Below are 113,015 nucleotides of genomic sequence, written 5' to 3' on the forward strand. Positions count from 1 at the left end.
GGACGGCTGAGCTCTCGGGTGTGGTCTTCCAGAAGCAGCTCGGCACCCTCGCCGACAAGGCACACCGCAGCGCCGCCGTGGCTGCCTTTATCGCCGGCCAGATCGATGGCGACGTCAGCCAGGCACGCCGCGCCGCCGAGCTGGCCAAGTGTGACCTGGTCACCGAGATGGTGCTCGAGTTCCCCGAGTTGCAGGGCACCATGGGCCGCTACTATGCCGCCCAGGACGGCGAGCCCGCCGAGGTCGCCCAGGCCATGGAGGAGCAGTACCTGCCGCGCTTCGCCAGCGATGCCATCCCACAGAGCCGTACCGGCCTGGCCCTGGCCCTGGCCGACCGCCTCGACACCCTGACCGGGATCTTCGGCATCGGCGCCCGTCCCACCGGCACCAAGGACCCCTTCGCACTCCGGCGTGCCGCTATCGGCGTACTCAACATCCTGATCAAGGGTGAGCTCGACCTGGACCTGCGCGAACTGCTCGACCTGGCCGCGGCCCAGCATCAGGAGCTTCCCTACGCCGAGAACCTGGTGGATGAGGTACTGGACTACATGCTCGACCGCTTCCGCGCCTGGGGGCAGGACGAGGGCATCTCCACCGAGGCCTACCTGGCGGTGCGTGCTCGTCCGGTGACGCGCCCGCTGGATTTCGCCCGTCGCCTGCGCGCAGTACAGGCCTTCGCCGGACGCGAGGAGGCCGCCGCCCTCGCCGCCGCCAACAAGCGTGTCTCCAACATCCTCGCCAAGCAGGCAGATGAAGTGGGCAGCGCCGTCGACACCTCACGGCTTCAGGAGGACGCCGAGAAGACCCTGCACGAGGCGGTCAACGCCCACCGCGACATCGTCACGCCGCTGTTCGCCGAGGCTCGCTATCAGGAGGCGCTGGACGCCCTGGCTGGCCTTCGCGAGCCCGTGGACGCCTTCTTCGACCAGGTGATGGTCATGGCCGACGACGAGGGCGTGCGCAGCAATCGCCTCGCCCTGCTGGCAGACCTTCGAGCGCTGTTCCTCGAGGTTGCCGATATCGCCCAGCTTCAGCAGTAGACGCTCCGGGCAATGAGCCACCAAGGCCGGCAGCAACCGCTGCCGGCCTTTTTTCATGCCTGACGGCGGTGTTCCACATGAAACATGCCGCCCATTATCGTTGCCGTTGGCCGCCGATGTTTCACGTGGAACATAACAGCCCCTGCCCCAGTACCAGGCCAAGGCAAGGCATATGCCATAATCCTCTGCGCCCCCCCCTTGCTCCTTGCTCCTTGCTCCTTGGCAGGCAATGTTCCACGTGAAACACTCCCCTCTCCCCAAGACACAGGAGCCCTGTCGGATGCTTTCCCCCGACCACCTAGTGATCCTCGACCGTGACGGCGTGATCAACCAGGACTCAGATGACTACGTGAAGTCCCTGGAGGAGTGGATTCCCTACCCCGGCGCCATCGACGCCATCGCGAGGCTGAGCCGCGCCGGTTGGACGGTGGCAGTGGCCACCAACCAGTCGGGCATTGCCCGTGGCTACTACACCGAGGCCACCCTGTCCGACATGCATGCCGAATTGCGCCGCCTGGTTAGTGAGGCCGGTGGCGAAATCGCCCATATCGCCAGGTGCCCGCATGGCCCGGATGATGGATGCAACTGCCGAAAGCCTCTTCCCGGGCTGCTGGAGCAGATACGCGATGCTCTCGAGCTGACCACTCTGTCCGGAAGCTGGATGGTGGGTGATAGCCTGCGTGACCTGCAGGCGGGCGACGCCATGGGCTGCCAGCGGGTGCTGGTGCGCAGCGGCAAGGGGAAGAGGACGCTCGCCAAGCATCCGGAGCTGGCGGCGACAGTTAGCGAGACCCACGTCTTCGAGGACCTGGCGGAGTTCGTCGACTGGCTAATCGCTACGCAGCAACACGAAACTGGAAGGTAGAAGCCGGGGAGAAATATATCGGAATATGCTTATCCAGGCCATTGCCTTTCCCACAGAAAGCAAAAACCCCGCAAGCGTGTTCGCTTTGCGGGGTTTTACTTGGCGCTTGGCGCTCAAGAGTGTTTCACGTGAAACACGACATCAGACGTCGAGGTTGGCCACCAGGGCAAAGCGCTCGATAAAGTCGCGCCGCGGCTCCACCTCGTCACCCATCAGGGTGTTGAACATCATGTCGGCGCCCACGGCATCCTCGATGGAGACCCGCAGCATGCGTCGAGTCTCGGGATTCATGGTGGTATCCCAGAGCTGGTCGGGATTCATCTCACCCAGCCCCTTGTAGCGCTGGATCGAGAGGCCGCGTTGCGCCTCGTTCATCAGCCACTCGAGGGCACCGTAGAAGTTCGACACGCTTCGCTGACGCTCGCCACGGGCGACATAGGCGCCTTCCTCCAGCAGCCCGTCCAGGGTCTCCCCGAGGCCGGTCATGGCCCGATAATCGGCGCTGGTAAAGAAGTCGATGCCCCACACATAGTCCGTGGTCACGCCATGCGCGGCAAGCGTCACCGCCGGGAGGAAGAGGCCTCGCTCGCTGTCGTCCTCGAGCCGGAAGGTATAGCGCGGACCGCCTTCATAGGCGAGCAGCGCGTCCATCTCCGGCTGCAATTCCTCGATCCAGTTCTGCATGGTGACCCTGTCACGCAGGCTCGTCTCGCCGTCGAGAGCAGTAGCATGCACGATCTTGCGCAGCACCTCGTTGGGATAGACCCTCGACAGGCGGTCGATACGGCGCATGACATCACGATACTGGTTGACCAGGGCCTCGAGCTGGGCACCGCTGATCCCCGGGGCATCGGCGTTGACGTAGAGGCGAGCACCATCCAGGGCCGTGGTGGTGAGATAGTCGGTCATCGCCTGCTCATCCTTGAGATAGAGCTCCTGCTTGCCGCGCTTCACCTTGTAGAGCGGAGGCTGGGCGATGAACACATGGCCGCGCTCGATCAGCTGGGACATCTGACGGAAGAAGAAGGTCAGCAGCAGGGTACGGATATGTGAGCCATCCACATCGGCATCGGTCATGATGATGATCGAGTGATAGCGCAACTTATCGGGGTTGAACTCCTCGCGACCGATACCACAGCCCAGGGCGGTGATCAGGGTGCCGACTTCCGCGGAGGAGAGCATCTTGTCGAAGCGAGCCTTCTCCACGTTGAGGATCTTGCCTTTCAGCGGCAGGATCGCCTGGGTGCGACGGTCGCGGCCCTGCTTGGCGCTGCCGCCTGCCGAGTCACCCTCCACCAGGAACAGCTCGGAGAGACTGGGATCCTTCTCCTGGCAATCGGCGAGCTTGCCCGGGAGGCCGGCAATATCCAGGGCCCCCTTGCGGCGCGTCATGTCGCGGGCCTTGCGCGCCGCTTCACGGGCACGCGCGGCGTCGAGCATCTTGTTAACGATCGCCTTGGCGTCGTTGGGCTTCTCGATCAGGTACTCGCCGAACAGACGCGCCATCTCCTGCTCCACCGCCGTCTTCACCTCGGAAGAGACCAGCTTGTCCTTGGTCTGGGAGGAGAACTTGGGGTCCGGCACCTTCACCGAGATGATCGCCGTCAGCCCTTCCCGGGCGTCGTCACCGGCGGTGCTGATCTTCGACTTCTTCAGCAGCCCCTCCGACTCGATGTAGCCGTTGAGGGTACGGGTCAGCGCGGCGCGAAAGCCTGCCAGGTGGGCACCACCATCACGCTGCGGAATGTTGTTGGTGTAGCAGAAGATGTTCTCGTTGAAGGAGTCGCTCCACTGCATCGCCACTTCCACTCCGACACCATCCTCGCGCTCGGCGTTGAAATGGAAGACAGGGTTGAGCACCGTCTTGTTGGTATTGAGATGGTCGACGAAGGCCTTTAGGCCGCCTTCGTAGTGGAACAGCTCCTCCTTGCCGGAGCGTTCGTCGATCAGACGAATCGCCACGCCGGAATTGAGGAAGGAGAGCTCCCGCAGACGCTTGGCGAGGATATCGAAGTGAAACTCGATGTTGCCGAAGGTCTGTGGTGAGGGGCGGAAGTGGACGCGCGTACCGGACTTTTCGGTCTTGCCCACTGCCGACAGCGGAGCCTGGGGTACTCCGTGGCGATAGAGCTGCTCGTAGACGTCGCCGGCACGCCACACCGTCAGCCGCAGCTCCTCGGAGAGCGCGTTGACCACCGAGACACCGACGCCATGAAGGCCACCGGAGACCTTGTAGGAGTTGTCGTCGAACTTGCCGCCGGCGTGGAGCACCGTCATGATCACTTCGGCAGCGGAAACCCCCTCCTCCTCGTGGATATCCGTCGGGATCCCACGGCCGTTGTCGCTCACCGTCACCGACTCGTCGGGATGGATGGTGACGCGGATCTCGCTGCAGTATCCGGCCAGCGCCTCGTCGATGGAGTTATCCACCAGCTCGAACACCATATGGTGGAGCCCGGTGCCGTCATCGGTATCACCGATGTACATGCCGGGACGCTTGCGTACGGCATCCAGCCCCTTGAGTACCTTGATGCTCGTTGAGTCGTAGGCCTGTTCGCTCATTGACACTGCTCCGTCATGAAATCTGTCGTTCCAGTGGCAGCAACTTGCCGCTTCCGGACGCCGAGCGTTTCACGTGAAACATCTCGACCGGGGTCTCGGCCTGCCACAGATCCGCCAGGGCATCGTGATCGATGGTGGTGATGAACACCTGGCAGCGCATGTTTTCCAGCCAGCGGCAGAACAGTCGCCGATGCGAGTCGTCCAGTTCCGCCGGAAGGTCGTCAATCAGGTAGACGCAGCGGCGTCCCGTGCTGGCCTCCAGAAGCCGCCCCTGAGCCAGTTTCAGGGCACTGACCACCAGCTTCTGCTGGCCACGGGACAGCACCTCGATGGCGGGGCGCTTGCCGAGGCGAATGGCCAGGTCAGCCCGCTGTGGACCCTGCTGGGTAAAGCCCATCTGGCGATCGACATCGCGGCCCTGCCGGAGCAGGTCGCCCAGCGATCTCCGTCGATCCCAGCCGCGGGAGTAGCGCAACTGAAGGTCCTTCAGCGGCAGCAATCCGTTGAGGGTCTCCTCGAAGACCGGCAGAAAGGCCGTGACCCAGGCGGCGCGCATGGCATCGATTCGCTCGCTCCAGTGCACCAGCTCTCGCTCCCAGGCCGTCATGGAATCGGCATCCATTCTACCATGCCTCAGCAGGGCGTTCCGATGTTTCAGCGCCCGACGGGCCCGCTGCCAGGCCTCCAGGAAGTCGTGTTTCACGTGAAACACTCCCCAGTCCAGGAACTCGCGTCGTCCGGCGGGGGAGCCTTCGAGAAGGCGGAAGGCATCGGGGTTGATCAGCTGAAGGGGCAGCGTCTCGACCAGGCGCGACAGCCGACCGACACGCTCTCCGGAGAGGCGGATCTCCAGCTCATCCTCGCTGCGCCTTCGTCGGACGCCGAACGGCACCGGGGGCTCCCCGGCCAGCCGACCATGGGCCATCAGCTCATCGCCATCATGGGCAATGACATGGCGCATGTTGCGGGTGCGAAAGGAGCGCCCCATCCCCAGGATATGGATGCCTTCCAGCAGGCTGGTCTTGCCACTACCATTCGCGCCAACGATCAAGTTGACCTGGAAACCCGGTTTTAAATCAACAGGTTGCAGGTTGCGAAGGCCATGGAAGACGAGGTGGTCAAGAGGCATGGAGTGAACGGAGCAACGCGGCGGCCCGGCCGGGCCGCCCTGGGTGGGTCACAGACGCATCGGCATGACGACGTAGAGGGCATCGCCGCCACCCGGCTCCTCCATCAGCGCACTGCTGTTGGAGTCCGCCAGGGTCATCTGCACGCGATCTTCATCGATGGCATTGAGCACGTCGACCAGGTAACCGACGTTGAAGCCGATCTCCAGGGAGTCTCCGCTGTACTCGATGGCGATGTTCTCCTCGGCCTCCTCCTGCTCGGGGTTGTTGGCCATCAACTTGAGGTTGCCCTCCTCGAGGTGGAGTCGCACACCGCGATACTTCTCGTTGGAGAGGATGGCGGTACGTGACAGGACCTGGCGCAGCTCGGCACGGTCGGCGATGAAGACCTTGTCGCCACCCCGGGGCACCACCCGCTCATAGTCGGGAAACTTGCCGTCGACCAGCTTGGAGGTGAAGGTGAAGTCGCCGGTGTGGGCGCGGATGTGGCTGGCCCCCAGGGTCAGGCTGACCGGATCCTCGCCGTCATCGAGAAGCCGCACCAGCTCGAGGATACCCTTGCGCGGAACGATCAGCTTCTGGGGCGATGCCACGTGCAGCTCGGCCGGCCGCGAGCACACCGCCAGTCGGTGACCGTCGGTCGCCACCGCACGGATCAGGTTGTCGCGCATCTCGAGGAGCATGCCATTGAGGTAGTAGCGCACGTCCTGCTGGGCCATGGCGAAGGAGGTGGCGTCGATCAGGTGCTTGAGCATGCCCCGCGGCAGGCTCAGCTCGGTGCTGCCCTGGCTGTCCTCGATGCTCGGGAACTCCGCGACCGGCAGGGTGGAGAGGGTGAACCGGGAACGTCCACTGCGCAGCACCGCGCGGCCCTCCTCCAGGGAGAGCTGGATCTCGGCCTGATCGGGCAACGACTTGCAGATATCCATCAGCTTGCGAGCCGGCACGGTCACTCCGCCCGGCTCATCCACCCGGGTGGCCACTGTGCGCCCGATCAGCTCCACTTCCAGGTCGGTACCGGTCAGCGCGACCTCCTCCTGCCCCACCTGTATCAGTACGTTGGAAAGCACCGGCAGTGTCTGGCGGCGCTCCACCACGCCGGCCACCAGCGTCAGCGGTCGCAGTAGCGCTTCGCGGGAGATGGAAAATTTCATGTCGGCTCCACGTCTTGTCCTGAAGGGTTGCAGCCGGCGGGGGCTCGGCCGAACGGCATGGCGACCATTAAACCACAAGCCGGCGATGTCTCGGAGGGCGGAGCGATCAGCTGGTCAGCAGCCGCAGCAGGTTCTTGTAGTCCTCGCGGATATCGGAGCTCTCCTCCTGGAGCTGCTTCACCTTGCGACAGGCGTGCAGCACCGTGGTGTGGTCACGCCCCCCGAAGGCATCTCCGATCTCCGGCAGGCTGTGGTTGGTCAGCTCCTTGGCCAGGGCCATGGCCACCTGGCGAGGGCGCGCCACAGACCGCGAACGGCGCTTGGAGAGCAGGTCGGCGAGCTTGATCTTGTAGTACTCGGCCACGGTGCGCTGGATATTGTCGACCCCGACCTGCTTGTCCTGCAGGGCCAGCAGGTCCTTGAGCGACTCGCGGATGAAGTCCTGGGTGATCGGCTTGCCCATGAAGTGGGAGTCGGCGATCACCTTCTTCAGCGCCCCCTCCAGCTCGCGCACGTTGGAGCGGATCTTCTGGGCGATGAAGAAGGCCGCATCATGCGGCAGGTCGACCCTAGCCTGGTCGGCCTTCTTCATCAGGATGGCGACTCGGGTCTCGAGCTCCGGGGGTTCGATGGCTACCGTCAGGCCCCAGCCGAAGCGGGACTTGAGGCGCTCTTCCACGCCGCTGATCTCCTTGGGATAGCGGTCGGAGGTCAGGATCATCTGCTGACCGCCCTCGAGCAGGGCATTGAAGGTGTGGAAGAACTCCTCCTGGGAGCGCTCCTTGCCGGCGAAGAACTGGATATCGTCGATCAGCAGGGCGTCGACACTGCGATAGAAACGCTTGAAGTCGTTGATGGCGTTGAGCTGCAGCGCCTTGACCATATCGGCCACGAAGCGCTCGGAGTGCAGGTAGACCACCCGCGCATTCTCGCGGCGCCCGGCCAGGGCGTTGCCCACGGCATGCATCAGGTGGGTCTTGCCCAGGCCCACCCCGCCGTAGAGGAACAGCGGATTATAGGCACCGCCGGGATTCTCCGACACCTGCCGGGAGGCGGCCCGGGCCAGCTGGTTCGACTTGCCCTCGACGAAGGTCTCGAAGGTGAAGTTGGGGTTTAGGCCACTGGTGTGCTTGAGGCTGCCCTCCACCTGGACCTGACGCTCGCCACCGGGCCGCCGAACCGGCTGCGACTCCTCTCGACTGGCCTCGGTCTCGACCGCGTCGGCCGAATCGCCGCGGGACCGAGTGTGCACGGCCGGGGCCGCCGGTCGACGCGGAGTTGCCGACACCGGAGTGCCAAGCTCTCGCGGCTGGGGGCGCGGTGCGGCACGTCGACTCCCGACACTCAGCACCACCTTGGGCGGCCGCGCCGGCGACAGCTCGCGCAGTAGTTCGCCGATGCGCTTGGCGAACTTATCGCTGACCCAGTCACGCACGAAGCGATTGGGTGCCAGCAGGCACAGCTCTCCCCCTTCGCCCTCCTCTGCCTGGAGCGGGCGAATCCAGGTGTTGAACTGCTGTGAGCTCAACTCGTCCTGCAGGGTATCCAGACACTGTTGCCAGAGAGCCAGCGACACGCGACGTCACCACCTTGTCGAAAAACGGCCGAGCATTGTATCGCCCCGACGGATGGTTATCCACACCCCGGACGCTTCTCTGCGCCCTGTGGAAAAGCGGGCCGATGAAAGGGGGATTTTCCTGGGGCCGATCTGTGCCTAACCCACGGCGGTGGAGAAACTCGACTTCCATCCACAGGATACCCCACTCTCGCGCACCGTTCATCCAGTCACTATCCACAACGACGTCATGCCTTCAACCATCTGATATCATGTATATAAATCCACTTATCCACAAAATGCCTCCCCAGTATTAATAACAAGGCATTACAGGTTATAAACATTATTGTTATTGGAGTCGGGCATGCTCGGCGACCCCGAGCGAGCGATCCGGCCGCCACTCCCAGGGGTGCGATCGTGGGCAATGGCATCTGGGCAATCGGTCGATTGGCGCACAGAAAAATTGCACCGCCCGGGGGAAATCACTACAATTTCCGGTCTTGAACCGAATACGTCCGGGTTTCCAGCGGGAATCCAGGCGCCTCGAAAACGACGAATCGTCCAGAAAACCACGTGGGAATAACGAGTTATGAAACGCACCTTTCAGCCCAGCGTCCTGAAGCGTAAGCGTACGCACGGTTTCCGTGCCCGGATGGCCACCAAGAACGGACGTGCCGTCCTGGCGCGTCGTCGCGCCAAAGGTCGCAAGCGCCTGAGCGCCTGATCACGGACCCTGCGTGCCCGGTCAGTCGTTTCCCCGCCGTCTGCGCCTGCTGACGGCAGGGGACTATCGTCAGGTCTTCGAGAATGCAGTCTTCAAGGTGCATGGCAAGGGGCTGATGGCGCTCGCCTCGCCCAACGATCTGGGGCATCCCCGCATCGGCCTTGTCATCAGCAAGAAGAGTATGCGCCGTGCCGTGGACCGCAACCGCGTCAAGCGGCTGGTGCGCGAATCGATCCGGTTCCAGCAGCATCGTCTCCCCGCCGTCGACATCGTGATACTCTCGCGGCGCGGCGTGGGCGACCTGGATAACGAGACCCTGCACCGGCAGCTGTTCGGGATGTGGCGAAGGCTGACACGCGAGGCACAGAAGACGCCCGTAGGACAGCCGTCACTAAGCGTCGCGCCGTCTTCATCCGATCGGAGTCCACGGAAGCATGAGCGCACCCCTTCGCAAGGCTAGGCTTGACGCTGCCGGCGCTACCCTCGAGAGTCCGTGTTCGGAATACAGCCTGCCATCGGCAGGCTTTTGTCTATCTCGGGCGGCTGAATCGCCTTCCGCCCCTGGCATGTTCACTACCCACTGGGCAGAACCCTCATGGACGTAAAACGACTCCTATTGCTGATTCCACTGGCGGTGCTCGCCTATCTGATCGTCGTGCAGTGGAATCAGGACTATGGCCAGACGGCCGTCGAGCCCCAGGCTCCCTCCTTCAGCAGCAATCAGTCCGGGAGCGGCGACTCCCAGGCCGAAGGTGGCGAGGATGGCCTGGCGGTTCCGGCAACGAACCGTGGCGATAGCATGGCGGAGGCCATGCCCGACGAGACCGCGTCGGCTGCCAGCCGCGACCTGGTTGCCGTGATGACCGACGTGCTGGACCTGCGCATCGATCCCCAGGGCGGCGACATCGTCTATGCGGCGCTACCCCAGCACAAGCTGACCCTCGACTCGGACCGCTCCTATGTGATGCTCTCCGACGGCGAGACGCGCAGCTATGTGGCACGTTCCGGGCTGCAGCTGGACGGTCAGTCGGGACGCATCGCCTACACGCCCGAGAAGACCGAGTATCGCCTGGCAGAGGGTGACAAGCGCCTTGAGGTTGACCTGAGTGGCGAGGTCGACGGCATCGAGATCACCAAGCGCTTCTCCTTCGAGCGCAACAGCTATGCGGTGGACGTCGAATACTTCCTGGCCAACGCCAGCCAGGAGCCCGTCTCGGCCCGCTTCATCGGCCAGCTGGCGCGTGACAACAGCAGCGATCCCTCCAGCGGTCCCAAGATGGGGATGAAATCCTATCTCGGCGCGGCCTACTCCACCCCCGAGGATAGCTACCTCAAGGTCGGCTTCGAGGATATCCAGGAAGGCAAGTTCGAGAACCGCGAGGCCGAAGGCGGCTGGGTCGCGATCATCCAGCACTACTTCGTCAGCGCCTGGGCGCCGCCCCAGAACCAGCAGAACCTCTACTACGCCACCACCGACTCCCGCGGTCGCAATGTGGCCGCCTTCGCCGGCCCGGTGACCCAGGTGGCGGCCGAGGGCGAGTCGCGCCTGGGCGCCACCCTCTATGTGGGGCCCAAGGTGCAGGACTACATGGAAGACGTGGCGCCCAACCTCAAGCTCACCGTCGACTTCGGCTGGCTGTGGTTTATCGCCAACCCGCTGTTCTGGCTGCTCGACAAGATCCAGGACGTGGTCGGCAACTGGGGCTGGTCCATCGTGCTGCTGACCATGCTGGTCAAGGCCGCCCTGTGGCCGCTCTCCGCCAAGGCCTACAAGTCCATGGCCCGCATGCGCAAGCTGGGCCCGGAGATGCAGCGCCTCAAGGAGCAGTTCGGCGACGACCGCCAGAAGATGTCCCAGGAGATGATGAAGTTCTACCAGAAGGAGAAGATCAATCCTCTGGGTGGCTGCCTGCCGATCCTGGTGCAGATGCCGGTGTTCATCGCCCTCTACTGGATGCTGCTGGAGTCCGTGGAGCTGCGCCACGCGCCCTTCATGTTCTGGATCCAAGATCTTTCGGTGAAGGACCCCTACTTCATCCTGCCGATCCTGATGGGGGCCTCCATGTTCGTGCAGCAGATGCTCAACCCCACCCCGCCGGATCCCATGCAGGCGAAGATCATGCGCATGCTGCCCATCGTCTTCACCTTCTTCTTCCTGTGGTTCCCGGCCGGTCTGGTGATCTACTGGGTGGTGAACAACTGCATCTCAATCATTCAGCAGTATGCGATCACCCGCAAGATCGAGAACGACCCCAGCGTCGGCAAGGGCATGAAGACCAAGTGACCGAGTTCGCCTGAGCGACTCCCCGGACCCCCGCCCCGAGCGGGGGTCTGGCGTTTCTGGGGAGCCGAAACGACAATGTTGGCATCACGCCGAGGAGACCCCCATGGCCCCGCTTCACGATCAGGACACCATCGTCGCACTGGCCACCCCGCCGGGACGCGGCGGGGTCGGCATCATCCGCGTCTCGGGCCCGCTCAGCACGACGATCGCCGAGGCGATGGTAGGCCAGCGCCCCGCGCCTCGCCTCGCCCACTACGGCCCCTTCCGGGGCGAGGAGACGGTGATCGACGAGGGCATCGCACTGTACTTCCCGGGGCCACACTCCTTCACCGGCGAGGATGTCCTGGAACTGCAGGGCCACGGCGGCACGGTGATCATGGACCTGCTGCTCGAGCGCTGCGTGCAGTTGGGGGCCCGCCTCGCCCGCCCCGGCGAGTTCTCCGAGCGCGCCTTCCTCAACGACAAGCTCGACCTGGCCCAGGCCGAGGCGATCGCCGACCTGATCGATGCCAGCTCGCGGGCGGCCGCCGAGAACGCCCTGCGCTCCCTGCAGGGGGACTTCTCGCGCCGGGTCGAGGGCCTGGTGGAGCGCCTGATCGAGCTGCGCATCTACGTGGAGGCGGCCATCGACTTCCCTGAGGAGGAGATCGACTTCCTGGGGGATGGTCGCGTCGCACAGATGCTCGCCAGCGTGCAGGAGGAACTCGCCGCGGTGCGGGCCGCCGCCGGCCAGGGCGCGCTGATGCGCGAGGGCATGAACGTGGTGATCGCCGGCCGCCCCAACGCCGGCAAGTCCAGCCTGCTCAACGCCCTCACCGAGCAGGAGACCGCCATCGTCACCGATATCGCCGGCACCACCCGCGACGTGCTGCGCGAGCATATCCATATCGATGGCATGCCACTGCACGTCATCGACACCGCCGGCCTGCGCGACACCCCCGATGCCGTCGAGCGGATCGGCGTGGCCCGCGCCTGGGCGGAGATCGAGAAGGCCGATCGTGTGCTGCTGCTGGTCGACGCCGCCACCACCGACGCCACCGACCCCATGGCGATCTGGCCCGAGTTCGTGGCCCGGCTGCCCGACCCGTCTCGGCTGACCCTGGTACGCAACAAGATAGATGCCAGCGCAGAGCCCCCGGGACTCGACTTGTCCACAACCGCTCCCATCGTCAGGCTCTCCGCGAAGACCACACAGGGTGTGGATAACCTGAAGGCCCACCTCAAGGCGGTGATGGGCTTCACCGGTACCGCGGAGGGGCGCTTCTCGGCCCGCCGGCGCCACCTCGACGCCCTGGACCGCGCCGAGCGGGCGCTTCACAACGGCGAAGCCCAGCTCGCAGGCTACGGGGCCGGGGAGCTGCTCGCGGAAGACCTGCGCGACGCCCAGCAGGCGCTGGGCGAGATCACCGGGGAATTCAGCGCCGATGACCTGCTCGGCGAGATCTTCGGCAGCTTCTGTATCGGCAAGTAGATAGCTCGGCGAGATCTTCAGCAGCTTCCGTATCGGCAAGTCGATAGCCAGGCGAGCTCCTCGGCTGTCCCTGTATCGGCGAGTGAGCGGGCCTACTCGCCCACCCACCAGTCGCCGTGATAGCTGGCCTCGTCCCCCAGGCGCGGCACCACCTGCGCCATGGCCATGGCGAGACGCTCATCGAGCCCCCAGGGCGGGTTGACCACCAGCATGCCGCTGCCGAACATGCCACGCGTCTCGCGCCCCGGCGTCTGTAGGCGAAACTCGCTGCGCCACACCTTGCGGACGCCACCGGCCTTCACGGCATCGAGCAGCTCATGGTGACGACCTGCCGGTAACAGCGGGTACCACACCAACACCACGGCATGACGCGCCTTGTGCAGTGCCGCCAGCAGCGCCTGGGCCACCTCGAGGTACTCCTGCTTGCGCTCGTAGCTCGGGTCGATCAGCACACACAGGCGCGGCGTCTTCACCGGCAGGCGCTCGACGAGTCCCTTCAGCCCATCGCCGTGAATCGTGCGTATATTGCCCTCCAGCGGCTGGTCGGCCAGATGCCCATGCTCTCCCGGATGCAGCTCGAAGAGCAGCTGGCGATCCCGGGGGCGCAGGCGCCGTCCCATCCACCAGGGCGACCCCGGATAGTGGGTCAGGCGGCGGGAATCCGGCTGTGCCCGGACCAGCGCCGCCAGCCAGCCGCCCAGCAGCTCCTCCCCCATGAGCGAGTCGCGCCCCTCCCACAGGGGCAGGACACCCTGGCGATACTCATGCAACCGGGATGTCTCCTCCGCCGCCAGGGGGTAGAGGCCACGACCGGCGTGAGTGTCCATGAACGTAACAGAAGATTCTTTACGTAAAATATGATCGATGACCCCGTGCAGGATCAGATGCTTGTGGACGTCGGCGAAATTACCGGCATGGTAGGCGTGCTGGTAGGAGAGCATGGGGCGGATCCGCGAATCGGCAACGAGAGAAAGAATCAGAGAAAGGGCCCGCCACAGGAGTGGCGGGCCCGACGGGTTACCGCTGGATATCGAGGTAGCGCTTACTCGAAGCGGCTCTGGATGGGCGACAGGGTGATCTCGACGCGACGGTTCTGGGCACGCCCCTGCTCGCTGTTGTTGCTGGCCACCGGCTGGTTCTCGCCATAGCCGGTCATGTTCAGGCGGGCACCGGCGACCCCGGCATTCATCAGGTAGTTGCCTACCGCCTGGGCGCGACGCTCGGAGAGCCGCTGGTTGTAGGCGGCATCACCGGTGCTGTCGGTATGGCCCCCGATATTGACGCGGGTATCGTCGTACTGGGTCAGTACCCTGGCCACATCGTTGAGGGCATTGCGCGCGTTGGACGTCAGATCGCTGGAGTCGAAGCCGAAGGTGACCTCGCTGGGCATGTTGAGCACGATATCGTCGCCGCGACGATCGACGCCGATACCGGTGCCCTGGGTGCTCTGGCGCAGCTGTTCCTCCTGACGATCCATATAGGCGCCGATACCGGCACCGGCGGCGGCACCCACGGCGGCGCCCACCAGCGCACGATCGCGGCGGCTGGTGCTGCCGTCACCGCTCAGCGCACCGGCAGCGGCACCGACCACGGCACCGATGGCGGCACCGGTGCCGGTCTGGTTGCGGTCGGTCTGGCCGCTGTAGGGGTCATTGGTGGCACAGCCGGCCAGCAGCACGGCGGCGGCCAGCGGGGCCATGAAACGAAGTGGCTTGGTCATCGTGGCGTTCTCCTTGGTTTGGGTCATTGGTCATTGGCCCGTTCGGTCATCCCTGGGGCCGTCAATGGCAGCGATTGCGATGAGCGTAGCACAGGCGTCATCAGGACTCGTCGATGGACGCCAGCAATTCGTTCAAGAATAGTAGACCTCGGGGGGAAGCTTGAACCCTTTGGCCATCTTCCACCAGAAGTCCTTTTTTACGTGCGCTGGCGAGACGCTCATCCAGCACCGCGTCGGGCAGGCCGGTGGTCTCGCGCCATAGCGCCATCGGCACGCCCTCGGGCAGTCGCAGCGCGTTCATGGCGAACTCCAGCGGCAGGTCGGCCTCGGCGACAGGATGCGCATCGGCCACGAAACCGCGCGGATCACGGCGCCGACGCAGGTAGGCCTCGGGCTGGCGGCTCTTCCAGCGCCGCTCGATGCGCAAGCGGCCATCCTCGCCGGGTGCGCTCAGCTTGCCGTGGGCACCGGCACCGATGCCCAGGTAGTCGCCGAACCGCCAGTAGTTGAGATTGTGTCGCGAGCGGCGCCCGTCCCTGGCATAGGCCGAGATCTCATAGCGATGGAAGCCCGACGCCTCGAGGCGCTCATGCCCCTGATCCTGGATCTCCCACAGCGCCTCCTCCTCGGGCAGGGCCGGCGGAAAGCGGTAGAACTCCGTATTGGGCTCCAGGGTGAGCTGATACCAGGAGAGGTGTTCCGGCCCCAGCGCCAGGGCATGCTGCAGATCCCTCAGCGCCAGTTCCGGTGTCTGGCCGGGAAGCCCGTGCATCAGGTCGACATTGAGGTTGTCGAAGCCCGCCTGGCGCGCCTCGGCGAAGGCCGCCTCGGCGTCATCACCACTGTGGATGCGTCCCAGCGCCTCGAGCTGCGCCGCCTGGAAGCTCTGCACGCCCAGCGACAGGCGATTGATGCCCGCCTCACGATAAGCGGCGAAGCGCCCGCGCTCCAGGGTGCCGGGGTTGGCCTCGAGGGTGATCTCGATATCGCCCGCCAGCGGCAGGCGGGCGGCGACCCCGGCCAGCAGGCGGCGATAGAAGTCGGCGGAGAGCAGGCTCGGCGTGCCGCCCCCGATGAACAGGCTGACCAGCTCCCGCTCGGCGGCCAACGGCAGGTCGGCGTCGAGGTCGGCGAGCAGGGCGGCGAGATACGCCTCCTCGGGCAGGCCGGCGCCGCGGCCGACGGCGTGGGAGTTGAAATCGCAATAGGGGCACTTGCGCACGCACCAGGGCACGTGCACATAGAGGGCCAGCGGAGGGAGCGCCAGGGGGGGCAGTGCCATCAGTGGCTCCCGTCGGCCTGGCGGAACTGCTCGACCAGGGCCTGCAGTGCCCGGCCGCGGTGGCTCAGCCGGTTCTTCTCCGCCGCCGGCAGCTCGGCGACGCTCATGCCCTGGTCGGGCAACCAGAACAGCGGATCGTAGCCGAAGCCACCCTCGCCACGCGGATGGGCCAGGATCTCGCCCTCCCAGCTGCACTGCACGATCCGCGGCACCGGATCCTCGGGATGGCGAAGATGCACCAGCACACACCAGTAACGCGCGCTGCGGGCCCCCTCGGGCACCTCGCCCAGTGCCTCGAGCAGTCGCGCGTTGTTGCGCTCGTCGCTCTTCGGCTCGCCGGCGTAGCGCGCCGAATAGATGCCGGGGGCGCCGTCGAGGGCATCGACCTCCAGCCCGGAATCATCGGCCAGGGCCGGCAGGCCGCTGACGCGGCTGGCCTCACGCGCCTTGAGCAGGGCGTTCTCGACGAAGGTGAGGCCGGTCTCCACGACCTCGGAGACGGCGAAGTCCGACTGGGGACGAATGTGCAGGCCCAGCGGCCCCAGCAGCTGCTCGAATTCACGCAACTTGCCGGGGTTGCCGCTGGCCAGCACCAGGCTAGCGGTGGTCGTCATGGTGTTCCTCTCAGGCAAGCTTCACATGCTCCTCGATCAACCCCAGCAGGGTATCGGCGGCATTGTCCGCGGTGGTATCGAGATGCAACAGGTGCAGGCGCTCCTCGTCGGCGAATGGCTCGAAGCGCTGTTGCTGCTGCGCCAGCACCGCCAGGCTCTCCTCCACGGCGACCCCCTGGCGTACAGCGCGCTTCTCGATGCGTCGCCGCAGGTTGGCATCGTCGGCCTCGAAGCTGACCAGCAGGCAGGGCAGGCCACGGGCTTCGGCCTGCTGGCGCAGGAGATCGCGCTGGATGCGGGTCAGGCAGGTCGCATCCACGCAGGCGGGGATGCCGGCATCCAGCAGATAGCCGGCACAGGCGGCAAGCCGCCGATAGGTCGCCGCCGTGGCCGCCTCGCCGAAGATATCCACAACCCCGGAGCAGCCATCGCCCTGTGGATGGATCGAGTCGTCATCGGCCTGGGCGAGACGCTGGCGCTCGGCCTCGGAGCTGACGCGGATCGCCCCCAGTCCGGTGACCAGTCCGCGGGTGAAGCGACTCTTGCCACTTCCCGAGACACCCACGGCGATGACCAGCGGCGGGAAGCGGAATTCGGCGATGCGTTCGGCCAGCGCCAGATAGCGGCGACATTCCGACATGCTCTCGGCCAGCAATGCCGGATGCTCCGGGTCGAGGCCCTCGGCGGGACGGCGACGCAGGGCGCGCCTGGCGGCGGTCAGGGCATGACAGGTGCCGAACAGCGACAGCAGTCGGGAGAGCTCGTAGTCACCCGAGTGGCGCAGGTAGCGATCCAGCGCCAGCCGCGTCAGCTCCGGGGTCTCGCGTCCCTCCAGGCCGACCAGCAGCGCCGCCAGGTCGCTGGCGGGATCATCGGCGAGCTCGGCTCCCGGCACGTCCAGGTCGCGCCCGATGGCGTTGACCAGCAACGGCCTGCCGGCGTGGCACAGACGGCTGGTGGGGTGACGCAGGGCCCAGCTCGGCACCCGGCGTGCGGCACGCGCCTCGAGGATGGGCGTCAGGCGCACCAGGTCCTGCTCCAGCCAGTTCCCCAGCTGATCGAGGCGCGTGCGCTCCTCCTCATCCAGCAGGGCCGCGCGGATCGCCGCCAGTTCGGCCGTCATGATCCTGGCGAGAGGCTCGCCGGCGGCCTGGGCTTCGGCATCATGGGACGCCGCCCCGCGGTGATAGGCCACCAGGGCATCGATGAGCGATTCCAGCTCCAGACTTTCGCCATTGCCGGCCTTGTCGGCGTCCAGGGTATGACGCATGGCGGTTCTCCCGATGGTGATTCGATAAGGCGTCAGTCCTGACGCTGCATGACCACGAAGGCCTTCTCGGCGGCATCCAGGGTGAACTGGATATCCTCCGGCGTATGGGCGCTGGACATGAAGCCCGCCTCATAGGCCGAGGGCGCCAGATAGACGCCCTCGTCGAGCATCGCCGAAAAGAAGCGACGGAAGGCGTCGCTGTCGCAGGCGGTGGCCTGGGCGAAGTTGTCGATCCGGCTCTGGCCGGTGAAGAAGAGGCCGAACATGCCGCCGACACGCTGGGTGATCATCTCCACGCCGGCCGCATCGGCACGCTCCTGGAGGCCGTGGCAGAGGGTCTCGACCCGCTGGGCCAGGGCATCGTGGAAACCCGGCTCGCGCAGCTTGGTCAGCAGGGCGATGCCCGCGGCCATGGCCAGCGGATTGCCGGAGAGGGTGCCCGCCTGGTAGATGGGGCCCAGCGGCGAGATGTTGGACATGATCGTCTCGCTGCCGCCGAAGGCACCCACCGGCATGCCGCCGCCGACGATCTTGCCCAGGCAGGTGAGGTCGGGGCGCACGCCATAGTGGGCCTGGGCGCCGCCCATGGCCACGCGGAAGCCGGTCATCACCTCGTCGAAGATCAGCACGCTGTCGTGGGCGTCGCAGACCCGGCGCAGGCTCTGCAGGAAGCCGGGCTGGGGCGGAATGCAGTTCATGTTACCGGCCACCGGCTCGACGATGATGCAGGCGACCTGGTCGCCGATCTCCTCGAAGCACTGCTCCACGGCGTCGATATCGTTGTAGGGCAGGGTGATGGTGTGCTCGGCCAGGGAGGCCGGCACCCCGGGAGAGCTCGGCTCACCGTGGGTCAGCGCCCCCGAGCCCGCCTTGACCAGCAGCGAGTCGGAGTGGCCGTGGTAGTTGCCCTCGAACTTGACGATCTTGTCGCGCCCGGTGACGCCGCGCGCCAGGCGGATCGCCGACATGGTGGCCTCGGTGCCGGAGTTGACCATGCGCACCATCTCGATGGAGGGGATCATCTCGCAGATCAGGTCCGCCATGGTAGTCTCGATGGCGGTGGGGGTACCGAAGGAGAGGCCGTTGTCGAGCCGGCCACGCACCGCCCCCAGCACGTCGGGATCGGCATGGCCGGTGATCATCGGCCCCCAGGAGCCCACGTAGTCCACGTAGCGCTTGCCTTCCACATCGAACAGGTAGGCTCCCCGGGCGCGTTCCATGAATACCGGCGGACGCTGCAGCCCCTTGAAGGCGCGCACCGGGGAGTTGACCCCACCGGGGATATGCCGGCAGGCCTGAGCGAAGAGCTGGGCGGAGGTCGTCATGTCGTGTCGTGTCCTCGAGGCTGTGGATAGTTCTCTGGATAAGCTATTGCTTTCTTCCATTCTCGATGCTCCGGCCGCCAAAGGCCATACCCCCTCTCAGTGAGAAGCGGGCGCTCCAGGCGTCGGCACCGTCGGCAGTCGCCAGAGGCGCCGCGGCAGCGCCTGGCCCTCGCCGGGTCGCCAGCCATGGGCCAGGGCATCCCAGGTGAACGCCTGGGCCTGCTCGCAGGCCGCCACCAGCGACTCGCCGACGGCCAGCCGCGTCGCCAGGAAGGCCGCCATGGTACAGCCCGAGCCGTGGAAACACCCCACCAGCCGCGGCCAGCTCCACTGCCGGCTCTGGTCCGGGGTATGCAGCGTATGCGACACTCGTGCCTCCGGTGTACCCGGCGCCGGATCATCGGTGCCGGTCACCAGCACCGCCTGACAGCCCAGGTGCATCAGCGCCACGGCCCGTTCGGTATCCTGCAGAAGGCCGGGGGACAGCCGCGCCAGTTCTCCGCGATTGGGGGTGAGGATATCCACCCGAGGCAGCAGCCGCGCGCGGTAGGCGTCGACCAGCTCGGTTGTGGATAACTCACTCCCGCCGCCGGCGCGCAGCACCGGATCGGCCACCACCGGCACCCCGGGGAAGCGCTCGAGGATATCGGTGACGGCATCCAGGGTCGCCAGGTCGGGCACCAGGCCGATCTTGATCGCCGCCACCTCGAACGCGTCGAGGGCGGCGACACTTTCGCGCATGATCGCCGGATCGGCGGGCATCACCCTCGAGACATCGGTGCAGGACTGCACGGTCAGGGCGGTGGGAACGGTGAGCGCCCAGCCCCCCCCGGCGGCTACCGCCTCGGCGTCGGCCACCAGGCCGGCACCACCGGTGGGATCGTGCCCGGCCAGCACCAGCACGACCGGCAGATGGGGGTCATGGTTATCGATGGGCGCCATCAGAACGGCTTGAGCACGGCGAGGAAGATGATGATCAGCAGGGCAATCACCGGCAACTCGTTGAACCAGCGGAAGAACACGTGGCCACGCTTGCAGCGCGCCTCGGCGAACTGCTTCAGGTAGATCAGGCAGACGTGGTGATAGCCCACCAGCAGCGCTACCAACAGCAGCTTGACATGCATCCAGCCCTGGGTCAGCCAGCCGGGATTGAGCACCAGCATGACGCCGCCGAAGAGCAGCACGGCGATCATGGAGGGGGTCATGATGCCGCGATAGAGCTTGCGCTCCATGACCAGGAAGTGATCGATCGCCTGCTGCTCGCCGCGGTCGCGCGCCATGGCGTGATAGACGTAGAGCCGCGGCAGGTAGAAGAGGGCGGCGAACCAGGTGACCATGGCGATCAGGTGCAGCGCCTTGAACCACAGGGTCATGGGAGCTCCTTGCGGGGGTAGGGGAAAGTGGGGCGGCGTCAGTCGTCGACGCGGTAGAAGCGCTCGATGGCGCCGCGGGTGATGATACCGGAAATCCGCTTCTGCTTCGGCCGATGGCCGTGCTCCACGTAGAGGGCATCGAGCATCGAGTCGTTGAGCTTGTTGAAGGCCTCGGAGAGGGTGGCCTGCAGCTCGATGGGGGCCAGTTCCAGGCGCACGCCGGGAATCTCCAGCAGGTCCACCTCTGGCGGCTCCTCCTTCTCCCTGACCTTCTCCTTGATCTTCCGGCGCTTCTTCGCCGGCTTCTCCTCGCCGATGGCCTCCGTCGCCGCCTGCTCGGCGGGCGCTTGCACCTCGCCCTCCTCGACGGCGCGCTTCTCCTCCTCCGCGGCCTGCTCGGTGAGCCAACGGGCCAGGTCGGCGGCCTTGAGCGCCAGCACCGGCTTGTCGTCGCTGGAGCGCTCGATCAGGATCCACACCGGTTCCGATTCCAGCAGCCCGCGCGCCTTCTCGCGGGTCACCATGCGCTGGGTACGCACCAGTCGACGCTCCATTACCGCCGGCACCGAGACCCGTGAGAGCGCCTGCATCAGCGGCTGCTGCAGGGGATGCAGTCCCTGGCGCGTGACGCTGAGGAAGAAGCCACCACAGCGACACAGCTGACGCGCGGTCAGGCAGGAAACCACCACCGCCAGCATGCCGGGCAGGATGATATTCGGGTTGTGGGTCAGCTCGAGCAGCGCCATCAGCGCCGCCAGCGGCGCCTGCAGTACCGCGCCCATCATCGCCGCCATGCCGAGCATGGCGTAGAGCGTCGGGTCGGAGGCCTCGATGGGCAGCAGCCACTGGCCGGCCATGCCACACAGCGCACCGGCCGCGCCGCCGACCACCAGCACCGGGCCGATGATGCTCACCGGAATCCCGCAGGCCACGGTGCCGGCGGTGAGCAGCAGCTTGCCGATGGCCACGGCGAGCAGCACGTCCATCGCCACCGAGCCGCTGAGGGTGGCCTGGAGGGTGTCGTAGCCCATGCCCTGCACCTGGGGATACCACCAGGCCACGGCGGCCACGGCGCCGCCGGCCATCAGGAAGCGCAGCGCCATGGGCAGGCGTTCCAGGCGCGGTCCCAGCCGCGAGACCCTGACGAACAGGCCGGCCAGCAGGCCGATCACCAGGGCACTGACGATGATCCAGGGCAGGTCGAGCAGGGAATTGAGATGCAGGTCGGGCACACCGATGGCAGGGTCGGGACCATAGACCAGCTGGGCCACCACCGCGCCCATGGTGGAGGCCAGGATCACCGGCATGAAGCCGATGATGGTGTACTCCATCATCACCACTTCCATGGCGAAGATGACCCCGGCGATGGGCGTGTTGAAGGAGGCGGCGATGCCCGCCGCGGTGCCACAGGCGACCAGTACCCGCAGGCTGTTGTGGGGCAGGCGCAGACGCTGGCCCAGGCCGCTGGAGGCGGCAGCCCCCAGGTGAATGGCCGGCCCCTCGCGGCCGGCGGAGAGCCCCCCCAGCACCGAGATCAGGCCCACCACCCACTGGGTCAGCCAGTTGCGCAGCGGGAAACGTCCCTGGTGATAGGCCAGGCGGTCGATCACGTGCACCACCCCGACCTGGCGGCCGACCTGGGGGGTGAACCACATCCACAGGCCGATCAGCAGCGCCGCACCCAGCGGCATCAGGCTGCGCAGCGCCGGCGACATGGATTCGAATGCCTCGGGACTGTCGGTGGGAAACAGCCACAGCCCGCCCAGCTCCAGCAGGCTGCGGAACCCCACCATCAGGATACCGGTCAGAATCCCTGCCACGACGCCCAGAACGCAGAGTTGCGGCAGGGCATCCACATTGGCAAGCTGTTGTCGAAAGCGCTCCAGTCCTTGACCGGCATCGAGGCGAGGCAAACGCGGCACGTCGCGGTTTCCTTTACGACTGAGTGACGACCCTTCCGGTCCTTCACCTGTGTATCATATTCCCGCAGGGCGATGACAGCCCGGCGCTTTCGGGGCGTCCTCCCTTTTCGTCAATCAAGGAGTCTCTCGTGATCAAGGTCGGAATCGTCGGCGGCACCGGGTACACCGGCGTCGAACTGCTCAGGCTGCTGGCCCAGCATCCCGAAGTGGAGGTCGAGGCGATCACCTCGCGCTCCGAGGCGGGCATGGGTGTCGCCGAGATGTACCCCAACCTGCGCGGCCACTATGACGACCTGGCGTTCAGCGAACCGGATGCCGACCGCCTGGGCGCCTGCGATGCGGTGTTCTTCGCCACCCCCCACGGCGTGGCCCACGCCCTCGCCGGCGAGCTGCTCGAGCGCGGCACCCGAGTCATCGACCTCTCCGCCGACTTCCGGCTGCGAGATGCCGCGGAGTGGGCCGAATGGTACGGCCAGCCCCACGGCGCTCCCGAGCTGCTCGACGAAGCCGTCTACGGCCTGCCGGAGGTCAACCGCGAGCGGATCCGCCAGGCACGCCTGATCGCCGTGCCCGGCTGCTATCCCACCGCCGTCCAGCTCGGCCTCTTGCCGCTGCTCGAGGCGGGCCTGATCGATGCCGAGCATGTCATCGCCGACTGCAAGTCGGGGGTCACCGGTGCCGGCCGGGGCGCCAAGGTGCCCTCGCTGCTGGCCGAGGCCAGCGAATCCATGAAGGCCTACGGCGCGAGCGGCCACCGCCACCTGCCGGAGATTCGCCAGGGCCTGGGCGATGCCGCCAGCCGTTCCGTCGGCCTGACCTTCGTGCCCCACCTGACGCCGATGATCCGGGGCATCCACGCCACCCTCTATGGCCGCCTCACCGGCGATCCCGGCGATCTTCAGGCGCTGTTCGAGACACGCTTCGCCGGCGAGCCCTTCGTCGACGTCATGCCCCCCGGCAGTCACCCCGAGACCCGCAGCGTCAAGGGTGCCAACCTCTGCCGGCTCGCCGTGCACCGGCCCGGCGACGGCGATACCGTGGTGGTGCTCTCGGTGATCGATAACCTGGTCAAGGGGGCTTCGGGCCAGGCGATCCACAACCTCAACCTGATGTTCGGCTTCGACGAGAACGCCGGGCTCGCCGCCCCCGCGATGATGCCCTGAGCCGGTTGAGGGCGCCAAGGGGAGGTCGCTGAGGAGGTCCTACGCCAGGGGTGAGGAGCACTGCTCCGAACGGGCTGGCCATGGATGGCAAGCACCGGTCCTGCAAGCGAAGCGGGACGCGAGAGCGAAGCAGGGCGTCGGTAGCGTACAGGGAAGTATTCACAGCGCCTCCTCGTAGACCTCCCCTTGGGATAGCCCGAATAACCTGTCGGAAAGTTGACCATTTTGCTGGGGATTGCGGATAATGACCGGTCACACTTCCTTCCCCTGGAGTCCTCCATGAGCGAAGCCGAATCCTTCGTCCCTACGCCCCTGATGCTGTCCGACAGCGCAAGGGCCCGGCTGCGTGCGCTGATCGAAGAGGAGGGCAACCGCCAGCTTAAGCTGCGGGTCTATGTCACCGGCGGCGGCTGCTCGGGCTTCCAGTACGGTTTCGATTTCGCCGACGAGGCGGCAGATGACGACACCGTCATCCCGTTCGGCGACGTGGCGCTGGTGGTCGACCCGCTCTCCTACCAGTACCTGGTCGGCTCCACCGTTGACTACGAGGAGGGCCTGGCCGGCGCCCGCTTCCTGGTCCAGAACCCCAATGCCACCACCACCTGCGGCTGTGGCGCCTCCTTCATGGTGTAGCGGCGCCGCGCCGGCGCGCGGAACGTGAGAACCCCCGACTTGACGCTCTGCGGGAATCTCGCCAAGGTTGAAATGGCGAGTCCCATCAGAAAAGACCCAAGAACGGGGAATCTCATGAAACAATCTACTCTGGCTTCACCCCTCCTGAAGCACACCCTCCTGGCCAGCGCCCTGGCGTTGGGCACCGGCCTGGCCGGTTCCGCCCTGGCCCAGGACACCACCGTCAACGTGGTCACCGACCCCAGCTTCGTTCCCTTCGAGATGCTGGATACCGAGACCGGCGAGATGGTCGGCTTCGATATGGACATCATCCACGAGGTCGCCGAACGCGCCGGCTTCGACGTCAACCTGACCACCATGGAGTTCAACGGCATCATCCCGGCCATCCAGACCGGCAGCCAGGAGATCGCCATCGCCGGTGTGACCATCACCGAAGAGCGCGCCGAGATCGTCGACTTCTCCGACCCCTACTACGATTCCGGCCTGCGCATCATGGTGCGTGCCGACAACGACGAAGTGGAGACCCTCGAGGACCTCGAAGGCCTGACGGTGGCCACCAAGATCGGCTCCACCAGCTACGACTTCCTCCAGGAGAACCTGGGCGACAGCGCCGAGATCACTCCCTACCCGGGAACCTCCGACATGTACATGGCGCTGCTCGGACGTAACGTCGACGCCGCCTTCTACGATGCGCCCAACGTCGGCTACTTCGCCCAGACCCGTGGCGAAGGCCGCACCAAGGTGGTGGGGCCCCTCTATGAGGGCCAGCAGTACGGCATCGTCTTCCACAAGGGCAGCGAGTGGGTCGAACCGGTCAACCAGGCCCTGGCCGAGATGCAGGAGGACGGCACCTACGATGAGATCTACGCGAAGTGGTTCGGCGAGGCGCCCAGCGACGACTGACGCGACACCCCTCCCGATAGCGTCGCCCTGAGGGCGACACGCGAGTCCGCGGGGCCGGGCGGCATGACCACCCGGCCCCGTGTCGTTCAACGCTCCCGGAGACCACCTCGTGGACGTGACCTTCCAATTCGACTGGGCGGCTGCCTTCAGCTCGATACCCCACCTGCTGCCGGGCGTTCCCTGGACGCTACTGATCTCCTTCGGTGGCCTCGCCATCGGCTTCGTGATCGGCATCATCTTCGGCCTCATGCGCATCAGCCCGCTATTGTGGCTGCGCCTGCCTGCCATCTTCTATATCGAGGTATTTCGCGGCACCCCCATCCTGGTGCAGGTGCTGTTCATCTTCTATGGCCTGCCGCAGATCCTCGGCGAACCGATCAACGCCCTGACCGCGGGGATCGCCGCCATCGCCGTCAACTCCGGCGCCTATATCTCCGAGGTGGTGCGAGGCGGCGTGCAGTCCATCGAGCGCGGCCAGCGCGAGGCCTCGCTCTCCCTGGGCCTGTCACGCACCCAGGCATTCCGCTACGTGATCTGGCCCCAGGCCCTGCGCCGCATGATCCCGCCGCTGGGCAACCAGGCCATCATCAGCATCAAGGACACCTCGCTGTTCTCGGTGATCGGGGTCGGTGAGCTGGTGCGTCAGGGGCAGATCTATATCGCCACCACCTTCACCGCCATGGAGGTATACCTGATGGTGGCAATGCTCTACCTGGCCATCACCTGGACCCTGTCGATCCTGCTGCGCCAGCTCGAGCGCCGTGGCCTGGTCGGCCAGTGATGGGGTTAAAAAAAGAGCGAGGGAGGCCAATCACATGACACAGAACGAGAACACGACCACGGCCATCGTCCGCATGGAGAAGGTCAACAAGCACTTCGGCAAGCTGCACGTGCTCAAGGACATCGACCTGGAGGTAATGCCCGGTGAGGTGGTGGTGATCATCGGCGCCAGCGGCTCCGGCAAGTCGACCCTGATCCGCTGCATCAACGGCCTGGAGGAGTTCCAGGACGGGCACATCGAGGTGGACGGCAACGAGCTGACCCCCCACGGCAAGAGCGGCCGCGCGCTGCAGAAGATCCGTACCGAGGTCGGCATGGTGTTCCAGCAGTTCAACCTCTTCCCCCACCTGAGCGTGCGCGACAACGTCAGCCTGGCGCCCAGGAAGGTGCGTGGCTGGAGCCAGGAGGACGCGGTGGAGACCGCCGAACGCCTGCTGGAACGGGTCGGCATCGCCGACCAGGCCGACAAGTACCCGACCCAGCTCTCCGGTGGCCAGCAGCAGCGCGTCGCCCTGGCCCGCGCCCTGGCCATGGAGCCGCGGCTGATGCTGTTCGATGAGCCCACCTCGGCGCTGGACCCGGAGATGATCGGCGAGGTCCTCGACGCCATGCGCGAGCTGGCCCGGGAAGGCATGACCATGATCATCGTCACCCATGAGATGGGCTTCGCCCGGGAAGTGGCCGATCGGGTCATCTATGTCCACCAGGGGGAGATCGCCGAGGTGGCCCCGCCGGAGACGATCTTCGATAGCCCGAACGATGAGCGCACCCGCAGTTTCCTCTCGCGGGTACTCAAGTACTGACTCGAGGACTCACCTCAACGACTCAGGATCGGCTTCAGCACGCTGAAAAGGGCCCTGCCGCGTGGCGGCAGGGCCCTTTTTTCGTCTGTGGACAGAATTTTTTCTGGCGCCCCGAATTCCGGCTTCGGGGCCCATGCTGGAGGGGCTCGTGGATAAATGGCCCAGTTGTTCACAGCCGCGGGCACAAGCCTGGTACCCGCCGGTGGACAAGCGGTGCAGCACTGCCTCTGTGGACAAGGCGGGATTCCATCCACAGGCTCGGGACCGCTAGTCCGCAGGCTGTAAGCCGTTTATCCTGTGTATGGTCAACAATGCAAGCTATTGAAGAAAATGGGATAAAATGGTTTATCCACGACTTTTGTCCACACCAGTAGTAACAACCACAACAGAACTTCTTTATTTATATACTGATATTAATTGATAGGTGCGGAGGAACCGGTCCCGGCGCGAAACCGAGTGTGGAAAACCCTGACGATTACCCACAGGGGGTTTATACTGCCGGGCTGATTTCACCCTCTGACAGAAAGACAGGCGCCGCGGCGCCAACGAGGTGCACCTTGGATTATCCCGACCGCTTCGACGTGATCGTCATCGGCGGCGGCCATGCGGGAACCGAAGCCGCCCTGGCCGCTGCTCGCATGGGCTCTCGTACCCTGCTGCTGACCCACAACATCGAGACTCTCGGCCAGATGTCCTGCAATCCGGCCATCGGCGGCATCGGCAAGAGCCACCTCGTGAAGGAGATCGATGCCCTGGGCGGTGCCATGGCACTGGCCACCGACCTCGGCGGAATCCAGTTTCGAGTGCTCAACGGCCGCAAGGGCCCAGCGGTGCGCGCCACCCGGGCCCAGGCCGACCGGGTACGCTACAAGGCGGCCATCCGCGGCATGCTGGAGAACCAGCCCAACCTGACGCTGTTCCAGCAGGCCGCCGGCGACCTGATCGTCGACAACGATCAGGTGCGAGGCGTGGTCACCGAGACCGGTATCCGCTTCCTCGGCGAGAGCGTGGTGCTGTGCACCGGAACCTTCCTCGGCGGCGTGATCCATATCGGGCTCGACAGCACCCGCGGCGGTCGTGCCGGCGACCCGCCCTCCAACCGCCTGGCCGAGCGACTGCGCGCCCTGCCGTTCCGGGTCGATCGCCTCAAGACCGGCACCCCGCCGCGCCTCGATGCCAGGAGCCTCGACTTTGCGAAGCTCGAGGAGCAGCCGGGAGACACCCCGACCCCGGTGATGTCGTTCATGGGCAGTCGCGACCAGCACCCGCGCCAGGTGAGCTGTCATATCGCCCACACCAACGAGCGCACCCACGAGATCATCCACGCCAACCTCGACCGTTCGCCGATGTACTCCGGCATGATCGAGGGGGTCGGGCCGCGCTACTGTCCCTCCATCGAGGACAAGGTCCACCGCTTCGCCGACAAGACGAGCCATCAGGTCTTCATCGAGCCCGAGGGGCTCGACACCCACGAGCTCTACCCCAACGGCATCTCCACCTCGCTGCCCTTCGATGTGCAACTGCAGGTGGTGCGCTCCATGCGCGGGCTGGAGAACGCCCATATCACCCGTCCCGGTTACGCCATCGAGTACGACTTCTTCGATCCGCGGGACCTGCGGCACTCCCTGGAGACGAAGTTCATCGCCAACCTCTTCTTCGCGGGTCAGATCAACGGCACCACCGGCTACGAGGAGGCCGGCGCCCAGGGCTTGCTGGCGGGTCTCAACGCCGCCCGCCGCGCGCAGGGGCTCGAGGCCTGGTGCCCGGGTCGCGACGAGGCCTATCTCGGCGTGCTGGTGGATGACCTGATCACCCTGGGCACGAAGGAGCCCTACCGCATGTTTACCTCCCGGGCCGAGTACCGTCTGCTGCTGCGCGAGGACAATGCCGACCTGCGTCTCACCGAGATGGGCCGCACGCTGGGGCTGGTGGACGATGCCCGCTGGGCGGCCCTCAGCGAAAAGCGCGAGTCAATCGAGCGCGAGAGCACCCGACTCAAGGCCAGCTGGGTGCAGCCCGGCAGCGAGGCGGCGCGGCGTATCGCCGAGAAGACCGGCAAGGCGCCGGCGCGGGAGTACAGCCTGATGGACCTGCTCAAGCGTCCCGAACTGGGCTATGCCGACGTGGCCGACCTGCCGGGCATCGAGGGTCACCCGCTGAGCGACGAGGCGGCCGCCGAACAGGTGCAGATCCAGGCCAAGTATCAGGGCTACATCGATCGCCAGCGCGACGAGATCGCCAAGCTCAAGCGTCATGAGGCCACCCCGCTGCCGGTCGACCTCGACTACACCCGCGTCGACGGGCTCTCCCACGAGATCCGACAGAAGCTCGCCGAGGCGCGCCCCGAGACCCTGGCCCAGGCCTCGCGCATCTCCGGGGTCACCCCGGCGGCGGTGTCGATCCTGTTGATACACCTCAAGAAGCGTCGGCTCCTCGACGATCACAAGGCGGCCAGCGCATGACGGCCAGCACAGACGCCGTGGCGACGCGCCTCGACCAGGGGCTCGAGCGGCTGGGCATCGCCGTGGACCCCGGCCAGCGCCGTCGGCTGCTCGCCCTGGTCGGGCTGTTGCACAAGTGGAACCGCGCCTATAACCTCACCGCGATACGCTCTGCCGAGGAGATGGTCTCCCGCCACCTGCTCGACAGCGCCGCGGTGCTGCCCTATCTGAGCGGTCGAACGCTGCTCGACGTGGGGGCCGGACCAGGCTTCCCGGGGCTGGTGCTGGCGATCCTCAAGCCCGAGCTGGAGGTGACCCTGCTCGACAGCAACGGCAAGAAGGTACGCTTCCAGCGCCAGGCGGCGATGGAGCTTGGCCTCGCCAACGTGACGCCGGTGCAGGCGCGGATCGAGGCCTTCGACGAGCGCTATGAGCAGGTCATCTCGCGGGCCTTCGCCAGCCTGGGCGACTTCGTCTCGCTGACCCGCGAGTGCGTGGCCCCGGGCGGTCAGTGGCTCGCCATGAAGGGCCCCGCCGTGGACGAGGAGCTCGCCGGCTTGCCGGCGGAGGTCGCGCCGGTGGCCCGCCATCTCCTCGAGGTGCCCTTCGAGGTCGGCACGCGCCTGCTGGTGGTGCTCGAGCGCCGGACGCAAGCCCCGGCTTCCTGACAACCCGCGTTTCCCCGCAACGGAGTTGCCCGTGACCAAGATCATCGCCTTGACCAACCAGAAGGGTGGCGTCGGCAAGACCACCACCGCGGTCAACCTCGCCGCCAGCCTGGCGGCGCTGGATCGTCGCGTGCTGCTGGTCGACCTCGATCCCCAGGGCCATGCGACCATGGGCAGCGGCATCGACAAGCACGAACTGGAAGGCAGCGTGCTGGAAGTGCTGCTGGGCGAGCGCGACGCCGCCGGGGTGATCCTCGACTGCCCCGAGGCCGGCTATGCCCTGCTGCCGGGCAACGGCGACCTCACCGCCGCCGAGGTGGCGCTGCTCGATCGCGAGGCGGGCCGTGAGCGCTGTCTGGAGAACGCCCTGGCCGGCGTGGCGGACGAGTACGATGTGGTGCTGATCGACTGCCCACCGTCGCTCAACATGCTCACCGTCAATGGCCTCACCGCCGCCCACGGCGTGCTGATTCCGCTGCAGTGCGAGTTCTACGCCCTGGAGGGCCTCTCGGCGCTGCTCGACACCGTGGAGCAGATCAAGGACAGCGTGAATCCCCGGATCGAGATCTACGGCATCCTGCGCACCATGTTCGATGCCCGCAACAGCCTGACCCGCGACATCACCAAGCAGCTTCGCGACTACTTCGGCGAGACCCTGCTCAAGGTCACCATCCCGCGCAACGTGCGGGTCGCCGAGGCGCCCAGCCATGGCCTGCCGGTGACCAAGTACGCGCGCTTCTCGCGGGGCAGCCAGGCCCACCGGGTGCTGGCCAAGGAACTGATTCGGCGCCTGTCGCTGTAACTCCTGTTGTGCAACATCAGTGATGAGGGAATGTCGATGACGCGTAAACGCGCCCTGGGACGCGGCCTGGATGCCCTGATCGGCAGCAATGCCCGCCGCCGCGAGAGTCTCGATCTGCCCGAGGTGGAACTCGCCGAGGGCGAGGTGGCGACCAGCAACCCCGCCACCGAACCGGCACCGGCCGAGCGTCTCGAGCGCCTGCCGCTGGGCCAGCTCACCCGCGGCAAGTACCAACCCCGCCGCGACATCCAGCCCGAGGCGCTGGAGGAGCTGGCCGACTCGATTCGTGCCCAGGGGGTGATGCAGCCCATCGTGGTGCGGCCCGTGGCCGAGGACCGCTACGAGATCATCGCCGGCGAGCGCCGCTGGCGAGCCGCCCAGCTGGCCGAGCTCGACGTCATCCCCGCGGTGATCCGCGAGGTCAGCGACGAGGTGGCCCTGGCCCTGGCGCTGATCGAGAACATCCAGCGCGAGAACCTCAATCCGGTCGAGGAGGCGATGGCCCTCAAGCGCCTGCTGGAGGAGTTCGAGCTCACCCAGCAGCAGGTCGCCGACGCGGTGGGCAAGTCCCGGACCCAGGTCACCAACCTGCTGCGCCTGCTGGCCCTCGACCCCGAGGTGCAGACCCTGCTCGAGCGCGGCGACCTGGACATGGGCCATGCGCGGGCCCTGCTCGTGCTCTCCGCGGCCAAGCAGCGCCGGGCCGCCCATGAGGTGGTCAACCAGGATCTCACCGTGCGCGCTACCGAGGCGCTGGTGAAACGCCTCGCCGAGGGGGACCCCGGCAAGGCCGAGCCGGCGCCGGTGAGTCCCGACGTCGCCCGGCTGGAGACTCGCCTGGGCGAGGTGCTGGGCGCGCCGGTGAAGATCCAGCATGGCCGCGGTGGCAAGGGGCGCGTGACCATTCGCTACTCGAGCCTCGATGAGCTGGATGGCATCCTGGAACACATTCGCTAGGCGATGCGGCATGATGGGTGTCAAGCTGTCGACAATTTCTGCGCCTTTGGTCGAAAAATGACCGGAAATCACGCGGAAAGCGTGGCGCTTCAGTTGAAGCGCCGGGGGGGCTTCCCTATAATCCGCGGTGGTTTTGGCCTTGCGCCTGACCCGACCAAGGGAGCGGCGAGAAGACGATGAGACATCCCGTCACCCGCCGGCGTACTCTGGGCTGGCGCCTGTTGCGACTGGAAGCGCTGGGAATGCTCGTCGTGATAGCGGCGGCGGCCCTGCTCGGCGGCATGGATGCAGGACAGTCCGCGCTTTCGGGCGCCCTGGTCGGGCTGGTTCCCCAGGCGTTCTTCGTCTGGCGAAGCGGCCAGGCACGCGGCGGTCGACAGGCGCAGCGGTTCGTGATGAACCTTTATCGCGCGGAAGCGGGCAAGTTCGGTTTGACGGTGGCACTGCTGGCAATGGTCTTCGTGGCCGTGCCCCCCTCAAACCCGATTTCTTTCTTCAGCGCATACGTGGCGACCCATCTCATGCCCTGGCTGGCACCCTGGCTAAGGCGCGAGCGGTCGACCCCTCAACCGAGGTGAACTTCGCATGGCAGCAGGCAGTGATAACACGGCGGCTAACTATATACAGCACCACCTCCAGAACCTGACCTTCGGCCACCACCCCGAGAACGGCTGGTCGCTGGCGCATAGTGGCGCAGAGGCCAGCGAGATGGGCTTCTGGGCCATCCACCTGGATACCATGGGCTGGTCCATCGCCATGGGCGTGCTGTTCATCTGGCTGTTCCGCAAGGCCGGCAAGATGGCGACCACCGGCGTCCCCGGACCGCTGCAGAACGTCGTCGAGATGATCATCGAGTTCGTCGAGCTCACCGTGCGTGGCGCCTTCCATGGCCGCAATCCGGTGATCGCCCCCCTGGCACTGACGCTGTTCGTCTGGATCTTCCTGATGAACCTGCTCAAGCTGATTCCGGTGGACTATGCGCCGGAGCTGTTCGCCCGCCTCGGCATCGAGTACATGAAGATCGTGCCCACCACCGATCCCAATGCCACCCTGGGCATGGCCATCGGCGTGTTCGCCCTGATCATCTACTACAGCATCAAGGTCAAGGGAGCCGGTGGCTTCGCCAAGGAGCTGTCACTGACGCCCTTCAACCACTGGTCGCTGATTCCCTTCAACCTGGTCATGGAGATCATCGGGCTGCTGGTCAAGCCGCTCAGCCTCGGCCTGCGTCTTTTCGGCAACATGTTCGCCGGCGAGGTGATCTTCATCCTGATCGCCCTGCTGCCCTTCTGGGTGATGTGGACCCTGAACGTGCCCTGGGCCATCTTCCACATCCTGATCATCACCCTGCAGGCCTTCATCTTTACCGTGCTGTCTGTCGTCTACCTGAGCCAGGCCCACGAGCACCACTGAAGTCGATACCCTTGCAACACCCTTAACCTCAACCCTAAACCCTTAACCCGTAACTACTCTCAATCAGGAGCATTACCATGGAACTCGTCTATATCGCTGCCTCCCTCATGATCGGCCTGGGCGCTCTGGGTACCGGCATCGGCTTCGCCATCCTGGGTGGCAAGCTGCTCGAATCCACCGCGCGTCAGCCGGAGCTGGGCGACCAGCTGCAGACCAAGACCTTCCTGATGGCCGGCCTGCTGGACGCCGTGCCGATGATCGGCGTGGGTATCGCGATGTACCTGATCTTCGTCGTTGCCGGCTAATACATGACAGCACCGAGCGCCATGCGCTCGGTTTGCTTGTTTCCGGTCAACACGAACCTGTCAGAGGTACCGCCCCGTGAATATCAACATGACGCTGATCGGGCAGACGATCGCCTTCGCGATCTTTGTCTGGTTCTGCATAAAGTACGTGTGGCCGCCGATCAGCAACGCGCTCCACGAGCGCCAGAAGAAGATTGCTGACGGCCTGGATGCGGCCAGCCGTGCCTCGCGTGACCTGGAGCTAGCCCAGGAGCGTGCCGAGCAGACGCTGCGCGAGAGCAAGGAACAGGCTTCTCAGATTCTCGAGCAGGCCAACAAGCGTTCCTCCCAGATGGTCGAGGAGGCTCGCGAGCAGGCCCGCGTCGAAGGTGAGCGCATCGTCGCCTCCGCCCGCGCCGAGATCGAGCAGGAAGTCAATCGCGCCAAGGACGAGCTGCGTGCCCAGGTGTCCCGCCTGGCGGTCACCGGTGCCGAGCGTGTCCTGGAAGCCTCCATCGACGAAAAGGCCCATCGCAAGCTGCTCGACGAGCTTGCCGCCGAACTGTGAGGAGGTGATCCATGGCGGAACTGTCTACCGTTGCCAGGCCCTATGCCAAGGCGGCGTTCGAGTACGCACGCGATCACCAGACGCTGGATACCTGGTCCGACTGGCTGAACAAGCTGGCCATGGTGGTAACGAGCCGTGAAGCGCTCAAGCTTCTCTCCAGCCCCAAGCTCGACGTCGAGCGCAAGGTGGCCATGGTGGTCGAGCTGGCGGAGGTCGACCTCGATGAGGCTGCCGCCCGCTTCCTCGCCACCCTGGGGGAGAAGGGGCGCCTGCCGGCGCTCGCCGCTATCCGCGAACAGTTCGAGACGCTGCTCGCCGACCACGAGAAGCGCGTCGACGTTACCGTGGTATCGGCCTACAAGCTCACCAAGGCACAGCAGGACAAGCTCTCCGGCGCGCTCAAGAAGCGCCTGAATCGCGAAATCTCCATTACCACTCAGGTGGATCCCGAGCTTCTCGGTGGTGTCATCCTGCGTGCCGGCGATACCGTCATCGACGGGTCGGTGCGTGGTCGATTGAACCGCCTCTCCGAAGCCCTTTCCGCCTGAGTCTGAGGGACATGGCATGCAGCAACTGAATCCTTCCGAGATCAGCGACATCATCAAGCAGCGTATCGAGAAGCTTGACGTCGCATCCGAAGCCCGCAACCAGGGCACCATCGTCAGCGTTTCCGACGGCATCGTGAAAGTCCACGGCCTCGAGGACGCGATGTTCGGTGAAATGATCGAGTTCCCCGGCAGCATCTTCGGCATGGTGCTCAACCTCGAGCGCGACTCCGTGGGCGCCGTGGTGCTGGGCGACTACCTGCAGCTCGAAGAGGGCATGACCGCCCAGTGTACCGGTCGTATCCTCGAGGTGCCGGTGGGCCCCGAGCTGGTCGGCCGCGTGGTCGACGCCCTGGGCAACCCCATCGATGGCAAGGGCGATATCAACGCCAAGCTGACCGATGCGGTGGAGAAGGTCGCCCCCGGCGTCATCACCCGCCAGTCGGTCGACGAGCCGGTGCAGACCGGCCTCAAGTCCATCGACGCCATGGTGCCGATCGGCCGCGGCCAGCGTGAGCTGATCATCGGCGACCGCCAGATCGGCAAGTCGGCCATCGCCATCGATGCGATCATCAACCAGAAAGGCAAGGGCATCACCTGCGTCTATGTGGCCATCGGCCAGAAGCAGTCGACCATTGCCAACGTGGTGCGCAAGCTCGAGGAGCACGGCGCGATGGAGCACACCATCGTGGTCGCCGCCGGCGCCGCCGACCCGGCCCCGATGCAGTTCCTCGCGGCCTACTCCGGCTGCACCATGGGCGAGTACTTCCGCGACCGCGGCGAAGACGCCCTGATCGTCTACGATGACCTCTCCAAGCAGGCCGTGGCCTATCGCCAGGTCTCCCTGCTGCTGCGCCGTCCGCCGGGCCGCGAGGCCTTCCCGGGCGACGTCTTCTACCTCCACTCCCGCCTGCTCGAGCGTGCCGCACGCGTAAACGTCGACTACGTCGAGAAGTTCACCAATGGCGAGGTGAAGGGCAAGACCGGGTCGCTGACGGCCCTGCCGATCATCGAGACCCAGGGCGGCGACGTCTCGGCCTTCGTACCGACCAACGTGATCTCGATCACCGACGGTCAGATCTTCCTCGAGACCGACCTGTTCAACTCGGGCATCCGTCCGGCCATTAACGCCGGCCTGTCGGTGTCCCGTGTGGGCGGTTCGGCCCAGACCAAGATCATCAAGAAGCTCGGCGGCAGCGTGCGCCTGGCCCTGGCCCAGTACCGCGAGCTGGCGGCCTTCGCCCAGTTCGCCTCCGACCTGGACGAGGCCACCCGCAAGCAGCTGGAGCACGGTCAGCGCGTCACCGAGCTGATGAAGCAGAACCAGTACTCGCCGATGTCCGTGGCCGAGATGGCCCTCTCCCTGTATGCCGCCAACGAGGGCTACCTGGAGGAGGTCGAGGTCAACAAGGTGCTGGACTTCGAGCGCGCCCTGCGCGATTTCATGAAGGCCGAATACGCCGAGCTGCTCGACAAGATCAACCAGACCGGCGACTACAGCGACGAGATCAAGGACGGGCTGAAAGAGGGTCTCGAGAAGTTCAAGGCCACTCAGAGCTGGTAATGCCGTTGGCCCGCCCCGCCCGTGGGGCGGGCCCTGGAGCTTACTGAGTGCCACGAACGGAGTAGATCGCTATGGCAGCTGCAAAAGAGATACGCACCCAGATCGGGAGCATCAAGAACACGCAGAAGATCACCAGCGCCATGGAAATGGTCGCGGCGTCGAAGATGCGCAAGGCTCAGGACCTGATGAAGTCCAGCCAGCCCTATGCGCGTCAGATCCGCAACGTGGTCGCGCATGTCGCCGATGCCAATCCCGAGTATCGCCACCCCTGGATGGTCGAACGCGAGGCCGAGCGCGTCGGTTACATCGTGGTATCCACCGACCGCGGCCTGTGTGGCGGCCTGAACGTCAACCTGTTCAAGGCCGTGATCAAGGACGCCAAGGCGTGGCGCGACCAGGGGGCCGAGCTCGACTTCTGCGCCCTGGGCAGCAAGGCCGGCAGTTTCTTCAGGAGCTACGGGGGCAACCTCGTCGCCGCGAAGAGCGGCCTGGGCGAGGCGCCCGAGGTCGAGGACCTGATCGGCAGCGTGAAGGTGATGCTGGATGCCTATGACGAGGGCCGGCTGGACCGCCTGTGCGTGGTGTACAACGAGTTCGTCAACACCATGACCCAGAAGCCGGTGGTCCGTCAGCTGTTGCCCCTGTCGCCCGACATGGGGTCGGAATCGAACGACGAAGAAGACACGCGTCCCGGTAGCTGGGACTACCTGTATGAGCCGGATGCCAAGGCGCTGCTGGACAGCCTGCTGGTGCGATTCGTCGAATCGCAGGTGTACCAGGCGGTGGTCGAGAACGGGGCCTGTGAGCAGGCCGCGCGGATGATCGCCATGAAGAGTGCCACCGACAACGCCGGCAATCTGATCGACGACCTGGAACTGGTGTACAACAAGGCCCGTCAGGCGGCCATTACCCAGGAAATTTCCGAGATCGTCGGTGGTGCCGCCGCCGTATAAGCGCCAGGGAGGCCATGGCCCTCCCGGCATGCAGGTTTCATTTTCAGGTATTTGAGAGGAACCAAGATGAGCGGACGTATCGTACAAATCATCGGCGCGGTGATTGACGTAGAGTTTCCGCGGGACGATGTTCCCAAGGTCTACGACGCGCTGAAGGTCTCGCAGGTCGAGACCGTGCTCGAGACCCAGCAGCAGCTGGGTGATGGCGTGGTGCGTACCATCGCCATGGGCTCCACCGAAGGGCTCAAGCGTGGCATGGACGTCACCAACACCGGTGCGGCCATCTCCGTGCCGGTGGGCAAGGAGACGCTGGGTCGCATCATGAACGTGCTCGGCGAGCCCATCGACGAGGCGGGCGAGATCGGCGAGGCCGAGCGCATGCCGATCCACCGCAAGGCACCGGGCTACGCCGACCAGGCGGCTTCCAACGAGCTGCTCGAGACCGGCATCAAGGTCATCGATCTGGTCTGCCCGTTCGCCAAGGGCGGCAAGGTCGGCCTGTTCGGCGGCGCCGGTGTGGGCAAGACCGTCAACATGATGGAACTGATCCGCAACATCGCCACCGAGCACAGCGGTTACTCCGTGTTCGCCGGCGTGGGCGAGCGTACCCGTGAGGGTAACGACTTCTACCACGAGATGACCGAATCCAACGTCATCGACAAGGTATCGCTGGTCTACGGTCAGATGAACGAGCCGCCCGGCAACCGCCTGCGTGTGGCCCTGACCGGCCTGACCATCGCCGAGAAGTTCCGCGATGAAGGCCGCGACGTGCTGCTGTTCGTCGACAACATCTACCGCTACACCCTGGCCGGTACCGAGGTGTCTGCACTGCTGGGCCGTATGCCCTCCGCGGTGGGCTACCAGCCGACCCTGGCCGAGGAGATGGGTGTGCTCCAGGAGCGCATCACCTCCACCAAGACCGGCTCGATCACCTCCGTGCAGGCCGTCTACGTGCCCGCGGATGACCTGACCGACCCGTCACCGGCGACCACCTTCTCGCACCTGGACGCCACCGTGGTACTGGCGCGTTCCATCGCCGAGCTGGGTATCTATCCGGCCATCGACCCGCTGGACTCCACCTCGCGTCAGCTCGACCCGCTGGTCGTCGGCGAGGAGCACTACAACACCGCCCGCGGTGTGCAGAACGTGCTGCAGCGCTACAAGGAGCTCAAGGACATCATCGCGATCCTGGGCATGGACGAGCTGTCCGACGAGGACAAGCTGGCCGTGAACCGGGCGCGTAAGATCCAGCGCTTCCTGTCGCAGCCGTTCTTCGTGGCCGAGGTGTTCACCGGGTCGCCCGGCAAGTACGTGTCCCTCAAGGACACCATCCGCGGCTTCCAGGGCATCCTCGACGGCGAGTACGACGAGCTGCCGGAGCAGGCCTTCTACATGGTCGGCACCATCGACGAGGCCGTCGAGAAAGCCAACCAGATGAAGTAATCCCGTCTACCTGGGAGACGTCGTCATGACGAAAAGCTTCAAGTGCGAGATCGTCAGCGCCGAGGAGGGGATCTTCTCCGGCCAGATCGAGCGGATCATCGCCTCCGGGCGCATGGGCGAGCTGGGGATCCTCCCCGGCCACGCCCCGCTGCTGACCGAGCTCAAGCCGGGTCCGGTGCGGGTGATCCATGATGGCGGCCAGGAGGAGAACTACTATGTCTCGGGAGGCTTCCTGGAAGTCCAGCCGGATGTGGTGACTATCCTGGCCGACGCGGCCACCCGCGCCCATGACCTCGATGAGGCGGCGGCCGAAGAGGCACGTCAGCATGCGCTGAAGAACCTCAACGACAAGTCCGCCGAGCTGGACTACACCCGTGCCTCGGCCGAACTGGCCGAGGCCGTGGCCCAGCTGCGCACGATCCAGCAACTGCGCAAGAAGGCCGGCAAGGGCTGAGCGTCGCCCCTGCGTGAGTCTCGCGCCCCCTGCTCGTCGGCAACGACGAGTACGGGGGCGTTCTTGTCTCTGTCATCCCGGTGGCCTGTCCCTGGGGCGCCATGGAGGATGCCATGTCACTCACCGAGAGCCTGAACACGCATCGGCTTGCACTCTGCCAGGCCCTCGACGAGGAGGATGGCGAGCGCCTCGATGCCCTGCTGCCGGAGCTGCGTTCGGCGGATATCGGCGAGATCCTCGAGGCGATCCTAGAGGAGGAGGCGGACCCGCCCCGGGCCCTCGCCCTGCTGGGACGCCTGCGCCTGGAGCGGCGCGCCAGCGTGCTCGGGTACCTGCCTGGCGACGCCCAGCTGGTGCTCGCCGAGGCGCTCAGCGACGAGCGCCTGCTCGCGATTCTCGAGGAGATGAGCTCCGACGAGCGTGCCGACCTCTTCAACCTGCTCGGCGAGGATCGTCGCCAGCGGCTGCTGCGACGCATGGCGCGCCGCGAGCGCGAGGAGCTCAAGCGCCTGGCCAGCTATGAGGAGGGCACCGCCGGGTCGATCATGACCGCGGACTATGTGGCCATCCCCAGCGGCATGACGGTCTCCCAGGCGATGATGCGGGTTCGCCAGACGGCCCCCGATGCCGAGACGGTCTATCAGCTCTATATCGTCGACGGCCAGGGGCGGCTGGCGGGCACCCTGTCGCTGCGCCAGCTGATGGTGGCGCCACCGGGGGAAGCGATCGACGAGCTGATGATCCGCGACGTCATTCACGTCCCGGTCGGCGAGGCTCAGGAGGAGGTGGCGCGCATCGTCGCCCGCTACGACCTGCTGGCCCTGCCGGTGGTGGATGCCGACACGCGGCTGGTGGGCATCGTCACCCATGACGACGCCATGGACGTGGTCGAGTCCGAGGCCACCGAGGACATCCACAAGGGGATGTCCATCGGCGCGCTGGAGGACGGGGTCAGCCGGGTGCCGCTGTGGAGCCTGTATCGCAAGCGGGTGACCTGGTTGGTGCTGCTGGTGTTCGCCAACCTCTTCTCCGGAGCGGGTATCGCCTACTTCGAGGAGACCATCGCCGCCCAGGTGGCGCTGGTGTTCTTCCTGCCGCTGCTGATCGGCAGCGGCGGCAATGCCGGCGCCCAGGCCGCCACCCTGATGGTACGCGGCATGGCGACCGGCGACGTGGGCATCAAGGACTGGGGAAAGCTTCTGGGCCGCGAGCTGCTGGTGGCCGGCTCCCTGGGGCTGACCATGGCCCTGGCGGTGGCGCCCATCGGGGTGATGCGCGGCGGCGAGGCGGTGGCCCTGGTGGTGGCCATGAGCATGGTCATCATCGTGCTGTTCGGCAGCCTGCTGGGCATGTGCCTGCCCTTCCTGCTCGACCGCCTGGGCTGGGACCCGGCCACCGCCTCGGCGCCGCTGGTGACCACCCTGATCGACGCCTCGGGGGTGCTGATCTACTTCGGTATCGCCACGGCGGTTCTCTCCGTTGCATGAGCCCTGACCCGATCACAAGCGGGGCGGACAGCGAGGGCGCGGGCGTGTATCCTCTGCGCGGCGTGTCGCCTGCGGACACTGGTCACTGCTGACAGGAAATCTCCATGGATTGGCTTCAGGTCGTCGTACTCTCCATCGTCCAGGGACTCACCGAGTTCCTGCCGATCTCCAGTTCCGCCCACCTGATCCTGGTGCCGGCGCTTACCGACTGGGGCGACCAGGGGCTGGCCTTCGACGTGGCGCTGCATATCGGCAGCCTGGCCGCGGTGGTGCTCTACTTCCGTCAGGAGCTGGTACGCATGGCGGTGAGCTGGGGAGGCTCCCTGGCGGGACGCGGAGTGGACCCGGACGCCCGTCTGGCCTGGTGGGTGCTGTTGGCGACGATCCCGGTGTGCGTGGTGGGGCTGGCCTTTCATGATGCCATCGCGGAAGGCATGCGCTCGCCGCTGATCATCGCCTTCGGCTTGATCGCCTTCGGGCTGCTGCTGGCCTACGCGGACCTGCGCCATCGCGGCAGCCGCGACGAGTATCAGCTGACCTTGCGCGATGCCCTGCTGATCGGGCTGGCCCAGGCACTGGCCTTGATTCCCGGCACCTCCCGTTCGGGCATCACCATCACCGCGGCGCTGCTGCTGGGCATGAGCCGTGAGGGAGCGGCGCGCTTCTCGTTCCTGATGTCGATCCCGGTGATCGTGCTGGCCGGCGGGATGGAGGTCCTCGGGCTGATCCGCGACGCGACCCAGGTGGACTGGTTTACCCTGACGGTGGGGGCCCTGCTCTCGGGCATCAGCGCCTATCTCTGCATCCACTACTTCCTGGCCTTCATCAAGCGGGTCGGCATGCAGCCCTTCGTGATCTATCGGCTGCTTCTCGGCGCCTGGCTGCTGTGGCTATTCTGGTAAGCACCCTGTGAGGAGGCTCCGCGTGATCCGACGCCCGTTGCTGTTGCCCCTGCTACTGCTGCTGCTTGCGCTGGCGGCCTGCTCCGAGCGTGATCGGCCGCTCGAGTCGCCGGTGCGCCTCGAGGGCAGTATCTTCGGCAGCTTCTACCAGGTCACCTTGGTCGACGCCCTGACCCGGGGCGAGGCCAATGCCCTGGAAGAGGGGATCCTCGCCGAGCTCGAGGCCGTCGATGCGAGCATGTCGATCTACCGCGATGACTCCGAGCTCTCGGCCTTCAACCAGGCCCCGCCGGGGGAGTGGCAGCCGCTCTCCGACGCGCTGGTCCAGGTGCTGGCCATCGGCCGGTCGGTGGCCGAGGCCAGCGACGGCGCCTTCGACATGACCATCGGCGGGCTGGTCAACCTGTGGAGCTTCGGCGCCGAGGCGCGCCCCAGGGAGATTCCCGCCGAGGATGAGCTGGCCGAGCGACTGGCGCAGATCGGCACGGATGCCCTGGAGCTCGACGAGCAGCGGCGTGAGGCCAGGCGAACCCGGGAGGTGACTGTCGACCTGGGCGGGGTGGCCAAGGGGCACGCCACCGACCGGGTGGCCGCCTTCCTGGACCGCGAGGGAATCGAGCACTACCTGGTGAACCTCGGCGGTGACCTGCTCGCCAGCGGCTACCGCGACGGCGATGCGGAGCCCTGGCGCATCGGCATCGAGGCGCCCCTGGAGGATCGCCAGGAGGCGCGGCACGTGCTGCCGCTGCACGATGTCTCGGTGGCCACCTCCGGCGACTACCGCAACTACTTCGAGGAGAACGGGCGGCGCTACTCCCACACCCTGGACCCGCGCAACGGGCGCCCGATCACCCATCGGCTCGCCTCGGTGAGCGTCTTCCACGCGTCCAACGCCTGGGCGGATGCCTGGGCCACGGCGCTGATGGTGCTGGGCGAGGAGGCGGGCATGGCGCTGGCCCGGGAGCGCCAACTGAGTGCACTGATGATCATACGCGAGGATGACGGCTGGACGAGCCGGGTCACCCCCGCCTTCGTCGAGCGCTTCGGCGAGGCGCGGGTGGAGGAGCTCGGCCTCGAGGCCATGCCCGGCGGTCGCTCGCAGCCACAGGAACAACAGGATCAGGAGTGATGGATGACACTTGACGTCGTGATACTGGCCGCCGGGCAGGGCACCCGGATGCGCTCGACCCTGCCCAAGGTGCTGCACCGTCTGGCCGGCAAGCCCATGGTGCGCCACGTGATCGACACCGCCGCGGGGCTGTGCGCCGAGCGCACCCATGTGGTGGTGGGCCATGGCGCCGAGAAGGTGCGCGAGGCGCTGGCCGACTGCCGGGTGCACTTCGCCCTGCAGGCCGAGCAGAAGGGCACCGGCCATGCCGTGGCCCAGGCCCTCGAGGGGCTCGGCAACGGCCGCGTGCTGGTGCTCTACGGCGATGTGCCGCTGATCCATCGCGCGACCCTCGAGCGGCTGCTGGAGGGCGTCGATGACGACCACCTGGGGCTGCTCACCGTGACCCTCGACGATCCCGGCGGCTATGGACGCATCCTGCGCAACGCCGAGGGACAGGCAGTCGCCATCGTCGAGCACAAGGATGCCAGCGAGAGCGAGCGTGCGGTGCGCGAGTGCAATACCGGCATCATGGCGATGACCGCCGACCAGCTGCGTCGCTGGCTGCCGAGGCTCTCCGCCGACAATGCCCAGGGCGAGTACTACCTCACCGATATCATCGCCATGGCCGCCGCCGAGGGGGTCAGGGTGGTCACCGCCCAGCCGGCCGACCCGGTCGAGGTGGAGGGCGTCAACAACCGGGCGCAGATGGCGCGCCTGGAGCGTGCCCATCAGCAGGCCATCGCCGAGCGGTTGATGGCCGAGGGCGTGGCGCTCGCCGACCCGTCGCGTCTCGATGTGCGCGGCCGCCTTACCTGCGGCCACGACGTGGAGATCGACGTGGGCTGCGTCTTCGAGGGCGACGTGGAGCTCGGCGAGGGGGTGCGTATCGGCCCTCACTGCGTGATCCGTGACAGCCATATCGGCGCCGAGAGCGTGATCGAGTCCCACAGCGTCATCGAGGGCGCGGTGATCGCCGGACGCGCTACCATCGGGCCCTTCGCCCGCCTGCGTCCCGGTTCGCGCCTGGCGGTGGGGGCCAAGGTGGGCAACTTCGTCGAGACCAAGAACGTCGAGGTGGGAGAGGGCAGCAAGATCAATCACCTGAGCTACGTGGGCGACGCCCGCCTCGGGCGTGGCGTCAACGTCGGTGCCGGCACCATCACCTGCAACTACGACGGCGCCAACAAGCACCGTACCGAGATCGGTGACGACGCCTTCATCGGCTCCAACAGCGCCCTGGTGGCACCGGTGAGCATCGGCCGTGGCGCCACGGTGGGGGCCGGCTCCACCGTCGCCAAGGACGTGCCCGACAACGCCCTGGCAGTGACCCGGGCCCGCCAGGTCAGCAAGGCCGACTGGCCGCGACCCCGCAAGCAGGACGACTGAGGAGAAAGACAGCGATGTGTGGAATCGTCGGAGCCGTTGCCGAGCGCAACGTGGAGGGGATTCTCCTGGAGGGTCTCAAGCGCCTGGAGTATCGCGGCTATGACTCCGCCGGCATGGCGGTGCTCGCCGCCGACGGCAGCCTGCAGCGTCGCCGCGCGATGGGCAAGGTGGCGGCCCTGGAGGAGCGCCTGGTCGCCGAGCCGTTGCCGGGACGCAGCGGGATCGCCCACACCCGCTGGGCGACCCACGGTCGGCCCAGCGAGGTGAATGCGCATCCCCACCAGTCCGGCGAGCGCCTGGCGGTGGTGCACAACGGCATCATCGAGAACCATGAGGCGCTGCGTCGCGAGCTCGAGGCCGAGGGCTATGTCTTCAGCTCCGAGACCGACACCGAGGTGATCGCTCACCTGCTGGAGCGCGAGAGCCGCCAGGCCGGTGACCTGCTTGCCGCGGTGCAGCGGGTGCTGGCCCGGCTGGACGGGGCCTATGCGCTGGGGGTCATCCACGCCGCGGAACCCGATGTCGTGATCGGCGCTCGCAAGGGCAGCCCGCTGGTGGTGGGCGTGGGCATCGGCGAGGCCTTCCTGGGCTCCGACCCGCTGGCACTGCTGCAGGTCACCGACCGCTTCATCTACCTGGAGGAGGGCGACGCGGTGCGCCTCTCCGCCGGCGGGCGCATCGAGGTGTTCGACGCCGAGGGCGCGGCGGTGGAGCGCGAGGTGCACACCTTCGAACATGGCGACGGCGCCGCCAGCAAGGGCGAGTATCGCCACTTCATGCTCAAGGAGATCCATGAGCAACCGGCGGTGATCGCCGCCGCCCTGGAGGGGCGGCTGGGGGATCGCTCGGCGCTGGTGGAAAGCTTCGGTCCCGAGGCCGAGGCGCTGTTCCGGCAGGCCAGGCAGATCCATATCGTCGCCTGCGGCACCAGCTACCATGCGGGCATGGTGGCGCGTTACTGGCTCGAGAAATACGCTGGCGTGCCGGTACAGGTGGAGGTGGCCTCGGAGTATCGCTACCGCCAGGTGGTGGTGCCCGAGGGGACCCTGTTCGTGACCCTCTCCCAGTCCGGCGAGACCGCCGATACCCTGGCGGCACTGCGCTTCGCCAAGGCGGGCGGCTACCTGGGCAGCCTGGCGATCTGCAACGTGCCGGGCAGCTCCCTGGTGCGCGAGTCGGACCTCTCGCTGATGACCCAGGCCGGCCCCGAGATCGGCGTGGCCTCCACCAAGGCCTTCACCACCCAGCTCACCGCCCTGATGCTGCTGACCCTGGCGCTGGGTCGCATCAGGGGGCTCGACGAGGCCGTGCAGGCCGACGTGGTGACGGCGCTGCGCGGCCTGCCTCGGCTGGTGGAGCGTGTGCTGGCCCTGGATCCGGCCATCGAGGCGCTCTCAACGGCCTTCGCCGAGAAGCACCATGCCCTCTTCCTGGGGCGCGGCGCCCTTTTCCCCATCGCCCTGGAAGGTGCGCTGAAGCTCAAGGAGATCTCCTACATCCACGCCGAGGCCTACCCTGCCGGGGAGCTCAAGCACGGCCCCCTGGCGCTGGTGGACAGCGACATGCCGGTGATCTCGGTGGCGCCCAACGACGAGCTGCTCGACAAGCTCAAGTCCAACCTCCAGGAGGTACGGGCCCGCGGCGGCGAGCTGTTCGTGTTCGCCGACGAGGGGGTCGGCCTCGAGGCGGCCGAGGGCATCCATGTGCTGCATCTTCCCCGGGTACACGAGGCGCTGGCGCCGATCCTCTATACCGTGCCGCTGCAGCTGCTCAGCTACCACGTGGCGGTGCTCAAGGGCACCGACGTGGACCAGCCGCGCAACCTGGCCAAATCGGTGACGGTGGAGTAACCCTCATTCCCCATAGTGCAACCGAGCCTCGCCTGCACCTGGGGCTGCCCATGTGGGCCAATGCCGACTGGCGGGGTGGTCTCTACCCGTCGGGTGGGGGCGGGCTCGAGGAGTACGCCCGGGTATTCTCCGCCGTGGAGGGCAACACCACCTTCTACAGCGGGACGCCGCGAGCCGAGACGGTGGCGGCCTGGGCCCGCCAGTCGCCGCCGGGCTTCCGCTTCTGCTTCAAGCTGCCCGCCGCCCTGACCCACGAGCGGCGCCTGGTCGGCATCGAGTCGGATCTCGATGCCTTCCTCGAGGCGCTCGAGCCGCTGCATGATCGCCTGGGCCCGCTGATGATTCAGCTGCCCAGGGATTTCGGAGGCAACGAGCTGGGACGACTGGAAGCCCTGCTGGCACGCTGGCCGGCAGGCATTCCTTGCGCCGTGGAGGTGCGTCACAGCGAATTCTTCCACAAGGGGAGGGTCGAGATCGCCCTGAACAGATTGTTGATAACTCACGGGGTCGACCGTGTGATGCTCGATGTGCGGCCGCTCTTCTCGACACCTGCCGGTGGCCATACCGGCCTGCAGCAGGCCCAGCGCGAGAAGCCGAGACGCCCATTACACGTGCTTTCCACGGGGAATCGGCCGCTGGTGCGCTTTATCGGCCATCTCGACGGGGAGGTCAACGAGCGCTATTTCGAGGCCTGGATCGAGCGCCTCTGCCTGTGGATAGATCAGGGGAAAACCCCTTTCCTGTTTGTGCATACTCCCGACAATCGCCGGGCACCCCAGCTGGCCAGGCGCCTTCATGAGCGGCTGGCGGCGAGGCTGTCACTGCCTGCGCTTCCCGCCTTTCCCGGCGAGGCACAGGCCAGCCTGTTCGGTCCCTAGGATGGTTCCCGGCGGCACAAGTGTTGCACCCCAAAAGACGCTGGCCATCGGGCGTTTGATCGGATAGTTTTATGGTCCGGAGCGTCTTTATCCCTGGAATTTGACTGGATCTTGCGCCTAACCCGCGTGGATCTTGCGATATTCCGGCGCTTCGGCGCCCGCGGTAGATGGCAACCCGCCGACTGTCGCGGGCGCAGCGGCAGCGATCCTGCCTGGATCCCTGCCACTCTTGACGGTGCCCCGTGACCCGGGGCGCTCTGGACGTGGCAATGACAAGCACAAGCCGCCATCGCGCCGGATCGGCCGTTGGTGACACGTACACTCAGGGTGAAACATGTCGAAACTCTCCCACGCACAGTGGTCATCGAAGATGGCCTTCATCCTGGCAGCCACCGGTTCGGCGGTGGGGCTGGGCAATATCTGGCGCTTCTCCTACATGGTGGGTGACAGCGGGGGCGCGGCCTTCGTGCTCATCTACCTGGCCTGTGTGGCCCTGGTGGGGCTGCCGATCCTGGTCGCCGAGTGGCTGATCGGCCGCCGCGGCCAGGAGAACCCGATCAATTCCATGATCGATCTGGCCCGCAAGAGTGGTCGAATGCCGGCCTGGGCGCTGGTCGGCGCCAGCGGCGTGCTCGCCGCCTTCCTGATCCTCTCCTTCTACAGCGTCATCGGCGGCTGGTCGCTCTCCTATACCCTGGGCTCGATCACCGGCCAGTTCAGCGGTCAGGACTCCGACGGCATCGGCGCCCTGTTCAGTGGCCTGCTGGCCAACCCCACCGCCCTTACCCTGTGGCACACCGCCTTCATGGCGTTGGTGATCTTCATCGTCGCCCGCGGCGTGACCAAGGGCCTGGAGGGCGCCGTACGCACCCTGATGCCGGCGCTGGTGATCCTGATGGTGATCCTGGTGATCTACGGCATGACCACCGGGCATTTCGGCGAGGCCATGGCCTTCATGTTCAGCCCCGACTGGAGCGCCATCAACGGCGAGGTGGTGCTGGCCGCCATGGGCCAGGCCTTCTTCACCCTGTCGCTGGGCATGGGCATCATGATGGCCTACGGCTCCTACCTGGGTGAGGACGTCAGCCTGATCAGCACCGCCCGCACCGTGATCATCTTCGATACCGTAATCGCGCTGCTCGCCGGCATGGCGATCTTTCCCATCGTCTTCGCCAACGGCCTGAGCCCGGGCGAGGGGCCGGGACTGATCTTCGTCACCCTGCCGCTGGCCTTCGGCAACATGGCAGGCGGCACCATCCTCGGCCTGATGTTCTTCCTGTTGCTGACCTTCGCCGCCCTGACCTCGGCCATCTCGCTGCTGGAACCGACGGTGGAGCTGCTCGAGGAGCGCACCCCGCTGTCTCGCGTCGCCGCCACCCTGGTGGCCGGCGTGGCGGTCTGGGCGCTGGGCATCGCCGCGCTGATGTCGTTCAATGTCTGGAGCGAACTGTCGATCGCGGGCCTGAATATCTTCGACTTCCTGGATACTCTGACCAGCAAGTTCATGCTGCCGCTCACCGGCCTGGGGGCGATCCTGTTCGTGGCCTGGCGCCTCGATCGTGACAGCGTGCTGGGTGAACTGGGGCTCTCCGGTGTCCAGGCCCAGCTGTGGCAGGTCGTCGCCCGGGTGGTGGCGCCGATCGGCGTGATCGCGGTGTTCGTCTACGGCCTGGTCTAGGCCCCTTAGAGCGCCACCGCACCGGTAGTACTCCCGGGGCGCAAGCCCAGTCGAGCCCCGCCTTCGCGGGGCTCGACGCGTGATGGGGTGGTGCTCAGTGCATGGTGTCTTCGGCGAGTTCGTCCTCGGGCAACTCGGCGATGTCACGCGACAGCCGCTTGAACTCGCTGTGGAGCTCGATGCCACGCCGGGCGCGCAGGTGGCGCTGGGCGGCGGTGCGGCTGCGCTGTTCGTGTTCCTGGACTTCCATGCTCATGAAGATGTCGAGGAGTTCACTCTTCAGGGAGGTTAACCGTTCGGTCTTGTGCATGATCGACGCTCTCCTTGTACGCTACGCGACACTGCATTTATTACTATACCTCACTTGACAGAATGATGACGGTGTGGGCGTTCTGCCACAACGCTGTGCCAACGCACGGCGACGCTGCCCATCCTTCCGCCTTCGGGCATACTGTAGGCAGATACCATGATTGCCCCGTCGCCGCCCTGCGGTGGCCAGCCAAGGAGTTCCGCGTGAGCCGTGCCCTGTTCGATGAGATGAGACGCCGCATGGAGCACTTCCGCCGCTCCGAGCAGAAGGTGGCCCGCTTCGTGCTGCGCAACCCCGAGGAAGTGATCCATATGCGCATCGTCGACCTGGCCACCGAGGCCAAGGTCAGCGAGCCCACGGTGGTGCGCTTCTGCCGGGCGCTGGGCTGCAACGGATTCCAGGACTTCAAGCTCCAGCTGGCACAGATGCTGGCCACCGGCAGCCAGTTCGCCCAGTTCTCGATGAACGACAGCGATTCGGTGGCGGAATTTTCCCAGAGCATCTTCGACTCTACCGTGGGCACCCTGCTGTCGGTGCGCGACCGCCTCGACAACGAGGCCCTGAGCCAGGCGATCAATGCCCTGGCCATGGCCAACCGGGTCGAGTTCTACGGCTTCGGCGCCTCCGGCGCGGTAGCCTTCGATGCCCAGCACAAGTTCTTCCGCCTGCAGATCTCCACCGCCGCCTATGCCGACCCGCACATGCAGAACATGTCGGCGGTGACCCTGAAGGAGGGCGACGTGGTGGTGGCCATCTCCCAGACCGGGCGTACCCGGGCGCTGGTGGCCAGCGTGCGCCTGGCCCGGGAGGCCGGTGCCACCGTGATCGGGCTGTGCCCCAGCGACTCGCCGCTGGCCGAGGAGGTGACCCTGCCGCTCTACATCGATGTCCACGAGGACACCGAGATCTACACCCCCATGAGCTCGCGCATCGCCCATCTGGTGCTGGTCGACGTGCTCGCCGTGGGCGTGGCCAAGACCCGCGGGCCGAAACTCGCCGAGCAGCTCAAGGAAGTGAAGAAGAGCCTGACGCCGCTGCGTTTCCCTGAGCAGGAAGGGAAGCTCTAGAACAAGGGGCGCCGGGGACAAGCCGAAGAGGAGGTCCGGCGCTCCGGGGCTTGTCGACGGATCAGCCCCGACTCTCTCCGGTTTGTTACGGCTCCGGCTCTGAATGGGCCAGTATGCTAAGCTGTCGGCCCATTTTCCGAGCAGCGATGCCCTCCCCATGGACGACGTCACGCCGATCCTCGACCACCTGAATGCCGCCCAGCGCGAGGCGGTCAGCGCCCCCCAGGGCAACATGCTGGTACTGGCCGGGGCCGGCTCCGGCAAGACCCGGGTGCTGGTGCATCGCATCGCCTGGCTGATGCAGGCCGAGGGGCTCTCGCCCTACGCGGTGCTGGCCGTGACCTTCACCAACAAGGCGGCGCGCGAGATGCGTACCCGCCTGGAGGCGCTGCTGGGCCTCTCGCTGCGCCACGTCTGGGTGGGCACCTTCCACTCCATCGCCCATCGCCTGCTGCGCACCCACTGGCAGGATGCCCGCCTGCCCCAGCACTTCCAGATCATCGACGCCGACGACCAGCTGCGGCTGGTCAAGCGGTTGATCAAGGAAAATGACGTCGACGACGAGCGCTTCCAGCCGCGTCAGGTGCAGTCGTTCATCTCCGGCTGCAAGGAGGAGGGGCTGCGTCCCCACCAGGTGGACGTCCACGGTGACGCCTACCTGAGCCAGATGGTCGAGCTCTACGAGCGCTACCAGCTCACCTGCGAACGCGGCGGCCTGGTGGACTTCGGCGAGCTGCTGCTGCGCAGCCTCGAGCTGCTGCGCGACAACCCGGCGCTGCTGGCCCATTACCGGGAGCGCTTCGCCCATGTGCTGGTGGACGAGTTCCAGGATACCAATACCCTGCAGTACGCCTGGCTCAAGCTGCTCACCGGCATGACCACGCCGATGACCGTGGTGGGTGACGATGACCAGTCGATCTATGGCTGGCGCGGTGCCCGGGTGGAGAACATCCGTCGCTTCGAGCGCGAGTTCTCCGGTACGAAGACCGTGCGCCTGGAGCAGAACTATCGCTCCACCAGCGCCATCCTCGAGGCCGCCAACGCCCTGATCAGCCACAATACCGAGCGCATGGGCAAGGAGCTGTGGACCGCCGGCGATCGGGGCGAGCCGATCTCGGTCTACAGCGGCTTCAATGACCTCGACGAGGCGCGCTTCATCGTCGACACCCTGCGTGAGCGCGTCGAGGAGGGCGTCAACCGTCGCGAGATCGCCATCCTCTACCGCTCCAACGCCCAGTCGCGGGTGATCGAGGAGACCCTGATCCGCCAGGGCGTGCCCTACCGCATCTACGGTGGCCATCGCTTCTATGAGCGCCTGGAGATCAAGAACGCCCTGGCCTACCTGCGCCTGCTGCTCAACCGCGACGACGACGCCTCCCTGGAGCGGGTGATCAACGTGCCGGCCCGCGGCATCGGCACGCGGACCGTGGAGCTGCTGCGCCAGCGTGCCCGGGAGGGCGGCGTATCGCTGTGGCAGGCGCTCCACGACGGCCTGGGCGATGGCTCCCTCAAGGGGCGCGCCGGCAGCGCCCTGCAGGTCTTCGCCGACCTGATCGACGCTCTGGACAACGACAGCGCCGGCCTGGCGCTGCATGAGATCATCGACCATGTGATCGAGCGCACCGGCCTGCTCGAGCACCATCGCAACGAGAGGGGCGAGAAGGGCCAGGCCCGGGTCGAGAACCTCGAGGAACTGGTCACCGCGGCCAGGGCCTTCACCCAGGGCGAATCCTTCGACCCGCCGGAGGCCGGCGAAGGTGCCGCGGCCCTGGAGGCCTTCCTCTCCGAGGCGGCGCTCAACGCCGGCGACCACGAGGCCGACGAGTTCGAGGACGGCGTCCAGCTGATGACCCTGCACTCCGCCAAGGGCCTCGAGTTCCCGGTGGTGTTCATCGCCGGGGTGGAGGAGGGACTCTTTCCCCACCGCATGTCGGCGGAGGAGCCGGGCCGCCTCGAGGAGGAGCGCCGCCTCTGCTACGTGGGCCTGACCCGCGCCATGCACAAGCTCTATCTGACCCACGCCGAGATTCGCCGGCTGCATGGCAAGGAGACCTTCCAGCGCGCCTCGCGCTTCCTGCGCGAGATCCCCGAGGAGTACCTGGAGGAGGTGCGCCTGCGCGGTCAGGTGTCGCGGCCGGTGACCGCCTCGCGCCCCGCCGGGTTGCGCCAGAGCGAGGTCAACGGCGGCGACGACCTGCCCTCGCTCTCCCTGGGCCAGCGGGTGCGCCATCCGGTGTTCGGCGAGGGGGTGATCCTCAACGCCGAGGGCGAGGGGCCCCGGGCCCGGGTGCAGGTCAGCTTCGAGGGCGAGGGCGACAAGTGGCTGGTGCTGGGATTCGCCAAGCTGACGCCGCTGTGATCAGCGCGGCGCCATGACCTTCCGTTGACGTCCACGACAGGCCGCCAGCTTGTGAGCGAGCTCGGCCCTGGAGCATACTGTTTCGCGGACACTGCCACGGCCAAGTCTCGCTCCGTGGCCCTAAATAATAAGCTTTCGGAGTCATGCCGCATGCAACGCCGTCTCTTTCTCAAGAACAGCATCAAGACCCTGGGTGCCGGCGCCGCCGGTATCGCCGCCGCCCCCTTCGTCTCCACCGCCAAGGCCCAGGAGACCATCACCTGGGACATGGTCACCTCATGGCCCAAGAACTTCCCGGCACTCGGCACCGGTGCCAACGACTTCGCCCAGCGCATCGAGACGCTGTCGGGTGGGCGCATGCGCATTCGCGTGCACGGCGCCGGTGAGCTGGTGCCGGCGCTGGAGGTGTTCGATGCCGTGGCCGCCGGCACCGCCGAGATGGGCCACTCCGCCTCCTACTACTGGCGTGGCAAGGTGGCCGCGGCGCAGTTCTTCACCGCCGTGCCCTTCGGCATGAACACCCAGGAGACCAATGCCTGGCTCTATCACGGCGGCGGCCAGGAGCTGTGGGACGAGGTCTATGCCAAGCACAACCTCAAGCCCTTCCCGGTGGGAAACACCACCACCCAGCCCGGCGGCTGGTTCAAGAAGGAGATCAACTCCCTGGAAGACCTGCAGGGGATCAAGCTGCGCCTGCCTGGCCTTGCCGGCGAGGCGATGAACCGCATCGGCGTCACCACCGTCAACATGCCGGGCTCGGAGATCTTCACCTCCATGCAGACCGGGGTGCTGGATGCCGCCGACTGGGTCAGCCCCTACAACGACCTGGCCTTCGGTCTGCACCAGGTGGCCGACTACTACTACACCTCGGCCTGGAACGAGCCCAGTGCGATCCTCGAGGGGACCGTCAACCTGGACGCCTGGAACGCGCTGCCCGACGACCTCAAGGCGGTGGTGACCGAGGCGGCCCGGGCGTCCAACCTGGCGATGATCAGCGAGTTCACGTTCCGCAACGCCCAGGCCCTGGAGACCCTGGTCGACGAGCACGGGGTCAAGCTGCGCAGCTTCCCCGAGGATGTGATGAAGGCGCTCTATGAGGCCTCCCAGGAGGTGATCGCCGAGCAGGTCGCGAACGATGCGGACTCGAAGAAGGTCCATGACTCCTACGTCGCCTTCCAGACGCTGGTGCGGCCCTCCAACGACGCCGGCGAGTTCGCCTACCTCAAGGCGCGTGAGGCGGTTGGCGCCTGATTCGTCCCCTTCCTGCAACGCAACGGGGGCGCCGGCTGGCGCCCCCGTTGCGTTGGAAGACCCGGTGGGGAGGTGAGCCTACTGGTGTACCGCGCGGATGCGCCCCTTGTCATCCATGGCCACCATCACGAAGCGCGCCTCGGTGACCTTGTGGAGCTCGTCGGAGTTGCGCTCATGGGGCTGGCGGATCCACACCTCGACGTCGATGCGGATGGAGCTGTGGCCGATCTCCACCAGGCGGGTGAAGATGTTTACCATGGAGCCGACCCGCACCGGGCACAGGAAGTCCATGGCCTCGATGGCCACGGTGGCGGTGCGGCCATTGGCCTCCCGGTCGGCGGCCAGCTCGGCGGCCTGATCCATATGCGCGACCAGCCAGCCGCCGGCGATGTCACCGTGGAGGTTGGTATCCTGGCGACTGGCCAGCAGCTTGAGGGTCAGCTCGCCCCGCGGGCGGGGGCTGTCATCGAGGTCTGTCATGAAGGTGTCATCATCCTGGCTTGTTATTGGGGGGCGAGACCGCGGCCCATGGTAAACCCAGCCCGGCCCGCCCTCCAGCCCCGTCCGGCCTGTCGGCCAGGTTGGGGTATCATGCGCCGGAGGAGCAACGATCTGGGGAGGTAGCATGGCGGTAATCGGCAGGCCCAGCCTAGGGCACAGACGAGGGCGCTGGATGGCCCTGCTGCTCGGCGGGCTGCTGACCCTGCTGTCGGCGCGGCTGCCGGCGGATGACGTCGTCGGGCCCCTGGGCGCGGTGGGCTCGGATACCCTGGCGGGGCTGATGCTGCGCTGGGGTGAGTTGCTGACCGAACGCCACCCGGGGGTGCGCCTGCAGTTCCAGGCCAGCGGCTCGGCCAGCGCTCCCGCCGCCCTGGCGGCAGGCACCACGCGCCTGGGGGCCATGTCGCGGCCCATGAACGAGGTCGAGCGCGGGACCTTCATCGAGCGCCACGGCTATCCTCCCGTGGAGCTGGAGGTGGCCCGTGATGCCCTGGCGGTCATCGTGCACCGCCACAATCCGCTTAAGAGTCTCAGCCGACGGGAGCTGGATGCCATCTTCTCCGAGTCGCGTCGCTGTGGCGCCGAGCGGCCCATCGAGCGCTGGAGCCAGCTCGGGGTGACGCTGCCCGGTGACCGCATCGTGCTACACGGGCGCAACGTCGCCTCGGGAACCCATGATCTGTTCCGCATGCGAGCGTTGTGCGGTGGCAGCTATCGAGTGCGTCTCAACGAGCACCCCGGCTCGGCGGCCGTGGTGGCCGCGGTGGCCGCCGAGCCCTCGGCCATCGGCTTCGCTGGCCTCAACCACCTGACCACCGGCGTCAAGGCGTTGCCGCGTCGTGACGCGACGGGGGAGGCCGCTTCGCCCACGCCGCAGGCGGTGCGCCGTGGCGACTACTCGCTGTCGCGCGCGCTCTACCTCTACCTGAACCTGCCACCCGGCGGCGCATTGCCCGGCCCGGAGCGGGCCTTCCTCGAGCTGGTGTTCTCCCCACTGGGTCAGAGCGTGGTCGAGGAGCTGGGCTTCGTGGACCTGACCGAGGCCAGTCTGGCCCGGCAGCGTGAATGGCTGGCCTCGCAGCCGCCCGCCGAGTAGCGCTGTCACGTGATTGTCACCGCAGTGTCGTAAAGTGGTGCCTTCGCCCCTTCTCCAACGCCCATGAGTGGCCATGAACGATCCTCGTCCCCACCTCTCCCTGCGCCTACGACGCCGCCGCGTCCGTGACCGCCTGGCGACCCTGCTGATTACCGCGGGGGGCGTCGGCGTGGTGGTCTCGGTGCTGGCCATCGGGGTGTTCCTGGCCCTGGAGGTGGTGCCGCTGTTCCTGGGGGAGGATGCCTTGAATGCCCGTGAGCTGTGGCATCCACAGCCGGTGGAGGGGTACGCCGAGCCCCAGCATCGCTGGCGGCCGGAGCCCCTGGTCGAGGGGGATACGACCCATTTCGGCATGGCGCCGCTCGTCTGGGGCACCCTCAAGGCCGCGCTGTGGGCGCTGCTGTTCGCGGTGCCCCTGGCACTGGGTGCCGCCATGCACTCGGCCCTCTATATGCCGCGTCGCCTGCGCGCCCGCTTGAAGCCCACCCTGGAGCTGATGGAGGCGCTGCCGGGGGTGGTGATCGGCTTCGTCGCCGGCATGTTGCTGGCGCCCTGGGTGGAGCGCCATCTGGCCGCCGCCCTGCTGCTGCTGGTGGCGCTGCCCTTCGGGGCACTGCTGGCGGGAGGGCTCAGGGCGCTGCTGCCGGTCCCCCTGCAGCAGCGCCTGCCCCTGGGGTGGGCGGGGCTGTGGCTCGCGCCCTGGCTGCTGCTGGTGGGGGGCGCTACCCTGTGGCTCGGCCCGGCGCTCGAGGCCGCGCTGGTCGGGGGCGACCTGCGCGGCTGGCTCGCCGATACCCTGGGCCTCGACTATGCCGCGCGCAATGCCATGATCGTCGGTCTGGCCATGGGCTTCGCGGTGATCCCCGGCATCTACGCCCTGGCCGAGGATGCCCTGGTCGGTGTGCCCGACAGCCTCGGCGAGGGTGCCCAGGCGCTGGGGGCCACCCGCTGGCAGACGCTGTGTAAGGTGGTGCTGCCCGCCGCCGCACCGGGCATCTTCAGCGCGATGATGATAGGCGCCGGCCGTGCGGTGGGCGAGACCATGATCGTGTTGATGGCCAGCGGCAATACCGCCCTGATGAGCCTCAACCCCATGGAGGGGTTGAGATCGCTGTCGGCCACCATCGCCATCGAGCTGCCGGAGGCCGCCGTCGGCGGCACCCACTACCGGCTGCTGTTCCTGGCGGCGCTGGTGCTGTTCGCCTTCACCTTCCTGGTCAATACCCTGGCCGAGGGGGTGCGCACGCGCCTGCGGCACCGCTATCGGCGGCTGGAGGGTGGTGCATGAGGACCCTGTGGCACCGGCGTGGCGAAGGCCCCTGGCCATGGCTAGCGGCCGGCAGCGTGGCGCTGTCGCTGCTGATGCTGCTGGCGCTCCTGCTGCTGCTGTCCGTTCGTGGGCTGGGCCACTTCTGGCCCGACGAGGTGGCCCTGGTGATGCCCCAGGACGGCCAGCCCTTCGCCGGGGTGGCGGTGCGCGAGGAGCGGATCCCCGGCGGGGAGGCGCGTGAGCGGCTCTATTTCACGGGCAATCACGACCTGGATGGCGATCGCTGGCGCTGGGTCGAGGTGAGTGCCATCGCCGCTATCCGCCATCCCGCCGAGCTGGTGGTGCTGGAGCGCAGTCGCTGGGGGCAGTTCCTCGGCCGGCTGGTGGCGGTCGTAGGCGACGGCGAGCGTCACTCCGGCGAGGCCGCCTGGCCCGCCCTGCAGGCGCGGCTGGCCGAACTCGACGCCCTGCGCGACGAGCGCGACCGGCTGCGCGACGACGTGGTGGTGCCCCTGGTCCGGCGCCTCGAGAACAGCGGGAGCCTCGGCGACGCCGAGTCCCGTGCGGCGCTGGCCGCGGCCCAGGCACGCATCCGTGAGCTCCAGTCGGCCATGGGTGGCGACACCCTGATTCTGGAAAGCGTCGACGGGCGCCGCATCGCGCAGCCCCTGGATCTGGTGCTGCGCGCCTGGCGTCCCAACGCCATGACGCCGCCGCAGAAGCTGATGGCCTGGAGCGAGGGCGTATGGCGTTTCCTCTCCGAGGGGCCGCGTGCCGCCAACAGCGCGGGCGGCGTCTGGCCGGCGATCTTCGGCACCGTGCTGATGGTGCTGCTGATGTCGCTGGTGGTGACCCCCTTCGGGGTACTGGCGGGGATCTACCTCAACGAGGTGGCCCATCAGGGGCCCCTCACCCGGTTGGTGCGCATCGGCGTGCGTAACCTGGCCGGGGTCCCCTCCATCGTCTACGGGGTGTTCGGGCTCGGGGTGTTCGTCTATGGCATCGGCGGCACCCTGGACGAGTGGTTCTTCAGCGACCGCCTGCCGTCGCCTACCTTCGGCACCGGCGGCCTGCTGTGGGCCTCCCTGACCCTGGCCCTGCTGACCCTGCCGGTGGTGATCGTGGCCACCGAGGAGGGGCTGGCCCGGGTACCCGACCACCAGCGGGAGGGGGCCCTGGCCCTGGGGGCCACGCGCATGGAGATGCTGACCCGGGTGGTGCTGCCGATGACCCTGCCCGCCATGCTGACCGGTATGATCCTGGCCGTGGCCAGGGCCGCCGGCGAGGTGGCGCCGCTGATGCTGGTGGGAGTGGCCAAGCTGGCCCCCCAGGTGCCGGTGGACGGCGACTTCCCCTTCCTGCATCTTGAGCGCAAGTTCATGCATCTTGGCTATCACATCTACGACGCGGCCTTCCACGGCGATGATGTCCAGGCCGCCATGCCGCTGGTCTTCGCCACGGCGTTGCTGCTGGTGCTGGTGATCCTGGTGCTTAACCTGACTGCAATATTCCTGCGTCATCATCTGAGGGCGCGTCATGGGGCGCCGCGCTGGTAGCGACGGCCCCGGGGAGAGTCTGTTACGTGTCCGTTTTCACGTCGTCACCCGCCGCCGGCGGGCCGATCATCGATTTCGCGGCCTCCGAGAGCAGCCTGGAGATCGCCGGCCTGAGCATCGCCTATGGCGAGAAGTCGGCGCTGCGCGATCTCACGCTGCGTATTCCGCGCCACCGGGTGACGGCGTTCATCGGGCCGTCGGGGTGCGGCAAGTCGACCCTGCTGCGGGCACTCAACCGGCTACACGACCTCAACGAGGAGGTGGTGCGGCGCGGCGAGGTCCGCCTCGAAGGGCAGGATATCCACGCCCCCCAGGTGGACGTGGCGGAGTTGCGGCGCCGTGTGGGCATGGTGTTCCAGGCACCCAACCCCTTTCCCATGTCGATCTACGACAACGTGGCCTTCGGCCTGCGCCTGCAGGGCGGCATGCGCAAGCGCCAGATCGACGACACCGTCGAGTGGGCCCTGCAGTCGGCGGCGCTGTGGGAGGAGGTCAAGGATCGCCTGCGCGCCTCGGCGTGGACCCTCTCCGGTGGCCAGCAGCAGCGCCTGGTGATCGCCCGGACCCTGGCCGTGCAGCCCGAGGTGCTGCTGCTCGACGAGCCGGCCTCGGCCCTCGATCCGATCTCGACGCTGAAGATCGAGGAGCTGATCCGCAACCTGAAGTCGCGACTCAGCCTGGTGCTGGTCACCCACAACATGCAGCAGGCGGCGCGGGTCTCCGACTACACCGCCTTCCTGCAGCGGGGCGAACTGGTGGAGTACGGCCCCACCCAGACGCTGTTCACCAATCCGCGCCTGCGGCGCACCGAGAACTACATCACCGGGCGCATGACCTGACCGGTCCGGCCCCAAGGAGAGTCCCATGGACATCAGCAGCGATATCCACAGCCAGCATATTTCCCGGCAGTTCAACCAGGAGCTCGAGGAGCTCAAGACCCACCTGATGGCGATGGGAGGCCTGGTCGAGAAGCAGGTCCAGGACGCCGTCACGGCCCTGCTCGAGGGCGATTCCGCGCTGGGCCGCCAGGTGGTCGACAACGACCGCGCGGTCAACGACATGCAGATCAAGATCGACGCGGAGTGTACCCAGGTGCTGGCGCGCCGCCAGCCCACCGCCTCCGACCTGCGCCTGGTGCTGGCGGTGATCCGCGCCGGCTCCGACCTGGAACGCATCGGCGACGAGGCGAGCAAGATCGCCCGCAATGCCTGCGAGCTGATCGAAGGCGACAACGGCACCCGCGGCTTCGTCGAGGTGCGCATGATCAGCGAGCATGTGCGACGCATGGTGCGTGACGCCCTGACCTCCTTCGCCCGCTTCGATACCGAGCTGGCGCTCAAGCTGGTCCACGAGGACGAGGAGGTCGACAACGAATACCAGAGCGCCATGCGCTCGCTGATGACCTTCATGATGGAGGATGCGCGTTCGATCTCGCCGGTGCTCAGCCTGATGTGGATCCTGCGTGCCCTGGAGCGCATCGGCGACCACGCCAACAACCTGGCCGAGTACGTGGTCTACCTGGTCAAGGGCATGGACATCCGCCACACCGACCCCGAGGACCTCGACGCCGAGGCGATCTCCCGCAAGGATTGACCTCGGGCGACGATTGGTCGTCAATAGCGCAGGCCATCGCCGCAAGGCGATGGCCTGCCTTCATTGGTCGTCGCTCCCGCGAGGAACTGCAATGCTCGATGCCTTCACGGCCCTGGCCCGTGGCACCCGTCTGGTCTACGGGGCCGGCCTGCGCCGCTACGTGTTTGCTCCCATCGCCGTGAACCTGCTGGTCTATGTCGCCATGCTGTGGTTCGTGCTGGCCAACTTCGGCAGCTGGCTGGATCACTGGATGGCCATGGTGCCCGGCTGGCTCGCCTGGCTGGAGTGGCTGATCTGGCCGCTGTTCGTGGTCAGCCTGGTGCTGGTGGTGTTCTTCACCTTCACCCTGGTGACCCATATCATTGCCGCGCCCTTCTACGGCTTCCTGGCCGAGAAGGTGGAGGTCGCCGCCACCGGCCGGCCGCCCCTCGACGACCGTGGCCTGGCGAAGACCGCGGTGGACGCCCTGGGCCGCGAGATGGTCAAGCTCGCCTATATCCTGCCGCGCATGGCGGCGCTCTTCGTGCTCAGCTGGATCCCCGTGGTCAATCTGGTCGCGCCGCTGCTGTGGGCGCTGTTCTCGGCCTGGATGATGGCGATCACCTACCTCGACTACCCCATGGACAACAACAAGGTGAGCTTCGCCGACATGCGCAGGCGCCTGAAGGTGCGCTGGTGGCCGACGCTCACCTATGGCGGCGGGGTGACCCTGATCACCTGGATCCCCCTGGCCAACCTCTTCCTGCTGCCCGGGGCGGTGGCCGCCGCGGTGCTGATGTGGGACGACCACTATCGCAACCTGCCGGTGCCGCGCTGAGTCGCCTCAACCGGCCGCGGCCTCGGTGAGGCGCTCGGCCGGGAAGAGGCAGCGGAAGGTCGCGCCCTGGTGGGGCCGGGAGTCGATCTCCAGATGGGCGTCGTGGCGCAGCAGCACGTGCTTGACGATGGCCAGGCCCAGGCCGGTGCCGCCGGTTGCCGCGCTGCGCCCCTTGTCGACCCGGTAGAAGCGCTCGGTAAGGCGCGGGATATGCATCGGGTCGATCCCCTCGCCGTCGTCGATCACCTCCAGGCAGGCGCCGTGCTCGGTGCCGGGTCGCCAGCTCAGGGTGATATGGCAACCATCGGCGGTGTAGCGCACGGCGTTGAAGGCCAGGTTGGAGAGGGCGCTGCGGATCTCCTGGTCGCTGCCTACCAGGGCGCGCGGCTCCTTGAGCTCCACCGTGATGACATGGCGCCCGGCGGAGAGCGCCTCGGCGTCGCGCCTGACGCTTTCCAGTAGCGCCGCCATGTCCAGCGGGACATGGTCGGCACCGCCGCGATCGATCTCCAGCCGCGAGAGCAGTAGCAGGTCCTGGACCAGGTTCTGCATGCGCGTGGTCTGCTCCTGCATGCTCGAGAGGCCGCGTCCCAGGCGGGGCGGCAGCAGTTCGGCCTGGTCGGCGTAGGTCTCCAGGTAGCCGGCGAGCACCGTGAGCGGCGTGCGCAACTCGTGGGAGACGTTGGCCACGAAGTCGCGGCGCATCTCCTCCAGGCGGTGCAGGCGGGTGATGTCCCGCGCCATCACCAGGCGCTCATCGTCGCCGTAGAGGGTGATCTGGAACTGCAGGATCATGCGCTCGTCGATGGGCGAGGGCAGGGTCAGCGGTTCGCGGTAGTCGCGGCGGTGGAAGTAGTCGACGAAACGCGGGTCGCGCAGCAGGTTGGTGATGTGGTGGCCGCGATCCAGGGCCGCATTGAGCCCCAGCATGTGCTCCGCGGCGCTGTTCCACCACTCCATGTCGCCATGGCGGTCGAGCATCACCACGCTGTCGCGCATCGCCTCGGAGGACTCCTGGATGCGTTTCAGGGTACTGAGCAGCCGCCCCTGGGTGATCCGCTGGCCCTTCTGGTAGCGGTAGAGGCGGTCCATCAGGTCGCCCCATAGTCCCGCGGCCGAGGGCGGCTCCGCCTGGGTGTCATGGGTCAGCCAGCGATAGAGGCTGTGCAGCTGATAGAGGTGGTAGGCGAGACACAGCGCGAGGCCCAGGGCCAGGCCGGCTCCCGGTGCGCCCAGCGGCCAGCCGGTCAACAGGCCCAGGCCGGCCAGCAGGAGCAGACGCCACAGCTCGCGTTTCCAGAGCCTCACGTCAAGCCTTGGCGGAGAACCGGTAGCCGGTGCCGCGCACCGTCTGTACCAGGTGCTGGTGGCGCTCGCCCAGCGCCTTGCGCAGGCGGCGGATATGCACGTCGACGGTGCGCTCCTCGACGTAGACATTGCCGCCCCACACCTGGTCGAGCAGCTGGCTGCGAGTATAGGCGCGCTCCTGGTGGGTCATGAAGAACTGCAGCAGGCGGTACTCGGTGGGGCCCATCTCCAGCCCCTGGCCGTCGGCGCTGACCCGGTGGCTGACCGGGTCGAGCAGCAGGCCGTCCACCTCCACCGGATCCTCGACGCCGCGCGGCGTGGCACGGCGCAGCACGGCCTTTAGGCGTGCCACCAGCTCGCGGGGCGAGAAGGGCTTGGTGATGTAGTCATCGGCGCCGGACTCGAGCCCCTGGATCTTGTTGTCCTCCTCGCCCTTGGCCGTGAGCATGATGATCGGCAGCTCGGCGGTGGTCTCCTCGCGCTTGAGACGCCGGGCCAGCTCGATGCCGCTGGTACCGGGCATCATCCAGTCGAGCACCAGCAGGTCGGGCTGGTGGTCCACCACCATGGCGTGGGCGGTCTGGGCGTTATCCGCCTCGAGCACACGATAGTCGGCCATTTCCAGCGCCATTGCGATCATCTCGCGAATCGGCGCCTCATCATCGACGATCAGTACGGTCTTGGCGGTCATCCTGAAGCCTCGGGTCAATGACGGTTCGCTGACGATTGCACCACGCCATTATGACACTCGCATGACAACTGCGCCCGGGAACCGGCTACGCGGACACCCTACGCGACCTCTCTACTAGAATTCTGGCCACAGGCTCAGGGCGATGCCGGCGAACACCAGCAGCCCCGACCAGTAGTTGTTGAGGAAGGCCCGGAAGCAGGGCTCGCGCTCGCGTTCGCGGATCAGCCAGTGCTGCCAGGCGAAGGTGGCGGCCATGGCCGCAAGGCCCAGCCAGAAGAAGCCGCCCAGGGCGAGCCGTGCCCCGGCCCAGGCCAGCAGCAGCAGGGTCACGACCTGCAGCAGGCCGATCATGAAGCGGTCGGCACCGCCGAACAGCACCGCGGTGGACTTGATGCCGATCTTCAGGTCGTCGTCGCGGTCGACCATGGCGTACTGGGTGTCGTAGGCCACGGTCCACACCACGTTGGCGGTGAACAGCAGCCACGCCTCGAAGGGCACATGGCCGAGCACCGCGCCGAAGGCCATGGGGATCGCCCAGGAGAAGGCGGCCCCCAGGAAGACCTGGGGCAGGTGGGTGTAGCGCTTCATGAAGGGGTAGATGAAGGCCAGGATCAGGCCGCCGATCGACAGCAGGACCGTGAACAGGTTGGTGAACAGCACCACCACGAAGGCCGCGACCACCAGCAGCAGGAACAGCGCCTGGGCCTCGCCCTCGCTGATGCGGCCGGTGGCCAGGGGGCGGTCCAGGGTCCGCTTGACGTGACCGTCGAAGTGGCGGTCGGCGTAGTCGTTGACCACGCAGCCGGCGGCGCGCATCAGGTAGACGCCGGCGACGAAGATCAGCAGCAGGTGGCGCTCCGGCAGGCCCTCGGCGGCCACCCACAGCGCCCACAGGGTGGGCCACATCAACAGCCAGGTGCCGATCGGGCGGTCGAGTCGCATCAGGCGCAGGAAGTCGGGGAGTCGGGCCAGGCCCGTGGGGCGCATCAGGGAGCGGTCCATCTCTACCTCGTGGAAGTTGGCGGTTGGCCCAGAGCCTAGCGCGAAGGCAGGCCGAGGTCATCCGCCATGGCGTCGAGGAACCATTCCTGCACCAGCACGCGGAAGTCGCCGTGGCGAAACACCGAGCGGCGTCCCCAGGGCCCGCGGTCCGGGTGGAAGCCGGCAGGGGCGCGGGTCACCTCGATCTCTCCGCGCTCGAGGTCCGGCTGGCGAAACAGCCAGCTGCCCAGGGAGCGTTCGCCGAGATGCTCCAGGTCATGGGCGGGCAGCCCCTCAAGGGGGGCCACCGAACGCGCCACCACCCAGGGTGATTCGCCCAGGCACAGCGCGACCTCGCGCAGCCAGGCCTGGCGTCCCGGTGGCAGGGCGAGGGCCTGGGCCTCGTCGCGCCGCGGGGTGCCGGTGCGCTGGTCGAGCAGGTGGACCTGGAAGGGGCGCGGTTGGCCGGCCTCGGTGAGGCGCTGGGTCAGCGAGTCCCGGGAGCCGACCCAGCGCCGCCAGGCGGGGCTCATGGCGGGCCGCGCCGCGGCCAGCGGCAGCCAGTGCGGCAGGCCAGGCAGGGCGTGACGTGTGGAATCGGGCACCACGGGCTCCGTGTCCATCCTTGGGGCCGGGTAGTGTACCATGCGCCAGCATCCCCCTTCCTCGACGAGGAGACCCATGAGCGCCCCCCTGACCATCCTCGGCAGCGGCATGGCGGGCCTCGGCCTGCTGCGCCAGCTGCGCGCCCTGGACGCCGAACGGCCGGTGACCCTGATCACCGCCGATGGTGGCGACGACTATACCAAGCCGCTGCTCTCCACCGGCTTCGCCAAGGGCCTGCCGCCCGAGCGGCTGGCCGCCCGCAGCGCCCTGGCGACCGCCGAGTCGCTGAACGCCGTGGTGCGCACCCATACCCGGGTCGAGGCCATCGATACGACGGCACACACCCTGCGCATCGGCGAGGAGCGGCTGGCCTACGGGGAGCTGGTGCTGGCGACCGGGGCGGCGCCTGTCGCCCCCTTCGACGTGCCGCAGGCCCTGGCCGGGCGGGTGATGACGGTCAATGATCTCGACGATTACCGCGCCTTCCACGCCGCGCTGAGCGGCATGGGCCGCCCGGCCCGGGTGGCCATCGTCGGTGCCGGCCTGGTGGGCTGCGAGTTCGCCAACGACCTCCTGGCCGGCGGCCACCGGGTGAGCCTGGTGGCGCCGGAGGCCGCGCCACTGCCGCGTCTGCTGCCCGAGCCGCTGGGCCGGGCGCTGGGCGAGGCCTTCCGGGAGGCCGGCATGGACCTGCACCTGGGCGTTGGGGTCGCGAGCCTCGAGGCCGAGGGCCGCGAGGCGCGGGTGTGTCTCGATGGCGGTGATGCCCTGGGGGCCGACCTGGTCCTGCTGGCCACCGGCCTGTCGCCCCGCACCGTGCTGGCCGAGGCGGCGGGTCTCGCGGTCAGCACCGCGGGCATTCACGTTGACCGTACCCTGGCCACCTCGGCGCCGGATGTCTTCGCGCTGGGCGATGTGGCCTGCGTCGATGGGCTCAACGCCATGTACGTGCAGCCCCTGCAGGCCGGCGCCAAGGCCCTGGCCCGGTCCCTGACCGGCACACCCACCCCGGTGCGCTACGGCGCCTGGCCGGTGCTGGTCAAGACGCCGCTGCTGCCGGTGGTGGCGCTGCCGCCCACGCCCCCCCCGGCACGCTGGCGGATCGAGGGAGAGGCGGGGGATCTCACCGCCCTGGCCGAGGCCGAGGACGGACGTTTGATCGGATTTGCGTTGACAGGGGCCTGCGTGCGTCGGAAAGTCGAACTGGCGCGGGCTGCGCCGGCGTTGCTAGGCTAGATCGGCGATGGCGGCCCGACGCGGTCGCCGCAGCGCACCTTTCGACGCCGTTCGCCCGTCGCCCAGTGAAGACACCGGGTGAACGGCGAGCGCCGTCTGCCATGACAACAACATCCCGAGCGATGCGCCGGGATCCAGTGCCACACCAGGAGGGTTGTATGCGTAAGCCAGAACTCGCGGCGGCGATTGCCGAGCGTGCCGATCTGTCGAAGGACAAGGCGAGCCAGGTCCTCAATGTCATCCTCGACGAGATCACCGGGAGCGTCTCCCAGGGGCAGGATGTCTCGCTGATCGGTTTCGGTACCTTCGCCGTGCGCGAGCGCGCTGCGCGCACCGGCAAGAATCCCCAGACCGGTCAGCCGTTGACCATTCCGGCCAGCAAGACGGTGGCCTTCAAGCCGGGCAAGGGTCTCAAGGACGCCGTGGCCAAGTAACCCGGAGAAAGTCACTCCGGGAAAGTCACTCTGAGACAGTAACCCCGGGACGCCTGGCCAGTTTCCGACGCCAGGCGTCCTCGTTTCCACCCTCCAGGGATCCGGTGGTGATCACATGAAGCTGAAACTGATGCTCTGGGTGCTGGGCTGGCTGCTCAGGCGCGCCCTGCGTCGCAATCCCCGCTTTCGCGAGCTGCTCGGCGAGATGCGCGGCCTCGACTGGGGGGTCGCCACCGAGGATCTCTCCATCGCCCGCCACTATCGCATGTCGCCCCGCGGCATCGAGCACGGCCGCGGCCTGCCGGTGGACCTGGACCTGGAGCTGCGCTTCGAGGACGCGGCCACCGCGCTCGAGGTGTTGCGCAAGCCGAGCCAGCAGGCCTTCCTCGACGGCATGATGGACGGGCGCGTGCGCCTGGTCGGCGACGCCGCCGACCTCCAGCGCCTGCAGAAGCTGTTGCGCCACCTCTGACGGCGGGAGACCCGTACCCGCCATGACTCCCTCCCTGGTCCTGCGCCGCTTCTGGACCCTCGAGCCCGCCGCCTACAGCCTGCGGGTCTTCATCGCCCTGGCCGGCATCACGCTGCTGTGCTGGTGGCGCGGCGACATGGCCAGCCTGATCCCGCTGTTCCTGGGCGCCATCGCCAGTGCCCTGGCCGAGACCGATGACGACTGGCCCGGCCGGATAGCCGCCCTGCTGGTCACCCTGGCCTGCTTTGCGCTGGCCTCGCTGGCGATGGAACTGCTGTTCACGCACCCCTGGCCGCTGGTGGTGACCCTGGGCCTGTCGGCCTTCGGCATGACCATGCTCGGGGCGGTCAGCCAGCGCTACGCGACCATCGCCAACGCCACCCTGATCCTGACCGTGTACACCCTGATCAGCCTCGAGCAGCGCGGCACGCCGGCGCTGGGCGAGCTGTGGCGGGAGCCGGCGCTGCTGGTGGGGGGTGCCGCCTGGTACGGGGCGATCTCGGTGGCGTGGTGTGCGCTCTTCTCGCGTCAGCCGCTGCAGCTGGCCATGGCGCGGGTCTACCGTGAGCTGGCTCGCTACCTCGGCCTCAAGGCGGCGCTGTTCGAGCCGCTGCGCGGGCTGGACGTGGAGAGTCGGCGCCTGGCCCTGGCACGCCAGAACGGCCGGGTGGTGGAGGCCCTCAACGATGCCAAGGAGCGTCTCCTCCGTCGCCCGGAGGGGCAGCGTGCGTCGCCGAGGCTGGCGCGCTACCTGCGCCTCTACTTCATCGCCCAGGATATCCACGAGCGAGCCAGCTCCTCCCACTCTCCCTATGCCGAGCTGGCCGAGGCCTTCTTCCACCACGACGTGCTGTTCCGCGTCCAGCGGGTGCTCCAGGCCCAGGGTGAGGCGTGCCGGACCCTGGCCCGGGGCCTGCTGCTCAAGCGCTCCTTCGACCTGGCCCCCAGCGAACAGGCGCTGGTCGATCTGGAGGCCTCCCTGACGCACCTGCGGGAGGCGATACCCGCCGAGCGCCAGGCGCTGCTGCCCGCCCTGGAGGCCGTGGCCGACAACCTGGCGACCCTGGAGCGGGCCCTGGCCGGGGCTCACCACCCGGCGCTCGGCGAGGGGGACGATGAGGCGCTTCACGACCGCACGCCCCGCGGCCTGGGTGATGTGGTCGAGCGCCTGCAGGCGCAGCTGACCCCGCGTTCGCCGGTGTTCCGTCACGCCGTGCGGCTGGCCGCCACCCTGGTGGCCGGCTACGCGGTACTGCACCTGATCCACCCCACCCAGGGCTACTGGATCCTGCTGACCAGCCTGTTCGTGTGCCGGCCCAGCTTCGGCGCCACCCGGCGTTTCCTGTGGCAGCGCATCCTGGGTACGGTGCTGGGGCTGGTGGCGGGCTGGGCGCTGATCAGCCTGTTCCCCTCTGCGGCGCTCCAGGCGGGGATCGCGGTGGTCGCCGGGGTCGCCTTCTTCGCCCTGCGCGGGCGCCACTACACCCTGGCCACGGCGGCGATCACCCTGATGGTGCTGAGCTGCTTCAACCAGGTGGGGGACGGCTTCGGGCTGATCTGGCCGCGTCTCCTGGATACCCTGCTGGGCGCCGGCATCGCCGGGCTTGCCGTGCTGACGATCCTGCCCGACTGGCAGGGCAGGCGGCTGCATCGCCAGGCCGCCGCCACCCTGGTGGCGGGGCGCGACTACCTGGCGGCGCTGGTCGAGCAGTATGCCAGCGGCAAGCGCGACGACCTGGCCTATCGCCTGGCGCGGCGCAATGCTCACAACGCCGACGCGGAGCTCGCCGCCATGCTGGCCAACGTGCAGCAGGAGCCGGGGCCCTTCCGCCGCGACGCCGAGCGCGGGCTGCCCTTCCAGCTCCACGCCCATACCCTGCTCAACTATCTCTCCGCCCTGGGGGCCCATCGCGGCGAGAGCCGCGGGGTGACGCCGGCGGAGAGTGCCATGGCCGAGGCGGTGCTCGCCGAGCTGGATGGCCTGGCCCGGGCGCTGGAGCGGCGCGAGCCGATCGATCCCCACGCGGCCCTCGCGGTGGCCGAGGCGGCGTCGGCCTCCCTGCTGGGGGCCCAGCTGGCGCTGATCGGCCATCAGCTGGCGCCGCTGCGGGAGGCCTCGGCGAGGCTGGTGTCGGCCTAGACCTGCCCGTAGCGACCGGCCTCCTCGCCCAGCCAGCGGCGGATCAGTGGCTGGCTGGCCTCGGGGTGGGTGGCCATCAAGGCCTCGGCCAGGGGGGCGACGCGGTCGAGCAGGTCGGCGTCGCGCTCCAGGTCGGCGATCTTCATCTGGGCCAGGCCCGTCTGGCGGGTGCCCAGCACCTCGCCGGGGCCGCGCAGCTCCAGGTCCTTCTCCGCGATGCGAAAGCCATCGGTGGTCTCGCGCATCACCGCCAGGCGCTCCCGGGAGTGGGCCGACAGCGGCGGGTGGTAGAGCAGCACGCAGAAGCTGTCGGTGGCGCCGCGCCCCACTCGCCCGCGCAGCTGGTGCAGCTGGGAGAGGCCCAGCCGTTCGGGGTTCTCGATGATCATCAGGCTGGCGTTGGGCACGTCGACCCCCACCTCGATCACCGTGGTGGCCACCAGCAGGTCCAGCTCGCCGGCCTTGAAGGCGTCCATCACCGCCGCCTTCTCGGCGGCCTTCATGCGCCCGTGGACCAGGCCGATGGCAAGCGTCGGCAGCGCCTCGACGAGCTCGTCACGGGTCGCCTCGGCGGCCTGGCACTCCAGTACCTCCGACTCCTCGATCAGGGTGCAGACCCAGTAGGCCTGGCGCCCCTCGGCGCAGGCGTGGCGGATGCGCTCGACCACCTCGGGGCGCCGCTCGCCGGGCATCGCCACGGTCCTGACCGGGGTGCGGCCCGGGGGCAGCTCGTCGATCACCGAGACATCCAGGTCGGCGTAGGCACTCATCGCCAGGGTGCGCGGGATAGGCGTGGCGGTCATGACCAGCTGATGTGGGGTAAGGCCGCCGGCCTCGCCTTTTTCACGTAGGGCCAGGCGCTGGTGGACCCCGAAGCGGTGCTGCTCGTCGACGATCGCCAGGCCCAGGCGCTGGAAGTGCACGTCGCCCTGGAACAGCGCGTGGGTGCCCACCACCATGCGCGCGCGTCCGTCCTGGATCGCCGCCTTGGTGTCGAGGCGCGCCTTGCCCTTGAGCTTGCCGGCCAGCCACGCCACCTCGATGCCCAGCGGCGCGAACCAGGCCCGGAAGGCGCGGTAGTGCTGCTCGGCCAGTATCTCCGTGGGGGCCATCATCGCCGCCTGGCAGTCGCCGGCGATGGCGGAGAGTGCCGCCATGGCGGCCACCACCGTCTTGCCGGAGCCCACGTCGCCCTGCACCAGGCGCAGCATGGGCACCTCCCGGGCCAGGTCGGCGGCGATCTCGTCGAGCACCCGGCGCTGGGCGGCGGTCAGCGAGAAGGGCAGCTGGGTCAGGAAGCGCGCCTGCAGGCCGCGCCCCGAGGGCAGCGCCGGGGCGCCATCCTCCTGGATGCGCAGGCGCACCGCCTGCAGGCTGAGGCGGTGGGCGAGCAGCTCCTCCAGCGCGAGTCGGCGGGTGGCCGGGTGGCGGCCGCCGGCGAGCTGCTCGGGGTCGATCTCCGGGGGCGGCTGGTGCAGCACGTGCAGGCAGCGGTGCAGCTCGGGCAGCCGGAAGCGTTGGCGGAGGTCCGTGGTGATCCAGTCGGGCAGGGCCTCGGGGTGGGCATCGAGGCGCGCCAGGGCCTGTTCGATCAGCGCCCGCAGGCGGGTCTGGTGGAGCCCCTCGGTGGCGGGATAGATCGGCGTCAGGTGGTCCTCCACCGGCGGGGCATCGGCCGTGAGCAGGCGATACTCCGGGTGGTAGAGCTCCAGGCCGGTGGCGCCGGCGCGGGCCTCGCCGAAGCCGCGTACCCAGCCGCCGGGCTGGAACTGCTGCTGCTGGGCCGGGGAGAAGTGGAAGAAGCGCAGGCTGAGGATGCCGCTGCCGTCGCGCAGGCGCACCAGCAGGCTGCGGCGCCGGCCGCGCACCACCTCGGCGGCCACCACCTCGCCCTCCACCACCGCCTCGTGGCCGGCGCGCAGGGTGCCGATGGGGGTGATGCGGGTACGGTCCTGGTAGCGCAGCGGCAGGTGGAAGAGCAGGTCGGCCACGCTGTCGATGCGCAGCCGGGAGAGCTTCGCCGCCAGGGCCTCGCCGACGCCCTTTAGCGAGGTGACCGGCGCGTCGAGAGTCGTGGGGTCGGCGCTCATGCCGGGGCGGGGTCGGCCTGGCGGCAGCGGGCGACGGCGTCGGTGATGGCGTCGATCGCCTTGGGCCGCGGGAAGCTGGCGCGCCAGGCGATGGCCACGGTACGCGTCGGGGCGGGGGCCGCGAAGGGCACGCTGGCGAGCAGGCCGCTCTCGTAGTGGACGGTGCCGATGGCCGAGCGCGGCAGCACCGTGATGCCGAGCTTGGAGGCCACCATATGGCGGATGGTCTCCAGCGAGCCCCCCTCGGCGGTCAGGGTGTTGCTGGGGCTGGCGAGCTTCTGGCTGATCGCCGGGCAGGCCTCGAGGATCTGGTCGCGGAAGCAGTGGCCCTCGCCGAGCAGCAGCAGGCGCTCCTGGAGCAGTTCCTCCTTGTGCACGCAATCGCGGCCGGCCATGGGGTGGTCCGCCGGCACCAGCACCTCGAACTCCTCCTCATACAGCGCCTTGGTGAGCACGTCGGTCTCGGTGAAGGGCAGCGCCACGATGATGGCGTCCAGCTCCCCGCTGCGCAGCTTGCGGCGCAGGTTGCCGGTGAAGCCCTCCTCGATATAGAGCGGCATCTGCGGGGCGCTGCGAGTCAGCTCCGGCACCAGGTGGGGGAAGAGGTAGGGGCCGATGGTGTAGATGGCGCCGATGCGCAGGGGGCTCGCCAGCTGGTCGCGGCCCGCCGTGGCCAGCTCCTTGATCACGCTGGTCTGCTCCAGCACCCGCTGGGCCTGCTCGACGATCTTCTCGCCCAGCGGCGTGACCTGGACCGTGGACTTGGAGCGCTCGAACAGCGGCACGCCGAGCTCCTCCTCGAGCTTCTTCACCGCCACCGACAGGGTCGGCTGGGAGACGAAGCAGCGCTCGGCGGCACGACCAAAGTGGCGCTCCTGGGCCAGTGTCACGATGTAGCGGAGTTCTGTTAGAGTCATCTGGGTTGCCTGGACGGCATTCTCGTGGATTTCCAATAGGGACTTTTTATCAGGGGGCGAGGCAAAGGTGAAGACAACCACACTGATTCTGGGCTGCGGTGACATCGGTACGGCGCTGGGCCAGCGCCTTCAGGCGCAGGGCCAGCGCGTGATCGGGGTCCGCCGCAGCGCCGAGTCGCTCAGGGGCACGGGCCTGGAAGCGGTCGCTGCCGACTTTTCCGACCCGGCCAGCCTGGCCGCGCTTCCCGATGCCGATATCCTGGTCTACGTGGCCAGCGCGGATCGCTTCGAGGAGGCCGCCTATCGCGCCGCCTATCCCGAGGGGCTGGCCGCCATCCTGGCCGAGTTCGGCGCGCGCGAGCAGCCGCCGCGACACGTCTTCTTCGTCTCCTCCACCAGCGTCTATGCCCAGCGTGACGGCGAGACGGTGGACGAGGCGAGTCCTACCGAGCCCACCGGCTTCTCGGGCCAGCTGATGTGCGAGGCCGAGCGGGCGCTGCTCGACCACGCCCTGCCCGGCAGCGTGGTGCGTTTCTCGGGGATCTACGGCCCCGGCCGCGATCGCCTGATCCGCCAGGTGGGCGAGGGGCGCATCGCCCCGCCGAGCCCCGCCATGTACACCAACCGCATCCATCGCGACGACTGCGCCGGGGTACTCGCCCACCTGATCGGCCGGGTACTCGAGGGCGCAGGGGTCGAAGAACTCTACCTGGCCACCGACTGCGAGCCGGCGCCGCTGCATGACGTCATGGCCTGGCTGGCCAAGCAGCTCAAGGTGGAAGCCACCGCCACCATCCAGTCCCCCCTGCGCCGACGCGCCAGCAAGCGCTGCAGCAACGCCCGCCTGCTGGAAAGCGGCTACCAGTTCCACTATCCCAGCTTCCGCGAGGGCTACGCCCAGGTGCTCAGGGAGGGGGGCTTTCTGCCCGAGAAGGCCTGAGGCATGCCGGTCCTTCAGGCCGAGCGGGCCAGGGCCTCGTAGCGGGGCCCGTCCTGCTCGGTGAAGGAGCGCAGCAGCGTCAGGCGCCGCCAGGGCCAGGCGAGCGCGATCGGCGGCAGCGCATCAAGCGCCAGGCGCCGTGCCCGGCGCAGCAGCGTTACGTGGGGCACGAAGCGCGATGGGCGCCCGCCCAGGCCGAGTGACTCCAGGTCGTCCCACAGCCGTGCCTGCAGCGCGGTGAGCGCCGGGTCGGGCGTCTTCCCCCCGGCCCAGACGATGCCCGGCCGGCGGAAGGTCCCCCAACTGTCCAGACGCCACTCGCCGCCCTCGGGCGACACGCCCTGCAGCCACTCCGTCAGCGCCTCGACCCGTGCCGTTTCCACCTCGCCGAGGAAGGCCAGGGTCAGGTGCAGGCTCTCGTCCGGCACCCGCCGCCCGCCGCACTGTGCCCGGGCGAGGTCGGCGAGCGCCCCCAGCCGCGCGCGCAGCTCGGGGGGCGGCTCAATAGCGAGAAATAGGCGCAAGCTAATCTTCCAGAACTTCGGAAAAGGATGGAGTCGCGTTACGAGCGATGAGAGGCTGGTCGCCGCCGGAGCGCAGCTCCCGGAATGTAGCCTGCTACATGAGGAGAGCGAGCACCGCCGGCGGCCAGGATCTCGAGCGCAGTAGCGAATCCGCCTTTTCTGCTAGTCGCCGATGACCATGACACCCTCTGCCTCGAACTGCGCGCCCTTGGGCAGCGCCTTGATGCCCACGGCGGCGCGGGCCGGGTAGGGCTTCTCGAAGAACTCCTCCATCACGGCATTGACCACCGCGAACTGGCCCAGGTCGACCAGGTAGAGGTTGAGCTTGACGATGTCCTGCAGGGAGCCGGCGGCCTCCTCGCAGACGGCGCGCAGGTTGGTGAAGACCTGGCGAGCCTGGGCCTCGAAGTCATCGGAGACCAGCTCCATGGTGGCCGGATCCAGCGGGATCTGGCCGGAGAGGTAGACGGTGTTGCCGGCCTTGATGGCCTGGGAGTAGGGGCCGATGGCGGCGGGAGCCTTCTCGGTGTTGATCACGGCCTTGTTGCTCATGGTGTGCTCCATCATGTTGTGGATCGCGTGGTGGATCGTGTCGACGCTGTTCGTCAATGAAAGGCGGCCCGCTCGCCCCCGCGGGGCGCTGCCGGGCCGCTGGGGGGAACTCAGTTGCCGAGGCGGCTGATACGCTCGACGTGGGAGAGATTGCGCAGCCGCTTGATGATGCGCGCCAGGTGCACGCGGTCGCGCACCGCCAGGGTCAGGTTGACCGAGGCCAGGCGGGCGTCGCGCTCCTCGATGCCGATGCGCTCGATATTGGCGTCGGCATCGGTGACCACCCCGGCGAGCTCGGCCACCAGGCCGCGGCGGCTCTCCACCTCGAGGCGCAGCGCCACCGGGAAGTCCTCGTCGATGCTCTTCGCCCACTCCAGCGGGAAGAGCTTCTCGGGATCGTCCTTCAGCTCGCCGAGATTACGGCACTCGGCGCGGTGCACCACGATGCCCTTGCCCACCGAGAGGTGGCCTACCACCGGGTCGCCGGGCAGCGGGTGACAGCAACGCGCGAACTTGATGACCATGCCCTCGGCGCCGCTGATCACGATGGGGCCGTGCTGGCGGCTGCCCGGGAGGCTGGAGCGCACCGCCGCCTCGCCGTGCTGCAGATCCATCAGGCGCCGGGCGATGACATGGGCGACCCGCGAGCCGAGGCCGATGGACTCGAGCAGGGCATCCTCGTTCTTCAGGCCCAGCTCGTCGAGCAGGCCGGGAACCAGCCCTTCGGGCAGCTCCTCCAGACTGGTCTCGAACTCGCCGAGGGCCTTGTTGAGCAGTCGTCGGCCCAGCTGTACCGCCTCGGTGTGCTGCTGGTGCTTGAGCGCATGGCGGATCGCCGAGCGCGCCTTGGCGGTGGCCACGAAGTTGAGCCAGGAGAGGTTGGGGCGTGCCCCGGGGGCGGTGATGATCTCCAGGGTCTGGCCGCTCTCCAGTCGGGTCGAGAGGGGGGCCAGGTGGCGGTCGATGCGGCAGGCGATGGTGCTGTTGCCGATATCGGTGTGCACGCTGTAGGCGAAGTCGATCACCGTGGCGCCCTGGGGCAGCTCCATGATGTCGCCCTTGGGAGTGAACACGTAGATATCGTCGGGGAACAGGTCGTTCTTGACGTGCTCGATGAACTCCAGCGAGTCGCCGGCATGGCGCTGCATCTCCAAGAGCCCCTTGATCCAGGAGCGGGCCCGGGCGCGGCTGCCTTCGGCGATGGGGTGGTCGGTCTGTCCCGCCTTGTAGAGCCAGTGGGCGGCGATGCCGTTGTTGGCCATGGCCTCCATCTCGCGGGTGCGGATCTGCACCTCGATGGGCATGCCGCCGGGGCCGAACAGGGTGGTGTGCAGGCTCTGGTAGCCGTTGGCCTTGGGGATGGCGATATAGTCCTTGAAGCGCCCGGGCACCGGCTTGTAGAGATTGTGCACCACGCCGAGGATGCGATAGCAGCTGTCGACATCCTCGGTGAGGATGCGGAAGCCGAAGACGTCCATGATCTCGTTGAACGACTTGCGCTGGTCGCGCATCTTCCGGTAGATCGAGAGCAGGTGCTTCTGGCGCCCCACCACGGTGCTGGGCAGCCCCTCGCCGTCGAGGCTGCGCTGCAGGTTGTTCTGAATCTGACGGATCGTCGAGCGACGGTGGCCCCGGGCGCTGGAGACGGCGCGCTTGATGCGTTCGGCCCGCATCGGGTGGAGGGCGTGGAAGGAGAGGTCCTCGAGCTCCACGCGGATGGTGTTGATGCCCAGCCGGCTGGCGATGCGGGCGTAGATCTCCAGGGTTTCGCGGGCGATGCGGCGCTTCTTCTCGGGACGCAGGGCGCCCAGGGTGCGCATGTTGTGCAGGCGGTCGGCGAGCTTGACGATGATCACCCGGATGTCCCGGGACATCGCCAGCACCATCTTCTGGAAGTTCTCCGCCTGGGCCACCGCCTTGTCCTCGAAGGCGATCTGGGTCAGCTTGGAGACGCCATCCACCAGCTCCGCCACCGGGGCGCCGAACTGGCGGGCCAGGGCCTCCTTGCCGACCCCGGTATCCTCGATGACGTCATGCAGCATGGCCGCCATCAGACTCTGATGGTCCATATGCATGTTGGCGAGGATGTTGGCGACGGCCAGGGGATGGGTGACGTAGGCTTCACCGGAGCGCCGGCGCTGGCCGTCGTGGGCCTGCTCGGCGTAATAGAAGGCGCGCTTGACCTGCTGGATCTCGCCCTGGGGTAGGTAGCCGCCGAGACGGTCGGCCAGGTCATCGATGGTGAACATGCGGCGCGCCCTGACTCCTGCGTGAGTGTCCGGAAGGGGAAGACGGCGCCCGGGCGCCGTCATGGATCACTCCTCGGTGAAGCTGCCGTACTGGGGCTGCGGCGGACGCACCAGGGCCTCGACGGGCTCGTCGAGCACGCTGGCGTCGACCAGGCCGGCGGCGATCTCGCGCAGGGCCATGACGGTGGGCTTGTCGTTCTCCCACGGCAGCATGGCGTCGCGGGAGCCGCGAGCCAGCTGGCGGGCGCGGTGAGTGGAGATCATCACCAACTTGAAGCGGTTTTCGACATTTTCCAGACAATCTTCGACTGTGACTCGCGCCATGGGTGCCTTCCTGAAGAGCTGACGGGACCCCGGCGTCGGACACGCGGTGGGTGCGTGGACGGGAGTCCGTTATGGATAGACCCGATAGGTTACTCGACGCCCGGCAGCGCTGACAAGCGCCACGGTGCGGGGGCTGGGGCTTATTCGGGCGTATGTATTCGAGGCTGTTCCGGCGCCAGGCCCCAGCGCATCTCGCGATCCGTAACAGTCAGAATGCCTAGGCGAGCAGTGCCTGGAGCAGGGCGGCGTGGCTGGTGCCGGCGCGCTCGCGGGTCAGGCGGCATGACACCACCAGGGCGCGCAGCTCGTCCAGGGCGGTGGTGAAGTCGTCATTGATCACCAGGTAGTCATACTCGTCATGGTGGGCCATCTCGCTCACCGCGTCGCGCATGCGCCGCTCGATCACCGCGTGTTCGTCGGTGCCGCGGCCGGAGAGGCGGCGCTCCAGCTCCTCCCGGGAGGGCGGCAGGATGAACACCGACACCGCCTCGGGTAGCTGCTGGCGGACCTGGCGGGCGCCCTGCCAGTCGATCTCCAGAATCACGTCCTGACCGGCGGCCAGGGCGGCCTGCACCGCCGGGCGCGAGGTGCCGTAGTAGTTGTCGAAGACCCGGGCGTACTCGAAGAACTCACCGCGCTCGATCATCGCCTCGAAGCCGGGCACGTCCACGAAGTGGTAGTTGACGCCGTCCACTTCGCCCTCGCGGCGGGCGCGGGTGGTGTGAGAGACCGAAACCTGGATGCCGTCGAGGCTCTCGACCAGCTCGCGCACCAGGCTGGTCTTGCCGGCGCCGGAGGGGGCGGAAACGACGAACAGCGTACCTTGCGACATGCGCATCTCCATGGTGATTGGGTAGTAGGCCGGTGGTGGCGGCCATCATATCACTCGATGTTCTGCACCTGCTCGCGCATCTGCTCGATCAGCACCTTGAGCTCCACGGCGCAGCGGGTGGTGCTGGCGACCACCGATTTCGACGACAGGGTGTTGGCCTCGCGGTTGAGCTCCTGCATCAGGAAGTCCAGGCGCCGGCCCACCGGGCCCTTCTGCTTCAGCTGGCGTTCCACCTCGGCCACGTGGGTGGCCAGGCGGTCGAGCTCCTCGTCGACGTCGGCCTTGTGGGCGAGCAGGGTGAGCTCGGCCTCCAGGCGCTGGGGGTCGAGCTCGGCGATCACCGTCTCCAGGCGCTCGAGAAGCTGGGCACGCTGGCGCTCCAGGATCTGCGGCATCAGGCGGCGCACCTCGGCGACCTGGGCCTCGATGCCGGCGAGCCGCTCGCGGATCAGGTCGGCGAGCTTGTCGCCCTCCCGGGCGCGGCCGGCGATAAGGTCGTCCAGGGCGCGCTCGAACAGCGCCAGGGCCTCGGCCTTGACCGTCTCGGGGTCGGGGCCACGGTTCTCCAGCACGCCGGGGTAGTCGAGCAGGGCCAGGGCGTCGGGCGGGGCGCTGTCAGTTACCGCCTGGCGCACCTCGCCGAGGGCCCGGGAGAGGTCGGCGAGCCGTGCCGGGTTCACGGCCAGGCCGGCGCCGTCGCCGGCGGCGTCGAAGCGCAGGCTGATCTCGACCTTGCCTCGCGCCAGGCGGGCGCGCAGGGCGTCACGAAAGGCCGGTTCCAGGTCGCGCAGGCTCTCCGGCAGGCGGAAGTGGGGCTCCAGGTAGCGCTGGTTCACCGAGCGCAACTCGAGCTGCAGGGTGCCCCAGGGCGCGGCGCGCTCCTGGCGGGCGAAGGCGGTCATGCTGTGCACCATGGCGAGGCTCCTGGCAAAGGCGGACGTCGGTGAGACGGTGAGGTGAGTCATGGGTGGTGGACAGGCCGCAGTGTAACCGATTCGCCGTCACGGCCGGGCCAAGCGTGTAGAATGGCGGCCAGCCGATTCCCCAACCGACTCCGATCACGAGGTGCCATGTCTACCGATTTTCGTCGCCCCAGCGGGCGCGCCCCCGAGCAGCCCCGCGAGATACGCCTGACCCGCGACTACACCCGCCATGCCGAGGGCTCGGTGCTGGTCGAGTTCGGCGATACCAAGGTGCTGTGCAACGCCAGTGTGGAGCCCGGCGTGCCGCGCTGGCTGCGCGGCAAGGGCCAGGGCTGGGTCACCGCCGAGTACGGCATGCTGCCCCGCGCCACCCACACCCGCGGCGGCCGCGAGGCGGCCCGCGGCAAGCAGGGTGGCCGCACCCTGGAGATCCAGCGCCTGATCGGCCGCTCGCTGCGCGCGACGGTCAATCTCAAGAAGCTGGGCGAGTTCACCATCACCGTGGATTGCGACGTGATCCAGGCCGACGGTGGCACCCGCACCGCCTCCATCACCGGCGGCTGCGTGGCGCTGGTGGATGCCATCCGCTACCTGCAGCGCAACAAGCTGATCAAGGGCGACCCCTTCAAGCAGCTGGTCAGCTCGGTGTCGGTGGGTCTCTTCAAGGGGGTGCCGGTGGTGGACCTGGACTACCCCGAGGACAGCGGCGCCGATACCGACATGAACGTGGTGATGGCCGAGGACGGCAGCCTGATCGAGGTGCAGGGCACCGCCGAGAAGGGCACCTTCAGTCGCGCCGAACTCAACGCCATGCTCGAGCTGGCCGAGAATGCCGGCGTGCAGCTGTTCGACCACCAGCGCGAGTCGCTGGGCATCCCGCGCTAGGCAGGAAGCGAAGGGCGCCGGGCAGGCTCCCTCAACGCATCACGCCGGCCATCATGGCCGGCGTGGTGCGTTCCGGTGCCCCGGAACGGCGACGGAGGGAGGCTCAGAGCGGCAGGTCGTACTCGACGATCAGCGGCGCGAACTCCGAGAAGGTGGCGTCGTAGTCGATCCAGGCATCCACCACGTGGCGGCGGAAGTTGGGTCCCACCACCTGGTAGTCGATGCGCCAGCCCTCCTGGCGGGAGCGCGGCACCTCCTGGTCGAGCTTGGGCCACCAGGTGTACTCACCGGCGTCGCGGTTGATCTCGCGGAAGGTATCGATGAAGCCGGTGGGGCCGAATACCTGATCCATCCAGGCGCGCTCCTCGGGGGTGAAGCCGGGGGTCTCCTGGTTGTCGGCCCAGTTCTCCAGGTCGATGGTCTTGTGGGCGATGTGCCAGGTGCCGCAGATGATGTACTCGCGGCGCTTGCGGGCCATCTTGCTCAGGTACTCCTGGTACTGGGCCATGAAGGACTGCTTGGCGGCCGGGTCGCTGCCGTCGGGCATCAGGAAGCTGGCGATGCTGAATCGATCGTAGTCGGCCTGCAGGAAGCGTGCCTCGTGGTCGCACTGGGGGAAGCCCAGCCCGTACATGATCGCCTTGGGAATCTTCCGGCAGTAGAGCCCCACACCGGAGAAGCCGTCCTGCTCGGCGTCGAGGAAGTAGCCCTCGTAGCCCTCCGGATAGAGGATGCTGTCGTCCAGCTCGAAGCTCTTGGCCTTGAGATTCTGGACACAGACGACATCGGCGTCCTGGCCGGCCAGCCAGTCGAGAAAGCCTCGCCCGACGGCCTCGCGGATGCCGTTGACGTTGATGGTTGCTATTTTCATACGTGGTCCCTTTACCGTCGCGCGTGTATGATACCCGACGTTACGACGTTTGGGTAAATGGCCAAGGCCAATAAACGTGATAGGAGGCCCCGTGGCGGATCGACGCATGCAGCCCTACCAGCGTGAGTTCATCGAGTTTGCCATCGAACAGGGCGTGCTGCGTTTCGGCGAGTTCACTCTCAAGTCCGGGCGCGTCAGCCCCTACTTCTTCAATGCCGGGCTGTTTCGCACCGGCGGCGCCCTGGCCCGCCTGGGGCGCTTCTATGCCCGGGCCATCGCCGAGCGCGCCCCGCAGTTCGACGTGCTCTTCGGGCCGGCCTACAAGGGCATTCCCCTGGCCACCACCACCGCCGTGGCGCTGGCCGACCACCACGGCCGCGACCTGCCCTACGCCTTCAACCGTAAGGAGGCCAAGGCCCACGGCGAAGGCGGCACCATCGTCGGTGCGGAGCTTGCCGGAGACATCCTGATCGTCGATGACGTGATCACCGCGGGCACCGCCATCCGTGAGGTGATGACGCTGATCGAGGGGGCCGGTGCCCGCGCCGCGGGGGTGGTGATCGCCCTGGATCGCCAGGAGCGCGGCAGCGCCGAGGTCGAAGGCCAGGCCCGCAGCGCCATCCAGGAGGTCGAGGCGCGCTACGCCATGCCGGTGGTGAGCATCGTGACGCTGGACATGGTCCTGGCCTATCTTGAAGAGCACGCCGGCGATTCGCTGCGTGGCCACGCCGCCGCCATTCGCGACTATCGCGCCCGCTATGGCGTTTCCTCCGCGACATGATGGCAGTTTGCGCTAAGCTGTACAGGAATGGTACATGTTGTGTATAAAGTACAAGACATGGAGGGCGTGATGAGATCGATACAGATGCTGCTGGCGGGCCTGGTGCTGCTGGGCGGCGCCGCCCAGGCCGCCAGCCTGGACCTCAACCTGGGGTCGGATGCCGTACAGTTCGAGGCGTCCGGCGAGCTGGTGGAGGGCATTCAGCTCGGCGGCGGCGTGGTGGACAGCGAATACCGCGAGGACGCCACCGTCTATCACGCCCAGCTGATGGGCAGCCAGCACACCTCGCGTCGCGAGATGGGCGTCGGTGCCCGCTGGTCCCAGTATGACACCGACGTCGGCGATGGCGGCGGCCTGGGCCTCGGTGGCTACGGCTACGTCTACCTGCCCAACCTGCCGGCGGTCTCGCTGGGCGGCTACGGCTTCTATACCCCCGATGCCGTGACCACCAGCGAGCTGGAGGAGGGCTATGAGGTCGGCCTGCGTGCCCGCTACGCCTTTACCCCCAACGTCGATGGCTACCTGGGTGTGCGCCAGCTGGATGCCGATTTCGAGGACGAGCGTGGCAGTCGCACTTTGGATCGCGGCGCCCAAGTCGGCGTTCGCCTGCGCTTCTGAGCGTTCTCCCGGGTTTGCTCCCAGGCCGATGATCGCGGGCCCCGTCACGGGGCCCGCCTGCGTTCCACCGGGCCCCACTGCGGATAAGCCATGCTCGATGTCGTCCTCTACCAGCCCGAGATCCCGCCCAATACCGGCAACCTGATCCGGCTGTGCGCCAACACCGGATTTCGCCTGCACCTGATCGAACCACTGGGCTTCGAGCTCGACGACAGGCGGCTGCGCCGCGCCGGCCTCGACTATCACGAGTGGGCGGCGCTGCGCGTGCACCGCGACTGGCCGGCCTACCTCGAGGCGGCCAGGCCCCGGCGCGTCTTCGCGGTATCGACCCGCGGGCGCACCGGTTATCATGAGCCTAGCTACCGGGCCGGCGACGCCCTGGTGTTCGGCCCCGAGACCCGCGGCCTGCCCCAGGCGCTGCTCGAGGCCCTGCCCGAGGCGCAGCGGCTGCGCATTCCCATGCGCGAGGAGAGTCGCAGCCTCAATCTCTCCAACGCCTGTGCGGTGCTGGTCTATGAGGCCTGGCGGCAGCTGGACTTCGCCGGCGCCGCCGTGGTGGATGCCGCGAGGCCCCCCCGATGACCCTTCCAACCCCTCCTCCCAGGACCATCCAGCAGCGTCTCGCCGGCTTGAACCCCCGCCAGCAGGAGGCCGTGCGTTACATCGACGGGCCCTGCCTGGTGCTGGCCGGGGCCGGTTCGGGCAAGACCAGCGTGATCACCACCAAGATCGCCTACCTGGTGCAGGTATGTGGCATGAGTGCCCGGCGCATCGCCGCGGTGACCTTCACCAACAAGGCCGCCCGGGAGATGAAGGAGCGCGTGGGCAGCATGCTCAAGGGCAAGGAGGGGCACGGGCTGACCGTCTCCACCTTCCACACCCTGGGGCTCAATATCATCCGCCGCGAGCTCAAGGCGCTGGGCTATCGCCCCGGCTTCTCGCTGTTCGACCCCGAGGACGCCAAGGCGCTGCTGCGCGATCTGATGCACAAGGATGCCCAGGTCGATGCCGACCAGATCAACGCCGTGCAGCACCGCATCTCCGAGTGGAAGAACGACCTGGTGCTGCCGGGCCAGGCGATGTCCCATGCCGCCGACGAGGACGAGCTGTTCGCCGCCCGGGTCTATGAGGCCTACAACCGCCATCTGAAGGCCTACAACGCGGTGGATTTCGACGACCTGATCCTGCTGCCGGTGGTGCTGCTGCGCGACGATCCCGAGGCCCTGGCGCGCTGGCGCAAGCGCATCCACTACATGCTGGTGGACGAGTATCAGGACACCAACGTCAGCCAGTACCAGCTGGTCAAGCTGCTGATGGGGGAGCGCAAGACCTTCACCGTGGTGGGCGACGACGACCAGTCGATCTACGCCTGGCGCGGGGCGCGCCCCGAGAACCTGGTGACCCTGGGCGAGGACTTCCCGCGCCTGGACGTCATCAAGCTGGAGCAGAACTACCGCTCCACCGGCACCATCCTGCGCGCCGCCAATACCCTGATCGGTAACAACCCCCACGTCTACGAGAAGACCCTGTGGTCGGACATGGGCGACGGGGCGCCGATCCGCGTGGTGGTCAACCGCCACGAGGAGGCCGAGGCGGACCGCGTGGCCAGCGAGATCCTCACCCGGCGCATCAAGGAGCGTGCCGAGTGGCGCGACTTCGCGGTGCTCTACCGCGGCAACTTCCAGGCCCGGCTGCTGGAGCTCAAGCTGCAGCACTACCAGATCCCCTACAAGCTCTCCGGCGGCACCTCCTTCTTTTCGCGCAACGAGATCAAGGACGCCATGGCCTACCTGCGGCTGCTGATCAATCCGGCCGACGACAACGCCTTCCTGCGCATCGTCAACGTGCCGCGTCGCGAGATCGGTCCCAGCACCCTGGAGAAGTTGGCCAACTATGCCAACGACCAGGCCACCGGGCGCTCGATCTCGCTGTTTGCCGCCTGCCACGAGCTGGGCCTGGCCGAGCAGCTGCCGGTCCGGGCGGTCGAGCGGCTGGGCAGGTTCACCCACTTCATCGACGGGGTACGCCGGCGCATGGATGGTGGCGATGCCATCGCCGCCATCCGCGACATGCTGCGCGAGATGGACTACGAGGCGTGGCTCTACCAGAACGCCAGTGCCCCGACCATCGCCGAGCGGCGCATGGCCAACGTCTGGATCCTGATCGATCAGCTGGAGAAATCGATGCAGGCCTCTCCGGAGGATGAGGGGCCGGACGAGAGCACGGCCTCCGAGGAGACCGAGACCGACAGCGTGGAGGCGGCCATCTCGCGGCTGGTGCTGCGCGATATCCTCGAGCAGCAGGCCGAGGAGGATGACTCCGACCGTGTCCAGCTACTGACCATGCACGCCTCCAAGGGGCTCGAGTTCCCGCATGTCTACCTGATGGGGCTGGAGGAGGAGCTGCTGCCCCATCGCAACGCCGTGGAGGCGGGCACGGTGGAGGAGGAGCGCCGCCTGGCCTACGTGGGCATCACCCGGGCGCGGCGCACCCTGACCCTGACCCTGGCCCGCCAGCGCAAGACCTATGGCGAGCTGATGGACTGTGCGCCGAGCCGCTTCCTGGACGAGCTGCCCGAGGCGGACCTGGAGTGGGAGGGGCGCCCTGACCGCGAGGACCCGGAGAAGAAGCAGGCCCGCGGCCAGGATGCCATCGCCGGGTTGCGCTCTCTGTTGGGCTGAGGGCTCTCTGTTGGGCTGAAGGCTCTTTATCAGCCGAGGGCTTCCGGCTGAATCAGGCAGCAGACGCCTTATCGGGCCTAGCCGTGGTGTGTGCCAGGCGTCATTCCGAATCCTTCCTGCCAAAGCCAGCGGGGCGCCCGAAGGCGCCCCGCTGGCTTTGCCGTGGCCGGGTGATTACTGCACCGGCTCGACCAGGTAGTCGGTGGCGGCCTTCACCTCGTCATCGGAGAGGTTGGGGTTGCCGCCCTTGGCGGGCATGGCGTTGAAGCCATTGATGGAGTGGTCATAGAGGGTCTCGATGCCTTGCTCCAGGCGCGCGCTCCACTGGTCGGCTTCGCCGCGAATCGGTGCACCGGCGGCGCCCGTCATGTGGCAGGCCATGCAGATCTGATTGTAGATCGCCTCGCCGTCGATGCCGGCGTGGGCCGGCGCATCGCCGCCCGCGGCCTCTTCTGCCGCTGCTTCCTGGCTCGCGGGGGCGCTCTGCTCTGCGGCTGCCGAGGCGCTCTCTTCTGCAGCGGTTTCGTCGGAAGCGGCCGCCTCCTCGGGTGAGGCGTCAGCCGCGGCCTCGTCACCACCGCCCAGTTCGGGAACCTCCATCACCGGCTCGACCATGTAGGCGGTAGCGGCCTCCATCTCGGCATCGGAGAGGTTGGGGTTGCCGCCACGCGCCGGCATGGCGTTGAAGCCATTGATGGAGTGATCCAGCAGGGTGGCGAAGCCTTGCTCCACGCGATCTGCCCAGGCGGCCTCGTCACCGCGGATCGGTGCGCCGGCGGCACCTGTCTCGTGACAGGCCATGCAGACATTGTTATAGATGCCCTCGCCGTCGATATCGCCACCGCTGGAGGCACTGCTGCTACCACCGCTGGCGGCGGCCATGGTGCCGCAATCCTCGCCCTGCACGCAGAGCTCGCCTACCGGCTTAAGGCGCTCGGCGATGGCTTCGCGCTCGGCGTCGTCCTGCGCCAGGGCAATGCCGGCGCCGGCGGTCAGGCCCAGGGTGGCCAGACACCCCATGATCAGCTTGCTGGATTTCACTCTCACCACCTCTTCACGGTCCTGTAGGAAGTTGTTCGTGGCAGCGCCCGGCGGAAACGGTGTCGGCAACGCAGCCGAGGGAGATGCCATCATGCAGTCGTTGCCGACAGTATACCGGCAACCCCGGCGCCAGGAAAATGGCGCGGCCCCTGCCGTTGGGATGAGAGGGAGGCCACCACGGCGCCTCGCGCTGGACAGTGACAGGCCTGGCGGTTAGGATGTCGTCCGCTCGGCGCCATGCTGGGTGATGCGCCCGTAGCTCAGTTGGATAGAGTATCGGCCTCCGAAGCCGAGGGTCGCAGGTTCGAATCCTGCCGGGCGCGCCACGAATACCGCAGGGCCCGGGGAGATCTCTCCCCGGGCCCTTTTGCATGCGTGGCGTTGCTGATATTGCATTGATACAAGTCAATCAATGATGTGTAACATGTTGGCGAGTCATGAAGGCTTGATGTCCGTCAAAAACCATTCATGTTGTTATAAAAAATATTGTCTTTTATATCGTCCTATGTATTGGCAGACTGCTCTGCTCACTCTCCACGATTCAGGGACGATGAAGACCTATCTGGGAAAGATGCGCGGCGAGCGCCTGCAACGCGAGACCCCCGATCTCGGTGATGCCCTCTGGTCATGGCTGGGGGCCGTGGTCGGCATGGGGGCGATCTGCTGGCTGAGTGCCCACTGGCTCTCCCAGCATCTGCTGATCGTGGCCTCCTTCGGCGCCACCTCGGTGCTGCTCTATGCGGCCCCGGAGAGCCCCTTCGCCCAGCCGCGCAACGTGCTGCTGGGCAGCGTGCTTTCGGCGGTGGCGGGAGTCGCCTGCTTCCAGCTGCTGGGCACCACGGCGCTCGCCGTGACCCTCGCGGTATCGCTCTCCATCCTGCTGATGCAGCTGACCCACAGCGTGCATCCGCCCGGCGCGGCCGCCGCCCTGGTGGCGGTGATCGGCGGGCCGGAGATCACCGGGCTGGGCTGGTGGTACCCGCTGATGCCCATCGGCATCGGCTGCGCCATCATGTTGGTGGTTGCCGTGCTGGTGAACAACCTGGCCCGCCATCGGCGCTATCCGCTGCACTGGTAGGGGGGCAGGAAAAGGGGGCAGGAAAAAGCGCAACTTTCTCCCCGCGAAAACGGAAAGGATCGCGGCGCGATTCATCCCCCTGGGGCTCGGTGGCACCGGGAGCCTTCTGCTATCGTCTCATACGGAATCCATGCCGCCGGCGCGCCGCCGGCGGCCCCACCGAGGAGGCAGCAGATGGCGAATTCCCCCGACGCGACCGTTCCCGCCACCATGTCGGCCATGCTGCTGACCGGGCATGGCGACGTCGACAGGCTGGTCTACCGCGACGACGTGCCGACCCCGCAACCGGGGCCCGGCGAGGTGCTGGTGCGGGTCACGGCCACCGCCAAGAACAACACCGACCGCAAGGCCCGCGAGGGGCTCTACCCGGTGAAGAAGGGCGAGGTCACCTCGTTTGCCATGGGCGGCGAGCCGACCCTGACCTTCCCGCGCATCCAGGGCGCCGACATCGCCGGCCGGGTGGTGGCGGTGGGCGAGGGAATCGACGCCGCGCGCATCGGCGAGCGTGGCCTACTCGACTTCAACCTCTACCCGGACGCCCGCCACGACATCAACCTGACCCCGGACTACTACGGCCATGGCGCCGACGGCGGCTTCGCCGAGTATGTCGCCGTGCCCTCGGACCAGTTCCACCACGTGCCCAACCCGGAGCTCAGTGATGCCGAGCTGGCCGCCCTGGGCATGTGCTCCTACCAGACCGCCTACCACATGATGACCTCGGCCCAGGTGAGCGCCGGGGAGCGGGTGCTGGTCAGCGGCGCCAGCGGCGGGGTGGGCACCGCGCTGATCCAGCTGTGTCGCATCGTCGGGGCGATTCCCTATGCGGTGAGCCAGCCGGAGAAGGCCGAAGCGCTCGTGGCACTGGGCGCCGAGGCGGTGATCGACCGGGGTGACCTCGACGGCTTCGCCGAGCGGGTGCTGGCGGCCACCGGCGGCGCGCCCATCGACGCGGTGATGGACCTGGTCGGCGGCGAGATGACCGACCGCTTCATCGACACCATGATCCAGGACATGAAGGCGCGCACCACCTACCCGCGGCTCTCCATCGCCGGCGCCAGCGGCGGCAACATCTCGGAGATCCTGTGGACGCGCATCTACCTCTACCAGGTGCAGATCTTCGGCGTCTCCCACGGCACCCGGGAGGAGGCCGAGCAGCTGATCGCCTGGATCCGCGAGGGCCGGCTGAATCCGGTGCTCCACGCCGCCTTCCCGCTCTCCGAACTGCACGCCGCCGAGCGCTACTTCGTCAGCCGCGGCAGCAACTTCCTGGGCAAGATCGTGATCGTGCCTGACAGCCAATGGGACGAGCACGGCGCCCCCTTCAGCCTGGCCGCTTCCTCTGCCAGCCAGCCCTCCTCCACCCCGGAGTCGCGCCCATGAGCCGCCCGCTGACCTTCAGGATGATGGATACCCACGCCGGCGGCGACGTCAGCCGCATCGTGCTGGGTGGCATCGACGCCCTGCCCGGCGCCACGGTGCGCGAGCAGATGCACTACCTGCGCGACGACGCCGACGGCCTGCGCAAGCTGCTGCTGTTCGAGCCCTACGGCGTGCCGGAGATGTCGGTGGACCTGATCGTGCCGGCCACGGATCCGGAAGCCGCAGCGGGCTATATCATCATGGAGGTGATGGGCTACCCCATCTACTCCGGCTCCAACACCATCTGCACCGCCACCGCGGTGCTCGAGGCCGGCATCGTGCCCAAGCAGGAGGGCGTGCAGCGCTTCACGCTCGAGGCCCCGGCGGGGCGGGTCAACATCGAGGCGAGAGTGGAGAACGGCGTGGTGGAGGCGATCACCTGCGAGGGGTTGCCCAGCTACATCGACACCTACCGCGCCTCGATCCACGTGCCGGGTCTGGGCGAGGTGACCTACAGCGTGGCCTACAGCGGCGGCTTCTATGCCCTGGTGGATGCCACCGAGCTGGGCTTCTCGCTGGTGCGCGAGGAAGAGCGGGCGCTCGCCGACTGCGCCCACCGCATCGTCGAGGCGATCCAGGCCGAGCGTGGCTTCTCCCACTACACCCTGGGCGACGTGGGCCCGCTGCCCTTCCTGCACTTCATGGGGCCGGTGGAGCAGGTCGCCGACGACTTCTACCGCTCGCGCTCCACCACCTATGTGCACCCGGGGGTGATCTGCCGCAGCACCACCGGCACCGGCACCTCGGCGCGCCTGGCGCTGATGCGCCACGAGGGCACCATCGAGCCTGGCGACAAGCTGGAGACTATCTCCCTGCGCGAGACCGGCTTCATCGGCACCTTCACCGGCACCCACGCGGAGGGGCCCCACACGGTGGTGGAGAACACCATCACCGGCAAGGCCTTCGTGCTGGCCCACTCGGACATCGTCGTCAACTGCGATGACCCCCTGGTGGAGTGCGGCGGCCTGCACCATATCCTCAGCGCCCGCCACGGCTGAGTCTCACGCAAGCCGCCAAGCCAGGGGCGCCGGGGACAAGTCGAAGGGGAGGGTAGGCTTGTCGCCGGAACAGCCCCGAGCAATTCTTGTCCTCGCTACCTTGACCGAGACGATTCGCCCGCCTGCCCCTTGAGGCCTCGCGCCAAAGGGGGCAGGCTGGCGCTCATTCCACTTTTCGACACTCCCCCGGAGGCTTCCCGTGTCCATTACCAACTTTGCCGACCTGCTCGGCGAGGCGCGCCTGCAGCCCGATGCCCAGCGCCTGCTCTTCGTCTTCACCCGCGCCGAACTGCCGGACAACCCCACCGCCGAACAGCGCGCCGGCTTCGAGCAGGGCGAGGGCGGTGTGCTCACCCCGGTGCTCTGCGTCGACAAGGCAGCCGAGGAGCTCACCGACATGCCCGCCCTGGTGGCGGAGTCGCAGAACACCGGGGTGGAGTGGGACATCGTCTTCGTCGGCGCCCTTTCCGGTCGCGGCGGCGAGGCACCCGCGTCCGAGCAGGCCGAGGCGCAGCTCGAGCGCATGGTGGAGTCGCTGAAGATGGGCAACGTCGACCAGTTCCTGGCGCTGGACCGCCAGGGCGAGGCGGTACGCATCGGCTGACATCGGGGGCTCAGGCCCTGGGCTTCGGGCCCATAGGGTTGAATTATCAACTCGATGCCACCATTTAATTGTTGCTATCAGACGATGCGGGCTACCATGCCTCCCGTATCCGAGACATCCCTATACTAACGTCGAAAGGAGCATTACCGAATGTCCCTGCTGAACACCGAAATCAAGCCGTTCAAGGCCACCGCTTACCACAACGGCGAGTTCGTCGAGCTGAACGAAGAGCAGCTCAAGGGCCAGTGGAGCATCTTCTTCTTCTATCCGGCCGATTTCACCTTCGTCTGCCCCACCGAGCTGGGTGACCTGCAGGACAACTACGAAGAGTTCAAGAAGCTGGGCGTCGAGATCTACAGCGTCTCCACCGACACCCACTTCACCCACAAGGCCTGGCACGACAGCTCCGAGACCATCGGCAAGCTGACCTACCCGATGCTGGCCGACCCGACCCACACCATCTCGCGCAACTTCGAGGTGCTGATCGAGGAAGACGGCATCGCCGAGCGTGGCACCTTCGTGGTCGACCCCGACGGCAAGATCCAGATCGTCGAGCTGAACGCCGGCAACATCGGCCGCAACGCCGAGGAGCTGCTGCGCAAGGTCAAGGCCGCCCAGTACGTGCGTGCCAACCCCAACGAGGTCTGCCCGGCCAAGTGGGAAGAAGGCGAAGAGACCCTGTCTCCGTCGCTGGACCTGGTCGGCAAGATCTAAGCCGGTCCCTGCCGCGAGGCCCCGCCCCGGGCCTCGCCGCTGCCCCGGGCACCTTCCCCCGCCCGGGGCCCCTTTTACGCCTCTCGAGATCCCCTTACGCGCTGCCGATCGGCAGGGTGCGGACCTCTCGTGACCCCCGATTCCCGAACATGAAGGAACACGCTGTCATGTTGGACGACAATCTGAAAACTCAGCTCAAGGCCTACCTGGCCAAGGTCACCCAGCCCTTCGAGATCGTTGCGTCCCTCGATGACGGCGCCAAGTCGAAGGAGCTGCACGGCCTGCTGACCGACCTCGTCGGCCTGACCGACAAGATCACTCTCAAGCTCGACGGCCAGGACGCTCGCCGCCCCTCCTTCGCGATCAATCGCCCCGGTGAGGAGACCGGCGTGGTCTTCGCCGGCATCCCCATGGGCCACGAGTTCACCTCCCTGGTGCTGGCGCTGCTGCAGATCGGCGGCCATCCACCCAAGGCCTCCGATGAGGTGATCGAGCAGATCAAGGGTCTGGAAGGGGAGCTCAACTTCGAGACCTACTTCTCGCTCTCCTGCCAGAACTGCCCGGACGTGGTCCAGGCGCTGAACCTGATGGCGATCCTCAACCCCAATGTCCACCACGTGGCCATCGACGGCGCGCTGTTCCAGGACGAGGTGAAGGCGCGTGAGATCATGTCGGTGCCCAGCGTCTACCTCAACGGCGAGCCCTTCGACCAGGGTCGCATGAGCCTGGAGCAGATCCTCGCCAAGGTGGACACCGGCGCCGCCGAGCGCGAGGCAGCCAAGCTCAACGACAAGACCACCTTCGACACCCTGATGATCGGCGGCGGTCCCGCCGGCGCCGCGGCGGCCGTCTACGCCGCGCGCAAGGGCATCCGCACCGGCGTGGCCGCCGAGCGTTTCGGTGGCCAGGTGCTCGACACCATGGGGATCGAGAACCTCATCTCCGTGCCTCGCACCGAGGGCCCCAAGCTGGCCGCGGCGCTGGAGGAGCACGTCAAGGAGTACGAGGTCGACATCATGAATCTGCAGCGTGCGGTCAAGCTGGTCCCCGGTCAGCCGGGCGAGGCGCACGAGGTGCAGTTCGAATCCGGCGCCAGCCTCAAGGCGAAGACCCTGGTGCTGGCCACCGGTGCCCGCTGGCGCGAGATGGGCGTGCCCGGCGAGGCCGAGTACCGCAACAAGGGGGTGGCCTACTGCCCCCACTGCGACGGACCGCTGTTCAAGGGCAAGCGCGTGGCGGTGATCGGCGGCGGTAACTCCGGCGTCGAGGCGGCCATCGACCTGGCCGGCATCGTCGGCCACGTGACGCTGGTCGAGTTCATGGACGAGATGCGTGCCGACGCCGTGCTGCAGAAGAAGCTGCGCAGCCTGCCCAACGTGGAGATCATCCTCGGCGCCCGCACCACCGAGGTGAACGGTGACGGCAAGCGCGTCAACGGCCTCACCTATGAGGAGCGCGCCAGCGGTGAGATCCGCAGGCTCGACCTGGAAGGCATTTTCGTGCAGATCGGCCTGGTGCCCAACACCGAGTGGCTCAAGGACTCGCCCATCGAGCTCTCCGAGCGCGGCGAGATCGTCGTCGATGCGCGCGGCATGACCAGCGTGCCGGGCATCTTCGCCGCCGGCGACGTGACCACCGTGCCCTACAAGCAGATCGTCATCGCCATGGGCGAAGGCTCCAAGGCCGCCTTGGGCGCCTTCGACCACCTGATCCGCAGCTGAGTCGTGTTCGAGTGATCCTGGGGCGCCGAGGCGCCCCTACCCACAGCGCCCCCGCCGGGAAGACCGGCGGGGGCGCTGCATTGTGTGGGGTCAGTCGATCAGGCCCAGGAAGGGCAGCAGGGTAAGGGTCAGGATCACCGCCACCGCCATGGCCACCAGCAGCACGCGCACGGGGTGCTGTCGCAGGCGGCTCCACAGGGTCGGCGCGGCGCCCCGCTCGGCCAGGGCATCGTGCTCCTGGCGCATCCGCTCGGCCAGCCCCTGCTGGTAGGCATCCAGTGTCTCCCTGGCCGCCGCGTAATCGGTCTCGTCCCGCAGCCAGATGGCCGCGACTCCCAGGCCCCAGAAGCCGGCCCGGCTCTCGAAGGTGGCGAAGCCCCGCGCCTCGAGCAGGCGGCGTACCTCCGCGGCCTCTTGCTCGGGCACGTTGCCCAGTCGGAACAGCAGTGTCGCCATCGCAGGCTCCCCGGTCTCGGCGCCGGCTCAGCGGGACTCGCCGCGCACTTCGGCGCGCTCGATCATGACCGGGGCGTCGGGCACGTTCTGCATCGGGCCGCGATTGCCGGTGGGCACGCGCTTGATGGCGTCCACCACCTCCATGCCCTCGACGACCCGGCCGAACACCGCATAGCCCCAGGTCTGGCCCGACTGCTTGCTGACGTGGTCGAGGAAGCCGTTGTCGGCGACGTTGATGAAGAACTGAGCGGTGGCCGAGTGGGGGGCGCCGGTACGCGCCATGGCCAGGGTGCCGCGGCGGTTCTTGAGGCCGTTGTCGGCCTCGTTCTGGATCGGCTCGCGGGTCGGCTTCTGGTCGAAGTCGGCGTCGAAGCCGCCGCCCTGGATCATGAAGTCGTCGATCACCCGGTGGAAGAGGGTGCCGTCGTAGTGGCCGGCCTCGACGTAGGCGAGGAAGTTCTCGACGCTCCGCGGGGCCTGCTCCTCGTAAAGCTCGATGCCGATGGCACCCTCGCTGGTATGCAGCACCACATCGGGTTCGGTGGACTGGGCCCAGGTGGGGCTTGCCAGGGTGGCGGTGAGCAGGGCAAGGGCGAGGCGTCGCATGGGCAGTCCTTACGGGCAGGTCAGTGGAGTCAGCGCCCAGCATACGGCGCCGGGCGGCGGCTGTCAGCGCTCGCCGTCCTGGCAGCAGGGTTATCGCAGTAGAAGCACCGCTCAAGGCTTTCCCGGCGACAGGTCTTCGAGGGGGCGCTGTGAACCCGTCCCTGGGCGCTACCGATGCCATCCCTGGCATAGGACCCCCTCTTCGACCTGTCCCCGGCGCCTTTCGCTATCACCGCAGGCTAACTGCGATAGCCTTGGTCCCGGCAGGCCGTGCGGGCGCGTGCCATCGCCTCATCGGCGCCATCGAGGGCGAAGACCATGAACCAGGGATCGTCGGGGCCGCGCATCAGGCGCAGCCGCAGCAACTCGCCTCGGCGCATCTCGTCGAGCAGCAGGGACTGCTCCGGCAGGTCGAACTGCACGTAGAAGCCGCTGTCGCCGCGTTCGGTACGAAACTCGGCCTGGCCCGAGTGGATGGTCTGCTCGTCGACCCGCAGGTCGGCGGGCACGCGGTTGGCCAGGCGAGTCTCGGGCTGGCGCTCGCCGAGGTCGACCCGCATCTCCAGCCAGGGGGCCTGGCAGGCGCCGGGGGTGAAGGTGACACCGAAGTGAGCGTCGGCGTAGGTGTTGCCCTCCAGGGCGCGGTAGAGGCGCTGCTCGCCGAGGCTCAGGGTCATCGACTGCCAGGCGCCGTGGCGCTCGACCTCGGCGACGTTGAACTGCACCGCGGCAACAGGCCAGGCCAGGGCCAGGCCGACCAGGGCGGCAACGAGACGGGGAAGGCGAGACGGCATCTAGGGCTCCTCGGGGGACGATGCGCCCGAGGCTAGCACGCCGCCCCCCGTCGCGCAGCTAGGGGCTACTGGGAATGCTGCATACCACCCATGTCGTCGCCCATCTCCATGGGCATGCCCCCACCGATATCACCACCCAGCTCGCCGCGGCCCAGGCGCCCCAGCAGCTCGAGGTCGATCTCGGCGAAGGTGACCAGCTCGCCGCCATGCTCGTCGCGAAACGCCTCGGCGTCGGCCTGCTCGGCGAACGAGGCCAGGGTGTGACCCATGCCGCCGCGCTGGTCGTGACCCACCACGTAGATCGCCTCGCTGGCCAGCACGAAGGCCTCGTCGTCGGGGGTGGCCCAGGGGGCGGCGGCCACGTCATGCACATAGGCGTGGGAGACCCGGGTCTCGTTCTCGGGCTGCTTGAGGAAGGCGAACAGGTCCATGGTGGAGCAGAACTTCAGCGCCTCGCCCTGCTTCTCCATGAAGGCCTCGCCCTTGGGCCCGGGGTGCTCGGTGATCAGCATGCCGCAGACGTGGCAGCTGTCGCCCGCCTCGATGGGCTGGGCGGCGGCCAGCGCCTCGGGTTCGGACTCGCCGCAGGCGGCGAGCAGCAGGGCGGAAAGCAGCAGCAGTGGGAGGAGCAGTTTTTTCATGGGGTCTCTCTACTGGTGAGCTTAGGGGAATCGGCAGGGTCAGGCGGTGCGGCGCCGGAAGCGCAGCAGCGCCAGGCCCAGGGGTACCAGGATCCAGGCCACCAGGATGGCGGTGACCATGGCGGGGCGGAAGGCGCTGCCCTCGGCGATGGAGGTCAGGCCGGTATAGCTGCGGGCGGCCTCGAAGCCGGCCAGGTTGATCAGCCGGAAGCATTCGGTGGGGTTGAGCAGCAGCAGCCAGGGCAGCCAGTCGCCCCCCTGTTCGACGCTGACCAGCAGCGCCAGCAACCCCAGGTCGAAGACCAGCACGAACAGGAACCACACGATCAGCGCCAGGCCGGCGGCGCGGGCCTTCTCGGTGACCCAAACGCTGATCAGGTAGGCGAAGGCGATGAAGACCCAGCCGAGCAGGATGCTGCTGCCGATCAGCAGGCCCATGCCGGCGGCCAGCTCGGCCAGCGCCACGCCCTCGGCGCCCACCGCGATCACCACCCCGGCGATGGAGAAGCCCAGCGCCGTGGCGGCGGCCAGGATCAGGCCGTGGCCGAGGAACTTGCCGAGCAGCAGCTGGGTGCGGCTGATGGGATAGGTGAGCAGCAGCAGCAGGGTGCCCGCCTCCTGCTCACCGACCACGGCATCGTAGGCCAGCAGCAGGGCGATCAGCGGGATCAGGAATACCGCGAGGGTGGCCAGGCTGACCACGGTAGTGGCCAGGGAGGTGAAGCCCAGGCCGCCGCTGGCGGCGGCACCGAACCAGGCGATGCCCACGGCGAGGAAGGCCAGCACCAGGGCGATGGCCAGCACCCAGCGGTTGCGCAGGCCGTCGCGGAACTCCTTGCCGGCGATGGTCAGGATGGCGTTCATTCGGCGTCTCCTCGTTGCGCGGGCGAGAGGCCGGCGGAGAAGTGGGTGTAGAGGTGCTCCAGGGTCGGCGGCAGCAGCTCGATGTCCTCGATGCCGGCGGTGTCGGTGAGTCGGCGCAATACCGCGAGCTTGGCGTCCGGCGGTATCGTCAGCGTGACCTCGTGGCCGTTGACGGGGTTGGCCGCGATGCGCGGGTCGTCCCAGCCGGCGAGTCGCGCGGCGAGGTCGCCCTTGCCGCCATGGCCCCGGGCGCGCACGGTGATCGGCAGGGCGGCCTCCTCGCGCAGCTGTGCCAGGCTGCCCAGCGCCAGGCGCTTGCCGCCGCCGAGGATCAGCGCGCGGTCGATATAGGGCTCCACCCCGGGCAGCACATGGGAGGAGAGCAGCACCGTGCAGCCGCGCTCGCGCAGGCCGCGCACCGTGTCGTAGAAGTCGCGGGTGGCGGCCGGGTCGAGGCCGGTGGTGGGCTCGTCGAGCAGCAGCAGGCGGGGGTCGCCGAGCAGCGCCTGGGCGAGCCCCAGGCGCTGGCGCATGCCCTTGGAGTAGGTCTTCACCCGGCGGTGGGCGGCGTGGCCGAGGCCGACACGGTCCAGCAGTTCACCCACCTGGCCGCGATCGACCCGCTTCAGGCGGGCGAAGTAGTCGAGCACCTCCCGGCCGCTGAGCTGCTCGTAGAAGCTGACGTTCTCGGGCAGGTAGCCCAGGCGGCGACGCAGCGTCTCGGCATGGGCGCCGTCGGGGGCGCCGCCGAGCACCGCCACTTGCCCTTCGCTGGGCGAGAGCAGCCCCAGGATCAGGTGCATGGTGGTGGTCTTGCCGGCGCCGTTGTGGCCCAGCAGGGCCAGTACCTCGCCCTCGTTCACCCGAAGGTCGAGGGCATCGAGGCGCACCAGGCCGCCGTCGCGGCGGGTGACGCCCTGGAAATCGATTACCGCGGTCATGCGTCGGCCTCTTCGAAGTCGGGTTCGTTCATCAGCGGATGGCTGTCCTTGACGCCCTGGGGGCGGAATACCGGGAACTGGCGCTGCACCCAGCGCAGGGCCAGCACCGCGGGGCTGTGCATCAGCAGCCGCGCCACCGGGTAGCGCCACAGCAGGCGGTCCATGGCATCGTTGGGCTCGTAGGGGGTGTCGCCCACGCCGTCGCCGTCGAGGTCCCAGCCCAGGTAGTCGCTCCAGTAGTTGCCCTGTCCCGCCTCGGACCACTCCTGGGCCCGGGTGGCCACGTACATCACCTGCTGGCGGTTGTCGACGAAGGCGTTGCCGACCAGCTCGTTGTCCTCGGAGCCGGCGGTGAGGTGGATGCCGATATCACTCTCGGCCAGGCGGTTGGCCTCGAAGCGGTTGTACTGGGAGTTGTAGACGAATATCGCCTTGCCCTCGGCGCCGCTGACCAGCCCCTTGCCCTGGGCGTCACGGCGTTGGTGGGCACGGGTGACCCGGTTGTCGCGCAGCGTCGAGTCGGTGATGTTGTTCATCAGGATGCCGTAGTTGCGATCCCCCTCCGAGCGGTTGCCGATGACCGTGAGGCGCTTGGACTGCATCAGCGCGTAGCCGGTACGGGTATCGCGGGTGGTGTTCTCCTCCACGCGGTTGTCGTAGGCGTACATGTAGTGCACCCCGTAGCGCAGTGCCTGCATATGGTTGCCGCGCAGCAGGCACTGGCTGCTGGTGTCGATATAGATGCCGTCGCGGGTGTGGCGGATATCGTTGCCCTCCACCCTGACGTTGCGGGAGTTGAACAGGTGCACGCCGTTACCGCGATCCTGGGAGCGCACGGTGGCGTCGCCGCGGATGACGTTGTCGAGCACCTGCACGTCGCTGACGGCGTCGAGCCACAGGCCGAAGCCGGGGCCTTCGAGCCGCGAGTCACGGATCACGCTGCCGCCGGCGCGCTCCTCGATGAAGATGCCGGCATCCATGTCGGTGAGGTTGGCGCCCCAGTTCTCGATGGTCACGCCCTCGATCACGATGTTTGGAGCGTCGAGAACCACGGCGTGGCCCTGTCCGCCGCCGTCGATCACCGCGCCCGTGGCGCCCGAGAGGGTCAGGGTGCGGTCGATGACCAGCGGGCCGGGATAGCGGCCCTCTGGCAGTATCAGGCGGTCGCCGCGCTCGGCCCGCTCGATCAGCGGCTGCAGCGGCTCGCCGGGGCTGGCCGTGAAATCGGCGGCCAGCAGGCCACCCGGCAGCCACAGGAGCAGCCAGGCGACGGGCAACAGTCGGGGGACGACGCGAGGCTGTCGTCGGGTCATGCGTCTCTCCAGAAAAAAGCGGGGCCGGGCGTCTGCCCGGCCCCGATGGGTGCTATCAGGCCTTCTCGACCAGCATGCGGCCGGTCATCTCCATATGCATGGCGTGACAGAACCACTGGCAGTAGTACCAGTGTACCCCGGGCTTGTCGGCGGTGAAGGTGACGCTGGCGGTCTGCTGGGGGCTGATCTCCATGACGGCACCGTGGTTGGTCATGGTGAAGCCGTGGGTGACGTCCTCGACCTGGTCGAGGTTGGTGATCACCACGGTGACCTCGTCGCCCTGCTTGACCTTGAACTCGGTGATGCCGAACTGCGGCGCCACCGAGGTCATGTAGACGCGCACCTGGTTGCCGTCGCGCACGATCTTGTTGTCGGTCTCCAGGGTGACGCCGTCCTCCTTGGCCATGGCCACGGTCTCGGCGAAGAAGGGGTCGTCACGGACCCAGACCTTCTTGGGATTGATCTGGTCGGCACGCACCAGGATGCAGTCGTGGGGCTCGGCGAAGGCCGGGCCGTCGTGGACCAGCTTCATCTCCTCGCCGGAGATGTCGATCAGCTGGTCGTTCTCCGGGCGCAGCGGACCCACCGGCAGGAAGCGGTCCTTGGAGAACTTGGAGAGCACCACCAGCCACTTGCCGTCGGCATCCTTGGTCTCGGTGAGACTGGCGTGGTTGTGCCCCGGCTGGTAGTGGACATCGAGCTTCTGGCGCAGGTAGTTCACCTCCTCGCCGTCGTAGGCGCGGATGGCGTCCTCGATGTTCCACTTGGCGATCTGGCTATCGATGAACAGCGTGGTGTAGGCGTTGCCGCGGCCGTCGAAGGTGGTGTGCAGCGGCCCCAGCCCCAACTCCGGCTCGCCGACCACGGTGTCGCGCGGCTCGATGGCATCGTCGAACAGCTCGGGGAGCTTGTCGATGGCGATGATCGTGCAGGTCGGCGAGAGCTTGCCGTTGGCGATGAAGTACTTGCCGTCCGGCGAGGTGTTGAGGCCGTGGGGGTTCTTGGGCACCGGGATGTAGCGGGTCAGCGCCGAGCCCTTGCGGCCGTCGAGCACCGGCACCTCGCTGTCGCCCAGGGTCTTGAACTCGCCGGCGGCCACGGCGGCCTCGATCGCCTCGACGTCGAACACCACCACCCAGTCGCGTTCGGCGCGCATGGTGTCGGCCAGGGTCATGCCCTTCTCGGAGTTGTAGCAGGTCGAGGCCACGAAGCGCCCGGTGTAGTCGGCATCGGTGTTGTCGAGGTTGCCGTCGACGATCACCTGCCAGGCCACGTCCATGCTCTCGGCGTCGATGCCGTTGAACATGGTGTAGTAGCCCTCCGGGTTCTCCATGCCGCGGCCGTCGTTGACGGTGTCGTCGTCGTGATGGGGGATGGGGAACTCGGCGTTGGCGAACACGTACTTGGTGTGCGGCACCTTCTGCAGCCGCAGGCCGTGGATCGCCTGGACGTTGGGGATGCTGGTGATCTTGTCCGTCTTCATGATGTCGAGACGGATACGGGCCACCCGGGTGTTGGCCTTGTCGTTGATGAACAGGTACTTGCCGTCGTAGCTGCCATCGGTCATGGAGATATGCGGGTGGTGGGAGTCACCGTTGAGGAACTTGACCGAGTCGCCGAGGATGCGCCTGGACTCGTTGGTGATCCCCCAGCCGGTGGCCCCCTCCTGGTTGAACACCGGGATGCGCATCAGCTCGCGCATGGAGGGGATGCCCACCACGCGGACCTCGCCGGACTGGCCGCCGCTCCAGAAACCGTAGTACTCGTCGAGCTCGCCCGGGGCGACCTCGATGCTGCCCTCGCTGGCGGCCTGGGCCTTGCCGCTGCCGCCGAGCAGGGTACCGGCGCCGAAGCCGCCGGCCAGGCCCGCCCCGGCGACACCGGTGACCGCGCTGTTGCGCAGGAAATGGCGGCGTCCGAGATTCTCGATCTCTTTCTTCTTGTCACTCATGGTTCACTCCTCCTGGTAGGTCGGAATCCGCTGCAGCCGTGCGCTGGCGGGGTCATGGGTCTCGACGCCACGCTTGCCCGTGGAGAGTCGCGACGCCTTCTCGAAACGCTTGCGGCGCTTGATCATCGGCGGGCAGCGCTTGTCGTCGTGGTAGGTGATCTGGCAGTCGAGACAGTAGTGGCACTCGTTGGCATTGATGCGACCATCCGGGTGGATGGCGGCCACTTCGCATTCGTTGGCGCAGATCTGGCACGGGGTGCCGCAGTCGCCGCGGTGCCGCTTGAGCCAGTCGAACAGGCGCAGGCGGGCGGGAATCGCCAGGCCGGCGCCCAGCGGGCAGACGTAGCGGCAGTAGAACTTGTGGTTGACGGCGGAGATCGCCACCAGCACCAGGGCGTAGAGCAGGAAGCCCCACTCGCGCTGGAAGCGCAGGGTAATGGCGGTCTTGAAGGGTTCCACCTCGGCGTAGCGCTCGGCGGTGCCCAGCGAGTGCAGGGAGACCGCGAACAGCCCCAGCAGGATGATGTACTTGAGCGCCCAGAGCCGCTCGTGGAGGCCGAAGGGCGGCTCGAACTGCCTCACGCCGAGCCTGCGGGCGGCCTTGTTGACCAGGTCCTGGAGGGCGCCGAAGGGGCACAGCCAGCCGCAGAAGACGCCGCGGCCCCAAAGCAGCAGGCTCACCGCCACGAAGGACCAGAGGATGAACATCATCGGGTCGATCAGGAACGAACCCCAGCTGAAGTCGCTGATCAGGGCGTTGGTGAAGGTCAGGATATTGACCACCGAGAGCTGGGCCAGGGAGTACCAGCCGATGAACACCAGGGTGTAGACCAGAAAGCCCAGACGCAGCGGGCGCAGGATGCGCGGATGCTTCACCAGTACGTCCTGGAACAGCATGATGCCTGTCAGTACCAGCAGGCCGGCGAGCAGCACGGCGATCTGGAAGGCCTTGTCCTTCCACACCTCGACCCAGATCGGCACCTCCTTGGGCGGCTCGGGGCGGTCGATATAGGCCTCGGGCACGCTGTAGTCGGCGCTGAAGCGGCTGAACTCGGTGTCCAGGGGGCCGGAGGCGCGGCGCACCAGCAGCTCCAGTTGCCATGGCCGGCCGGGGTCGAAGGCGGCCGCGTCGCGGATGATGAAGATATCGCGCTCGTCGAAGGCCGGGGCGCCCTCGATGCCCAGGTTGCCCAGGCGAATATGGTCGCGGTCGTGGAAGCTTATGGTATTGCCGCCCTGGGAGAGCTCGAGGCGATCGAAGATGCCCCCGCGCACGTAGCCCGAGCCCTTGAAGGAGTAGTCGCCGCGGCCCATCACCGCGATGGCGTGCTCGCCCTCGTCGAGCCGCTCCAGCAGCTGCTCGTAGCCGGTGTCGCCGAGCAGGTTGCGCCCGGCGGTGGGCGGGTTCAGGTAGGTGTAGAAGAGCTCGATGAAGGTGCGCTCCGCCGGTTGCGGCGTGTGCATGTAGTCCTCGGCGGGGGTGCCCACGAAGGAGTCGTCCACCTCGCCATGGGTCAGGTGCAGGCGGCGAATGGTGCCGTCGCCGGTGAGGGTCGACCAGTTCCTCGATTCGAAGACGTCCTGACGCACCGTGGCCGGCGGGGTGGCGGAGGGGTCGGCGATCAGCCCCTGCTCGGCGGCCACCAGGCGGGCGGCGCGCATCACGGTGTCGCTGACCACGATGACGGTGACCGTGGCGCCGGAGATGGCGTCCAGGTTGTCGCCCACCTTCATGCGGTCGTTGACGTGGGCGCCGACGTGGTCGTCGGCGAAGTCCTCGAGTTCCTGCTCCGGGATGCCCACCAGCATGATGGGCTCCTCGTGGCTGATGACGTCGGCCTGGACGATATTCCCCTCGAGGTCGAAGGCCACCAGCATGTTGACCGGCTTGCCGGAGTAGGCGGGTATCGGCGCCATCTCGACGCTCTCGAAGGCGTAGCCGAGGGTCTCGTCGCCGGCCATGATACGGCTGACTGGCCACTGGGAATCGGCGGGCTCCAGGCGGTCTGCCGCGGGGAAGCCCTCGCGCACCTGCCCCAGTTCCATGGCGTTCAGCGGCAGGGACATCAGCAGCAGAAGCAGTGTCAGCAGCAGGCCGACGACGCGGGTCGGCCGAAGGTTTGATTCGGGCATGGGGAGGTCCTTGCGGGCGTTGGCCATGGCGTATCGGGCGGCAACCCGGCCGCTACCCATATGCAGCAGGGCCGGCGCTGGGCCGGCCCGGGCCGTCATTCCTGACTGGCGGTCATTCCAGGCTTGAGTAGTAGGCGGCGATGTCGGCGATGTCCTCATCGGAGAGGCCCTGGGCCATCGGCGTCATCAGTGCCGACATGCCGCCACCGCGCTGGCCATCCCGATAGGCCTTGAGGCTGCTCTCGAGGTAGGTGGCCGACTGGCCGTTGAGGTTAGGGTAGATGGGCGCCAGGCCCTTGCCGTCGGTGCCGTGGCAGGCCACGCAGGTGCCGATCTTGTCCGCACCGGCCTCGGCGTCGCCGGCGGCCTGAGCGTCCATGGCCAGGAGGGCGCCGCCGAGCAGGGTGGCCGCGAGGAGCAGTTTCATAAGGAACCTCCAGAATGCATATTCAATTGCTTATAAAAGCCCGGTTGCGACAATCGACCTCACCGGGCAGCTGTTGCCATCATGCCAGTCAGCGTGCTGCCTCGGCTTGACGTGGGTCATCTACAGCCTAGACCCATGAGGCAAAAAAGCAAAAGACATACCTAATAAAGCCCAGGAGGGCGGGAGCGGCAGGACCGCCGCGACCCGGCGAGGTGATCGCCCGGGAGACGCGGGAGCAGCGGCCCGGTGTGGACCGCACGCGTGGGGGAGGGACTCAGGCGGCGGGGTTGTCGTCCAGCTGCAGCAGGCGGATCAGTGGCCGGCGGCGTGGGCCCAGCAGGTCCTCGAGGGTGTAGCCGTCGAGCACCCCGAGGAAGGCCTCCAGGGCTTCCATCAGGATGTGCTTGAGTTGGCAGGCCGGCGTGATCACGCACTCGTTGTCGTCGCCGAAGCACTCCACCAGGGTGAGGTCACGCTCGGTGAGGCGCACCAGCTCGCCGAGCACGATGGTGTCCGGCTCGCGCCGCAGCAGCAGTCCGCCGTTCTTGCCGCGGATGGAGGTGATGTAGCCTTGGTGGCTGAGGTCCTGGACCACCTTCATCAGGTGGTTGCGCGAGATATCGAAGCGCTCGGCGATCTCGGTGATCGTGGAGCGACGCTCGCCCTTCATCGCCAGATAGAGCAGCACGCGCAGCGAGTAGTCGGTGAAACGGGTCAGATGCATGTGGGGCGTCGTCTTGTGGTCGAAGGTCGAATCAGCGCCGGGCCCAGATGCGGGGCGGCGGGGCTAGCGAGGGCGCTGGGCCGGGTCAGCACATAGGCGGCCACCGCGAGGAACAGCAGCGCCGCCAGCGTCAGGCCGAGGGGTGGCATGCCGCCGATCCAGAGCAGCCCCCAGCTGACGGCCAGCAGCAGCGGTGCCAGCGCCTTGGCGCGTCGCGGGATGGCACGTTCTTCGCGCCAGGCCTGCAGGGTGGGGCCGAAGCGGGGGTGCCTCTGCAGCCAGCGCGCCAGCCGCGGCGAGCCCTTGGGCGCCGACCAGGCGGCCAGCAGCAGGAAGGGCGTGGTCGGCAGCAGCGGCAGCACCAGGCCGGCGGTGCCGAGCCCGATGCAGGCGTAGGTCAGGCTGCACCAGGCCAGACGCGAAGCGGATCCTGACATGTGATGACCTCCCCGGCCCGGGGGCGTAGACTGTTAAGGAGTAAGCTGCATACATCTTAGCACGGCGGCATGCCGGGAGGGTTGCGCTGTGTCAACAAAGCCCGCGGGGCGTCGTTCCACGCTGCCCGCCTGGCGGCTGTTCTTCCCCCTGGCAGCGCTGCATGCCGCGATCTCGGCGCCGTTGACGCTGGCGGCATTCTACCACGGCCTGTCCCTTGGTCTGCTTGCCTCCCCTGCGGCACACGGTCGCGAGTTGCTGTTCGGCTTCGCCCTGGCGGTGATCGCCGGCTACCTGCTGGGACCGCTGCCGCGGCGATGGTTGCTGGGGCTGGTGGCCCTGTGGCTCGCCGCCAGGGGCGGCGGTCTGCTGTGGCCCGAGGCGCTGCCCGTGCTGCTCGCCGATGGCCTGTTTGCGGCGCTGCTGGCCTGGCGAGTAGTGCCGCGCTTCCTGGCCGCCAAGAAGTGGCGCAACCGGATGCTGTCGCCGCTGCTGGGCGTGCTCTGCCTGCTCGCCGTGGCAACCCTGGTTGGGCGCCTGGCACGCCACGACCCGTTGCCCCCTGCGCTGATGCATCACGCCGTGCTCTGGCTGGTGCTGTTGATGGCCTTCATGGGTGGCCGGGTGCTGGCGCCGGCGATCAATGGCCACCTGATGGCGAGCCGACGCCAGGCCGGCGCCGGGATTCAGCCGCGGCTGGAGGGGGGGTTGATCCTGCTGCTGGGGGTCACCCCGCTGCTGGCCCCCTGGCCGTCCACGGCCAGCCTGGCGGCGCCCCCGATGGCGGCGGCGGGGCTGGTGGTGATGTGGCGGCTAGGCCGTTGGCGCCCCTGGACGCTGGCCGAGCGCCCCGACCTGCTCGGCCTGCTGCTGGGCTATACCTGGCTGGGGATCGGGCTGCTGCTGGCGGCCCGCACCCTGTGGCTGGGCCAGCCGCTGGGCGGTGTGATCCACGCCTTCACCGTGGGGGCGCTGGGCACCCTGGCCAGCGGCATCATGCTGCGCCAGGCCATTCTCAGGGCCAAGGGGCGGCCCGAGCGAGAGCCGCTGCTGTTGCCGCTGGCACTGCTCTTCGCCGTGGCCGCCGTGCTGCGCCTGGTGGCCTTCCCGGCGGGCGCGGCCTGGCTGCCCCTGCTGTGGGCCTCGGCCCTGGCCTGGAGCCTGGCTTGGCTGCTCACCGCCTGGCGGCTGCTTGTCTGGTCGCGGCGGGTGCCGAGTCGCCCAGGGATTTGACCGGGGTCAACTACCACCACAAGGGTACCGACGCGCCGGCCCCAGGCTGGCATACTGCGCAGCATTCGGCATCGCCGCGGCGGTGCCAGAGCTTTCAACGAGGCCGTTTGATCATGCAAGACCATCTGCTCTTCAATCGCCCGCTGGTCGAGAAGTACGACCGCCCCGGGCCGCGCTACACCTCCTATCCCACGGCGCCCCAGTTCCATGCGGCCTTCGCCGAGGATGACTACCGTGCGGCCGCCGAGCGCAGCAACCGCGCCGAGACGCCCAAGCCGCTGTCGGTCTACGTGCATATCCCCTTCTGCAAGAGCCTCTGCTACTACTGCGCCTGCAACAAGATCATCACCCACAACACCGAGCGTGCCGCCGAGTACCTGACCTGGCTCCAGCAGGAGATCCGGGTGCAGGGGGCGCTGTTCGACGAGACCCGGCGCATGACTCAGCTGCACCTGGGCGGTGGCACGCCGACCTATTTAAGCAACGCCCAGCTCGGCGAGCTGATGGCGAGCCTGGATGACGCCTTCCACTTCGCGCCGCCCGAGGAGCGCGAGTTCTCGCTGGAGGTGGACCCGCGCACCGTGACCCCCGAGCAGATCCATGAGCTGCATGCGCTGGGCTTCAATCGGCTGAGCTTCGGGGTGCAGGACTTCGACCCCGACGTGCAGAAGGCGGTCAACCGCGTGCAGAGCGAGGAGGATGTCATCTCCCTCGTTCACGCCGCCCGGGAGGCGGGCTTCGAGTCGGTGAGCGTCGACCTCATCTACGGCCTGCCGCTGCAGACGGTGGCCAGCTTCGACACCACCCTGGACAAGATCATCGCCCTGCGCCCGGATCGCATCGCCACCTACAGCTATGCCCACCTGCCGGAGCTGTTCAAGGCTCAGCGGCTGATCCGTCCCGAGGACATGCCGCCTCCGGAGCGCAAGCTGGAGCTGCTGGAGCTGACCATTCGCCGCCTCACCGAGGCCGGCTACGTGTATATCGGCATGGACCACTTCGCCCTGCCCGAGGATGAGCTGACCCTGGCCCGGGAGAACGGCACCCTGCAGCGCAACTTCCAGGGCTACTCCACCCACGCCGACTGCGACATGATCGGCCTGGGCATCACCTCCATCGGCAAGGTGGGGGACACCTACAGCCAGAACGTCAAGGAGACCGCCCAGTACCAGCATCGCCTGCAGGAGGGCCATCTGGCGGTGTTCCGCGGCTACCGGCTGAGCGACGACGACCGCCTGCGTCGCGACGTGATCAACGCCCTGATGTGCCATAACCGCATCGACTTCGCGGCCATCGAGGCCGAGCACGGCATCGTCTTCCGCGACACCTTCGCCGACGCCCTGGAGGAGCTCCAGGAGATGGCCGACGACGGCCTGCTGGCGATCCGCGACGCCGAGATCGAGGTGCTGCCCGCCGGCCGGCTGATGATGCGCAACGCCGCCATGGCCTTCGATGCCTACCTGGCCAAAAGCAAGGGTCGCTACTCGCGCACGGTGTAGAACGAAAAAGGCCACCCTCGGGGAGGGTGGCGCAAGACCGTGACTAGCAATGAGGAGGGAGAAACCAGGCCAGGAGACTGGCGGGCCCTGCCTGGTGACGGCGCCTCATCAACGCCGACAAATGAAGAGTAATCGTTCTCGTTTGCTTCGTCAACACAAATGCGAATACTTTCTATCTGAGTCGCGCGGACGCCGCCATCAGCCGGCCAGGCGCAGCCAGAGGGGCAGGGTCGCCATGGCCAGCAGGGTCTGGCCGGTGATCAGCGCCGCCATCATCTCGGCGTCGCCGCCCAGCTGGCGGGCCAGGATATAGGCCGAGGTGGCGGTGGGCAGGGCGGCGAACAGCAGCACCACGTCGCGGCTCACCGGATCCAGCCCCAGCAGCGCCGCCAGGGCCAGGGCCAGGGCCGGCATCAGGGCCAGCTTCACCAGATGGCTGGCCCAGATGCCGCGGTCGAGGCGTACCAGGGCCGCGGGGCGCAGCGCCACGCCCACCGCCACCAGACCCAGGGGCAGGGCGGCACGCCCCAGCAGTTCCACCGTTGCCGCACTCCAGCCCGGCAGGCCGATGCCGCTGACGTTCAGGCCGATACCGATCAGACAGGCCAGGATCAGCGGGTTGCGGCCCAGAGCGGCCAGGCTCCTGCCCAGGCTGCCGCGGCCCAGGGTGCCCGCGGCGATGAAGCTGGCCACGCACAGCACGTTGACCACCGGGACCATCAGCGCCACGGCCACCGCGGCCACGGTGGCCCCAGGCGCGCCGTGCAGCGCCGCGGCGCCGGCCACGCCCACATAGGTATTGAAGCGCAGCGCGCCCTGGAAGGCCGAGGTGAAGGCGGCGGCCTCCAGGTCCAGCCGGCCGCGTATCAGCCACATCAGGACGGCGAAGGCGCCCATGGCCCCCAGCAGTGCCACGGCCACCCGGGTCACCGGTACCTGGCCGACGTCGGCGGTGGCCAGGGTAGCCACCAGCATGGCGGGAAACAGCAGGAAGTAGATCAGCCGCTCCAGCTGGGGCCAGAACTCGCCGCCCGGCTGCTGCAGCCGGCCCAGTCCGGCGCCCAGCAGGATCAGCAGGAACAGGGGGCCCAGGGCACCCGCGACGTCCGCCATGTCGGTCTCCTTGGTCTCGTTGCCTGCGACATCGCTCCGCAGTCTGCCACAGACGAATGCTGATAAGCTTGCCGGCATCACCTCTCACCGTGAGGATCACGTCCTCCATGCCCGACTCTTCCAGCCACGAAGCGACCGTCCCCCGCCCCCCGCTGCTGCGCCTGCTGGTGCTGTTTACCCTGGGCACGGTGGCCGTGGCGCTTTGGTTCCTGGCCAGTCACCTGCTGCGCGACGCGGGGCAGGTACATTGGTACCCCGAGGCGACCGGCTGCGAGCTGAGTGCCGGGCCCTGCCTGGCCGAGCTGGGCAACCAGCGCCGCCTGGCACTCGACCTCGGCGTGCGTGGCGAGATCCGGGCCCTGCAGCGACTGCCCCTCGAGGTCTCCCTCGACGGGGTGGATGCGGAGCGCGTGGTGGTGGACTTCGTGGGCCGCGACATGGACATGGGGCTGCATCGCTACCCCCTGACCCTCGCTGACGATGGCCGCTATCGCGGCGAGGGACAGATCCCGATCTGCACCGAGGCGGTGATGCCCTGGCGGGCGCGTGTCATCGTCGAGACCGCCGATGGTAAGCTGGGCAGCGGGTTCGATTTCGATGTGGAGGGAGACGCGCCATGAAACGCAAGGGAGTCTGGGCCGGTGTTGGCCTGATCGTGCTGCTGCTGGCGGTGGGCGGCGTCGGCTGGTACCAGCAGCAGCTCGCCGCCGGCGTCGATGGTGGCCCGGTCGGTGGCCCGGTGGAGCTGGCCTCGACCCAGGGTGACTTCTCGCTGACCCGGCTCGAGGAGGACCAGCTGGCGGTACTCTTCTTCGGCTATACCTACTGCCCCGACGTCTGCCCGATGAGCCTGGCGGTGGTGCGCCAGGCCCTGGCCGAGCTCGAGCCCGCCCAGCGCGAGCGGGTGGTGCCGCTGATGGTCTCGGTGGATCCCGAGCGCGACACCCTCGAGCGGCTGGCGGCGTATCTGGCCTTCTTCGGCGAGCGCTTCATCGGCGCCACCGGCAGCCAGGCGCAGCTCGAGGGGCTGGCCGAGCGCTACGGCGTGGTGTGGCGCCGGGTCGAGGCGCCGGACTCGGCCATGGGCTACACCATCGACCATAGCTCGTCGCTCTACCTGGTCGACCGCCAGGGGGAGATCCAGCGCCGGGTGCTCTACTCGCCCTCCCACCAGGGGCTGCTCGCCGCACTGCGCGAGACGCTCTAGCCCACTTCACCTCGCCACCTCATCATCACCTCCGGGCCTCGCCCGGCGGCGACGATCAGCGTGCCGGCATGTCTTCCTGCAGCCGCTCGAGCATGGCCATCAGCGCGCGTGTCTGGCTGCCCTGGCGGCTGTCGTGCATGGGGTCGAGCTGCCAGGTACTCTCGGCATAGCCCCACCAGTCCCAGCAGCCCTGGGGATTGCCCAGGCGGGTCTCGGCCTGTGGATAGAGCACGATGCGCCGGTTCTCCGCCGCCCAGGCGTTGAGCCCGGTGTGGCGCACGAAGGCCTCGTCGATCTGCTCGGCGCCCATGCTGCAGCCGTGCAGTGCCATGCTGACCGCACAGCCACCCTCCGCGCATTCCTCCGGCACGAACAGGTAGCCGGTATCGGCCAGCCCCTTGGCGTCGAAGTCGCCCTGATCGAAGCGCAGCAGCTCACCGCGCGGCGCATCGCCGGCGGCCGGCGCCTGCTCGCCGTGCAGCCAGGCCAGGGCATCGCCGGCGATGTCCAGGTCGCAGGCCAGCAGGTGAGGGGCACCACCCTCACGGCAGTCGCCCAGCGCGGCCGGCTCGGCGGCGACAAGCGCCGTGTCCACGGGCCAGCCGTGGCCCACGTCTGCATCCTGGCGAAACTCCAGCTGTGACGCCGGATCGCCCAGCCAGCCCCGGAACTGCTCGGTCAGCGCCGCGCCCAGGCGTGGCTCGACGACCTCGTCGGCGCCACCGTGCCAGACGTAGACCCTGAGCGCCTCCAGCGCCTCGGCCTGGCCGACCAGGTCGCGTTCACGATAATCGGCCAGGCGCTGCTCCAGGGCCTGCATGTCCGGCATGCCGCGCCGGGTGGACATGCACTGGCCCAGCGCCAGGCCCAGCGAGCCCTGGGCACACGACCAGGGGCCGGCCGCCAGCACGCCGAGCCCAGCGAAGCGCTCGGGCCAGGCCACCGCCAGCTGGGTGGCCATGTAGCCCCCCGAGGAGACGCCCAGCACGCTGGTGTCCGAGCCGCTCGCCGCCAGGGCGGGGAGCGGCTGTGGTGGGGTGTCGGTGGACGCTGAGGTATCGGCGAGCGGCGCCGCCGAGGGCAGCGCCGCGAGCATCGCGGCCGCCACCCAGGCGCCTGGCTGGGGCTTACTCATCGTCCTGGCTGTCGCCGGACGCCGCTTCCGCGTCGTTGATATCGAGCAGCTCGACCTTGAAGAGCAGCGTCTCGTGGGGGCCGATGGGTCCCTGGCCCTGGGCGCCATAGGCCAGCTCGGCGGGGATCACGATCTCCCAGGTGTCGCCCACGTTCATCAGCTGCAGGGCCTCCTGCCAGCCTTCGATGACCTGATCGACCCGAAAGCTCACCGGTTCGCCGCGCGCATAGGAGCTGTCGAAGACGGTGCCGTCGATCAGGGTGCCCTCGTAGTGCACCTCAACGCTGTCCCGGGCGCCCGGGCTGACGCCGTCGCCGGATTCCAGCTCGCGGTACTGCAGGCCGGAGTCGGTGGTCTCGACGCCGTCGCGCTCGGCGTTCTCGGCCAGGTAGGCCTCGCCCTCGGCGCGGTTGGCCTCGGCGGCCGCCTCGGCCTCTGCCTGGCGCTCGGCGGCGGCCTGCTGCTGGAAGGCCATCAGCGCCTCGGCCATCTCCTCGTCGCTCAGCGCGAGGTCGTCGCCGGCGAAGACGTCCTGGATTGCCTGGGTGAAGGCGTCGACGTCGAGGTCCTCGACGTCCTGCTGCAGGCTCTGGCCCAGGGTCACGCCGAGGCTATAGCCCAGCTTCTGCTCGTCGCTCTCGATAGCGCCGAACGCCAGGGGGGCGGCACCCAACAGGGCGGCGAGGGAGGCGGTGGTCAGCAGTCGTTTCATGGAAGTCCCTTGTGGTTCCGGCGCCGGCGGGCGCCTGGGGTGAATGCGAACCTTGGGACTCTAACAGGGGCGGCCCGGTTCCGCAGCACGCGGCGACCGGGCCGAGGGAGGGGGGGGGTCAGACCACCAGGGTGGGGCAGTGGGCAGAGCCCGCCACGCGCTGGGAGACGCTGCCCAGCAGCAGGCTCTTGTCGCCGTTGGTGCCCTGGGCGCCGATCACGATCAGGTCGCACTCGCGCTTGCGGGCGAAGCGCACGATGGTACGCGAGGGACGCCCGCCCTTGACGAAGGCGCGCAGCTTGTCGGCCGGTACCCCCATCTCGATGGCCTGGTTCTTGGCATGCACGGCGATCTCGGTGGCGTACTCCTTGAGGGCGTCGTCGGGTATCTCCAGCTTGTCGGGGCGCACCATGGAGAGCGAGGCCTCGAGCAGGCTGTGGTGCTTGAACACGCACAGCAGGTAGAGCTCCGCGCCGGTCAGCAGCTGCAGCCCCACGCCCTTCTCGAGTGCCTTGAGCGCGCCCTTGGAGCCATCCACCGGGACCAGGATCCGATTGAACATGGTTCACTCTCCTTGGATCAGTTGAATGCCACGTCGCGCAGGAACAGGGCGATCTGCGGGAACATGATCAACAGCGCCGCGGCCAGTACCAGCATGAAGATGAAGGGCGGCGTGCCCTTGATCACGTCCAGGTAGGGGCGCTTGAAGATCGCGATGGCGGTAAAGATGTCACAGCCGAAGGGTGGCGTGGCCGAGCCGATGGCGACCTGCAGGGTGATCAGGATACCCACCAGCACCGGATCGAGGCCGGTAGCGGCGATCGCCGGGGCGAAGATCGGCGTCAGCACCAGGATCACCACGATGGGATCGACGAACATGCAGGCCACGAAGAAGGAGATGCAGATCGCGATCAACACGCCGGTAGGTCCGGCCTCGTTGATGCCCACGGCCTCCAGGATCGCCTGGGGAATCTGCGCGAAGGAGATGATCCAGGAGAAGCCGTTGCCCGCCGCTACCAGGATGAACACCACCGCGGTGATCAGGCCGGTGGACTTGGCGATGGCGTAGATATGCTGCATCTTCAGCGAACGGAAGATGACGAACTCCAGGAAGACCGCATAGAGCACGCAGGCCGCCGCGGCCTCGGTGGGGCTGAAGACGCCGCCGTAGATGCCGCCGACGATGATCACCGGGAAGCCCAGCGGCCACAGCGCCTGGCGAACCGCGGTGAGGCGTTCACTCCAGTTCGCCCGGGCCTCGGTGGGGACGTCGCGGATCACGGCGTAGGCGATACAGTAGGCGGAGAACATGGCCAGGATCATCAGCCCCGGGCCGATGCCGGCGATGAACAGTTCGGCGATGGAGGTCTCGGAGATGACCCCGTAGATGATCATGCCGATGCTCGGCGGGATCAAGAAGGCGATATCGCTGGCGTTGATGATCAGCGCCAGGGTGAAGGAGTCGGAGTAGCCGGCCTTGAGCATCTTGGGGCGCAGTGGCGAGCCTACCGCCACCACGGTGGCCTGGGTGGAGCCCGAGACGGCGCCGAACAGGGTGCAGGAGGTGGCGGTGGAGACCGCCAGGCCGCCCTTTATATGGCCGATGAAGGACATCACCATGGCGATCAGACGGTCGGCCGACTGGCCGCGGGTCATGATGTCGGCGGCGAGGATGAACATCGGCACCGCGATCAGCGAGGCGGGCCGGATGCCGGCCATCATCTGCTGGATCAGGGTATCCATCTGCCCCAGGCCGTTGAACATCATGAAGAAGCCGATCACCGCGGCGGTGAGCAGCGGGATCATCATCGGAAAGCCCAGCAACAGCAGGGCGATCATGGTGCAAACCATTATGGTGGTCATAGTGCGTTCCCCCGAGCGTAGCGCCCTGCGTCAGACTTCCGTTTCCGTGTCCTTGTAGCCATCGACCACGCCGGTCGACAGGTAGACATCCCTTGAGGTCATGTTCTTGATGGCGGTGAGCAGGTACTGGATCCCGGTGATCAGGAAGCCCAGCGGCGCCCACACATAGATCCACCAGATCGGAAAGCCCAATGCCGGCAGCACACGACCGCTGTCACGCTGTTCCAGGATGTAGACCAGCGAGTAGTAGAGCAGGAAGAACATCACCAGCGCGGTGAACAGGGCGATGACGATCATCAGGGCGCGGCGTCCGCCCACCGGCAGCGCATCGTAGATGGCCGACATGCGGATGTGGCGGCCGTGGCGCGCGGCATAGCCGATGCCGGCGAAGGTGATCATGATGATCAGGATGCGGTTGATCTCGCCGGTCACGAAGATGCTGTCACCGAACACGAAGCGGGCAATGACGTTGGCGATGGTATTGACCGCCATCAGCAACACGCCCATGGCCAGCAGCACCGCCTCCAGCTTGCTGATCAGGGTATCGATGACGCCTAGCGGGCCGGGCAGGCCCGAGCGATAGGCGTTTTCGGCTTCTTCATCTGTCATGGCTGCACTCCCTTCAGCATGCAGTTGGTTGTTGGCCGTGTATCAAGCAACGGCTTCTCGACTGTCAGGATACGCCGCGCGGTGGCGTGGTGTGGTCCCGGGGTCAACGCTGGGTGCACGCAACGAACAAGGGGGGTGGCCCGAGATGGGCCACCCCCCTTTCACGGCGACGGGAAGCGAATTACTCCTCGTCGGAGGTCACGGCCTCGAGGTCGGCCTTGAACTGATCGAGAAGCTCCTGGCCCTGCTCACCGGCCATCTCGACGAAGGCCTCCTCGACCTGCGGCGCGGTGGCGCGCAACGTGTCGATCTGTTCGTCGTCCAGGCGGGTGACGGTGCAGTTGTCGCAGGCTTCCGTGATCTTGTTGAGCGACTCCTCGGCCAGGCCCTGGATATGCTCGATGGTGTGGTCGTAGGCCGCCTCGGACGCCTCACGCACCAGCTGCTGGTCCTCTTCGGCGAGGCCATTGTAGAAGTCCTGGTTGGCCATCATGGCGGTGGTGAACCAGCCGTGGCCGGTGAAGGTCAGGTGCGGGGAGACCTCGTAGAGGCCGCCGGACTCGATCCAGAAGATGGGGTTCTCCTGGCCGTCGAGGATGCCGGTCTGCAGGCCACCGTAGACCTCGCCCCAGGGCAGCGGCGTAGGCGTCGCGCCGAAGGCGTTGTAGGTCTCGGAGAGCAGCGGGTTGGTCATCACGCGGATCTTCTTGTTCTGGAAGTCATCCACGGATTCGATGGGCTCGTCGGTGGTCACCACCATCTCGCCCTCGGGATACATCTGCAGCAATTCGAGGCCGTGCTCGGCGTAGAGCTCGGGGAACATCTCGTTGATGGCCTTGCTCTCGTCGAAGAACTCGAGAACGGTGTCCATGTCGGTGGGCAGCAGATAGGGGACGAAGAAGATCTGCGCCGACGGGATCAGCGAGCCGGTGAAGCCCGGTGACTGATTGACGAACTGCAGGATGCCGCTGCGGGTCTGCTCCATGATGTCGTCGGACTCGCCCAGCTCACCGAAGCGGTAGATCTGCACGCTGTGGTCGGAGTTCTCCTCGACATACTCCTTGAAGGCCACGGCGAAGACATCCTGGACGTCGCCCTCGTACTCCTCGTGGGCATAGCGCCAGTTGTCCGCCATGGCGGCGGAGGTCATGCCGAACATCAGTGCGCCGATACCAGCGGTGGTCAACAGCTTGTGTGACTTCATTCTTGTGGTCCTTCTGCAGGTTTTGCCCCGGAGCGTCGCAGGCGCTCGCCACGCGGCATCTGGTGAATTCATATTCACACGGCTGATTTTCAGGCTAGCGTGGCCTCCGGGGAGGGTCAAGGCGCATCACCAGGCGTTTGAGCGTTGAAAGATGGGCTTTTTTCTGCAGTTGCAGGGCATTCGAAAGAAGTTCCTGGGGTGCCGGGTCGCTTTCGTCGAGCGGGCGCAGCGGCCCGGTCATCGCCAGGGCCTCCAGGCGTGCGAGCGCCTCGCGCTCGGCCTCGAGCTCGGCCCGCTTGAGGGTCTCGCGCAGCCTGGCCACGCCGTCGCGTTCGGCGGCGGTGGCCTTGAGCTCGCGGCGTAGCCGGCGCAGCGGGGCGGTGACCTCGCGCTGCCAGCGGCGCACCTCGACGAGGCCCGTTTCACTGCCGTGCTCTGGAATGGCACCGTGGTGCAGCAGCCAGCAGCGCCACAGCAGCTCGCAGACATCGACGCCGGCGTCATCCTGCAGTCGCAGGCACGCGGCCTCGACGTCCGGGCGCGCATAGAGCGCCAGGGCGAAGGGCCACAGCGGCGACTCGGAGAGTCGTCTCCGCATGGCGGCCAGCATTTCGGTAGAATCGTCGCTCATCGTTTTTCCGCCGTCGCGTCGAGCGGCGGCCTTACCCTCGTGGAGCCCGCATGATCGCACTGCGCCAAGTTTCCCTGCAACGCGGCACCCAGGCCCTGCTGGAGGGCGCCGACCTCACCC

The 113,015-nt window shown here is 67.5% G+C and carries 110 protein-coding genes and 1 tRNA gene (2 of these 111 only partly in view); 62 read left to right on the plus strand and 49 right to left on the minus strand.

Annotated elements, in window-relative coordinates; genetic code table 11:
* On the plus strand, positions 1-1,040 hold the 3' portion of the coding sequence (glyS, locus tag RAN53_RS07140) for a glycine--tRNA ligase subunit beta (protein ID WP_305796134.1). Its footprint begins 1,027 nt before the window's first position; 1,040 of the gene's 2,067 nt are visible here — the last part of the coding sequence; its start codon lies off the left edge, out of view; it ends in the stop codon at positions 1,038-1,040.
* 280 nt (positions 1,041-1,320) lie between these two features.
* A complete protein-coding gene (gene gmhB, locus RAN53_RS07145; protein WP_305796135.1) occupies positions 1,321-1,905 on the plus strand; it encodes a D-glycero-beta-D-manno-heptose 1,7-bisphosphate 7-phosphatase in 585 nt (194 codons plus the stop codon).
* A gap of 141 nt (positions 1,906-2,046) precedes the next feature.
* On the opposite strand, the gene gyrB is transcribed toward gmhB, so the two are convergent.
* From gyrB to dnaA, 4 genes are all read right to left on the minus strand, one after another.
* Complete coding sequence (gene gyrB, locus RAN53_RS07150; RefSeq protein ID WP_305796136.1) at positions 2,047-4,467, minus strand: DNA topoisomerase (ATP-hydrolyzing) subunit B; 2,421 nt, start codon at positions 4,465-4,467, stop codon at positions 2,047-2,049.
* 13 nt (positions 4,468-4,480) lie between these two features.
* The gene (gene recF, locus RAN53_RS07155; RefSeq protein ID WP_305796137.1) at positions 4,481-5,596 is read right to left on the minus strand and encodes a DNA replication/repair protein RecF; all 1,116 of its coding nucleotides are present in this window, start codon (positions 5,594-5,596) and stop codon (positions 4,481-4,483) included.
* 48 nt (positions 5,597-5,644) lie between these two features.
* Positions 5,645-6,748, minus strand: coding sequence for a DNA polymerase III subunit beta (dnaN, locus tag RAN53_RS07160; protein WP_305796138.1), 1,104 nt, complete (start codon positions 6,746-6,748; stop codon positions 5,645-5,647).
* A gap of 106 nt (positions 6,749-6,854) precedes the next feature.
* Positions 6,855-8,324: a chromosomal replication initiator protein DnaA gene (gene dnaA / locus RAN53_RS07165; protein ID WP_305796139.1), complete on the minus strand. Its 1,470-nt coding sequence runs from the start codon at positions 8,322-8,324 to the stop codon at positions 6,855-6,857.
* Between the two features lie 568 nt (positions 8,325-8,892).
* Here dnaA and rpmH point away from each other — a divergent pair.
* The 4 genes from rpmH (at position 8,893) to mnmE (ending at position 12,782) form a co-directional block, all read left to right on the plus strand.
* Positions 8,893-9,027 carry a 50S ribosomal protein L34 gene (gene rpmH, locus RAN53_RS07170; protein WP_023005112.1) on the plus strand — a complete coding sequence of 45 codons (135 nt, stop codon included), beginning with the start codon at positions 8,893-8,895 and terminating at the stop codon, positions 9,025-9,027.
* Between the two features lie 13 nt (positions 9,028-9,040).
* Positions 9,041-9,487, plus strand: a complete 447-nt coding sequence (gene rnpA / locus RAN53_RS07175; protein ID WP_305796140.1) for a ribonuclease P protein component — start codon at positions 9,041-9,043, stop codon at positions 9,485-9,487.
* A 135-nt stretch (positions 9,488-9,622) separates the two neighbouring features.
* Positions 9,623-11,311: a membrane protein insertase YidC gene (yidC, locus tag RAN53_RS07180; protein ID WP_305796141.1), complete on the plus strand. Its 1,689-nt coding sequence runs from the start codon at positions 9,623-9,625 to the stop codon at positions 11,309-11,311.
* A 103-nt stretch (positions 11,312-11,414) separates the two neighbouring features.
* Complete coding sequence (gene mnmE / locus RAN53_RS07185) at positions 11,415-12,782, plus strand: tRNA uridine-5-carboxymethylaminomethyl(34) synthesis GTPase MnmE (RefSeq protein ID WP_305796142.1); 1,368 nt, start codon at positions 11,415-11,417, stop codon at positions 12,780-12,782.
* 92 nt (positions 12,783-12,874) lie between these two features.
* Here the strand turns inward: mnmE and RAN53_RS07190 are convergent, their stop codons facing one another.
* The 9 genes from RAN53_RS07190 to RAN53_RS07230 form a co-directional block, all read right to left on the minus strand.
* A complete protein-coding gene (locus RAN53_RS07190) occupies positions 12,875-13,723 on the minus strand; it encodes a 23S rRNA (adenine(2030)-N(6))-methyltransferase RlmJ (protein ID WP_305796143.1) in 849 nt (282 codons plus the stop codon).
* 101 nt (positions 13,724-13,824) lie between these two features.
* On the minus strand, positions 13,825-14,502 hold the full coding sequence (locus RAN53_RS07195) for an OmpA family protein (protein ID WP_305796144.1): 678 nt from the start codon (positions 14,500-14,502) through the stop codon (positions 13,825-13,827).
* Positions 14,503-14,602: 100 nt separating this feature from the next.
* Entirely contained in the window at positions 14,603-15,784 is a 1,182-nt protein-coding gene (hemW, locus tag RAN53_RS07200; protein WP_305796145.1) for a radical SAM family heme chaperone HemW, read from the minus strand.
* A complete protein-coding gene (rdgB, locus tag RAN53_RS07205; RefSeq protein ID WP_305796146.1) occupies positions 15,784-16,398 on the minus strand; it encodes an RdgB/HAM1 family non-canonical purine NTP pyrophosphatase in 615 nt (204 codons plus the stop codon). Before rdgB ends, hemW begins: the two co-directional genes overlap by 1 nt.
* 10 nt (positions 16,399-16,408) lie before the next feature.
* Positions 16,409-17,668, minus strand: coding sequence for an AAA family ATPase (locus RAN53_RS07210; RefSeq protein WP_305796147.1), 1,260 nt, complete (start codon positions 17,666-17,668; stop codon positions 16,409-16,411).
* A 32-nt stretch (positions 17,669-17,700) separates the two neighbouring features.
* The gene (gene hemL / locus RAN53_RS07215; protein ID WP_305796148.1) at positions 17,701-18,993 is read right to left on the minus strand and encodes a glutamate-1-semialdehyde 2,1-aminomutase; all 1,293 of its coding nucleotides are present in this window, start codon (positions 18,991-18,993) and stop codon (positions 17,701-17,703) included.
* A gap of 96 nt (positions 18,994-19,089) precedes the next feature.
* Positions 19,090-19,935: a bifunctional hydroxymethylpyrimidine kinase/phosphomethylpyrimidine kinase gene (gene thiD, locus RAN53_RS07220; protein ID WP_305796149.1), complete on the minus strand. Its 846-nt coding sequence runs from the start codon at positions 19,933-19,935 to the stop codon at positions 19,090-19,092.
* A complete protein-coding gene (gene hemJ, locus RAN53_RS07225) occupies positions 19,935-20,366 on the minus strand; it encodes a protoporphyrinogen oxidase HemJ (protein WP_305796150.1) in 432 nt (143 codons plus the stop codon). Before hemJ ends, thiD begins: the two co-directional genes overlap by 1 nt.
* Positions 20,367-20,404: 38 nt before the next feature.
* Positions 20,405-22,288 (minus strand): chloride channel protein, encoded by a 1,884-nt coding sequence (locus RAN53_RS07230; RefSeq protein ID WP_305796151.1) that lies wholly within the window; start codon positions 22,286-22,288, stop codon positions 20,405-20,407.
* Positions 22,289-22,416: 128 nt separating this feature from the next.
* Here RAN53_RS07230 and argC point away from each other — a divergent pair, with 128 nt between their 5' ends.
* From argC to RAN53_RS07355, 25 genes are all read left to right on the plus strand, one after another.
* Positions 22,417-23,451: an N-acetyl-gamma-glutamyl-phosphate reductase gene (gene argC, locus RAN53_RS07235; RefSeq protein ID WP_305796152.1), complete on the plus strand. Its 1,035-nt coding sequence runs from the start codon at positions 22,417-22,419 to the stop codon at positions 23,449-23,451.
* 279 nt (positions 23,452-23,730) lie between these two features.
* Complete coding sequence (erpA, locus tag RAN53_RS07240) at positions 23,731-24,084, plus strand: iron-sulfur cluster insertion protein ErpA (RefSeq protein WP_305796153.1); 354 nt, start codon at positions 23,731-23,733, stop codon at positions 24,082-24,084.
* A gap of 114 nt (positions 24,085-24,198) precedes the next feature.
* A complete protein-coding gene (locus tag RAN53_RS07245) occupies positions 24,199-24,987 on the plus strand; it encodes a transporter substrate-binding domain-containing protein (protein ID WP_305796154.1) in 789 nt (262 codons plus the stop codon).
* A 109-nt stretch (positions 24,988-25,096) separates the two neighbouring features.
* Positions 25,097-25,768: an amino acid ABC transporter permease gene (locus tag RAN53_RS07250; protein ID WP_305796155.1), complete on the plus strand. Its 672-nt coding sequence runs from the start codon at positions 25,097-25,099 to the stop codon at positions 25,766-25,768.
* Positions 25,769-25,802: 34 nt separating this feature from the next.
* Positions 25,803-26,570 carry an amino acid ABC transporter ATP-binding protein gene (locus RAN53_RS07255; protein WP_305796156.1) on the plus strand — a complete coding sequence of 256 codons (768 nt, stop codon included), beginning with the start codon at positions 25,803-25,805 and terminating at the stop codon, positions 26,568-26,570.
* A gap of 557 nt (positions 26,571-27,127) precedes the next feature.
* Positions 27,128-29,032, plus strand: coding sequence for a tRNA uridine-5-carboxymethylaminomethyl(34) synthesis enzyme MnmG (gene mnmG, locus RAN53_RS07260; RefSeq protein WP_305796157.1), 1,905 nt, complete (start codon positions 27,128-27,130; stop codon positions 29,030-29,032).
* Complete coding sequence (rsmG, locus tag RAN53_RS07265) at positions 29,029-29,679, plus strand: 16S rRNA (guanine(527)-N(7))-methyltransferase RsmG (protein WP_305796158.1); 651 nt, start codon at positions 29,029-29,031, stop codon at positions 29,677-29,679. Before mnmG ends, rsmG begins: the two co-directional genes overlap by 4 nt.
* A 31-nt stretch (positions 29,680-29,710) precedes the next feature.
* Entirely contained in the window at positions 29,711-30,481 is a 771-nt protein-coding gene (locus tag RAN53_RS07270) for a ParA family protein (RefSeq protein WP_305796159.1), read from the plus strand.
* A gap of 36 nt (positions 30,482-30,517) precedes the next feature.
* Positions 30,518-31,438, plus strand: coding sequence for a ParB/RepB/Spo0J family partition protein (locus tag RAN53_RS07275; RefSeq protein ID WP_305796160.1), 921 nt, complete (start codon positions 30,518-30,520; stop codon positions 31,436-31,438).
* Between the two features lie 176 nt (positions 31,439-31,614).
* The gene (locus RAN53_RS07280; RefSeq protein ID WP_305796161.1) at positions 31,615-32,016 is read left to right on the plus strand and encodes an ATP synthase subunit I; all 402 of its coding nucleotides are present in this window, start codon (positions 31,615-31,617) and stop codon (positions 32,014-32,016) included.
* Positions 32,017-32,023: 7 nt separating this feature from the next.
* Positions 32,024-32,851 carry a F0F1 ATP synthase subunit A gene (gene atpB, locus RAN53_RS07285; RefSeq protein WP_305796162.1) on the plus strand — a complete coding sequence of 276 codons (828 nt, stop codon included), beginning with the start codon at positions 32,024-32,026 and terminating at the stop codon, positions 32,849-32,851.
* Between the two features lie 77 nt (positions 32,852-32,928).
* Positions 32,929-33,156 carry a F0F1 ATP synthase subunit C gene (gene atpE, locus RAN53_RS07290; protein ID WP_023006402.1) on the plus strand — a complete coding sequence of 76 codons (228 nt, stop codon included), beginning with the start codon at positions 32,929-32,931 and terminating at the stop codon, positions 33,154-33,156.
* A 76-nt stretch (positions 33,157-33,232) separates the two neighbouring features.
* Positions 33,233-33,703 carry a F0F1 ATP synthase subunit B gene (locus tag RAN53_RS07295; protein WP_161431912.1) on the plus strand — a complete coding sequence of 157 codons (471 nt, stop codon included), beginning with the start codon at positions 33,233-33,235 and terminating at the stop codon, positions 33,701-33,703.
* An 11-nt stretch (positions 33,704-33,714) separates the two neighbouring features.
* On the plus strand, positions 33,715-34,251 hold the full coding sequence (locus tag RAN53_RS07300; protein ID WP_305796163.1) for a F0F1 ATP synthase subunit delta: 537 nt from the start codon (positions 33,715-33,717) through the stop codon (positions 34,249-34,251).
* A gap of 16 nt (positions 34,252-34,267) precedes the next feature.
* Positions 34,268-35,812, plus strand: coding sequence for a F0F1 ATP synthase subunit alpha (atpA, locus tag RAN53_RS07305; protein WP_305796164.1), 1,545 nt, complete (start codon positions 34,268-34,270; stop codon positions 35,810-35,812).
* 71 nt (positions 35,813-35,883) lie between these two features.
* Positions 35,884-36,765 carry a F0F1 ATP synthase subunit gamma gene (gene atpG / locus RAN53_RS07310; protein WP_305796165.1) on the plus strand — a complete coding sequence of 294 codons (882 nt, stop codon included), beginning with the start codon at positions 35,884-35,886 and terminating at the stop codon, positions 36,763-36,765.
* A gap of 66 nt (positions 36,766-36,831) precedes the next feature.
* Positions 36,832-38,208, plus strand: a complete 1,377-nt coding sequence (atpD, locus tag RAN53_RS07315) for a F0F1 ATP synthase subunit beta (protein ID WP_305796166.1) — start codon at positions 36,832-36,834, stop codon at positions 38,206-38,208.
* Between the two features lie 25 nt (positions 38,209-38,233).
* Positions 38,234-38,662 carry a F0F1 ATP synthase subunit epsilon gene (locus tag RAN53_RS07320; protein WP_305796167.1) on the plus strand — a complete coding sequence of 143 codons (429 nt, stop codon included), beginning with the start codon at positions 38,234-38,236 and terminating at the stop codon, positions 38,660-38,662.
* 113 nt (positions 38,663-38,775) lie between these two features.
* The gene (gene mgtE / locus RAN53_RS07325) at positions 38,776-40,149 is read left to right on the plus strand and encodes a magnesium transporter (protein ID WP_305796168.1); all 1,374 of its coding nucleotides are present in this window, start codon (positions 38,776-38,778) and stop codon (positions 40,147-40,149) included.
* A gap of 104 nt (positions 40,150-40,253) precedes the next feature.
* The gene (locus tag RAN53_RS07330; protein WP_305796169.1) at positions 40,254-41,051 is read left to right on the plus strand and encodes an undecaprenyl-diphosphate phosphatase; all 798 of its coding nucleotides are present in this window, start codon (positions 40,254-40,256) and stop codon (positions 41,049-41,051) included.
* Between the two features lie 22 nt (positions 41,052-41,073).
* Entirely contained in the window at positions 41,074-42,180 is a 1,107-nt protein-coding gene (locus RAN53_RS07335; RefSeq protein WP_305796170.1) for an FAD:protein FMN transferase, read from the plus strand.
* A gap of 3 nt (positions 42,181-42,183) precedes the next feature.
* Positions 42,184-43,548 carry a bifunctional UDP-N-acetylglucosamine diphosphorylase/glucosamine-1-phosphate N-acetyltransferase GlmU gene (gene glmU, locus RAN53_RS07340; protein ID WP_305796171.1) on the plus strand — a complete coding sequence of 455 codons (1,365 nt, stop codon included), beginning with the start codon at positions 42,184-42,186 and terminating at the stop codon, positions 43,546-43,548.
* Positions 43,549-43,562: 14 nt separating this feature from the next.
* Entirely contained in the window at positions 43,563-45,398 is a 1,836-nt protein-coding gene (glmS, locus tag RAN53_RS07345) for a glutamine--fructose-6-phosphate transaminase (isomerizing) (RefSeq protein WP_305796172.1), read from the plus strand.
* Positions 45,399-45,448: 50 nt separating this feature from the next.
* On the plus strand, positions 45,449-46,276 hold the full coding sequence (locus RAN53_RS07350; RefSeq protein ID WP_305796173.1) for a DUF72 domain-containing protein: 828 nt from the start codon (positions 45,449-45,451) through the stop codon (positions 46,274-46,276).
* A gap of 334 nt (positions 46,277-46,610) precedes the next feature.
* Positions 46,611-47,954, plus strand: a complete 1,344-nt coding sequence (locus RAN53_RS07355; protein ID WP_305796174.1) for a sodium-dependent transporter — start codon at positions 46,611-46,613, stop codon at positions 47,952-47,954.
* Positions 47,955-48,048: 94 nt separating this feature from the next.
* Here the strand turns inward: RAN53_RS07355 and RAN53_RS07360 are convergent, their stop codons facing one another.
* A complete protein-coding gene (locus RAN53_RS07360; RefSeq protein ID WP_305796175.1) occupies positions 48,049-48,264 on the minus strand; it encodes a PA3496 family putative envelope integrity protein in 216 nt (71 codons plus the stop codon).
* 203 nt (positions 48,265-48,467) lie between these two features.
* On the opposite strand from RAN53_RS07360, the gene hexR reads away from it, so the two are divergent.
* The 3 genes from hexR to RAN53_RS07375 all read left to right on the plus strand — a co-directional run bounded on the left by hexR (position 48,468) and on the right by RAN53_RS07375 (position 52,941).
* Entirely contained in the window at positions 48,468-49,331 is an 864-nt protein-coding gene (hexR, locus tag RAN53_RS07365; RefSeq protein WP_305796176.1) for a transcriptional regulator HexR, read from the plus strand.
* 157 nt (positions 49,332-49,488) lie between these two features.
* A complete protein-coding gene (gene uvrD / locus RAN53_RS07370) occupies positions 49,489-51,690 on the plus strand; it encodes a DNA helicase II (RefSeq protein WP_305796177.1) in 2,202 nt (733 codons plus the stop codon).
* 150 nt (positions 51,691-51,840) lie between these two features.
* Entirely contained in the window at positions 51,841-52,941 is a 1,101-nt protein-coding gene (locus RAN53_RS07375) for a TRAP transporter substrate-binding protein (RefSeq protein ID WP_305796178.1), read from the plus strand.
* Positions 52,942-53,019: 78 nt separating this feature from the next.
* Here the strand turns inward: RAN53_RS07375 and RAN53_RS07380 are convergent, their stop codons facing one another.
* Complete coding sequence (locus tag RAN53_RS07380; RefSeq protein ID WP_305796179.1) at positions 53,020-53,421, minus strand: acyl-CoA thioesterase; 402 nt, start codon at positions 53,419-53,421, stop codon at positions 53,020-53,022.
* 193 nt (positions 53,422-53,614) lie between these two features.
* On the opposite strand from RAN53_RS07380, the gene RAN53_RS07385 reads away from it, so the two are divergent.
* The 6 genes from RAN53_RS07385 (at position 53,615) to cysZ (ending at position 59,774) form a co-directional block, all read left to right on the plus strand.
* Positions 53,615-54,538, plus strand: a complete 924-nt coding sequence (locus tag RAN53_RS07385; RefSeq protein WP_305796180.1) for a PstS family phosphate ABC transporter substrate-binding protein — start codon at positions 53,615-53,617, stop codon at positions 54,536-54,538.
* A gap of 73 nt (positions 54,539-54,611) precedes the next feature.
* Complete coding sequence (locus tag RAN53_RS07390) at positions 54,612-55,826, plus strand: ABC transporter permease subunit (protein WP_305796181.1); 1,215 nt, start codon at positions 54,612-54,614, stop codon at positions 55,824-55,826.
* Complete coding sequence (gene pstA, locus RAN53_RS07395; RefSeq protein ID WP_305796182.1) at positions 55,823-57,364, plus strand: phosphate ABC transporter permease PstA; 1,542 nt, start codon at positions 55,823-55,825, stop codon at positions 57,362-57,364. Before RAN53_RS07390 ends, pstA begins: the two co-directional genes overlap by 4 nt.
* Positions 57,365-57,429: 65 nt before the next feature.
* Complete coding sequence (gene pstB / locus RAN53_RS07400; RefSeq protein ID WP_305796317.1) at positions 57,430-58,203, plus strand: phosphate ABC transporter ATP-binding protein PstB; 774 nt, start codon at positions 57,430-57,432, stop codon at positions 58,201-58,203.
* Positions 58,204-58,228: 25 nt separating this feature from the next.
* Positions 58,229-58,957: a phosphate signaling complex protein PhoU gene (gene phoU / locus RAN53_RS07405; RefSeq protein WP_305796183.1), complete on the plus strand. Its 729-nt coding sequence runs from the start codon at positions 58,229-58,231 to the stop codon at positions 58,955-58,957.
* Positions 58,958-59,048: 91 nt separating this feature from the next.
* A complete protein-coding gene (gene cysZ / locus RAN53_RS07410; protein WP_305796184.1) occupies positions 59,049-59,774 on the plus strand; it encodes a sulfate transporter CysZ in 726 nt (241 codons plus the stop codon).
* A 6-nt stretch (positions 59,775-59,780) separates the two neighbouring features.
* Here cysZ and phoR read toward each other — a convergent pair whose 3' ends face one another.
* The 4 genes from phoR to RAN53_RS07430 all read right to left on the minus strand — a co-directional run bounded on the left by phoR (position 59,781) and on the right by RAN53_RS07430 (position 63,287).
* Complete coding sequence (gene phoR, locus RAN53_RS07415) at positions 59,781-61,082, minus strand: phosphate regulon sensor histidine kinase PhoR (RefSeq protein WP_305796185.1); 1,302 nt, start codon at positions 61,080-61,082, stop codon at positions 59,781-59,783.
* Between the two features lies 1 nt (position 61,083).
* Entirely contained in the window at positions 61,084-61,773 is a 690-nt protein-coding gene (phoB, locus tag RAN53_RS07420) for a phosphate regulon transcriptional regulator PhoB (protein ID WP_305796186.1), read from the minus strand.
* Positions 61,774-61,887: 114 nt separating this feature from the next.
* Positions 61,888-62,775 (minus strand): 4-hydroxybenzoate octaprenyltransferase, encoded by an 888-nt coding sequence (ubiA, locus tag RAN53_RS07425; RefSeq protein WP_305796187.1) that lies wholly within the window; start codon positions 62,773-62,775, stop codon positions 61,888-61,890.
* Positions 62,776-62,810: 35 nt separating this feature from the next.
* Positions 62,811-63,287 carry a chorismate--pyruvate lyase family protein gene (locus RAN53_RS07430; RefSeq protein WP_414842969.1) on the minus strand — a complete coding sequence of 159 codons (477 nt, stop codon included), beginning with the start codon at positions 63,285-63,287 and terminating at the stop codon, positions 62,811-62,813.
* A gap of 148 nt (positions 63,288-63,435) precedes the next feature.
* On the opposite strand from RAN53_RS07430, the gene RAN53_RS07435 reads away from it, so the two are divergent.
* The 4 genes from RAN53_RS07435 (at position 63,436) to yccS (ending at position 67,642) form a co-directional block, all read left to right on the plus strand.
* Complete coding sequence (locus RAN53_RS07435; protein WP_305796189.1) at positions 63,436-64,596, plus strand: FAD-dependent oxidoreductase; 1,161 nt, start codon at positions 63,436-63,438, stop codon at positions 64,594-64,596.
* Between the two features lie 158 nt (positions 64,597-64,754).
* On the plus strand, positions 64,755-65,030 hold the full coding sequence (locus tag RAN53_RS07440; RefSeq protein WP_161431883.1) for an HU family DNA-binding protein: 276 nt from the start codon (positions 64,755-64,757) through the stop codon (positions 65,028-65,030).
* Positions 65,031-65,145: 115 nt separating this feature from the next.
* Positions 65,146-65,502 (plus strand): hypothetical protein, encoded by a 357-nt coding sequence (locus tag RAN53_RS07445; RefSeq protein WP_305796190.1) that lies wholly within the window; start codon positions 65,146-65,148, stop codon positions 65,500-65,502.
* A gap of 22 nt (positions 65,503-65,524) precedes the next feature.
* On the plus strand, positions 65,525-67,642 hold the full coding sequence (gene yccS, locus RAN53_RS07450) for a YccS family putative transporter (protein WP_305796191.1): 2,118 nt from the start codon (positions 65,525-65,527) through the stop codon (positions 67,640-67,642).
* Here yccS and recG read toward each other — a convergent pair.
* Both recG and RAN53_RS07460 read right to left on the minus strand, forming a co-directional pair.
* Entirely contained in the window at positions 67,639-69,732 is a 2,094-nt protein-coding gene (gene recG, locus RAN53_RS07455) for an ATP-dependent DNA helicase RecG (RefSeq protein ID WP_305796192.1), read from the minus strand. The two genes, yccS and recG, sit on opposite strands and share 4 nt — an antisense overlap.
* Positions 69,729-70,649, minus strand: a complete 921-nt coding sequence (locus tag RAN53_RS07460; protein ID WP_305796193.1) for a hydrogen peroxide-inducible genes activator — start codon at positions 70,647-70,649, stop codon at positions 69,729-69,731. The genes recG and RAN53_RS07460 overlap by 4 nt, the downstream gene beginning before the upstream one ends.
* A 67-nt stretch (positions 70,650-70,716) precedes the next feature.
* Here RAN53_RS07460 and RAN53_RS07465 point away from each other — a divergent pair, with 67 nt between their 5' ends.
* Positions 70,717-71,589 (plus strand): SDR family oxidoreductase, encoded by an 873-nt coding sequence (locus tag RAN53_RS07465; RefSeq protein WP_305796194.1) that lies wholly within the window; start codon positions 70,717-70,719, stop codon positions 71,587-71,589.
* A gap of 14 nt (positions 71,590-71,603) precedes the next feature.
* On the opposite strand, the gene thpR is transcribed toward RAN53_RS07465, so the two are convergent.
* The 6 genes from thpR to RAN53_RS07495 form a co-directional block, all read right to left on the minus strand.
* Complete coding sequence (gene thpR, locus RAN53_RS07470; protein WP_305796195.1) at positions 71,604-72,113, minus strand: RNA 2',3'-cyclic phosphodiesterase; 510 nt, start codon at positions 72,111-72,113, stop codon at positions 71,604-71,606.
* A 162-nt stretch (positions 72,114-72,275) separates the two neighbouring features.
* On the minus strand, positions 72,276-72,665 hold the full coding sequence (locus tag RAN53_RS07475; RefSeq protein ID WP_305796196.1) for a RidA family protein: 390 nt from the start codon (positions 72,663-72,665) through the stop codon (positions 72,276-72,278).
* Between the two features lie 110 nt (positions 72,666-72,775).
* Positions 72,776-74,914, minus strand: a complete 2,139-nt coding sequence (locus RAN53_RS07480; protein WP_305796197.1) for a RelA/SpoT family protein — start codon at positions 74,912-74,914, stop codon at positions 72,776-72,778.
* A 66-nt stretch (positions 74,915-74,980) separates the two neighbouring features.
* The gene (gene rpoZ, locus RAN53_RS07485) at positions 74,981-75,238 is read right to left on the minus strand and encodes a DNA-directed RNA polymerase subunit omega (RefSeq protein WP_232912199.1); all 258 of its coding nucleotides are present in this window, start codon (positions 75,236-75,238) and stop codon (positions 74,981-74,983) included.
* Positions 75,239-75,455: 217 nt separating this feature from the next.
* Positions 75,456-76,070 carry a guanylate kinase gene (gene gmk / locus RAN53_RS07490; RefSeq protein WP_305796198.1) on the minus strand — a complete coding sequence of 205 codons (615 nt, stop codon included), beginning with the start codon at positions 76,068-76,070 and terminating at the stop codon, positions 75,456-75,458.
* Between the two features lie 50 nt (positions 76,071-76,120).
* A complete protein-coding gene (locus RAN53_RS07495; protein WP_232912205.1) occupies positions 76,121-76,984 on the minus strand; it encodes a YicC/YloC family endoribonuclease in 864 nt (287 codons plus the stop codon).
* 156 nt (positions 76,985-77,140) lie between these two features.
* Here RAN53_RS07495 and rph point away from each other — a divergent pair, with 156 nt between their 5' ends.
* Positions 77,141-77,878: a ribonuclease PH gene (rph, locus tag RAN53_RS07500; protein ID WP_232912206.1), complete on the plus strand. Its 738-nt coding sequence runs from the start codon at positions 77,141-77,143 to the stop codon at positions 77,876-77,878.
* A 103-nt stretch (positions 77,879-77,981) separates the two neighbouring features.
* Here rph and RAN53_RS07505 read toward each other — a convergent pair whose 3' ends face one another.
* Positions 77,982-78,749, minus strand: coding sequence for an exodeoxyribonuclease III (locus RAN53_RS07505; RefSeq protein ID WP_232912207.1), 768 nt, complete (start codon positions 78,747-78,749; stop codon positions 77,982-77,984).
* 106 nt (positions 78,750-78,855) lie between these two features.
* Between RAN53_RS07505 and pyrE the strand changes: the two genes are divergently transcribed.
* The 4 genes from pyrE (at position 78,856) to rep (ending at position 82,829) form a co-directional block, all read left to right on the plus strand.
* Complete coding sequence (gene pyrE, locus RAN53_RS07510) at positions 78,856-79,530, plus strand: orotate phosphoribosyltransferase (protein WP_305796318.1); 675 nt, start codon at positions 78,856-78,858, stop codon at positions 79,528-79,530.
* A 69-nt stretch (positions 79,531-79,599) separates the two neighbouring features.
* Positions 79,600-80,148, plus strand: coding sequence for a YfaZ family outer membrane protein (locus tag RAN53_RS07515; RefSeq protein ID WP_305796199.1), 549 nt, complete (start codon positions 79,600-79,602; stop codon positions 80,146-80,148).
* 90 nt (positions 80,149-80,238) lie between these two features.
* Positions 80,239-80,730: a tRNA (uridine(34)/cytosine(34)/5-carboxymethylaminomethyluridine(34)-2'-O)-methyltransferase TrmL gene (gene trmL / locus RAN53_RS07520; protein WP_232912209.1), complete on the plus strand. Its 492-nt coding sequence runs from the start codon at positions 80,239-80,241 to the stop codon at positions 80,728-80,730.
* The gene (gene rep / locus RAN53_RS07525; protein WP_305796200.1) at positions 80,727-82,829 is read left to right on the plus strand and encodes a DNA helicase Rep; all 2,103 of its coding nucleotides are present in this window, start codon (positions 80,727-80,729) and stop codon (positions 82,827-82,829) included. The genes trmL and rep overlap by 4 nt, the downstream gene beginning before the upstream one ends.
* A 174-nt stretch (positions 82,830-83,003) precedes the next feature.
* Here rep and RAN53_RS07530 read toward each other — a convergent pair whose 3' ends face one another.
* Complete coding sequence (locus RAN53_RS07530; RefSeq protein ID WP_305796201.1) at positions 83,004-83,870, minus strand: c-type cytochrome; 867 nt, start codon at positions 83,868-83,870, stop codon at positions 83,004-83,006.
* Between the two features lie 249 nt (positions 83,871-84,119).
* Between RAN53_RS07530 and RAN53_RS07535 the strand changes: the two genes are divergently transcribed.
* The 7 genes from RAN53_RS07535 (at position 84,120) to ahpF (ending at position 90,404) form a co-directional block, all read left to right on the plus strand.
* Positions 84,120-84,196 (plus strand) — tRNA-Arg (locus RAN53_RS07535).
* A gap of 224 nt (positions 84,197-84,420) precedes the next feature.
* Positions 84,421-84,948 (plus strand): HPP family protein, encoded by a 528-nt coding sequence (locus RAN53_RS07540; RefSeq protein ID WP_305796202.1) that lies wholly within the window; start codon positions 84,421-84,423, stop codon positions 84,946-84,948.
* A 174-nt stretch (positions 84,949-85,122) separates the two neighbouring features.
* Positions 85,123-86,328: an alcohol dehydrogenase catalytic domain-containing protein gene (locus RAN53_RS07545; protein ID WP_305796203.1), complete on the plus strand. Its 1,206-nt coding sequence runs from the start codon at positions 85,123-85,125 to the stop codon at positions 86,326-86,328.
* Positions 86,325-87,365: a proline racemase family protein gene (locus RAN53_RS07550; RefSeq protein WP_305796204.1), complete on the plus strand. Its 1,041-nt coding sequence runs from the start codon at positions 86,325-86,327 to the stop codon at positions 87,363-87,365. Before RAN53_RS07545 ends, RAN53_RS07550 begins: the two co-directional genes overlap by 4 nt.
* Positions 87,366-87,564: 199 nt before the next feature.
* Entirely contained in the window at positions 87,565-87,969 is a 405-nt protein-coding gene (locus tag RAN53_RS07555) for a ribonucleotide reductase subunit alpha (protein WP_305796205.1), read from the plus strand.
* 150 nt (positions 87,970-88,119) lie between these two features.
* The gene (gene ahpC, locus RAN53_RS07560) at positions 88,120-88,683 is read left to right on the plus strand and encodes an alkyl hydroperoxide reductase subunit C (RefSeq protein WP_232913614.1); all 564 of its coding nucleotides are present in this window, start codon (positions 88,120-88,122) and stop codon (positions 88,681-88,683) included.
* Positions 88,684-88,850: 167 nt separating this feature from the next.
* Positions 88,851-90,404 (plus strand): alkyl hydroperoxide reductase subunit F, encoded by a 1,554-nt coding sequence (gene ahpF, locus RAN53_RS07565; RefSeq protein ID WP_305796206.1) that lies wholly within the window; start codon positions 88,851-88,853, stop codon positions 90,402-90,404.
* 90 nt (positions 90,405-90,494) lie between these two features.
* Here ahpF and RAN53_RS07570 read toward each other — a convergent pair whose 3' ends face one another.
* From RAN53_RS07570 to RAN53_RS07625, 12 genes are all read right to left on the minus strand, one after another.
* Entirely contained in the window at positions 90,495-90,860 is a 366-nt protein-coding gene (locus RAN53_RS07570; RefSeq protein WP_305796207.1) for a DUF6164 family protein, read from the minus strand.
* A 27-nt stretch (positions 90,861-90,887) separates the two neighbouring features.
* Positions 90,888-91,466, minus strand: coding sequence for a peptidylprolyl isomerase (locus tag RAN53_RS07575; RefSeq protein ID WP_305796208.1), 579 nt, complete (start codon positions 91,464-91,466; stop codon positions 90,888-90,890).
* Positions 91,467-91,705: 239 nt separating this feature from the next.
* Complete coding sequence (locus RAN53_RS07580; RefSeq protein ID WP_305796209.1) at positions 91,706-92,260, minus strand: hypothetical protein; 555 nt, start codon at positions 92,258-92,260, stop codon at positions 91,706-91,708.
* A gap of 65 nt (positions 92,261-92,325) precedes the next feature.
* Positions 92,326-92,901, minus strand: coding sequence for a nitrous oxide reductase accessory protein NosL (locus RAN53_RS07585; RefSeq protein ID WP_305796210.1), 576 nt, complete (start codon positions 92,899-92,901; stop codon positions 92,326-92,328).
* Between the two features lie 39 nt (positions 92,902-92,940).
* Complete coding sequence (locus RAN53_RS07590; protein ID WP_305796211.1) at positions 92,941-93,765, minus strand: ABC transporter permease; 825 nt, start codon at positions 93,763-93,765, stop codon at positions 92,941-92,943.
* Positions 93,762-94,706, minus strand: coding sequence for an ABC transporter ATP-binding protein (locus RAN53_RS07595; RefSeq protein ID WP_305796212.1), 945 nt, complete (start codon positions 94,704-94,706; stop codon positions 93,762-93,764). Before RAN53_RS07595 ends, RAN53_RS07590 begins: the two co-directional genes overlap by 4 nt.
* The gene (locus RAN53_RS07600) at positions 94,703-96,019 is read right to left on the minus strand and encodes a nitrous oxide reductase family maturation protein NosD (RefSeq protein WP_305796213.1); all 1,317 of its coding nucleotides are present in this window, start codon (positions 96,017-96,019) and stop codon (positions 94,703-94,705) included. Before RAN53_RS07600 ends, RAN53_RS07595 begins: the two co-directional genes overlap by 4 nt.
* Positions 96,020-96,074: 55 nt before the next feature.
* Entirely contained in the window at positions 96,075-97,970 is a 1,896-nt protein-coding gene (gene nosZ / locus RAN53_RS07605) for a TAT-dependent nitrous-oxide reductase (protein ID WP_305796214.1), read from the minus strand.
* A 3-nt stretch (positions 97,971-97,973) separates the two neighbouring features.
* Positions 97,974-100,103: a transcriptional regulator NosR gene (gene nosR, locus RAN53_RS07610; protein WP_305796215.1), complete on the minus strand. Its 2,130-nt coding sequence runs from the start codon at positions 100,101-100,103 to the stop codon at positions 97,974-97,976.
* A gap of 112 nt (positions 100,104-100,215) precedes the next feature.
* Positions 100,216-100,530: a c-type cytochrome gene (locus RAN53_RS07615; protein WP_305796216.1), complete on the minus strand. Its 315-nt coding sequence runs from the start codon at positions 100,528-100,530 to the stop codon at positions 100,216-100,218.
* 274 nt (positions 100,531-100,804) lie between these two features.
* The gene (locus RAN53_RS07620) at positions 100,805-101,254 is read right to left on the minus strand and encodes an RrF2 family transcriptional regulator (RefSeq protein ID WP_305796217.1); all 450 of its coding nucleotides are present in this window, start codon (positions 101,252-101,254) and stop codon (positions 100,805-100,807) included.
* Entirely contained in the window at positions 101,245-101,691 is a 447-nt protein-coding gene (locus RAN53_RS07625) for a DUF454 family protein (RefSeq protein ID WP_305796218.1), read from the minus strand. Before RAN53_RS07625 ends, RAN53_RS07620 begins: the two co-directional genes overlap by 10 nt.
* An 88-nt stretch (positions 101,692-101,779) precedes the next feature.
* Between RAN53_RS07625 and RAN53_RS07630 the strand changes: the two genes are divergently transcribed.
* Both RAN53_RS07630 and hemN read left to right on the plus strand, forming a co-directional pair.
* Positions 101,780-102,922 (plus strand): NnrS family protein, encoded by a 1,143-nt coding sequence (locus RAN53_RS07630; protein WP_305796219.1) that lies wholly within the window; start codon positions 101,780-101,782, stop codon positions 102,920-102,922.
* A gap of 113 nt (positions 102,923-103,035) precedes the next feature.
* The gene (hemN, locus tag RAN53_RS07635; protein WP_305796220.1) at positions 103,036-104,421 is read left to right on the plus strand and encodes an oxygen-independent coproporphyrinogen III oxidase; all 1,386 of its coding nucleotides are present in this window, start codon (positions 103,036-103,038) and stop codon (positions 104,419-104,421) included.
* 198 nt (positions 104,422-104,619) lie between these two features.
* On the opposite strand, the gene RAN53_RS07640 is transcribed toward hemN, so the two are convergent.
* Positions 104,620-105,534: an AEC family transporter gene (locus RAN53_RS07640; RefSeq protein ID WP_305796221.1), complete on the minus strand. Its 915-nt coding sequence runs from the start codon at positions 105,532-105,534 to the stop codon at positions 104,620-104,622.
* Between the two features lie 107 nt (positions 105,535-105,641).
* Between RAN53_RS07640 and RAN53_RS07645 the strand changes: the two genes are divergently transcribed.
* The gene (locus tag RAN53_RS07645; protein ID WP_305796222.1) at positions 105,642-106,154 is read left to right on the plus strand and encodes a hypothetical protein; all 513 of its coding nucleotides are present in this window, start codon (positions 105,642-105,644) and stop codon (positions 106,152-106,154) included.
* Complete coding sequence (locus RAN53_RS07650; protein ID WP_305796223.1) at positions 106,151-106,741, plus strand: SCO family protein; 591 nt, start codon at positions 106,151-106,153, stop codon at positions 106,739-106,741. The genes RAN53_RS07645 and RAN53_RS07650 overlap by 4 nt, the downstream gene beginning before the upstream one ends.
* A gap of 55 nt (positions 106,742-106,796) precedes the next feature.
* Here RAN53_RS07650 and RAN53_RS07655 read toward each other — a convergent pair whose 3' ends face one another.
* From RAN53_RS07655 to RAN53_RS07685, 7 genes are all read right to left on the minus strand, one after another.
* Positions 106,797-107,876 carry a PHB depolymerase family esterase gene (locus tag RAN53_RS07655; RefSeq protein ID WP_305796224.1) on the minus strand — a complete coding sequence of 360 codons (1,080 nt, stop codon included), beginning with the start codon at positions 107,874-107,876 and terminating at the stop codon, positions 106,797-106,799.
* The gene (locus tag RAN53_RS07660; protein ID WP_305796225.1) at positions 107,869-108,588 is read right to left on the minus strand and encodes an FKBP-type peptidyl-prolyl cis-trans isomerase; all 720 of its coding nucleotides are present in this window, start codon (positions 108,586-108,588) and stop codon (positions 107,869-107,871) included. Before RAN53_RS07660 ends, RAN53_RS07655 begins: the two co-directional genes overlap by 8 nt.
* A gap of 118 nt (positions 108,589-108,706) precedes the next feature.
* A complete protein-coding gene (locus RAN53_RS07665; RefSeq protein ID WP_161431844.1) occupies positions 108,707-109,150 on the minus strand; it encodes a universal stress protein in 444 nt (147 codons plus the stop codon).
* 17 nt (positions 109,151-109,167) lie between these two features.
* The gene (locus RAN53_RS07670; protein WP_305796226.1) at positions 109,168-110,451 is read right to left on the minus strand and encodes a TRAP transporter large permease; all 1,284 of its coding nucleotides are present in this window, start codon (positions 110,449-110,451) and stop codon (positions 109,168-109,170) included.
* Positions 110,452-110,481: 30 nt separating this feature from the next.
* Entirely contained in the window at positions 110,482-111,060 is a 579-nt protein-coding gene (locus tag RAN53_RS07675) for a TRAP transporter small permease (protein ID WP_305796227.1), read from the minus strand.
* A gap of 181 nt (positions 111,061-111,241) precedes the next feature.
* Positions 111,242-112,264, minus strand: a complete 1,023-nt coding sequence (gene dctP, locus RAN53_RS07680; RefSeq protein ID WP_305796228.1) for a TRAP transporter substrate-binding protein DctP — start codon at positions 112,262-112,264, stop codon at positions 111,242-111,244.
* Between the two features lie 94 nt (positions 112,265-112,358).
* The gene (locus RAN53_RS07685; protein WP_305796229.1) at positions 112,359-112,895 is read right to left on the minus strand and encodes a TIGR02444 family protein; all 537 of its coding nucleotides are present in this window, start codon (positions 112,893-112,895) and stop codon (positions 112,359-112,361) included.
* Between the two features lie 50 nt (positions 112,896-112,945).
* Between RAN53_RS07685 and RAN53_RS07690 the strand changes: the two genes are divergently transcribed.
* Positions 112,946-113,015, plus strand: partial view of an ATP-binding cassette domain-containing protein gene (locus tag RAN53_RS07690; RefSeq protein ID WP_305796230.1) — the 5' end (the start) only. The gene runs 1,871 nt beyond the window's last position; the window shows 70 of its 1,941 coding nt (coding positions 1-70); the start codon lies at positions 112,946-112,948; its stop codon lies off the right edge, out of view.

It is taken from the genome of Halomonas sp. SSL-5 (assembly GCF_030708455.1).
Lineage (GTDB): Bacteria > Pseudomonadota > Gammaproteobacteria > Pseudomonadales > Halomonadaceae > Halomonas.

Coding starts and splice junctions, on each gene's coding strand:
- gmhB (WP_305796135.1), top strand. CDS start 1,321: ATGCTTTCCCCCGACCACCTAGTGATCCTCGACCGTGACGGCGTGATC.
- gyrB (WP_305796136.1), bottom strand. CDS start 4,467: ATGAGCGAACAGGCCTACGACTCAACGAGCATCAAGGTACTCAAGGGG.
- recF (WP_305796137.1), bottom strand. CDS start 5,596: ATGCCTCTTGACCACCTCGTCTTCCATGGCCTTCGCAACCTGCAACCT.
- dnaN (WP_305796138.1), bottom strand. CDS start 6,748: ATGAAATTTTCCATCTCCCGCGAAGCGCTACTGCGACCGCTGACGCTG.
- rpmH (WP_023005112.1), top strand. CDS start 8,893: ATGAAACGCACCTTTCAGCCCAGCGTCCTGAAGCGTAAGCGTACGCAC.
- yidC (WP_305796141.1), top strand. CDS start 9,623: ATGGACGTAAAACGACTCCTATTGCTGATTCCACTGGCGGTGCTCGCC.
- mnmE (WP_305796142.1), top strand. CDS start 11,415: ATGGCCCCGCTTCACGATCAGGACACCATCGTCGCACTGGCCACCCCG.
- RAN53_RS07190 (WP_305796143.1), bottom strand. CDS start 13,723: ATGCTCTCCTACCAGCACGCCTACCATGCCGGTAATTTCGCCGACGTC.
- RAN53_RS07195 (WP_305796144.1), bottom strand. CDS start 14,502: ATGACCAAGCCACTTCGTTTCATGGCCCCGCTGGCCGCCGCCGTGCTG.
- hemW (WP_305796145.1), bottom strand. CDS start 15,784: ATGGCACTGCCCCCCCTGGCGCTCCCTCCGCTGGCCCTCTATGTGCAC.
- rdgB (WP_305796146.1), bottom strand. CDS start 16,398: ATGACGACCACCGCTAGCCTGGTGCTGGCCAGCGGCAACCCCGGCAAG.
- RAN53_RS07210 (WP_305796147.1), bottom strand. CDS start 17,668: ATGCGTCATACCCTGGACGCCGACAAGGCCGGCAATGGCGAAAGTCTG.
- hemL (WP_305796148.1), bottom strand. CDS start 18,993: ATGACGACCTCCGCCCAGCTCTTCGCTCAGGCCTGCCGGCATATCCCC.
- thiD (WP_305796149.1), bottom strand. CDS start 19,935: ATGGCGCCCATCGATAACCATGACCCCCATCTGCCGGTCGTGCTGGTG.
- hemJ (WP_305796150.1), bottom strand. CDS start 20,366: ATGACCCTGTGGTTCAAGGCGCTGCACCTGATCGCCATGGTCACCTGG.
- erpA (WP_305796153.1), top strand. CDS start 23,731: ATGAGCGAAGCCGAATCCTTCGTCCCTACGCCCCTGATGCTGTCCGAC.
- RAN53_RS07245 (WP_305796154.1), top strand. CDS start 24,199: ATGAAACAATCTACTCTGGCTTCACCCCTCCTGAAGCACACCCTCCTG.
- RAN53_RS07255 (WP_305796156.1), top strand. CDS start 25,803: ATGACACAGAACGAGAACACGACCACGGCCATCGTCCGCATGGAGAAG.
- rsmG (WP_305796158.1), top strand. CDS start 29,029: ATGACGGCCAGCACAGACGCCGTGGCGACGCGCCTCGACCAGGGGCTC.
- RAN53_RS07275 (WP_305796160.1), top strand. CDS start 30,518: ATGACGCGTAAACGCGCCCTGGGACGCGGCCTGGATGCCCTGATCGGC.
- RAN53_RS07280 (WP_305796161.1), top strand. CDS start 31,615: ATGAGACATCCCGTCACCCGCCGGCGTACTCTGGGCTGGCGCCTGTTG.
- atpB (WP_305796162.1), top strand. CDS start 32,024: ATGGCAGCAGGCAGTGATAACACGGCGGCTAACTATATACAGCACCAC.
- atpE (WP_023006402.1), top strand. CDS start 32,929: ATGGAACTCGTCTATATCGCTGCCTCCCTCATGATCGGCCTGGGCGCT.
- RAN53_RS07300 (WP_305796163.1), top strand. CDS start 33,715: ATGGCGGAACTGTCTACCGTTGCCAGGCCCTATGCCAAGGCGGCGTTC.
- atpA (WP_305796164.1), top strand. CDS start 34,268: ATGCAGCAACTGAATCCTTCCGAGATCAGCGACATCATCAAGCAGCGT.
- atpG (WP_305796165.1), top strand. CDS start 35,884: ATGGCAGCTGCAAAAGAGATACGCACCCAGATCGGGAGCATCAAGAAC.
- atpD (WP_305796166.1), top strand. CDS start 36,832: ATGAGCGGACGTATCGTACAAATCATCGGCGCGGTGATTGACGTAGAG.
- RAN53_RS07320 (WP_305796167.1), top strand. CDS start 38,234: ATGACGAAAAGCTTCAAGTGCGAGATCGTCAGCGCCGAGGAGGGGATC.
- mgtE (WP_305796168.1), top strand. CDS start 38,776: ATGTCACTCACCGAGAGCCTGAACACGCATCGGCTTGCACTCTGCCAG.
- RAN53_RS07330 (WP_305796169.1), top strand. CDS start 40,254: ATGGATTGGCTTCAGGTCGTCGTACTCTCCATCGTCCAGGGACTCACC.
- glmU (WP_305796171.1), top strand. CDS start 42,184: ATGACACTTGACGTCGTGATACTGGCCGCCGGGCAGGGCACCCGGATG.
- glmS (WP_305796172.1), top strand. CDS start 43,563: ATGTGTGGAATCGTCGGAGCCGTTGCCGAGCGCAACGTGGAGGGGATT.
- RAN53_RS07350 (WP_305796173.1), top strand. CDS start 45,449: ATGTGGGCCAATGCCGACTGGCGGGGTGGTCTCTACCCGTCGGGTGGG.
- RAN53_RS07355 (WP_305796174.1), top strand. CDS start 46,611: ATGTCGAAACTCTCCCACGCACAGTGGTCATCGAAGATGGCCTTCATC.
- RAN53_RS07360 (WP_305796175.1), bottom strand. CDS start 48,264: ATGCACAAGACCGAACGGTTAACCTCCCTGAAGAGTGAACTCCTCGAC.
- uvrD (WP_305796177.1), top strand. CDS start 49,489: ATGGACGACGTCACGCCGATCCTCGACCACCTGAATGCCGCCCAGCGC.
- RAN53_RS07375 (WP_305796178.1), top strand. CDS start 51,841: ATGCAACGCCGTCTCTTTCTCAAGAACAGCATCAAGACCCTGGGTGCC.
- RAN53_RS07380 (WP_305796179.1), bottom strand. CDS start 53,421: ATGACAGACCTCGATGACAGCCCCCGCCCGCGGGGCGAGCTGACCCTC.
- RAN53_RS07385 (WP_305796180.1), top strand. CDS start 53,615: ATGGCCCTGCTGCTCGGCGGGCTGCTGACCCTGCTGTCGGCGCGGCTG.
- RAN53_RS07390 (WP_305796181.1), top strand. CDS start 54,612: ATGAACGATCCTCGTCCCCACCTCTCCCTGCGCCTACGACGCCGCCGC.
- pstA (WP_305796182.1), top strand. CDS start 55,823: ATGAGGACCCTGTGGCACCGGCGTGGCGAAGGCCCCTGGCCATGGCTA.
- phoU (WP_305796183.1), top strand. CDS start 58,229: ATGGACATCAGCAGCGATATCCACAGCCAGCATATTTCCCGGCAGTTC.
- cysZ (WP_305796184.1), top strand. CDS start 59,049: ATGCTCGATGCCTTCACGGCCCTGGCCCGTGGCACCCGTCTGGTCTAC.
- phoB (WP_305796186.1), bottom strand. CDS start 61,773: ATGACCGCCAAGACCGTACTGATCGTCGATGATGAGGCGCCGATTCGC.
- ubiA (WP_305796187.1), bottom strand. CDS start 62,775: ATGGACCGCTCCCTGATGCGCCCCACGGGCCTGGCCCGACTCCCCGAC.
- RAN53_RS07430 (WP_414842969.1), bottom strand. CDS start 63,287: ATGAGCCCCGCCTGGCGGCGCTGGGTCGGCTCCCGGGACTCGCTGACC.
- RAN53_RS07435 (WP_305796189.1), top strand. CDS start 63,436: ATGAGCGCCCCCCTGACCATCCTCGGCAGCGGCATGGCGGGCCTCGGC.
- RAN53_RS07440 (WP_161431883.1), top strand. CDS start 64,755: ATGCGTAAGCCAGAACTCGCGGCGGCGATTGCCGAGCGTGCCGATCTG.
- RAN53_RS07445 (WP_305796190.1), top strand. CDS start 65,146: ATGAAGCTGAAACTGATGCTCTGGGTGCTGGGCTGGCTGCTCAGGCGC.
- yccS (WP_305796191.1), top strand. CDS start 65,525: ATGACTCCCTCCCTGGTCCTGCGCCGCTTCTGGACCCTCGAGCCCGCC.
- recG (WP_305796192.1), bottom strand. CDS start 69,732: ATGAGCGCCGACCCCACGACTCTCGACGCGCCGGTCACCTCGCTAAAG.
- RAN53_RS07460 (WP_305796193.1), bottom strand. CDS start 70,649: ATGACTCTAACAGAACTCCGCTACATCGTGACACTGGCCCAGGAGCGC.
- RAN53_RS07475 (WP_305796196.1), bottom strand. CDS start 72,665: ATGAGCAACAAGGCCGTGATCAACACCGAGAAGGCTCCCGCCGCCATC.
- RAN53_RS07480 (WP_305796197.1), bottom strand. CDS start 74,914: ATGTTCACCATCGATGACCTGGCCGACCGTCTCGGCGGCTACCTACCC.
- rpoZ (WP_232912199.1), bottom strand. CDS start 75,238: ATGGCGCGAGTCACAGTCGAAGATTGTCTGGAAAATGTCGAAAACCGC.
- gmk (WP_305796198.1), bottom strand. CDS start 76,070: ATGTCGCAAGGTACGCTGTTCGTCGTTTCCGCCCCCTCCGGCGCCGGC.
- RAN53_RS07495 (WP_232912205.1), bottom strand. CDS start 76,984: ATGGTGCACAGCATGACCGCCTTCGCCCGCCAGGAGCGCGCCGCGCCC.
- rph (WP_232912206.1), top strand. CDS start 77,141: ATGTCTACCGATTTTCGTCGCCCCAGCGGGCGCGCCCCCGAGCAGCCC.
- RAN53_RS07505 (WP_232912207.1), bottom strand. CDS start 78,749: ATGAAAATAGCAACCATCAACGTCAACGGCATCCGCGAGGCCGTCGGG.
- pyrE (WP_305796318.1), top strand. CDS start 78,856: ATGCAGCCCTACCAGCGTGAGTTCATCGAGTTTGCCATCGAACAGGGC.
- RAN53_RS07515 (WP_305796199.1), top strand. CDS start 79,600: ATGAGATCGATACAGATGCTGCTGGCGGGCCTGGTGCTGCTGGGCGGC.
- trmL (WP_232912209.1), top strand. CDS start 80,239: ATGCTCGATGTCGTCCTCTACCAGCCCGAGATCCCGCCCAATACCGGC.
- rep (WP_305796200.1), top strand. CDS start 80,727: ATGACCCTTCCAACCCCTCCTCCCAGGACCATCCAGCAGCGTCTCGCC.
- RAN53_RS07540 (WP_305796202.1), top strand. CDS start 84,421: ATGAAGACCTATCTGGGAAAGATGCGCGGCGAGCGCCTGCAACGCGAG.
- RAN53_RS07545 (WP_305796203.1), top strand. CDS start 85,123: ATGGCGAATTCCCCCGACGCGACCGTTCCCGCCACCATGTCGGCCATG.
- RAN53_RS07550 (WP_305796204.1), top strand. CDS start 86,325: ATGAGCCGCCCGCTGACCTTCAGGATGATGGATACCCACGCCGGCGGC.
- ahpC (WP_232913614.1), top strand. CDS start 88,120: ATGTCCCTGCTGAACACCGAAATCAAGCCGTTCAAGGCCACCGCTTAC.
- ahpF (WP_305796206.1), top strand. CDS start 88,851: ATGTTGGACGACAATCTGAAAACTCAGCTCAAGGCCTACCTGGCCAAG.
- RAN53_RS07570 (WP_305796207.1), bottom strand. CDS start 90,860: ATGGCGACACTGCTGTTCCGACTGGGCAACGTGCCCGAGCAAGAGGCC.
- RAN53_RS07575 (WP_305796208.1), bottom strand. CDS start 91,466: ATGCGACGCCTCGCCCTTGCCCTGCTCACCGCCACCCTGGCAAGCCCC.
- RAN53_RS07580 (WP_305796209.1), bottom strand. CDS start 92,260: ATGCCGTCTCGCCTTCCCCGTCTCGTTGCCGCCCTGGTCGGCCTGGCC.
- RAN53_RS07585 (WP_305796210.1), bottom strand. CDS start 92,901: ATGAAAAAACTGCTCCTCCCACTGCTGCTGCTTTCCGCCCTGCTGCTC.
- RAN53_RS07590 (WP_305796211.1), bottom strand. CDS start 93,765: ATGAACGCCATCCTGACCATCGCCGGCAAGGAGTTCCGCGACGGCCTG.
- RAN53_RS07595 (WP_305796212.1), bottom strand. CDS start 94,706: ATGACCGCGGTAATCGATTTCCAGGGCGTCACCCGCCGCGACGGCGGC.
- RAN53_RS07600 (WP_305796213.1), bottom strand. CDS start 96,019: ATGACCCGACGACAGCCTCGCGTCGTCCCCCGACTGTTGCCCGTCGCC.
- nosZ (WP_305796214.1), bottom strand. CDS start 97,970: ATGAGTGACAAGAAGAAAGAGATCGAGAATCTCGGACGCCGCCATTTC.
- nosR (WP_305796215.1), bottom strand. CDS start 100,103: ATGCCCGAATCAAACCTTCGGCCGACCCGCGTCGTCGGCCTGCTGCTG.
- RAN53_RS07615 (WP_305796216.1), bottom strand. CDS start 100,530: ATGAAACTGCTCCTCGCGGCCACCCTGCTCGGCGGCGCCCTCCTGGCC.
- RAN53_RS07620 (WP_305796217.1), bottom strand. CDS start 101,254: ATGCATCTGACCCGTTTCACCGACTACTCGCTGCGCGTGCTGCTCTAT.
- RAN53_RS07625 (WP_305796218.1), bottom strand. CDS start 101,691: ATGTCAGGATCCGCTTCGCGTCTGGCCTGGTGCAGCCTGACCTACGCC.
- hemN (WP_305796220.1), top strand. CDS start 103,036: ATGCAAGACCATCTGCTCTTCAATCGCCCGCTGGTCGAGAAGTACGAC.
- RAN53_RS07640 (WP_305796221.1), bottom strand. CDS start 105,534: ATGGCGGACGTCGCGGGTGCCCTGGGCCCCCTGTTCCTGCTGATCCTG.
- RAN53_RS07645 (WP_305796222.1), top strand. CDS start 105,642: ATGCCCGACTCTTCCAGCCACGAAGCGACCGTCCCCCGCCCCCCGCTG.
- RAN53_RS07650 (WP_305796223.1), top strand. CDS start 106,151: ATGAAACGCAAGGGAGTCTGGGCCGGTGTTGGCCTGATCGTGCTGCTG.
- RAN53_RS07655 (WP_305796224.1), bottom strand. CDS start 107,876: ATGAGTAAGCCCCAGCCAGGCGCCTGGGTGGCGGCCGCGATGCTCGCG.
- RAN53_RS07660 (WP_305796225.1), bottom strand. CDS start 108,588: ATGAAACGACTGCTGACCACCGCCTCCCTCGCCGCCCTGTTGGGTGCC.
- RAN53_RS07665 (WP_161431844.1), bottom strand. CDS start 109,150: ATGTTCAATCGGATCCTGGTCCCGGTGGATGGCTCCAAGGGCGCGCTC.
- RAN53_RS07670 (WP_305796226.1), bottom strand. CDS start 110,451: ATGACCACCATAATGGTTTGCACCATGATCGCCCTGCTGTTGCTGGGC.
- RAN53_RS07675 (WP_305796227.1), bottom strand. CDS start 111,060: ATGACAGATGAAGAAGCCGAAAACGCCTATCGCTCGGGCCTGCCCGGC.
- dctP (WP_305796228.1), bottom strand. CDS start 112,264: ATGAAGTCACACAAGCTGTTGACCACCGCTGGTATCGGCGCACTGATG.
- RAN53_RS07685 (WP_305796229.1), bottom strand. CDS start 112,895: ATGAGCGACGATTCTACCGAAATGCTGGCCGCCATGCGGAGACGACTC.